Source organism: Sorangium sp. So ce385, assembly GCF_051474135.1.
Lineage (GTDB): Bacteria > Myxococcota_A > Polyangia > Polyangiales > Polyangiaceae > Sorangium > Sorangium cellulosum_D.
Map to the genome: position 1 here is coordinate 344,619 of NZ_CP150337.1, position 115,343 is coordinate 459,961.

The 115,343-nt window shown below is 71.0% G+C and carries 92 protein-coding genes (2 of these 92 cut by a window edge); 52 read left to right on the forward strand and 40 right to left on the reverse strand.

The window, feature by feature from the left end:
* The 3 genes from istA (WME83_RS01325) to WME83_RS01335 all read right to left on the reverse strand — a co-directional run.
* A protein-coding gene (gene istA, locus WME83_RS01325) for an IS21 family transposase (RefSeq protein ID WP_437313654.1) crosses the window boundary here: on the reverse strand, nt 1–527 show its 5' end (the start). The gene continues 961 nt to the left of window position 1, outside the view; 527 of the gene's 1,488 nt are visible here — the first part of the coding sequence; it begins with the start codon at nt 525–527; the stop codon falls past the left edge of the window.
* Nucleotides 528–1,631: 1,104 nt separating this feature from the next.
* A complete protein-coding gene (locus WME83_RS01330; protein ID WP_437317444.1) occupies nt 1,632–2,045 on the reverse strand; it encodes an LIC_13387 family protein in 414 nt (137 codons plus the stop codon).
* 85 nt (nt 2,046–2,130) lie between these two features.
* Nucleotides 2,131–2,397 (reverse strand): hypothetical protein, encoded by a 267-nt coding sequence (locus tag WME83_RS01335; protein ID WP_437317445.1) that lies wholly within the window; start codon nt 2,395–2,397, stop codon nt 2,131–2,133.
* Nucleotides 2,398–2,866: 469 nt separating this feature from the next.
* Here WME83_RS01335 and WME83_RS01340 point away from each other — a divergent pair, with 469 nt between their 5' ends.
* The 5 genes from WME83_RS01340 to WME83_RS01360 all read left to right on the forward strand — a co-directional run bounded on the left by WME83_RS01340 (nt 2,867) and on the right by WME83_RS01360 (nt 4,493).
* Entirely contained in the window at nt 2,867–3,118 is a 252-nt protein-coding gene (locus WME83_RS01340) for an addiction module protein (RefSeq protein ID WP_437317446.1), read from the forward strand.
* 100 nt (nt 3,119–3,218) lie between these two features.
* A complete protein-coding gene (locus WME83_RS01345) occupies nt 3,219–3,419 on the forward strand; it encodes a hypothetical protein (protein WP_437317447.1) in 201 nt (66 codons plus the stop codon).
* A 107-nt stretch (nt 3,420–3,526) separates the two neighbouring features.
* Nucleotides 3,527–3,769: a hypothetical protein gene (locus WME83_RS01350; RefSeq protein WP_437317448.1), complete on the forward strand. Its 243-nt coding sequence runs from the start codon at nt 3,527–3,529 to the stop codon at nt 3,767–3,769.
* 4 nt (nt 3,770–3,773) lie between these two features.
* The gene (locus WME83_RS01355) at nt 3,774–3,953 is read left to right on the forward strand and encodes a hypothetical protein (RefSeq protein WP_437317449.1); all 180 of its coding nucleotides are present in this window, start codon (nt 3,774–3,776) and stop codon (nt 3,951–3,953) included.
* A 120-nt stretch (nt 3,954–4,073) separates the two neighbouring features.
* Entirely contained in the window at nt 4,074–4,493 is a 420-nt protein-coding gene (locus WME83_RS01360; RefSeq protein ID WP_437317450.1) for a hypothetical protein, read from the forward strand.
* Here WME83_RS01360 and WME83_RS01365 read toward each other — a convergent pair.
* The 3 genes from WME83_RS01365 to WME83_RS01375 form a co-directional block, all read right to left on the reverse strand.
* Nucleotides 4,490–4,822, reverse strand: a complete 333-nt coding sequence (locus tag WME83_RS01365; protein ID WP_437317451.1) for a hypothetical protein — start codon at nt 4,820–4,822, stop codon at nt 4,490–4,492. The genes WME83_RS01360 and WME83_RS01365 overlap by 4 nt on opposite strands.
* 842 nt (nt 4,823–5,664) lie before the next feature.
* Nucleotides 5,665–5,970, reverse strand: a complete 306-nt coding sequence (locus WME83_RS01370; RefSeq protein ID WP_437317452.1) for a hypothetical protein — start codon at nt 5,968–5,970, stop codon at nt 5,665–5,667.
* A gap of 48 nt (nt 5,971–6,018) precedes the next feature.
* A complete protein-coding gene (locus WME83_RS01375) occupies nt 6,019–6,213 on the reverse strand; it encodes a hypothetical protein (RefSeq protein ID WP_437317453.1) in 195 nt (64 codons plus the stop codon).
* 88 nt (nt 6,214–6,301) lie between these two features.
* Between WME83_RS01375 and WME83_RS01380 the strand changes: the two genes are divergently transcribed.
* Nucleotides 6,302–6,541: a hypothetical protein gene (locus tag WME83_RS01380; RefSeq protein WP_436612543.1), complete on the forward strand. Its 240-nt coding sequence runs from the start codon at nt 6,302–6,304 to the stop codon at nt 6,539–6,541.
* A gap of 66 nt (nt 6,542–6,607) precedes the next feature.
* Nucleotides 6,608–6,829, forward strand: coding sequence for a hypothetical protein (locus WME83_RS01385; protein WP_437317454.1), 222 nt, complete (start codon nt 6,608–6,610; stop codon nt 6,827–6,829).
* Between the two features lie 263 nt (nt 6,830–7,092).
* On the opposite strand, the gene WME83_RS01390 is transcribed toward WME83_RS01385, so the two are convergent.
* Nucleotides 7,093–7,551: a hypothetical protein gene (locus tag WME83_RS01390; protein ID WP_437317455.1), complete on the reverse strand. Its 459-nt coding sequence runs from the start codon at nt 7,549–7,551 to the stop codon at nt 7,093–7,095.
* A gap of 80 nt (nt 7,552–7,631) precedes the next feature.
* Between WME83_RS01390 and WME83_RS01395 the strand changes: the two genes are divergently transcribed.
* Entirely contained in the window at nt 7,632–7,847 is a 216-nt protein-coding gene (locus WME83_RS01395) for a hypothetical protein (RefSeq protein WP_437317456.1), read from the forward strand.
* A gap of 133 nt (nt 7,848–7,980) precedes the next feature.
* Here the strand turns inward: WME83_RS01395 and WME83_RS01400 are convergent, their stop codons facing one another.
* Nucleotides 7,981–8,964, reverse strand: coding sequence for a LysR family transcriptional regulator (locus WME83_RS01400; protein WP_437317457.1), 984 nt, complete (start codon nt 8,962–8,964; stop codon nt 7,981–7,983).
* A 113-nt stretch (nt 8,965–9,077) separates the two neighbouring features.
* Between WME83_RS01400 and WME83_RS01405 the strand changes: the two genes are divergently transcribed.
* A complete protein-coding gene (locus tag WME83_RS01405) occupies nt 9,078–9,557 on the forward strand; it encodes a DUF4260 domain-containing protein (RefSeq protein ID WP_437317458.1) in 480 nt (159 codons plus the stop codon).
* Nucleotides 9,554–9,763 carry a hypothetical protein gene (locus WME83_RS01410; protein ID WP_437317459.1) on the forward strand — a complete coding sequence of 70 codons (210 nt, stop codon included), beginning with the start codon at nt 9,554–9,556 and terminating at the stop codon, nt 9,761–9,763. The genes WME83_RS01405 and WME83_RS01410 overlap by 4 nt, the downstream gene beginning before the upstream one ends.
* 38 nt (nt 9,764–9,801) lie before the next feature.
* On the opposite strand, the gene WME83_RS01415 is transcribed toward WME83_RS01410, so the two are convergent.
* Nucleotides 9,802–11,316 (reverse strand): PA4780 family RIO1-like protein kinase, encoded by a 1,515-nt coding sequence (locus tag WME83_RS01415; RefSeq protein WP_437317460.1) that lies wholly within the window; start codon nt 11,314–11,316, stop codon nt 9,802–9,804.
* 793 nt (nt 11,317–12,109) lie between these two features.
* On the opposite strand from WME83_RS01415, the gene istA (WME83_RS01420) reads away from it, so the two are divergent.
* The 3 genes from istA (WME83_RS01420) to WME83_RS01430 all read left to right on the forward strand — a co-directional run bounded on the left by istA (WME83_RS01420) (nt 12,110) and on the right by WME83_RS01430 (nt 15,280).
* On the forward strand, nt 12,110–13,717 hold the full coding sequence (gene istA / locus WME83_RS01420; RefSeq protein ID WP_437313105.1) for an IS21 family transposase: 1,608 nt from the start codon (nt 12,110–12,112) through the stop codon (nt 13,715–13,717).
* Nucleotides 13,704–14,480, forward strand: a complete 777-nt coding sequence (gene istB / locus WME83_RS01425; RefSeq protein WP_437313106.1) for an IS21-like element helper ATPase IstB — start codon at nt 13,704–13,706, stop codon at nt 14,478–14,480. Before istA (WME83_RS01420) ends, istB begins: the two co-directional genes overlap by 14 nt.
* Nucleotides 14,481–14,851: 371 nt before the next feature.
* Nucleotides 14,852–15,280 carry an HNH endonuclease gene (locus WME83_RS01430; protein WP_437317461.1) on the forward strand — a complete coding sequence of 143 codons (429 nt, stop codon included), beginning with the start codon at nt 14,852–14,854 and terminating at the stop codon, nt 15,278–15,280.
* Between the two features lie 135 nt (nt 15,281–15,415).
* Here WME83_RS01430 and WME83_RS01435 read toward each other — a convergent pair whose 3' ends face one another.
* The gene (locus tag WME83_RS01435) at nt 15,416–16,378 is read right to left on the reverse strand and encodes a LysR family transcriptional regulator (protein WP_437317462.1); all 963 of its coding nucleotides are present in this window, start codon (nt 16,376–16,378) and stop codon (nt 15,416–15,418) included.
* 60 nt (nt 16,379–16,438) lie between these two features.
* On the opposite strand from WME83_RS01435, the gene WME83_RS01440 reads away from it, so the two are divergent.
* Nucleotides 16,439–17,497 (forward strand): SDR family oxidoreductase, encoded by a 1,059-nt coding sequence (locus tag WME83_RS01440; protein ID WP_437317463.1) that lies wholly within the window; start codon nt 16,439–16,441, stop codon nt 17,495–17,497.
* 30 nt (nt 17,498–17,527) lie between these two features.
* Here WME83_RS01440 and WME83_RS01445 read toward each other — a convergent pair whose 3' ends face one another.
* Nucleotides 17,528–18,514 carry a LysR family transcriptional regulator gene (locus WME83_RS01445; protein WP_437317464.1) on the reverse strand — a complete coding sequence of 329 codons (987 nt, stop codon included), beginning with the start codon at nt 18,512–18,514 and terminating at the stop codon, nt 17,528–17,530.
* Nucleotides 18,515–18,627: 113 nt separating this feature from the next.
* Here WME83_RS01445 and WME83_RS01450 point away from each other — a divergent pair, with 113 nt between their 5' ends.
* The 3 genes from WME83_RS01450 (at nt 18,628) to WME83_RS01460 (ending at nt 23,369) form a co-directional block, all read left to right on the forward strand.
* Complete coding sequence (locus WME83_RS01450; RefSeq protein ID WP_437317465.1) at nt 18,628–19,095, forward strand: DUF4260 family protein; 468 nt, start codon at nt 18,628–18,630, stop codon at nt 19,093–19,095.
* 822 nt (nt 19,096–19,917) lie between these two features.
* Entirely contained in the window at nt 19,918–22,578 is a 2,661-nt protein-coding gene (locus WME83_RS01455; RefSeq protein WP_437317466.1) for a beta-L-arabinofuranosidase domain-containing protein, read from the forward strand.
* Nucleotides 22,579–22,829: 251 nt separating this feature from the next.
* On the forward strand, nt 22,830–23,369 hold the full coding sequence (locus WME83_RS01460; protein ID WP_437317467.1) for a hypothetical protein: 540 nt from the start codon (nt 22,830–22,832) through the stop codon (nt 23,367–23,369).
* A gap of 81 nt (nt 23,370–23,450) precedes the next feature.
* Here the strand turns inward: WME83_RS01460 and WME83_RS01465 are convergent, their stop codons facing one another.
* From WME83_RS01465 to WME83_RS01475, 3 genes are all read right to left on the reverse strand, one after another.
* Nucleotides 23,451–24,119, reverse strand: a complete 669-nt coding sequence (locus tag WME83_RS01465) for an NAD(P)-dependent oxidoreductase (RefSeq protein ID WP_437317468.1) — start codon at nt 24,117–24,119, stop codon at nt 23,451–23,453.
* Nucleotides 24,120–24,186: 67 nt separating this feature from the next.
* The gene (locus WME83_RS01470) at nt 24,187–24,660 is read right to left on the reverse strand and encodes an SRPBCC family protein (protein WP_437317469.1); all 474 of its coding nucleotides are present in this window, start codon (nt 24,658–24,660) and stop codon (nt 24,187–24,189) included.
* 41 nt (nt 24,661–24,701) lie between these two features.
* Complete coding sequence (locus WME83_RS01475; RefSeq protein WP_437317470.1) at nt 24,702–25,571, reverse strand: SDR family oxidoreductase; 870 nt, start codon at nt 25,569–25,571, stop codon at nt 24,702–24,704.
* A 103-nt stretch (nt 25,572–25,674) separates the two neighbouring features.
* Here WME83_RS01475 and WME83_RS01480 point away from each other — a divergent pair, with 103 nt between their 5' ends.
* From WME83_RS01480 to WME83_RS01495, 4 genes are all read left to right on the forward strand, one after another.
* Nucleotides 25,675–26,568 carry a LysR family transcriptional regulator gene (locus tag WME83_RS01480; protein WP_437322147.1) on the forward strand — a complete coding sequence of 298 codons (894 nt, stop codon included), beginning with the start codon at nt 25,675–25,677 and terminating at the stop codon, nt 26,566–26,568.
* A 62-nt stretch (nt 26,569–26,630) separates the two neighbouring features.
* Nucleotides 26,631–26,999 (forward strand): VOC family protein, encoded by a 369-nt coding sequence (locus tag WME83_RS01485; RefSeq protein ID WP_437317471.1) that lies wholly within the window; start codon nt 26,631–26,633, stop codon nt 26,997–26,999.
* A gap of 96 nt (nt 27,000–27,095) precedes the next feature.
* Nucleotides 27,096–27,491: a GFA family protein gene (locus WME83_RS01490; RefSeq protein ID WP_437317472.1), complete on the forward strand. Its 396-nt coding sequence runs from the start codon at nt 27,096–27,098 to the stop codon at nt 27,489–27,491.
* Between the two features lie 227 nt (nt 27,492–27,718).
* On the forward strand, nt 27,719–28,561 hold the full coding sequence (locus tag WME83_RS01495; RefSeq protein WP_437317473.1) for a hypothetical protein: 843 nt from the start codon (nt 27,719–27,721) through the stop codon (nt 28,559–28,561).
* Nucleotides 28,562–28,640: 79 nt separating this feature from the next.
* On the opposite strand, the gene WME83_RS01500 is transcribed toward WME83_RS01495, so the two are convergent.
* A complete protein-coding gene (locus tag WME83_RS01500; RefSeq protein ID WP_437317474.1) occupies nt 28,641–29,300 on the reverse strand; it encodes a glutathione S-transferase family protein in 660 nt (219 codons plus the stop codon).
* Nucleotides 29,301–29,851: 551 nt separating this feature from the next.
* On the opposite strand from WME83_RS01500, the gene xylA reads away from it, so the two are divergent.
* The 6 genes from xylA to WME83_RS01530 all read left to right on the forward strand — a co-directional run bounded on the left by xylA (nt 29,852) and on the right by WME83_RS01530 (nt 35,692).
* Nucleotides 29,852–31,183 (forward strand): xylose isomerase, encoded by a 1,332-nt coding sequence (gene xylA, locus WME83_RS01505; protein ID WP_437317475.1) that lies wholly within the window; start codon nt 29,852–29,854, stop codon nt 31,181–31,183.
* Nucleotides 31,184–31,388: 205 nt separating this feature from the next.
* Nucleotides 31,389–31,667 carry a hypothetical protein gene (locus WME83_RS01510; RefSeq protein ID WP_437317476.1) on the forward strand — a complete coding sequence of 93 codons (279 nt, stop codon included), beginning with the start codon at nt 31,389–31,391 and terminating at the stop codon, nt 31,665–31,667.
* A gap of 51 nt (nt 31,668–31,718) precedes the next feature.
* On the forward strand, nt 31,719–33,239 hold the full coding sequence (locus WME83_RS01515) for an L-fucose/L-arabinose isomerase family protein (RefSeq protein ID WP_437317477.1): 1,521 nt from the start codon (nt 31,719–31,721) through the stop codon (nt 33,237–33,239).
* A gap of 498 nt (nt 33,240–33,737) precedes the next feature.
* On the forward strand, nt 33,738–34,226 hold the full coding sequence (locus WME83_RS01520) for an Appr-1-p processing protein (protein WP_437317478.1): 489 nt from the start codon (nt 33,738–33,740) through the stop codon (nt 34,224–34,226).
* A 69-nt stretch (nt 34,227–34,295) separates the two neighbouring features.
* Nucleotides 34,296–34,904, forward strand: coding sequence for a GyrI-like domain-containing protein (locus WME83_RS01525; protein ID WP_437317479.1), 609 nt, complete (start codon nt 34,296–34,298; stop codon nt 34,902–34,904).
* 296 nt (nt 34,905–35,200) lie between these two features.
* A complete protein-coding gene (locus tag WME83_RS01530; RefSeq protein ID WP_437317480.1) occupies nt 35,201–35,692 on the forward strand; it encodes a hypothetical protein in 492 nt (163 codons plus the stop codon).
* A gap of 132 nt (nt 35,693–35,824) precedes the next feature.
* On the opposite strand, the gene pabB is transcribed toward WME83_RS01530, so the two are convergent.
* The 3 genes from pabB to WME83_RS01545 are packed head-to-tail and all read right to left on the reverse strand — an operon-like array spanning nt 35,825 to nt 42,895.
* A complete protein-coding gene (gene pabB / locus WME83_RS01535; RefSeq protein WP_437317481.1) occupies nt 35,825–38,083 on the reverse strand; it encodes an aminodeoxychorismate synthase component I in 2,259 nt (752 codons plus the stop codon).
* Complete coding sequence (locus WME83_RS01540) at nt 38,080–38,670, reverse strand: anthranilate synthase component II (RefSeq protein WP_437317482.1); 591 nt, start codon at nt 38,668–38,670, stop codon at nt 38,080–38,082. The genes pabB and WME83_RS01540 overlap by 4 nt, the downstream gene beginning before the upstream one ends.
* A gap of 58 nt (nt 38,671–38,728) precedes the next feature.
* On the reverse strand, nt 38,729–42,895 hold the full coding sequence (locus WME83_RS01545) for an amino acid adenylation domain-containing protein (RefSeq protein WP_437317483.1): 4,167 nt from the start codon (nt 42,893–42,895) through the stop codon (nt 38,729–38,731).
* Between the two features lie 944 nt (nt 42,896–43,839).
* On the opposite strand from WME83_RS01545, the gene tssI reads away from it, so the two are divergent.
* The 5 genes from tssI (at nt 43,840) to WME83_RS01570 (ending at nt 52,015) form a co-directional block, all read left to right on the forward strand.
* Nucleotides 43,840–46,485 carry a type VI secretion system tip protein TssI/VgrG gene (gene tssI / locus WME83_RS01550; protein ID WP_437317484.1) on the forward strand — a complete coding sequence of 882 codons (2,646 nt, stop codon included), beginning with the start codon at nt 43,840–43,842 and terminating at the stop codon, nt 46,483–46,485.
* A gap of 11 nt (nt 46,486–46,496) precedes the next feature.
* The gene (locus WME83_RS01555; protein ID WP_437317485.1) at nt 46,497–48,887 is read left to right on the forward strand and encodes a hypothetical protein; all 2,391 of its coding nucleotides are present in this window, start codon (nt 46,497–46,499) and stop codon (nt 48,885–48,887) included.
* Nucleotides 48,868–50,202, forward strand: coding sequence for a hypothetical protein (locus tag WME83_RS01560; protein WP_437317486.1), 1,335 nt, complete (start codon nt 48,868–48,870; stop codon nt 50,200–50,202). The genes WME83_RS01555 and WME83_RS01560 overlap by 20 nt, the downstream gene beginning before the upstream one ends.
* 39 nt (nt 50,203–50,241) lie before the next feature.
* The gene (locus WME83_RS01565; protein WP_437317487.1) at nt 50,242–50,967 is read left to right on the forward strand and encodes a hypothetical protein; all 726 of its coding nucleotides are present in this window, start codon (nt 50,242–50,244) and stop codon (nt 50,965–50,967) included.
* Between the two features lie 292 nt (nt 50,968–51,259).
* Nucleotides 51,260–52,015, forward strand: coding sequence for a class I SAM-dependent methyltransferase (locus WME83_RS01570; RefSeq protein WP_437317488.1), 756 nt, complete (start codon nt 51,260–51,262; stop codon nt 52,013–52,015).
* A gap of 44 nt (nt 52,016–52,059) precedes the next feature.
* On the opposite strand, the gene WME83_RS01575 is transcribed toward WME83_RS01570, so the two are convergent.
* From WME83_RS01575 to WME83_RS01595, 5 genes are all read right to left on the reverse strand, one after another.
* On the reverse strand, nt 52,060–53,109 hold the full coding sequence (locus WME83_RS01575; protein ID WP_437317489.1) for a hypothetical protein: 1,050 nt from the start codon (nt 53,107–53,109) through the stop codon (nt 52,060–52,062).
* A 396-nt stretch (nt 53,110–53,505) separates the two neighbouring features.
* Nucleotides 53,506–55,125 (reverse strand): IS66 family transposase, encoded by a 1,620-nt coding sequence (gene tnpC / locus WME83_RS01580; RefSeq protein WP_437313096.1) that lies wholly within the window; start codon nt 55,123–55,125, stop codon nt 53,506–53,508.
* Between the two features lie 118 nt (nt 55,126–55,243).
* Nucleotides 55,244–55,615: an IS66 family insertion sequence element accessory protein TnpB gene (tnpB, locus tag WME83_RS01585; RefSeq protein WP_437313095.1), complete on the reverse strand. Its 372-nt coding sequence runs from the start codon at nt 55,613–55,615 to the stop codon at nt 55,244–55,246.
* The gene (gene tnpA, locus WME83_RS01590; protein WP_437313094.1) at nt 55,612–55,953 is read right to left on the reverse strand and encodes an IS66 family insertion sequence element accessory protein TnpA; all 342 of its coding nucleotides are present in this window, start codon (nt 55,951–55,953) and stop codon (nt 55,612–55,614) included. The genes tnpB and tnpA overlap by 4 nt, the downstream gene beginning before the upstream one ends.
* 21 nt (nt 55,954–55,974) lie before the next feature.
* On the reverse strand, nt 55,975–58,392 hold the full coding sequence (locus WME83_RS01595) for a VIT domain-containing protein (RefSeq protein ID WP_437317490.1): 2,418 nt from the start codon (nt 58,390–58,392) through the stop codon (nt 55,975–55,977).
* Nucleotides 58,393–58,685: 293 nt separating this feature from the next.
* Between WME83_RS01595 and WME83_RS01600 the strand changes: the two genes are divergently transcribed.
* Together WME83_RS01600 and WME83_RS01605 are read left to right on the forward strand one after the other, a co-directional pair.
* Nucleotides 58,686–59,648, forward strand: coding sequence for an NAD(P)-dependent alcohol dehydrogenase (locus tag WME83_RS01600; protein WP_437317491.1), 963 nt, complete (start codon nt 58,686–58,688; stop codon nt 59,646–59,648).
* 15 nt (nt 59,649–59,663) lie between these two features.
* Complete coding sequence (locus WME83_RS01605) at nt 59,664–60,341, forward strand: hypothetical protein (protein WP_437317492.1); 678 nt, start codon at nt 59,664–59,666, stop codon at nt 60,339–60,341.
* Between the two features lie 76 nt (nt 60,342–60,417).
* Here WME83_RS01605 and WME83_RS01610 read toward each other — a convergent pair whose 3' ends face one another.
* Together WME83_RS01610 and WME83_RS01615 are read right to left on the reverse strand one after the other, a co-directional pair.
* Nucleotides 60,418–61,017 (reverse strand): hypothetical protein, encoded by a 600-nt coding sequence (locus tag WME83_RS01610; protein ID WP_437317493.1) that lies wholly within the window; start codon nt 61,015–61,017, stop codon nt 60,418–60,420.
* A 406-nt stretch (nt 61,018–61,423) separates the two neighbouring features.
* Nucleotides 61,424–62,044, reverse strand: a complete 621-nt coding sequence (locus WME83_RS01615; protein WP_437317494.1) for a hypothetical protein — start codon at nt 62,042–62,044, stop codon at nt 61,424–61,426.
* A gap of 408 nt (nt 62,045–62,452) precedes the next feature.
* Here WME83_RS01615 and WME83_RS01620 point away from each other — a divergent pair, with 408 nt between their 5' ends.
* Nucleotides 62,453–62,701, forward strand: coding sequence for a hypothetical protein (locus tag WME83_RS01620; RefSeq protein ID WP_437317495.1), 249 nt, complete (start codon nt 62,453–62,455; stop codon nt 62,699–62,701).
* Between the two features lie 171 nt (nt 62,702–62,872).
* Nucleotides 62,873–63,715 carry a dienelactone hydrolase family protein gene (locus tag WME83_RS01625; protein WP_437317496.1) on the forward strand — a complete coding sequence of 281 codons (843 nt, stop codon included), beginning with the start codon at nt 62,873–62,875 and terminating at the stop codon, nt 63,713–63,715.
* A 119-nt stretch (nt 63,716–63,834) separates the two neighbouring features.
* On the opposite strand, the gene WME83_RS01630 is transcribed toward WME83_RS01625, so the two are convergent.
* A complete protein-coding gene (locus tag WME83_RS01630; RefSeq protein WP_437317497.1) occupies nt 63,835–66,360 on the reverse strand; it encodes a penicillin acylase family protein in 2,526 nt (841 codons plus the stop codon).
* Between the two features lie 845 nt (nt 66,361–67,205).
* Between WME83_RS01630 and WME83_RS01635 the strand changes: the two genes are divergently transcribed.
* Nucleotides 67,206–67,733: a hypothetical protein gene (locus WME83_RS01635; protein ID WP_437317498.1), complete on the forward strand. Its 528-nt coding sequence runs from the start codon at nt 67,206–67,208 to the stop codon at nt 67,731–67,733.
* Nucleotides 67,734–67,814: 81 nt separating this feature from the next.
* Here the strand turns inward: WME83_RS01635 and WME83_RS01640 are convergent, their stop codons facing one another.
* The 3 genes from WME83_RS01640 to WME83_RS01650 form a co-directional block, all read right to left on the reverse strand.
* Nucleotides 67,815–69,029, reverse strand: coding sequence for a cytochrome P450 (locus tag WME83_RS01640; RefSeq protein ID WP_437317499.1), 1,215 nt, complete (start codon nt 69,027–69,029; stop codon nt 67,815–67,817).
* A 224-nt stretch (nt 69,030–69,253) separates the two neighbouring features.
* Nucleotides 69,254–69,637, reverse strand: coding sequence for a VOC family protein (locus WME83_RS01645; RefSeq protein ID WP_437317500.1), 384 nt, complete (start codon nt 69,635–69,637; stop codon nt 69,254–69,256).
* Nucleotides 69,638–69,783: 146 nt separating this feature from the next.
* On the reverse strand, nt 69,784–70,260 hold the full coding sequence (locus tag WME83_RS01650) for a hypothetical protein (protein ID WP_437317501.1): 477 nt from the start codon (nt 70,258–70,260) through the stop codon (nt 69,784–69,786).
* 384 nt (nt 70,261–70,644) lie between these two features.
* Between WME83_RS01650 and WME83_RS01655 the strand changes: the two genes are divergently transcribed.
* Nucleotides 70,645–71,709 carry an LLM class flavin-dependent oxidoreductase gene (locus WME83_RS01655; RefSeq protein ID WP_437317502.1) on the forward strand — a complete coding sequence of 355 codons (1,065 nt, stop codon included), beginning with the start codon at nt 70,645–70,647 and terminating at the stop codon, nt 71,707–71,709.
* Between the two features lie 45 nt (nt 71,710–71,754).
* Here WME83_RS01655 and WME83_RS01660 read toward each other — a convergent pair whose 3' ends face one another.
* Nucleotides 71,755–72,255 (reverse strand): SgcJ/EcaC family oxidoreductase, encoded by a 501-nt coding sequence (locus tag WME83_RS01660; protein ID WP_437317503.1) that lies wholly within the window; start codon nt 72,253–72,255, stop codon nt 71,755–71,757.
* A gap of 107 nt (nt 72,256–72,362) precedes the next feature.
* Between WME83_RS01660 and WME83_RS01665 the strand changes: the two genes are divergently transcribed.
* The gene (locus WME83_RS01665; RefSeq protein WP_437317504.1) at nt 72,363–72,962 is read left to right on the forward strand and encodes a MarR family winged helix-turn-helix transcriptional regulator; all 600 of its coding nucleotides are present in this window, start codon (nt 72,363–72,365) and stop codon (nt 72,960–72,962) included.
* A gap of 37 nt (nt 72,963–72,999) precedes the next feature.
* Here the strand turns inward: WME83_RS01665 and WME83_RS01670 are convergent, their stop codons facing one another.
* Nucleotides 73,000–73,770: an SDR family NAD(P)-dependent oxidoreductase gene (locus WME83_RS01670; RefSeq protein WP_437317505.1), complete on the reverse strand. Its 771-nt coding sequence runs from the start codon at nt 73,768–73,770 to the stop codon at nt 73,000–73,002.
* Between the two features lie 118 nt (nt 73,771–73,888).
* On the opposite strand from WME83_RS01670, the gene WME83_RS01675 reads away from it, so the two are divergent.
* Together WME83_RS01675 and WME83_RS01680 are read left to right on the forward strand one after the other, a co-directional pair.
* Entirely contained in the window at nt 73,889–74,803 is a 915-nt protein-coding gene (locus WME83_RS01675; protein WP_437317506.1) for a LysR family transcriptional regulator, read from the forward strand.
* Nucleotides 74,804–75,082: 279 nt separating this feature from the next.
* Nucleotides 75,083–76,135 carry a protein-glutamine glutaminase family protein gene (locus WME83_RS01680; RefSeq protein ID WP_437317507.1) on the forward strand — a complete coding sequence of 351 codons (1,053 nt, stop codon included), beginning with the start codon at nt 75,083–75,085 and terminating at the stop codon, nt 76,133–76,135.
* 128 nt (nt 76,136–76,263) lie between these two features.
* Here the strand turns inward: WME83_RS01680 and WME83_RS01685 are convergent, their stop codons facing one another.
* A complete protein-coding gene (locus WME83_RS01685; protein WP_437317508.1) occupies nt 76,264–77,103 on the reverse strand; it encodes a class I SAM-dependent methyltransferase in 840 nt (279 codons plus the stop codon).
* Between the two features lie 71 nt (nt 77,104–77,174).
* Here WME83_RS01685 and WME83_RS01690 point away from each other — a divergent pair, with 71 nt between their 5' ends.
* The 6 genes from WME83_RS01690 to WME83_RS01715 all read left to right on the forward strand — a co-directional run bounded on the left by WME83_RS01690 (nt 77,175) and on the right by WME83_RS01715 (nt 90,934).
* On the forward strand, nt 77,175–81,164 hold the full coding sequence (locus WME83_RS01690; RefSeq protein WP_437317509.1) for a serine/threonine-protein kinase: 3,990 nt from the start codon (nt 77,175–77,177) through the stop codon (nt 81,162–81,164).
* The gene (locus tag WME83_RS01695; protein ID WP_437317510.1) at nt 81,133–82,452 is read left to right on the forward strand and encodes a hypothetical protein; all 1,320 of its coding nucleotides are present in this window, start codon (nt 81,133–81,135) and stop codon (nt 82,450–82,452) included. The genes WME83_RS01690 and WME83_RS01695 overlap by 32 nt, the downstream gene beginning before the upstream one ends.
* Complete coding sequence (locus WME83_RS01700; RefSeq protein WP_437317511.1) at nt 82,452–85,304, forward strand: NAD(P)-binding protein; 2,853 nt, start codon at nt 82,452–82,454, stop codon at nt 85,302–85,304. The genes WME83_RS01695 and WME83_RS01700 overlap by 1 nt, the downstream gene beginning before the upstream one ends.
* Before the next feature lie 155 nt (nt 85,305–85,459).
* On the forward strand, nt 85,460–88,537 hold the full coding sequence (locus WME83_RS01705) for a hypothetical protein (protein WP_437317512.1): 3,078 nt from the start codon (nt 85,460–85,462) through the stop codon (nt 88,535–88,537).
* Nucleotides 88,537–89,178, forward strand: coding sequence for a peptidoglycan-binding protein (locus tag WME83_RS01710; protein WP_437317513.1), 642 nt, complete (start codon nt 88,537–88,539; stop codon nt 89,176–89,178). The genes WME83_RS01705 and WME83_RS01710 overlap by 1 nt, the downstream gene beginning before the upstream one ends.
* A gap of 274 nt (nt 89,179–89,452) precedes the next feature.
* The gene (locus WME83_RS01715) at nt 89,453–90,934 is read left to right on the forward strand and encodes a ferritin-like domain-containing protein (protein WP_437317514.1); all 1,482 of its coding nucleotides are present in this window, start codon (nt 89,453–89,455) and stop codon (nt 90,932–90,934) included.
* A 40-nt stretch (nt 90,935–90,974) separates the two neighbouring features.
* Here the strand turns inward: WME83_RS01715 and WME83_RS01720 are convergent, their stop codons facing one another.
* The 4 genes from WME83_RS01720 to WME83_RS01735 all read right to left on the reverse strand — a co-directional run bounded on the left by WME83_RS01720 (nt 90,975) and on the right by WME83_RS01735 (nt 94,474).
* Nucleotides 90,975–91,955 carry a 2-dehydropantoate 2-reductase gene (locus WME83_RS01720; RefSeq protein WP_437317515.1) on the reverse strand — a complete coding sequence of 327 codons (981 nt, stop codon included), beginning with the start codon at nt 91,953–91,955 and terminating at the stop codon, nt 90,975–90,977.
* Between the two features lie 220 nt (nt 91,956–92,175).
* A complete protein-coding gene (locus WME83_RS01725; protein WP_437317516.1) occupies nt 92,176–92,730 on the reverse strand; it encodes an RICIN domain-containing protein in 555 nt (184 codons plus the stop codon).
* Between the two features lie 527 nt (nt 92,731–93,257).
* On the reverse strand, nt 93,258–93,545 hold the full coding sequence (locus WME83_RS01730; protein WP_437317517.1) for a hypothetical protein: 288 nt from the start codon (nt 93,543–93,545) through the stop codon (nt 93,258–93,260).
* A 35-nt stretch (nt 93,546–93,580) separates the two neighbouring features.
* Nucleotides 93,581–94,474, reverse strand: a complete 894-nt coding sequence (locus tag WME83_RS01735; protein ID WP_437317518.1) for a hypothetical protein — start codon at nt 94,472–94,474, stop codon at nt 93,581–93,583.
* A gap of 472 nt (nt 94,475–94,946) precedes the next feature.
* Here WME83_RS01735 and WME83_RS01740 point away from each other — a divergent pair, with 472 nt between their 5' ends.
* Together WME83_RS01740 and WME83_RS01745 are read left to right on the forward strand one after the other, a co-directional pair.
* Nucleotides 94,947–100,436, forward strand: a complete 5,490-nt coding sequence (locus WME83_RS01740) for a DNRLRE domain-containing protein (protein WP_437317519.1) — start codon at nt 94,947–94,949, stop codon at nt 100,434–100,436.
* Nucleotides 100,437–100,629: 193 nt separating this feature from the next.
* Entirely contained in the window at nt 100,630–102,327 is a 1,698-nt protein-coding gene (locus WME83_RS01745) for a VWA domain-containing protein (RefSeq protein WP_437317520.1), read from the forward strand.
* 151 nt (nt 102,328–102,478) lie between these two features.
* Here WME83_RS01745 and WME83_RS01750 read toward each other — a convergent pair whose 3' ends face one another.
* Nucleotides 102,479–103,426 carry an AraC family transcriptional regulator ligand-binding domain-containing protein gene (locus WME83_RS01750; protein ID WP_437317521.1) on the reverse strand — a complete coding sequence of 316 codons (948 nt, stop codon included), beginning with the start codon at nt 103,424–103,426 and terminating at the stop codon, nt 102,479–102,481.
* Nucleotides 103,427–103,794: 368 nt separating this feature from the next.
* On the opposite strand from WME83_RS01750, the gene WME83_RS01755 reads away from it, so the two are divergent.
* The 3 genes from WME83_RS01755 to WME83_RS01765 all read left to right on the forward strand — a co-directional run bounded on the left by WME83_RS01755 (nt 103,795) and on the right by WME83_RS01765 (nt 110,025).
* Nucleotides 103,795–103,962 (forward strand): hypothetical protein, encoded by a 168-nt coding sequence (locus WME83_RS01755; RefSeq protein WP_437317522.1) that lies wholly within the window; start codon nt 103,795–103,797, stop codon nt 103,960–103,962.
* Nucleotides 103,963–104,262: 300 nt separating this feature from the next.
* Nucleotides 104,263–105,852 (forward strand): hypothetical protein, encoded by a 1,590-nt coding sequence (locus WME83_RS01760; RefSeq protein ID WP_437317523.1) that lies wholly within the window; start codon nt 104,263–104,265, stop codon nt 105,850–105,852.
* Between the two features lie 249 nt (nt 105,853–106,101).
* Nucleotides 106,102–110,025 (forward strand): protein kinase domain-containing protein, encoded by a 3,924-nt coding sequence (locus WME83_RS01765; protein WP_437317524.1) that lies wholly within the window; start codon nt 106,102–106,104, stop codon nt 110,023–110,025.
* 105 nt (nt 110,026–110,130) lie between these two features.
* Here the strand turns inward: WME83_RS01765 and WME83_RS01770 are convergent, their stop codons facing one another.
* The 3 genes from WME83_RS01770 to WME83_RS01780 form a co-directional block, all read right to left on the reverse strand.
* Complete coding sequence (locus WME83_RS01770; RefSeq protein WP_437317525.1) at nt 110,131–110,685, reverse strand: hypothetical protein; 555 nt, start codon at nt 110,683–110,685, stop codon at nt 110,131–110,133.
* Between the two features lie 233 nt (nt 110,686–110,918).
* Entirely contained in the window at nt 110,919–112,649 is a 1,731-nt protein-coding gene (locus WME83_RS01775) for a hypothetical protein (RefSeq protein ID WP_437317526.1), read from the reverse strand.
* A 4-nt stretch (nt 112,650–112,653) separates the two neighbouring features.
* A protein-coding gene (locus WME83_RS01780; RefSeq protein WP_437317527.1) for an nSTAND1 domain-containing NTPase crosses the window boundary here: on the reverse strand, nt 112,654–115,343 show its 3' portion. Its footprint extends 1,231 nt past the window's final position; the window shows 2,690 of its 3,921 coding nt (coding positions 1,232–3,921); its start codon lies off the right edge, out of view; the stop codon is at nt 112,654–112,656.

A 115,343-nucleotide genomic window follows, 5' to 3' on the forward strand; every position in this document is an offset into this window, starting at 1 on the left:
TCGGCAAACGCCTCGACGTGCCCGCGCACGAAGAAGGGCATGGCCGCGCCGGGGAAGAAGCGCAGGAAGATCCGCCGCGAGTAACTGAGCACCATGACGAAGGCCCAGAGCGGACGCAGTGCCCGGCCGACAGCCAGCTTGCCGAAGTGCGCCCAGTCGACCTGCGCTTGCTCGCCGGGGAGCGTGCGCAGCCGCTGGAAAGCTTCCGCCGGCTTCTTGGGGCGGAGACGGCCGATCACCCGGCGCAGATGATCGGGACCGCCCGGATAGCCGCGCTCCTTCAGCATGACGAAGAGGCGACTGGAGCGCAGCGAGGGATACTTGCCGAGCTGCTCGACGATGAAGGGCACGAAGGGGTCGACCATGGACGGGCGCGGCGCGACGGCCTTCGGGTCGACGCCCGCTTGTCCGAGCACGCGCTGCACGGTGGTGTGGTGCAACCCGAGCTGGCCGGCGATGGTGCCGATGGGCCACTTCTCGCCGTGGTAGAGGCGCAGGATCTCCGCCTCCTTCTCTTTGGTGATCACCGCCCCCTCCCGTCACGGCGCAGGCCCGCGTGGGACGCGGGGAGCGCGTCGATGAAGAGCTGGCCGCGCGCGTCGCTCACGCAGGGCCCAGGGCGAAAGCCGCGCTCCGCAGAGCGAGCAGCGGCTGACATCTCGGAACCGATCGTCATGGTCGTCCTTTCGGCCGGAGGAGAGCTCCGGCGCGACCTGGGACATCGACGCGGCCGCGGCTTGCGTCACCCCGTGATGCGTCACTTTCTGCGCGGAGAACTTGTCCCGCTGCCGGTCGCGGTAGCGGGCCTGACGAGCGGCCTGGAGGCGGCGAGCGCGAGGCCGGGCCCGGTAGGCGGCGCCGGCGCGACGGAGCGACTCACGGCGCCGGAGCGGGCGGCAGTCGAGGCAGAGGCGCTGGCCGCGGTCGCAGCGACGGCAGAGGCGAAGCTGGACGCGGCAGCCGGAGCAGAGGGCGAGGCGATAGACGGACGAAGGCAACAGGCTCCATGCCGCCGTTTTCTGGACCTGGAGCCCGGCTTGTGGTGAAGGTGGGGGACTCCGAAGGCGGAGCTCCAGAAGGCTCGAGGGTGGCAGCCCTCGGGCCTTCGACTTTTCGGCGGGCGCAACGTCTACGCCGCGGAGGCGAGCGCGGCCCAGATCGGCGCGGGGGCCGGCGGTGAACGGTGAACGCCAACGATCACGTCGCCGCGGTCTTCACCGATCGGACGCGGGACGCGAGGATCACCGACACCTCGCAGCTCTCGCCGCCGTCATCGACCGAGCCGCCGCGCTTCCTGCCGGTGCACGGGGTGGCTGACGTCTCGCCGGTCGCGGCGGAGAATGTTCATCGAGCACCGGATCGCGGATCGCAGGTAACCGCCCACCCATCGCCATGGTCGTCGACCGCGGCGAGAGCCGCATGTCGGGCCTGGGGCGCCTGGAGGGCGCGCAGCGGACGGGCAGCCGGAGGCGCCGCGCCGAAGGGACCGCGTTCACGCCCCAGCCTGCGGGCCGCCGCCTCGCGATGGCGGCGCGGGCCGCCGGAACCTGAACGAGCGATGCCGCAACGGTTCCTCCGACGGCCCGCTCCTGGCGACTGCGATGGGCTATGGGCTATCTCCGCCCGCACGCTCAGCCCACCACGAGCGCCGCGCCGAAGCACGCCGTCGCGACCAGCATGGTCACGATCGGCGGCGGCGGAAACGCGCGGACGGCGATGGCCAGCAGCGCCAGCGACACCGCCGCGTTCAGCGCCACGACAGCAGGGAGCGCGGCGAGGGCGGGCGCGGCGAGCACGCAGACGGCGCCGTGCAGCGCGAGCACCAGGCCCATGGCCACGCTGAACCCCAGGTGCAGGCCGAGCAGGTCGCGCGACAGCCCCATCATGGTCACCCGGTGCGCCCGCATCGCGCCGAGGACCGCGGTCTCCGCGGCGGGCGTCGCGGGGCGACCGAGCAGCAGCGCGGTGATCGCGAGGTGCCCGATCCCGGTGACGACCCACGCCCACGCGCCCACCTGAAACAGCACCTGTGCACGGCTACTCATGACAGCCCTCGTTTCTTTGCCGCCGGTCCCTGGCGGGTGCGCTCCATATGCTGCCGTTTGGACCTAGAGCACGGCCCTGGAGATTTCAATCCGGCACCGGAGGGTCTCCGGTGCGATCGTCGCCGTGACCGACAGCCCAGCCGAATCCTCCGCGGGCGTCGTCTGGCATCAGCTCGAACCGCGCGATCCGGACACCGCCGCCATGTACGATTCGGCCCTCGCCGACTGTTCTTTCACCGAGAACGTCGATCTGGGCCAGCTCCGCCACCACCACCGCTTCGCGTTCGGCGCCGGCGAATCGAGCAGCGGGCTGATCTCGGACGTCGAGGGGCGCCGCGGAGTCCATACCCATTGGCAGCCCACGTCGGCCACCTCCCGCTTCCTCGTAGTCCGTATTTGCTGGGGTTCGGCGTCGGGGTCGGCTCGCCGTCGCGCCCGTCCTCCGCGCCGCCGGGCAATCCGTCACCGCCCTTGCCGCCGACGCTCGGGAGCCCGCCCTCGCACGGGTTCACCACGGCAGCCCCGCCGGTCACGGTCTCCGCCGAGCACGCGTCGCCGCCAACCCTCCCATCGGCGCCGTCGGCTACGTCGCTCGGCCCGGGCAAATCCTTGCCGTCATGGCCCCCACCCGTAGGTGGGGCGAAACACCTGCCTCGGAGGATCTCGACCGGTGTTTGCGCGGCCCGGAGAAGCACCGGCATGCCGGTACCATCGCCTGTTCTGGTCCGCGAGCAGACCAGCCTGACGCCGGTGCGGCGGGCCATCGAGCTGGAGGCCGCATCGCCGTGCGTGGCGGACCCGAGCCATCCTACAGCTCCCCTATGTCCACCGAGGAACTTCTCGCGCAGGTGCTGCTGTTGCCCCGCCACGAGCGGGCCCGGCTGGCAGAAGAAGTGCTCTCCAGCCTTGAGGAGCCCGACGCCGAGGAGGTCGCTGCTGCGTGGACGGGTGAGCTGACGCGCCGGGCGCGCGAGGTCGCGGAGGGTAAGGTCCAGACGGTCGGCTGGGGCACGGCGCGAGCGGAGATCCTGAAGGAGCTCGAGGACCGGCGTGCGGGTCGAGCTTCATCCTGAAGCGCGCGCTGAGCTTCGTGCGGCGGCCAGCTGGTACGACGAGAGGCGCCCCGGGCTGGGCGACGAGTTCATCGCTGAGAACCAAGTGAGGTGACGCGTCATGTCGCTCGTGGAGGTGCTCCCGGATATCCAGTCTTTGCCGCGTGCTGACAAGCTCAAGCTGATCCAGTTCCTCGCACAGGAGCTGGCGGAGGCGGAGAAGCCGCCTGCGCTCCGGGCGGGCCAGTCCTACTCCGTGTGGTCGCCCGACCAAGCGTTTGAGGCGGCCGAGACGCTTCTCCAGACCTTGCGCACCGAATAGGAACCGCAACGTGTCCGTCACGGGTCGGCAGTTCCCCTTCCTGGCGCGCGCCTCTGAGCATGTCGCGGAAGCCTTGCGCCGATGCTCCCGCTGACGCTGGTGGGAGGGTGCAGCGTGCAAGCGTTGGTCTCGCCCGGCAGCTCCTTCGCGCCGCCGCCCTCCCGTCCAAGGCCGCCGGCGATGCAGTTCATATCGCGCTCTCCGCGGCGCACGGCATGCGCTACCTGCTCACCTGGAACTGCGCGCACATCTCCAACGCCACGATGCGCCCCAAGATCGAGGAGATCTGCCGAGCTGGTGGCTTCGAGCCTCCGGTTATCTGCACGCCTCTGGAGCTCGTGGAGGAGTAACATCATGCGCTATTCCGATTCCATCATCGACGAGGTCCGTGCTACCCGCGACGCCATCGCCAAGGAGCACGACGATGATATTGATAAGCTCGCCGAGGCGCTTAAGGCGCGTGAGGCCAATAGCGGGCGGAAGGTCGTACGGCTACCGCCGCGCGAGGCGACGCTCGTTCGCAAAGCCTCGTGACGAGGCGATGGGCGATAGCTCCGCCCAACAAGGGCCTGCTGACCGCCGTGTGGGCGCGCGCAGCGCACCCACACGCGGCAGAAGCCCAAGTCGATCGGCGAGCGAGGCGGTAGGGGCGCGATGCGATCGGTCGTCGTTTTCCTGCGGGACACGATGGAGTCTGCGGTCACGGCGTACCTCGACGCCGCCTACCCGGAGCAGCGGGCGCCGTGGGTCGTGTTCGTGGAGGGTGACCCCTGCCTGTACATCAACCTGTACCGGGACGGCCCTCGTGAGCACGAGCCGGAGGACTGGGCCGACATCGTCCATAGGTTCGGCGGTGAGCCGGCGGCCTGCGTGATCGCCGACGTGTCCGGGCGGCACCCCGGCGACGAGCAGGTGGCCGGGTTCGTGGCCGGGCTGCTGTCCCGGTTCAGCGGGGCGGCGATGGACGACTACACCGCGCACCTGTGGTCGCTGAACGAGCTACGGGGCGGGCACCGGGTTCGGGGGCACCCGTTCTTTGACTACAACGGCTGGTTCGCGGAGAAGAGCTGTTAGGGCCGAACCAGGCGCTGCACCTGGCCTGGCAGGCCTGTAGGCTTTCCCAGATTCGTGGCTCCCCCGCGCCCCCCGCCCGCCGGGCAGGTGAGCTTGTGCGGTTCGCTGGGCGAGCTCCACTCCAGCGATTCAGCAAACCGGCGCATCTCCAGGGCGACGCCATCCTCCCCCGTGATCGTCTCGCCCTGCTCGTCCCAGCGGATGCCGCCCTTGCCCGGCGGCCCCAGCGTGAAGGTGACGCCCAGGGCCGTGAGCCGGTCCTCGTCGAGGTAGGCGATGCCGATCGAATCGTCCCCGCGCCCCGGGCCGCCGTAGCCGCAGTGAAGCACTGTAAGGGGGCAGGAAGGTCGACCGTTCCCCCGGAATGCATACGAGCTTGGGTCGAGGAGCTGGTCGTCTCGTGATCGCGATCGCCGCGCTGCTGGCCGCTTGCGGCGGCACACACCCTCCGAGTGGGCCCCAGCAGGGCGCGGTGCAACGGCCCGCTGCCGCCGTGACGCCGACTGCGGCATCGACGGCGACCGTCGCCGACTGGCCGACGGGGTCGCCCCTGCCGCCCGGCCCGGCGACCTGCGCTGCCGCGTCGGACTGCGTGATTGTGTTCGCGGTCGACCGCTGCTGCGCTTGCGGCACGGTCACGTCGAGGGCGGTCGCGGCGAGTGCGTCCAACCTGATGGTCCACGACGGCAGCCAAGCCTTCTACCGTCAGCTCAACGCCCGTCTCCCCCCCGCGTGCCAGCACGTCCAGTGCCTCCCGTGCCTGCCACCGCCGCAGCAACTCGCGTGCGTGGCCGGCACGTGCCAGGCCGCGCCGCAGCCAGGCCCCTGATGGGAATAGGTAACCGGCGCCGCGCGGGCGGTCACGATGCGTTTGGCTCGGCGGTCACGCCTCGTCCGCCTCGCCGGGGCTCGCCACCGTCGCCGCCCGGGCCGCCGTCGGACGTCTCGATCTCGCTGTCGCGCCGGGTCGCCCTGGCGTGCAGCGCGACGAGGCCGACGCTCGGGGAGCCGTTCTCGCCCCCTTGCCGCCTCGGCCACCGCCGCCGCCGGCCCCGCCCGAGCCTCCCCCGCGTGGCGCCCGGCCGGGCCGGCGCGCTGGCGGGGGAGCCTCGACCCCTCGCGACGCGCCAGGCGCCCCCCTCCTTGACGCGCCCGCCGCGGCCTGGGGCGATCACCCCTCGTCTTCGCCCTCGCCCGGCGCGCCGTCTTCCGTTGCGTCCACCTCCGACGCGTCGCCTTCCGGCGCGCCGTCCTCCGCGGCGGCCTCGCCTTCCTCCTCTTCCTCTTCCTCTCCGGTGGACGCGGCGCCGCGGGAGACGGGGAAGGGCGCATAATCCTTCATCTTGTCGGTGCCGGCATACCAGTACTCCGCGGCGGCGCGCAGCCTCCGCTCGGCATGCACGACGAGCGTGTACGCGGCGTCGCGGAGCTTGCGCGCGCGCTGTGCCTCGGGAGAGAACGTCTTGTCGGCGAGCATGCGCGCGGGCTCGGGCGAGAGCGCGCGGAGGCGGGCCGCCGCGTCGGCCTAGCCGCGGGGCGCCTTTCGAAGCGCCTCCGCGTGCTCGGAGCAGAGCAAGAGCAGGTCGGAGACGTCCTGGACCAGATCCGCGTCGCCGCTGCCCGCGCGGATCGCCATGAGCCGCTTTTGCCCCTCCGGGCTCTTCTTGAAGCGGAGATCGAAGAAGCGGAGGAGCGTTTGCCGGTGCAGGGCCGCGCGCACCGGTCGGCCCGCCTCGGGCATCGCGCGTGACGCCGGGGAGCGCTGACGCTAGACTGAGATCGCCGGTAACGGAGTAGGAGGAAGCATCGTGCAAGCCGCCAAGATCCCCATCGTCATCCCCGCAGACCGTCGGGTAGAGCTGCAGGTGCCCGCAGACCTCCCAGAAGGTCCAGCGGAGGTGATCGTCCTCATCACCTCCCCGCAGAAGGCTGCGCCACGCGACAAGCGGGCAGCGCTTGGCATGGATCGGGGTACGGTCCAGATCGCCGATGACTTCGACGCGCCGCTGCCGGAGGACCTACAGCGAGCGTTCGACGGCGAGACATGAGGTTGCTGCTCGACACACTGCTGGCTCTGGCTCGTCGCCGACCCCGAGAGGACCAGGCGCGACGTCGTGGAGATGCTCCTCGCAGAAGGCACTGACGTCTACATCTCGGCTGCGACAGCATGGGAAATCGTCATCAAGCACGCGCTCGGAAAGCTCTCCCTCCCCATCCCGCCTGCCGAATACATTCCCTCTCGCATGGCCGCCCTCGGTCACCTCTCCCTGCCCATCGAGCAACGGCACACCCTCCAGGTCGCCGGACTTCCCCCCGCATCACAAGGATCCATTTGATCGGATCTTGGTCGCGCAGGCCCAGGTCGAGGACATCCAGCTCGTCACCGCCGATAGGCTCATGACGCCCTATGATGTCCGTGTGATCTGGGCAGATGCATGATCGTACTGGGATCAAAGCATGCGTCGATCGACATGTGGTGTCATTCTGTCGAGACTCCGCCCAGCAGGGGCACTGCGCCCGACTGCGTCCGGCCGCGTGTGAACGACAATGGTCAGCCCTCATGGACACAGTAGAGGAACACCCGCATTCATTCCCGGCCTCAGAGTGGCCATTCACGGAACCCACCAACAAGGTTGCGTTCACCACAACCCGCGTGCTGCGCGAGGGATATCCCGTTCTGCTGGTCAGCCACGACCATGACGGTGATTGGCAGATCCTTTGCGGCACCAGCAACGATAGCGCCCATGGCGCCATAGTCTGCCTCGGTTGTGCTTATCAACGGGACAAAAGTGTAGGAGAGCTGGCGGACCTTCCTATCGGCTGGCAGGCTTGGCGGGATTCTGTAGGCGCCCCCTGGGAGAGGCTTCCGCGGGAGCCAGATCCGGATGAGGGCTAACCATTCTTTCAAGCCGACGCCGCTTCGCGGCGCGATGACGATGCGGCCGGTCTGCTGGTCCGCAGGCATGCTGCCGCCGCCGACGTAGACGGGCGGCTCGACGGCGGCGAGGAATGCTCCCAGCTCGGTTACGACTGGGCCCGCCCAGCGGCTGGGCTGCACGGCCGCCGGTCCGTGGCGGACCTTGAACCGGCGGCAGACCGATGACATGCTGACGCGAGGCGTTGAAGACGGAGACACTCATGGAGAAGCGAACCATCGAGCAGCTCGAGGCGGCGCTCGACGCCGTCAGCAAGGACCTGGCGCCCCGCGTCGAGGAGCTCGCTCAGAAGAGCACAAGCGGCGTCCTCACGCCTGAAGAGCACAGAGAGTATGCCGAGGTCGTCCGCTTGAACGACATGCTCAGCCTCCTCAAGCTTCAAGCAGAGGAGGTATGGAGCATGCGCGCGGCCTCGTGAAGCTGCCGAGCGACACGCGGGAGCTGGTCCAGCGGCGCGCCCAGGGGGCATGCGAGTACTGCCGCCTTCCGCAGGACGCATCCATCTTGCCCCACCAGGTAGACCACATCATCGGAAGGCAACACCTCCGTCGTCATGAACGGGGCCTCGCCGCTCGGCCCGAGCTGCGCGTGCCCCGCGCGCCCGGCGGCCGGGCCTTCGCCGCTACCGGCCGTGTTTCGCGTGCCTGGGTCGCGTAGGCACCGAGCTGCGCGACGAGGTGCTCGAAGACGAGGCGGAAGCGGCGGACGGCGCGCAGATCCTCGTGCATGACGACCCAAACGGGCAGGTGGAAGGCGAGCTCGGGCAGCACGCGCACGAGCGGGACCGGCCGCCGGCTGAGCGGGAGCTGGCACACCCCGATGCCGAGGCCGGCGCGCACCGCGGCGAGCTTCGCGATGTCGCTGTCGCTGCGGAACGCATAATCGCGCGGCGTGGTGACGAGCCCGGCGGCGGCGAGCGCGTCGATGATGGCGCGGGAGCCATCGGCGCCGATGAGGGCGTGGTCCGGCACGAGCCCCGCGAGCGACGTCGGGGCAGCGTGCGCGGCGAGGTACGCCTTGGTGGCGAAGAGGCCGAGCTCGACGCGCCCGGCGCAGCGCCTCACCAGGCCGGCCTGCGTCGGCTCCGCCATGCGCACGGCGACATCGGCGTCGCGGCGCAGGAGATCCTCGGTGCGATTCGTGGCGACGAGCTCGATCTGGAGGCGCGGATGGGCGACGCGGAGCGCGGCGAGCATCGGGGGGAGCACCTCGGCGCCGACGACCTCGCTGCACGTGACGCGCACGGTGCCGCGGTCGGCGTCGGTGGGGCTCGACACGGCGCGCACGAGGGCGCGCGCGCTCGCGGCGATGGACTCGGCGTAGGGCAGCGTGGCAAGCGCGAGCTCGGTCGGCACCAGGCCGTTCGGCGCGCGGGTGAAGAGCACGACGCCGAGCTGCGCCTCGAGCTGCTCGATCTGGCGGCGCACGGTGGGCTGCGCGACGCCGAGGGCACGCGCGGCGGCGGAGAGGCTGCCGGTGCGCATGACGGCAAGGAAGGCGCCGTAGAGGTCCCACGAGGGCTCGGCTGGGCTCATCAAAAGATGATGAGCGGATGGACGCATTTGTACAATGTTCATGAGCACCCGCAGCGACCATGCTCTCCGCGTCGCCGGCACCCGCGCCGGTGCGCACGACGAGGAGAACGACCATGACCACCGCCACGACGCTCCCTGCGCTCGACCTTGCTTCCTCTACCCGCCGCCCCGCGCCGCAGCCCGCCTGCGCGGTCTCGGCGGGCGGGGCGAAGGGCATGCCGCGCGCGCTCCTGCGCCTCGAGGGCGCGCTCGTGCTCGGAGCAGCGCTGCTCGCGTACGCGCACCTGGGCGGGCGCTGGGGATGGTTCGCGGCGCTGTTCTTCCTGCCCGACCTGTCGATGCTCGGCTACCTCGCGGGCCCGCGGGTGGGCGCGGTCGCCTACAACGCGGGGCACAGCCATCTGGCGCCGGCGCTGCTCGCGGTCGCGTCGGTCGCGCTTGGCGCGCCGGCGCTGCTGCTCGGCGCGGCCATCTGGGTCGGGCACATCGGCTTCGATCGGATGCTGGGCTATGGGCTCAAGTACGGGACGGCGTTCGGCGACACGCACCTCGGCCGCGTGGGCTCGAAGCGCTCTTTGAGTCGAGCCACGTGAATGCCATCGGCGACGATCTCGGCGTGAGCGAGCGCCACCTCCGCCGCGTGTTCCGCGACGCGGTCGGGGTCGGCCCGAAAGCGTTCGCCAAGCTCGCAGGAGGGTCGACGGACTGCACAGCAGGGCCGGCGAGCTGCCGCTCCGCCTATCCCCAGCTCTGCGATCACCTCACCGCCGTGCGCGCCCAGCACGCTGAGACGCGGTGACGCGCGGACCCGCCGCGGGCGACCCCACGCGGGGCCTATCAGGGGTTCCGGCGCGTGCCCGAACGCCGATCGCTGGTGCTCACCGAGATGACGACACGGCGGCGTGGCCGCGACGCCGCCTGAGGCTCCCCTTGCTGCGGCGGCCCTTGCATCGCCTGGTGCTGTTGAGCCCTGTGCGGCGCCTCGTGCTGCTGCGGCCTGTGCGGCGCCTCGTGCTGCTGCGGCCTGTGCGGCGCCTCGTGCTGCTGCGGCCTGTGCGGCGCCTCGTGCTGCTGCGGCCTGTGCGGCGCCTCGTGCTGCTGCGGCCTGTGCGGCGCCTCGTGCTGCTGCGGCCTGTGCGGCGCCTCGTGCTGCGCGGGCCGTTGCGCCGTCGCATGCTGGGCCGGCCGATGGTCTGGCCGATGCCGCTGTGGTCGCTGCCTCGCCTCGTACTGCACCGGCGGTTGTCCTGATGGGTGCTGCGGTGGCCTTTGGGCAGGCGCGTTGCCCGCGTGCTGCGGCCTCTGGTCAGGCCCGGCGTTTTGCGGCCTTCGCCCTGGTCCGTGCTGCCGCGGCCTTGGCCCGCCCCCATTCCCGGCATGCGCAGCCGGCGTCTCCGCCCGCCGCGGTCGGTCCCGCGGATCGGTCGTTCGCCCCTCGGTCGTGGGCGCCTCGGGGGCGGGGGCGGGCGCGGGCGCGGGCGATGGGGCGGTCTTCGGCGCTCCCCGCATGCTGAGGCCCTGACGCTCGCGGCGCTTGCGCTCGTCGTAGTTCGCGTCGCCGATGAGGTCGAGCACGGCGCGGGTATCCACCCTTCGCTCGGAGACCCGATGGCGGCCGGTCAATCGGGTCTCAGGGGTAAGCGCGCTGCTGGCGTAGAGCTCCCACATCTCCTCACCATAGGCGGCTCGCCGTTGCTCGGGCACGAAGCGCGTGAGGAAGCGATGGAGGTTGTCGACGTCACGGAGCAGGAGCTGCTTGGCGTTCTGGTTCTTCGCGGCGTCCACCGACTGGGGGAAGTCGATGATCACTGGCCCGTCGGCGCTCATGAGCACGTTGAAGTCCGACAGATCGCCGTGCACGACGCCGGCGCACAACATCCGCATGACCTCGCCGATCAGGCGATGGTAGACCCACGTGGCCTGCTCTCGGTCGAGGCTCGTCTCGGCGAGGCGAGGCGCGGGGCTGCCGTCGGCGTCGGCGACCAACTCCATCACGAGCACGCCGTCGATCGCGTGGTACGGCGTCGGCACGCGGACGCCTGCGTCGCGCAGGCGGTAGATCATATCGACCTCGGTCGAGCGCCAGGCGGCTTCGTCCTGAGCCCGGCCGTGGCGCGACCGTTTGTCCATCGCGCGCTGGTCGCGGCTGTTGCGCACCTTGCGGCCCTCGGTGTACGCCGCGCGGTTCTTGAAGCTGCGGTTCTGCGCTTCTTTGTAGACCTTCGCGACGCGCAGCTCGCCGCCCGACCGGACGAGGAAGACCACCGCTTCCTTTCCGCTCATCAGCGGCCGCACAACCTCGTCGATGAGCCCTTCGTCGACCAGCGACGTGAGGTTGCTCGGAATTTGCATGTTCTCGTGTGTCTTCGTTTCTTGGGAGGAAAAATCTCCCGGCCTCCTCTTGCCGCAAAAAATGGTGCGCTGCAACCGTAGCCCACGCTTCGGCGGCTGCGCGTCGCCCGCCTGAAGGTCCCGGCGAAGGACACGCTGGAGCGCAATCTCGCCGCCCGTGGCACGCGCGAACGTCCCCCTGCCCGTCGTGCGCGAACGTCCCCCTGCCCGTCGTGACCGGCTTCTCGCCCCCCTTGCCGCCTCCGCCGCCGCGCTGGTCCGGCGTGCCCCAGCCGCCGTCGCCGACCCGGTCCGTTTCCCAGCCGGCTTCGCCGATGCGCCCGATAATCTGGCCGGGGGCGCCGACGGTGCCTCGCGCGCCGTAGCTCCCGTAGCTTCCTTCCGTGCAGCCTGTCAGGGACCGGCCTATTGGATCGCGACCGGGATGGCGAAACGGATCGGCCTCGGGCCGGCCAAGTGGATCGGTGTCGGGTCGGCCAAGCGGATCGCGATAGGTAGGCGCCTGACCGCAGGGAGGGCCCTCGGAGGGAGAGAAATTGGGTCGAGTTTCCGGAATGCGTCACACGCACTGTCGGAGACGGCGATCGTAGGAGCGGGATCGGCGAAGTGGATCGTAGCCGGGTCGGCCAAGCGGATCGCGACCGGGTCGGCCAAGCGGATCGCGACCGGGTCGGCCAAGTGGATCACGGCTGAGACGGCGGAAGTGCCGGTTCTCGGGCGTCAGACAGCGATGAGGCATGTACACCCGAGCCTGATAGGGCCGGGCATGGCTCCCGGCTTCGAGGAGGCCGGGATGAGCGCGAGGAGGACGGAGATGCACAGGCTGCAGGAGCTCGTGCGCCTGCACCGCAGGGGCGAGGACTGCCGGGAAGTAGCGCGGCTGCTGGGGATGGGGCCCAACACCGAGAGGCGGTATCGCACGGCGCTGTCGCAGGCTGGCCTGCTCGAAGGCAGCGCGGAGGAGATCCCCGCGCTCGAGGAGCTGAAGGAAGCGGTAAAGAAGCACGTGCCGCCGAAGGTGGCGCCGCAGCAGCAGTCGAGCGTGGAGCGGTGGCGAGCGTACATCGCGGCGCGCGTCGAGGAAGGGCTCAAGCCGGCAGCGATCTACGACCGGCTGCGGCTCGAAGAGCGCGACTTCAGCGGCAGCCGCTCCGCGGTCAAGCGCATGGTCGCGACGCTCCAGAGGGAGCAAGGGATCAGGCCCCAGGACATCGCCATCGTTGTGGAGACCGATCCCGGGCACGTCGCGCAGGTCGACTTCGGGTACGCGGGGCGGCTGTGGGACCCTGAGACCAAGAGCCTGCGCAGGGCGTGGGTGTTCGTGATGGTGCTCGGCTACAGCCGGCATCTGTTCGCGCAGATCGTGTTCGACCAGAAGACCGAGACATGGCTGCGGCTGCACGAGGAAGCGTTCCGCGCCTTCGGCGGGGTGCCGTCGACGATGGTACCGGATAACCTCAAGGCGGCGGTGGTGCGGGCCGCGTTCGGCGTGGACGAGGACTCGGGGTTGAGCCGCAGCTACCGCGAGCTCGCGAGGCACTACGGCTTCACCGTGGACCCGACGCCGCCGCGAGCGCCGCAGAAGAAGGGCAAGGTCGAGGCGAGTGTGAAGTACGTCAAGCGCAACGCCCTGGCGGGTCGCGAGGGGCAGGACGTGGGCGAGGTACGCGCGGCGCTCGGTCGATGGATCGTCGAGATCGCGGGCACACGGCAGCACGGCACCACGAAGCGAAGGCCGCTCGAGGTGTTCGAGGCCGAGGAGAAGAGCCGGCTTCAGCCGCTGCCGCTGCGCCCGTACGAGCTGGTGACCTGGAAGCGGGCGCGGGTGCATCGCGACTGCCACGTCGAGCTCGGAGGAAGGCTGTACTCGGTGCCCTGGCGGCTGGTGGAACGCGAGGTGTGGCTGCGCGCGACGCCGTCGAGCGTGGTGGTGTATGCCGACGACGAGGCCGTGGCACGGCACGATCGGCGCGGCGCCGGCCTGCGCAGCACGCTCGATCGGCACCTGCCCGAGGAGCGCGCGGCGCTGCGGCACCGGAGCCGCGCCTACTGGGAGCAGCGCGCCGACCAGATGGGCCAGGACGTGGGCAGGTTCGTCCGCGAGGTGTTCGACGCCGACGACGTGCTCTCGCAGCTGCGCAAGGTGCAGGCGATCGTCACGCACCTGGAGAAGTTCCCCAAGGAGCGCGCGCAGGCCGCGTGTCGCCGAGCGAGCCATTACGGCAACCTCAGCTACCAGGGTGTTCGCGACATCCTCCGGCGCGGTCTCGACTTCGAGCCGAGCCCGCAGAGCGCTGCGCCGGCGGCGTGGGCGGAGGCGCCTCCGCGGTTCGCGCGCGACCTCCGGCTGCTCGCGGCCTCGCGGCTGTCGTCGACAGGAGGGGACCATGGGCCTCACTGACGAGCTCGTGCCGGTGCTCAAGAAGCTGCGGCTGTCGGGCGTACTGCAGTCGCTGGAGGTACGCGTGCGGCAAGCCGTCGACGAGCAGCTCTCGCACGAGGAGTTCCTCGTGCGGCTGCTGTGCGACGAGGTCGATCGCCGTGACGGGCGGCAGTTCGATCAGCGCATCCGCCGAGCGGGCTTCGACAGCCTCAAGACGCTGGAGGACTTCGACTTCCAGTTCAATCCGAGGGTGCCGAAGGCGAAGGTGATCGACCTGGCGACCTGCTCCTTCGTCGAACGCCGGCAGAACGTGCTGCTGGTCGGCCAGGCGGGGGTCGGCAAGTCGCACATCGCTCAGGCGCTCGGTCACCGCGCCTGTCGCGCGGGCTACCAGGTGCTGTACGCGGGCGCCGGCGACATGCTCAAGCAGCTGCGCGCCGGCCGCGCCGACGGCAGCCACGACCGCCGGCTAGCGCGACTCGTGGGGGTCGACCTGCTCATCGTCGACGACCTCGGTCTCCGCTCGCTGACGGTCGAAGAGGCGGCCGATGTCTACGAGGTCATCCGGCTGCGTTACCAGCGCGGGGCGATGATCCTGACGTCCAATCGCGCCGTGGAGGAGTTCGGTGGACTGTTCGGCGACCCGCTGCTCGCCAGCGCTGCCATGGACCGGCTGCTCCACGACGCCCACGTCCTCGTCCTCGAGGGCGATTCGTACCGCAACCCTCCCCCGGGCCGGCGACGCCGGGCGGCGGAGGCATCGAAGGAGAGCAAGACATGAGCACGTCGAGCGGGTGGCAGGATCCGCTTGGCCGACCCCAAGCGTCGATCGCCCGGGTCCTGATCGCGGTGCTGGCGGCGCTCGCGATCACAGGATCCGCTTGGCCGACCCAGGCGCGATCCATGAGGCCGAGCTATGACAAGCCCACGTCGGCCACGTCCCCGCGTCCTCGCCGTCCGTAGTTGCTGGGGCCGACGTCGGGGTCGGCGCCTGTTCTGGCCCGCGAGCAGATCAGCCTGGCGCGGGTGCGGCGGGCCATCGAGCTGGAGGCCGCATCGCCGTGCGTGGCGGACCCGAGCCATGCTAGAGCATGCCGAGGTCGTCCGCTTGAACGACATGCTCAGCCTCCTCAAGCTTCAGGCAGAGGAGGTGTGGACCATGCGCGCGGCGTCGTGAAGCTGCCGAGCGACACGCGAGAGCTGGTCCAGCGGCGCGCCCAGGGGGCATGTGAGTACTGCCACATCCCGCAGGACGCATCCATCTTGCCCCACCTGGTAGACCACATCATCGGAAGGCAACATCGTGGTTCGGATGATGTCGACAGCCTGTGTCTATGCTGTATTCGCCCCAACTTGAAGAAGGGGCCGAATATCGCGTCGATCGACCCCGAGAGCAAGCTTGTCGTACAGCTCTGTCATCCCAGGCGGCACGCGTGGCGAGAGCACTTCGTCACGGAATCGAATGGAATCATCAACGGGCTTACAGCGGAGGGGCGCGCGACTGTCCAGCTCCTGGACATGAACGACTCGGATCGAGTTCGCCTGCGCGCGTTCCTGCTGCGCCGGGGCCGGCATCCGTGAGGTCACGGCCGTCCGTGCAGCCCACGTCGGCCCCGTCCCCGCGTCCTCGCCGTCCGTAGTTGCTGGGGTTCGGCGTCGGGGTGGGCTCGCCGTCGCGACCGTCCTCCGTGCCGCCGGGCAGGTAGCGCCCGGCCGTCAGCCGGACTCCCCCGCGCCCCGGCGGACCAGGGCCCGCAGGTGCGGCGAGAGGGCACGGCCCGAGAAGAAGAGGTCCCGGAACCAGCGCTGCGCCGGGTCGTCGTCGTGGCGCTGCGACCACAGGGCCACGACCTGCGCGGCGGGCAGCTCGAAGGGGGGCGCGAAGACCCGCAGCCCGAACAGCTCGCGGGCGCGCTGGGCGACGCTGCTCGCGATCGTGCAGATGAGGTCGGAGCTGCGGACGGCGAGGGGCGCGGCCATGAAGTGAGGCACGCGCAGGGCGACGCGCCTGCTCTTGCCGAGGCGGGCCAGGGCGCGGTCGACGGCGCCGTCGCGGCGGCCCTCGACGCTGACGAGGACATGGCCGAGGGAGACGTAGGTCTCGAGGTCGAGGCGGCGCGCGATCGCCGGGTGGCCTTTGCGGACCACGACGGCAAACGGCTCCTCGTAGAGCGGCGCGCGGCGGAGGCCAGCGGCGGGCACGGGCTGGGAGGCGCCGATCAGGGCCAGATCGACGTCGCCGACGACCAGCGCGGGGACAGTATCGGGGGAGAAGCGCTCGATCTCCAGGCGTACGAAGGGGGCGTGTTTGCCCAGGTGGTCGAGCACATCGGGGAGGGTCGTGAGCTCGAAGTGGTCGACGGTGGCGATACGGAAGGTGCGCGCCGAGGTGCGCGGCGCGAAGGGCTCGGGAGAAGCGAGGGCGCGGCGGAGATGCTCGAAGGCGGCGGGCAGGGCCGCGCGGAGCTGGAGGGCGCGCGGCGTGGGGGCGAGGCCGCGGCCGAGGGGGGTGAGCAGGGGATCGCCGAAGAGCTCGCGCAGGCGCGCCAGGGAGTGGCTCATCGCCGACTGGCTGACGTGGGCGCGGCGCGCCGCAGCGCTGACGCTGCCCTCGATGAGCAACGCCTCGAGGGCGGGGAGGAGGTTCAGGTTGATGCTGCGGACATCGATTTCGCTCATATCTGGTATGAGATACATCCAATTTTCATCATGGGTCCAGCGACGCATGCTGGGCGGCCTATGAACGTGAGCGACGTCGAGGTTCTGGTGACGGGGGGTACGGGGTTTATCGGGCGCTGGCTGCTGGCCGAGCTGACCCGGACGAAGGTCGTGGCGGCGCCGGTGCGCGGCGCGCGGCAGCGGGCCGCAGCGCTCTCCGCGTTCGTCGACGCGCACGGCGGCGATTCGCGGCGGCTCCTGGTGGTCGAGGGCGATGTGGAAGAGGCGTCGCTCGGCCTTTCGGACCGCTTCGAGCAGGTGCGCGATGTCTATCACCTGGCGGCGCGCTTCGCCTTCGGGCTCGGCGCGCAGGAGGCGCGGCGCTGCAATGTCGAGGGCTCGCTGCACGCGGCCGGGTGGGCGCTCTCGCGGCCCCGCCTGCGGCGCTTCGTCTATCTCGGCGGCTACCGCATGCTGCACGCGAGCACCCGGCCGGGCGCGGAGAGCGCGCTGACCGAGCGCGCGCGGGGCCGGCTCTACCGCCGGCTCGGCGCCTACGAGGCGTCGAAGCACGAGTCGTATCTCGCCGTGCGCCGCTTCGCGGCCGAGCGCGGGCTGCGCTGGACGGCCGTGCATCCGAGCAGCGTCATCGGCGACTCGCGCACCGGCGAGACAACGCAGCTCACCGGCCTCGGCGAGACGGTCGAGCGGCTCTGGCAGGGCCGCTTGCCGGCCCTGGTCGGCAGCGAGCGCACCTTCCTGCCGCTGGTGACCGTCGACTACCTGGCGCGCTTCCTCGCGAGCGTGCCCGAGCGCCCCGAGACGGCGGAACAGGACCTCTGCATCCTCGATCAGGCGACGCCGCGGCTGCCCGCGCTGGTCCGCGGCATCGCCGCCCACCTGAAGCGCCGCCCCCCGAGGTGGGTGCTGCCCGTCGGCCTGGTACGCCTGGTGCCGGAGGCGCTCACCGGAGTGCCGCGAGAGAGCCTGTCGTTCCTCGCCGAGGATGCCTATGACACCGGCGCGGCCGACGCCCACGCCCGCGCGATCGGGCTGGCGATGCCGCCGATCCGGACGAGCGTCGAGCGCTGGTGCGACTACCTCGCGGCGACGCGCTTCGGCGCCGAACCCGGGAGATAGCGTCGCGCAGCAACCGCAACACCTCGGTCGTCATGAACGGGTCCTCGCCGCTCGGCCCGCGCGGGGCCTCCCCCGCGCGCCCGCCGGCCCGGCCTTCGCCGCCACGGGTTGTGTCTCGCGTGCCTGGGTCGTCGCGTAGGCACCGAGTTGCGCGACGAGGTGCTCGAAGACGAGGCGGACGCGGCGCACGGCGCGCAGATCCTCGTGCATGACGACCCAAACGGGCAGGTGGAAGGCGAGCGCGGGCAGCACGCGCACGAGCGGCACCGGCCGCCGGCTGAGCGGGAGCTGGCACACCCCGATGCCGAGGCCGGCGCGCACCGCGGCGAGCTTCGCGATGTCGCTGTCGCTGCGGAACGCATAATCACGCGGCGTGGTGGCGAGCCCGGCGGCGGCGAGCGCGTCGATGATGGCGCGGGAGCCGTCGGCGCCGATGAGGGCGTGGTGCGGCACGAGCCCCGCGAGCGACGTCGGGGCAGCGTGCGCGGCGAGGTACGCCTTGGTGGCGAAGAGGCCGAGCTCGACGCGCCCGGCGCAGCGCCTCACCAGGCCGGCCTGCGTCGGCTCCGCCATGCGCACGGCGACGTCGGCGTCGCGGCGCAGGAGATCCTCGGTGCGATTCGTGGCGACGAGCTCGATCTGAAGGCGCGGATGCGCGACGCGGAGCGCGGCGAGCATCGGGGGGAGCACCTCGGCGCCGACGACCTCGCTGCACGTGACGCGCACGGTGCCGCGGTCGGCATCGGCGGGGCTCGACACGGCGCGCACGAGGGCGCGCGCGCTCGCGGCGATGGACTCGGCGTAGGGCAGCGTGGCGAGCGCGAGCTCGGTCGGCACCAGGCCGTTCGGCGCGCGGGTGAAGAGCACGACGCCGAGCTGCGCCTCGAGCTGCTCGATCTGGCGTCGCACGGTGGGCTGCGCGACGCCGAGGGCGCGCGCGGCGGCGGAGAGGCTGCCGGTGCGCATGACGGCAAGGAAGGCGCCGTAGAGGTCCCACGAGGGCTCGCCTGGGCTCATCAAAAGATGATGAGCGGATGGACGCATTTGTACAATGTTCATGAGCGCCCGCAGCGACCATGCTCTCCACGTCGCCGGCACCCGCGCCGGTGCGCACGACGAGGAGAACGACCATGACCACCGCCGCGACGCTCCCTGCGCTCGACCTTGCTCCCTCGACCCGCCGCCCCGTGCCGCAGCCCGCCTGCGAGGTCTCGGCCGGCGGGGCCAAGGGCATGCCGCGCGCGCTCCTGCGCCTCGAGGGCGCGCTCGTGCTCGGAGCAGCGCTGCTCGCCTACGCGCACCTGGGCGGGAGCTGGGGATGGTTCGCGGCGCTGTTCCTCCTGCCCGACCTGTCGCTGCTCGGCTACCTCGCGGGCCCGCGCGTGGGCGCGGTGGTCTACAACGCGGGGCACAGCCACGTGGCTCCGGCGCTGCTCGCGGCCGCGTCGGTCGCGCTCGGCGCGCCGGCGCTGCTGCTCGGCGCGGCGATCTGGGTCGGGCACATCGGCTTCGACCGGATGCTGGGCTATGGGCTCAAGTACGGGACGGCGTTCGGCGACACGCACCTCGGCCGCGTGGGCTCGAGGCGCGCGGCGTGAGAGCATCGACGCGCGCTCGAGGGAGCAGGAGCGCCGAAGCGGCCGCCAACGAGGGCGAGCTCAACCTGCCTCCGTAGGACGAGCCTGGTCCTGGGCAGCGCCGAAGCGTACCCAGAGCCGTAATGTTAACGTTAACATTACGGGTGTCAATTCGAAACGACCGCCGGCGACCGCCCTCGTGCCCCGATGGCAGACAGGTCTCCTCCCGGAGCGCCGCGGCGCGAGGGGCGGGCATCGGGCCGCGGTCACCAGGCGCCGGTGCGCCGCCGCCACCGGCGCGCGGCGGCGCGACCTCGAGCTGGCGATGCGGACGCCACGCGCCGCGTCCGCGCCGGCCGCCGATCGCTGATCGGCTTCGAGTTCGTCGATCAGGCCGCCGAGGATCGCGGTACGCCGCCCGCCCCTCGCGCCGCGGCGCTCCGGAGGAGCTCGCCTGCCTCGTGCTCCCTCGGGATCGAGATACTTACGGACCTGTCGATTGGGATTGACGGCGGCCATGTTAGCGTTAACATTGCCGCTCAGGGGTAGCCCTGTTGCTGCGCATTGCTCGGGTCGCCACGCGTACCTGGGCCTTCGTCGTCTGATCGATTTTTTTTTCACCAGATCTGTTGGCTCGGTCGTCGCGGAGGCGATCCCTGAACGATGGGATCGGCATCAGGCCGAGGGGGCTCCACCAGAGAACGCGGCATCCCGCGCTCGTTTGGCGGCGGTCGTGAAATCTCGAGCGCCGTTCGCCGGAGATGATTCCTTCGAAGAGCCGGCGGTGCTGGCGACGTGGCCGGAGCACAGCCGCCGGCGACGGCGTAATCCATGTTGAGGAGCATGAACCCTCGAAACCACGTGTCACGGGGGATGCCCCTGGCCCCCCTGGGCTCGGCATCCGTCGCCGCCGGTTGTTCCCGCGCGGCGTGGCTCGCAGAGCAGACGAACGCCGACGCGCGCCCCATCGCGCTCGTGGGCACGCCGGCGGCGGACGTGGCGGTGATGCGCAAGACCGGCTTCGCCGAGGCCATCGCGAAACGTCGGGACATGAAGATCATCGCGAGCCAGAGCGGTGACATCACGCGCGCCAAGAGACGAATTCGAGATCTGAAAGGAGCTTTCATGAGTAAGGGAATCCTGCAGTACCGCCGCTCGCTCTCGGGCGCCACCGCGCTGACCGCCTCGCTTCTGCTAGGAGCCCTCACTCCAGGGGTGGCGTCCGCCTCGGACCCCATCGAGAAGCTGCAGGAGTTCGAGCTGGACGAGGTGAGCGTTACCGACGCGTACTACCAGAACGTCTCTTCGAAAGAGATCGCGTACATCATGAGCCTCGACCCCAACCGACTCGTAGCGGGCTTCAAGGCGGTGTCGGAAGGAAAGGACCCTGGGAGCGCGCAGGGCATCAACCTCTACGGCGGGTGGGAGGGCGGCTGGAGCCTTCTGCGCGGGCACACGATAGGCCACTACCTGTCCGCCATGGCGCGAGCGTACAAACAGCTCAAGAACTCCGACGCGGAGCAAAGCGCCGCCATCGCGCAGAAGATCGACTACACGATCGGCCAATTGAAGTCATTCCAAGACGCGAGCCCCAAGGGATACCTGTTCGCGTCGCCGGAGACGCATTTCGACGTCATCGAGGGGAAGGCCAGCGGCTCCAGCTGGGCGCCATGGTACACGATGCACAAGATCATCGCAGGCCTCATCGACGTCTACGAGTTTGAAGGAAACGCGACGGCCCTCCAAATCGCGAGCAGGTTGGGGGACTGGACCTACAATCGCAGCTCGACCTGGAACGCGGACCTTCGAAGGAAGGTCCTGGGCGTCGAGTACGGCGGCATGAACGACTGCCTGTACGATCTGTACCGGCTGACGAACAACGCCAACCACCTGGCGGCAGCCCACGCCTTCGACGAGGACTCGCTCTTCACTCCGATCTCTCAAGGCAACAACGTCCTGCCGGGCAAGCATGCCAATACGCAAATCCCCAAGTTCATCGGCGCCCTGAACCGCTATCGGACGCTGGGCGAATCGGAGAACTTCTACTACACCGCGGCAGAAAAGTTCTGGACCATCGTGTTGAGGGATCACACCTATGTCACCGGTGGGAACAGCCAGCTCGAGCATTTCCACGAACCCGGGAAGCTGGACGCGCAGCGGGACAATGTGAACAACGAGACGTGCAACTCGTACAACATGTTGAAGCTCTCGAGAGGGCTCTTCAAAGCCACGGGGGACGTCAAGTACGCCGACTACTACGAGCAGACGCATATCAACGAAATCATGTCTGCCGTCAATCCGACGAATGGGATGACGACCTACTTCAAGCCGATGGGAACCGGGTACCACAAGGTGTTCGGCAAGCCGCATGACACGTTCTGGTGCTGCAACGGGACCGGTATGGAGAACTATACCAAGCTCAATGACAGCGTGTACTTCCACAGCGACACGGATCTGTACGTCAACATGTTCCTCAGCTCGACGTTGACGTGGACCGAGCGGGGTCTGTCGTTGAAACAGACCTCCAATATCCCTCTCTCCAACAAGTCCGTTTTCGAGATCACCGCTGCCCCGGACGATGCGGTCACGATCAAGTTCAGGAAGCCCTCCTGGGTTGCTCGGTGTCAGCCCGTGACCATCACGGTGAACGGTCGGGCGTGCGACGCGACGGAGGCGGACGGCTATCTCACGGTAGGTCGCACCTGGAAGCCCGGAGACAAGGTGGAGCTCACGCTGCCGATGGAGGTGAAGGTGTCGAGGCTCCCCGACAACCCCAACGCGGTGGCGTTCGTCTACGGACCGGTCGTCTTGAGCGCCGGCCTCGGGACGGAGAGGATGCTGTCGGAGCCCCAGTGGGCATCTGAGAAGGCTATCATTCCCCCCGGCGTCGTCATTAAAGACACCATCGGTATCAAGAGCGGTATCACGATTAACGAGTGGATCGCCGACATCGAGAACAACTTGGTTCAAACCCCAGGTACGGCGGAGTTCACGCTGCGGAACACGGACTCCGACAGCACGTTGACGTTCACTCCGCACTATCAGCGCTACGCAGATAGGTACGGCATCTACTTCCGTCTCACCGGGACGGCGGGTGAGACCATCCCGGACGACGGCGCGTGCTCGCCCCCTCCTGGAACTGGCACGCTGTGCGATAGCGTCTCGTCTTCGGAGAACGGCGGAGCGACCGGCAGCGGAGCGACCGGCACCGGAGCGACCGGCGGCGGAGCGACCGGCGGCGGGGCGGCTGGCGGCGGGGCGGCTGGCGGCGGAGCGGCTGGCGGCGGAGCGGCTGGCGGCGCGTCCGAGGGCGGCTCCGGTGGATCGGGGGACGCGGATGGGGGCACCACGGACCAGGGCAGTTCGGGTTGTTCCTGCAGTCTCCCTCGTGCTTCGTCGGAGCGCTGGCAATTCGCCGCGCTGGTCGGCCTTGGCCTGGTCGCGTGGCGCCGGGGGAGACGTCGTGAGGCGCCGCGGGCTTCGCGGATCTCCGGCGAGCGATAAGCCTCCACATCTCTCCTTCTCCGTCCCGTCCCTCGACGTCGCGGTCGACCGAGCGCGCAGGCACGGCGGGTCGTCATCGGGCCCGTCGAGCTTCCGAGCGGCGCGCGGGTCGCGGCATGTGACGAAGCGCAGGCCCCGGCCGCCTCGTCCGCCTCGCTGGAGCTCCGCAGCCCGGGTGGGCCTGGGGCGGTGCGCAAGAAGACTCACTCTGGCACAGGCACACCCTCATCACGCAGAAAACCTGGCGATTGATGCTGGCACGTCACGTGCTCCAGGGGCACGGCATGAAGACCTCGATTCGATGGCTCATCCCCGTTGCGCTGCTCCAGGTGCTCGCCTGCTCCGATCCCGTCGAGCAGCCCACTGGAACCGGCTCGGGGGGCGGCTCGTCCGGAGGAACCACGTCGTCGAGCGCGTCGACGGGCACCGGCGGCGCCCCCGAGACGTCGTCGAGCGCGTCGGGCGACACCGGCGGCGGCCCCGTGGAGTGCGACCATTTGGGAGGCGGCGCTCAGCCGGGAGCGGCCTGCGCGAAAGAAGACGAGATATGCGACAACGCGTGCTCGGGCTGTTGGAGCCGATGCATCGACGGCGTGTGGGTCGAGGAGTGCGATCCGTGCCCCGATGCGCTGCCCGAGAGCGGGACGAGCTGCGAGGGCTATGACGGCGTGGGACCGTGCAACTACGACAACGAATGCGGCACAGCGATCGCCGAATGCGACGGAGCGACCGGGTTGTGGGTCGTCGAGGGGGACGACTGCGGCGGGGAGGACTCGGGCGGCTGCGGCTGAGCGTGGGTCTCCTTCGAGGGCATGGAGCTGATTCCATGCATCATCACGGGCAACCACAGGTCTGATCGCGCTGAGCTGCTTTCACCAGGTGATCAACGGCGAACGATGCACCCAGGCGTCGTCGCGCACCTGGTCCAAGACAAAGCTCGCGACATCTCCTCGCGATATGGTTCCACCGTGGAAGCTGGAGAGATCCGTGAGCGCGCGGATCGTGTCGCGGCTTTGCTTGTCGTTGAGGACGGACGGGCGAACGAGGATCCAGTCGAGCCCGCTGTCCCTGACGATGGTCTCCTGCCGGTTCTTGTCGGCGTACACCTTGCGCAAGAGGAGCGGGAAAATCAGGTTGTCGAAGAGAAAGCCGCCGTGCCCAGCGCTGTCACCGGCGCCGATCCCCGTGATGCAGACCAGACGCGAAACTCGCTCGAGCTTCATGGCGCTCACGAGCGCGCGCGTCGCGGACGAGAGGAGGGTCACCTCGCGGAACGGGCTAGCGGGTGTGCCGAGCGCGCTGACCACGGCGTCCCGGCCTTTGAGCGCTTGGCGCAGGACCCCCTCGTCGCGGGCGTCTCCGACGACGAGCTTCGCCCCCTTGAGGTCACCCGCCTTCTCGGCAGAGCGCACGAGCACGGTGACGTCGTACCCTCGCGCCACCGCCTGGCTGACGATCAGGCGGCCGGTGGCGCCGGTCGCTCCAAGGACCAGTATCTTCGGTTGGGCAGTCCGGGTGTCGTCGGTCACGGAGTTTTGCATGGTCGCTACCTCGGAGAGCGGGACGCCTCCCGAGAGGCAGTCCCGTCGTTCATGTCGCTCGTGGTGATCAGAGCCGGCCCTCCGCGAGCAGCTCGCGGGTGCGCTTCAGCGTCGACAGCAAGGCGCCCTTGTAGCCCTTATCGCCGTTCATCCACTCCTGCTCGGCCTGCTCCTCGGGGCCGTTCGGCGCTTTGCCGCGCAGGCCGAGGTAGCAGTAGAAGCGGAGCTGGAGCGCGCCGTCGGCGTCCTCGAACAGCTCGTTGATGATCGCGCCCTCGCGGGGACCGGTGGCCTGGAAGAAGGTCACCTTGCTCTGCGGCTCGAACGTGATGATCTCGCGCACGTCGTCGCCTGCGATCGTGGCTTCACGCACGATATGAGAGCCGCTCTCCTCGACGACGTCGCAACGGGTGCAGAGGCCGGGCGGGAGGAACAGGCGGGCGTCCCGGGCCTTGAGGACCAGGCCCTCCCATACCTGCGCGCGGGTCAGCTCGGTCTCGCCTTCCGGGTTCACCGGGACGGTGGCGGTCGCATAGATCATGATGATGTTCCTTGTCGTTGGTGTTGAGGTACGCCCGGCCGTCAGGCCGAGGTCGCGATCTCCGCGGCGAAGTCGCGGTAGGAGCGCAGGGGGCGCCCCAGGAGCGTGGTGAGACGTGCCACGTCGCCGGCCTCGGGGAGCATGCCCTCGGAGAGGAACCGCTCGCTCATCAGGCGCATGTCGAAGGCCATCCAGCTCGGCATGAACTGCCGGAGGTTCCGCTCGAACCCGGCGACGTCATCGCCAGGATAGGCGATCGGGCGCCCCAGGACCTCCGTCCAGATGGCCGCGACATCCGCGCCGGTCAGCGTGTCGGGACCGACGAGGTTGATCCGGTCGAGGGGGAGCGGGGCGGCGGCCTGCTCGCGGCGGATCAGCTCGATGGCCGCGATCTCGCCGATGTCGCGCGCGTCGATCATGGCGAGCCCCTTGCCGCCGATCGGCATCGGGTAGACGCCGTATCCGGTCACCACGTCCTTGATCGTGAGATCGTTGTTGATGAAGTACGCGGGACGCAGGATGGTGGCGTTCAAGCCCATCTGCTCGATCATGCGCTCGACGGCGAACTTGCCCGCGAAGTGCGGCACGTTCACGTAGCGGTCGCTGTGGATCACCGACAGGTAGACGATCCGCTCGATGCCGGCCTCGCGGGCGAGGTTGAGCGCGATCAGGGCCTGGGTGAACTCGTCGGGCACCACGGCGTTGAGCAGGAAGAGCGTGGAGACGCCCGAGAGGGCGCTCCGCAGCGCGTCGACGTCGAGCAGGTCGCCCTGCGCGACGGCGACGCCCGCCGGGAAGTTGGCTTTGGCGGGATCGCGGACGAGGGCGCGCACGGCGGCGCCGCGCTTCGCGAGCTGTTCGACGACGTGGCGGCCGACTGTACCGGTTGCGCCGGTAACGAGGATGGTCATGGGGGTCGCTCCGGTGTGGGTCAAAGGACAGCCTGTAAATTAGTGATGTACATTCGTGCCGATAGCCGTTATCTTGGAACAGGCCGTCCCACTGGTGGAACGCATGGATCTGCCTGCTCTCGCCGACTTCATCCTCGTCGCCCGGCACGGAGGCTTCGGACGAGCCGCACGCGCCGCGGGGCGCCCGAAGGCGACCCTGTCCCGCCGGGTCGCGGAGCTGGAGGCCGCCCTAGACCTGCGTCTCGTCGAGCGCGGGGGGCGCACGCTGAAGCTCACCGAGGAAGGACGGGCGCTCTTCGAGCGAACGGGGGCATTGCTCACCGAGCTCGACGAGGCCGCGGCGGCGATCGCCTCGGGTGGGGGCCGGCCGCGAGGCAAGTTGCGGATCAGCGCGCCTCTGCTCTTCTCGCAGATCGCGATGGGCAAGATCGCGGCCGGGTTCGCGCTGAAATATCCGGAGGTCCGGCTCGAGGTCACGACGGAAGATCGGATCGTCGACATGGTCGAGGAAGGTTATGACCTGGTGATCCGGGTCAACCCGGCTCCGGATGAGAGCCTTGTCGGACGAGTCTTGCTGCGCGATCGGCTGGTCGTCGTGGCGAGCCCGGGGCTCGCTCGACCGGCGGACAATCTTGCTGTTCCGGCCGTGGTGCGGGGGGCAGGCGACCGGACCGCGGCCTGGGATGTCACGGCGACAGCTGGAAGATCACGCATCGTGGTCGAGCCAGTCCTGCGCCTGTCGTCGCTCGTCATGGTCCGCGATGCCGTGCGGGCGGGCGTCGGCGCCGGACGCCTCCCCATTTCACTTGTAAGTCACGATCTGGCCGCTGGAGCTCTGGTGCATTGGGGCGATGTGGACGGCCCAGACATCGTCCTGTGGACGCTCTATCCGTCCCGGCGGCTGCTGAGCGCTCGTGTCTCCGCCTTCCTCGACCATTTGAAGGAGTCCTTTCCCATGGGAACGCCGGACGAGCTGGCGGCCTTTGTCGGGGGATGAGGCGGCTAACCCCGCCGGCTGCCATCGCAAGGCGGGCGCAGGCCCACACTACAGGAGAGCTCATGTTTGACCACGTCGTATTCGGAGTCAGCGACTATGCAGCGAGCAAAGCGTTCTTCCTCAAGGCGCTCGAGCCGCTCGGCGTGGCCGTCGTCCTGGAGGGGCCGCTCGGCCTCGAGCTCAGCGCAGACGGTAAGTCGTCCCTGTGCATCTGCCAAACCGAGGAGAAGCCGGCGCGTCTCCACTTGGCGTTCACGGCCGCGAATCGCCGGCAAGTCGAAGCGTTCCATCGCGCAGCTCTGGAGGCGGGTGGCAAAGACAACGGCGCGCCTGGTCTGCGCCCGCAGTACCACGCCAACTACTATGCAGCGTTCGTCATCGGCCCGGACGGGCACAACATCGAAGTGGTCTGCCATGAGCCCGAGGCCTGACCCTTCCGTCGAAGGGACGTCCACGAGCGGGGTTCGCCCGCGCGCGGCGGCCCGTCCTGTCGAGCGCGATACGACGCCATCCACCCGAGCACCACGATGAGCAATCGCCTCGCGAGCTGCAGTTGCGGCGCGTTGTCGGCCGAGGTCGAAGGCGAGCCGATCCGCGTGTCCGTGTGTCACTGCCTGGCCTGCCAACGAAGAACCGGGAGCGTCTTCGGCGCTCAAGCCAGGTTCGGCCGCGAGAGCGTGAAGATCAACGGCCACGGGAAGGACTTCGTTCGAATCGGCGACGAAGGAACGAAGACCACCTTCACGTTCTGTCCCGAATGTGGCGCCACGGTCTATTACGCGATGGCCGGGCACGAGGACGTGATCGCCATACCGGTGGGAGCCTTCGCGGACCCGGCCTTCCCCGGTCCAACGTTCTCGGTCTACGAAGAGCGAATGCATGGCTGGGTGGTCATGCCGCAAGACATCGAGCACATGCGCTAGGCGCCGGTTTGAAGGCACAGGAGCTCAACGGCCGCCGCCGGTCCCGCCTCACCTCGAACGTAGCGCATCGGCCATGGACACCGCTGCAGCGCGCGGAGTTCGGCGCGCCGATCGCGACCTCGGGCAGCGGGCGCCGCGGCGGCCGGCGCCGCGGGCGACGATGTCCGAGACCGCATGGAAATCGTGCTCATCAACGCGCGCGCGCGGATCTCGGGTATACCTCCCCCATGAGCAACCTGTCCGCCATCGGCTTCGCTGTTTCCTCCGAGGACGACCTCCGGCGTACGGTCGGCGCCGCGCTCGAGCGTGCCGCTCCGCCGCCGGACCTCGGCGCGTCCGCGGCGCGCTACCTCTGGTTCCGCGACGCGAGCGGCGCCGCGCTCGCTGCCCGGCTCGACGCCCGACAGGGGATCGAATGCCTCACCCCCTTCTTCGCCGCGCCCGACGGCGGCACGCGCTGGCGCGTGCACACGAGCGCGCCGCACCTCGATCGCGAGTGCCTGCATTGCAGCGGCGCGGACTGCGACGTGCTCGACCCTTCGTCCGGCGAGATGTACACGCGGACCGCGCTGCAATTCCTGTTCTTCGAGCCTTATCAGGCCTGGCTCGCGGACGAGCGGACGTTCGAGGTCGTGATCGTCGGCTTCGCCTCGTCCCTCTCGCTCTGCTCCACGCCCGACGACTTCGAGCGCGCGCAGGCGGCGCTCTTCGGCGATGCCGAGCCCGGCGTCCCGCGCGCGCCCGGCAAGCCCATGCGCCTCGCGGCCCAGGCATTCATGCCGCACGGCATGTTCGGCGCCGAGGGCCAGCTCGGCGCGCGCGCCCGCGCCCTGCTCACGGGAAACGTCGAGTCGGTCACCCTCGCACGCAACGACATCGCTGGGGGCACGTTCGTACACACGCGCGTCCGTACCCTCGGCGGTCCCATCGACATCGTGGCGCCGGCGGACGCCGTGGAGATCCCGGAGCGCGCGACGCTTATGATCGCCGACTGCTGGCTGGTCGGGCGACCCGTCGAGGCGCCGCCCCGGAAGACCGGCTTCTTCCGACGCATCCTCGGCCGGGCCTGAGATCGGGGTGCTTTCGAAGCGCTGCGCCACGGTGCGCTCCTGCCTCTCGGCTTCGGCGCCGCGCCCCGGAGCTTATGCTCTAGCGGATGTCGTCGACGCTCACGCCGAGCCGCTCGGCGTAGAGGCCAAGGGTGCGCTGCCACGCCGGGCGGGCCTGACAGCGCTCGAAGTAGGCCTTGAGCCTCGGGAAGGGATCCATCAGGTCGGTCTTGCGGATGCTGCGCAGGACGCCGGCCATCATGATGTCGGCCGCCGTGAAATCGTCGCAGGCGATCCACGTGCGACCCTCTAGGCGGCGTTCGACGTGGCCGAGCCAGCGGCGGGCGAGGTTGGGCACCTCCGCGTGGAGCGTGGGCGCGGCCTTGCCGCTGTCGAAGATCCCGATCATGTCGAGGCACACCAGGGTCGGCTCGACGGTGCCGACCGCGGCGAAGCACCACTGGACGACACGGGTGCGGCCCTGGACATCGGACGGGATCAGCTTGCCGGCCTTCTCCGCCAGGTAGAGCACCACCGCGGCAGATTCGGCCACCACGAAGCCGTCGTCGTCGATGACCGGCGCCTGGCGGAAGGGGCTGATGCGGCCGTAGGCTTCGCTGTCGAGGTCGCCGGCGGTGTGGTCGAGCGCGTGGACTCGATACGGCAGCCCGGTCTCCTCGAGCGCCCACTGCGCCCGGAGATCTTTCGTCTCGCCGATCCCCTCGGGGAAGATTCTTCCGAAGCCATAGAGCGTGATCATTCCGTCCTCCGATCGGTGGCCGGGTCCACCGGCCGCGCCCGAGCGTGCCATGCCGCGGATGGCGGTGCGAGCTCCTGCGCCGGACCGCGCGCGAGAGCCGCCACCTTGGTCAAGCGGCTCCGAGCACCGCGGCGCCAGCGTCGCCGCTGGCGATCCTCTCGTCGCCCGAGGCGACGGCCCGCTTCATCGCGAGCCACGCCTGACGCGGGGGACCCCGGCGCTCCACCCCATCGCGGCGCACGCCGACGTACACCGGGGCCCGGTGGAGCGGCTCGGGCAGCGTCCGCGCAGCGCCGGAGCCCCCGGACATGGCAGCCGCGGGCGGGTCGAGGCGAGCGCAGGCGCGTCGACGCGGCGGCTTACGCGGCGCGCCACGAGGCGCCCGACGGTGCGCTGCTCAAAGGGGTGGACGGACTTAGTAAATAGTGCTAACTTACTTTCCGACCACGAGACGCGGGCCGGTGGAAGCCCGCTGTGATGAACCGTCCCCGTGGTGCGTCTGGTCAGGGCCTGACGAAGGCGCACGCTAGCCACGAGCAGGAGAGCCGTCCATGACCGTTGTGATCGGAAACAAAGAGTATTTCCCGGGCGTTGGCAAGATCCCCTACGAGGGGCCCGAGTCCGACAACCCCCTCGCCTTCAAGTGGTACGATGAAAGCCGCGTCGTCGCTGGCAAGCCCATGAAGGACCACTTCAAGTTCGCCGTGTGTTACTGGCACACGTTCTGTGGTCGTGGGCACGACCCGTTCGGTCCGGGGACGATCAACTTCCCCTGGGACGAGGGCAAGGACCCGCTGACCCGCGCTCGCATGAAGATGGACGCGAACTTCGAGTTCATCACCAAGCTGGGCGCGACGCACTACTGTTTTCACGACATCGACCTCGTGGAGGAGGGCGACAGCCGCGCCGAGACGTCGCGCCGCCTTCAGAGCGTCGTCGAGTACGCCAAGCAGAAGCAGGCGCAGTCGGGCGTCAAGCTGCTGTGGGGCACGGCGAACCTGTTCTCCAACCCGCGCTACATGAACGGCGCCTCCACGAACCCGGATTTCTCCGTGGTGGCCTACGCCGGCGCTCAGCTGAAGGACGCCCTCGACGCCACCATCGCGCTGAACGGTGAGAACTACGTGTTCTGGGGCGGCCGCGAAGGTTACATGAGCCTCCTGAACACGGACATGAAGCGCGAGAAGGAGCACTTCGCCCGCTTCTTGACCATGGCTCGCGACTACGCGCGCGCCCGGGGCTTCAAGGGGACCTTCTTCATCGAGCCCAAGCCCATGGAGCCGTCGAAGCACCAGTACGATTTCGACGCCGAGACCGTGATCGGCTTCCTGCGCCAGCACGGCCTGGACAAGGACTTCAAGCTCAACCTGGAGACGAACCACGCGACGCTCGCCGGCCACACCATGGAGCACGAGATGCAGGTGGCCGCGGACGCCGGCATGCTCGGCAGCATCGACGCCAACCGCGGCGACTATCAGAACGCGTGGGACACCGATCAGTTCCCCTACAACATCAACGAGACGGTGGAGATGATGCTCATCCTGCTCCGCAGCGGCGGGTTCCAGGGTGGCGGCGTCAACTTCGATGCGAAGCGTCGTCGCAACTCGACGGATCTGGTCGATACCTTCCACGGTCACATCGGCGGCATGGATGTGTTCGCCCGCGCGCTCATCATCGCCGATGACCTGATCCGCAAGTCGCCGCTCGAGTCGATGCGCAAGGCTCGTTACGCGTCGTTCGACGGCGGCAAGGGCGCGGAGTTCGAGCAGGGGAAGCTGACGCTGGAGCAGCTGGCCGAGATCGGCAACGCCGGTGGTGAGGTCAAGCTCACGAGCGGTCAGCAGGAGCTGTACGAAAACATCGTCAATCGGTGGATTCGGTAGGTCGATCGAGCGAGCGGACGGCATCCCCGGCGCGCTCCAGCTCGACGCCGCCATCGCCGCCGCGTTAGAGGACTGCGCCTCCTCGGGGCGTTCGCTCGCTTTCCCTCCAGCCCACGCGTGAGCGCGGGCGGGAGGATGCGCGGGGCGGGGACGGGCGGGCGGGCGCGCCGAGCGCCGCCCGAGGTGCCATAAGGCCCGAGGAGGCTTGACGTCGCAGGCGCGCCCCGTGCGGCGCGCACCGTCGCAGGCGCGCGTGGTGGGGCGCGCATCGTCGCAGGCGCGCGTGGTGGGGCGCGCATCGTCGCAGGCGCGCGTGGTGGGGCGCGCGCCGTCGCAGGCGCGCGTCGTTCGGCGCGCATCGTCGCAGGCGCGCGTCGTTCGGCGCGCGCCGTCGCAGGCGCGCGTGGTGGGGCGCGCATCGTCGCAGGCGCGCGTCGTTCGGCGCGCATCGTCGCAGGCGCGCGTCGTTCGGCGCGCACCGTGAGGTCTCAGTCAGCAAGGCCCGAAGGCAGACATGCCGGGCAAGAGGGTGGTGATGGAGACGCGCAAGCCAGTCATTCTGGGTTTCATGGGCAACCGGGGGTTCTTCCCCACGGAGTTCGCGGTGGAGGGCGCGCGGGCCACGGCCGCGGTCGTGGAGGCGCTGCTCGGAGAGCACGTCAAATATGTCGATCTAGGCAATGTCGAGTCCTACGCAGACGCCAAGCGCGCTGCGGGGGTGGCTCAGGAGTACCGGCAGGGAGTCGATGGCGCCGGCGCTATCGGCGTGATCTGCTCCATGTACAATTTCTCGGATGAGAACGGCATTCGAGACTTCCTACGCCTCGCGGATCTGAACATTCCGGTCCTGATCCACACGGAGCCGGACGTGCGTGGCCAGGGGAGGATGGGGGAGCGGGGCCGCCGTGACGGCGCCTGTGGCCGTTTTTCCGCGGCCAACGCCCTGCGCCACATCGGCTACCCCTACACCTTGACGACCAAGCACTGCGAGTCGGTGCGCTCTGCCCAGTTCGCGCGGGATCTGCACGCGTTCTATGCCACGTGTGTTCTGGCCTCCAAGTTTCGGCGTCGCGGCCGCGGCGTTCGCCTGGGGCTGGTAGGGTCGGGGCCGGACGCCTTCCAAACGGTCACCCACGTTTCCACGGAGCTCTTGGGGCACATGGGGTTGAGCACGGTGGGGCTGGAGCTGATCGCCCTGGATCGGCAGATGCGCCAGGTCGATGAGGCGCAGCTCTCCGACAAGCGCGACGAGATCCGCGCCCACTTTGGCGCGGTCGATGTCCCGCCGTCTTCGCTGGACGCTATCGCGCGCATGGGCGTGGTCTTCGACCGCTTCATCCGCGACAACGACCTCGACGGCATCGCCGTGCGGTGCTGGACGGAGATGCAGAAGTACCAGATCGGCGGGACGGTCGGGGTCATGCCGTGCACGTGCATGAGCATGCTCTCGGACAAGCTCTTGCCCGCCGCGTGTGAAACGGACATCGCGGGCTGGATGGGGATGTACATGCTGCAATGCGCGTCCGGCCTGGTTCCGGTCCTGGGGGACTGGAACAACATGTTCGACGACGACCGTGAAGAGGTCGACCTCTTTCATTGCGGCGTCTGGGCCAAGAGCGTCATGCACCCCGGGGCCAAGATCACGGAGCATCAGATCCTGGCCAAGGAGGTGGGCAAGGACAACAGCTGGGGCGCGGTCGACGGCGATCTCAAGCCCGGGACGTGCGCTTTCTTGCGTCCGTGCACCAACGCGCGGGAGGGCAACATCTTCATGTATGGTGGCGTGGGGCGCGTGACGGAGGACCGCATCAAGACCTTTGGCACGCGCGGTCGCGTCCACATCCCGCGTATCCAGAAGCTCTTCCGCTACGTCACGGACCCCCAGCGGGCGGTGGAGCACCACACGGCCCTCGTGGTGGGTGAGGGCCAGGCCATCGCCACCACCATGAAGGCGGTGCGAGACGCCCTGCCGTACATCAATGCCCAGGCAGGCCTGAGCCAGACGGGTCGCGCGTTGATCGAGTACTACGAGCACAGCACGGTGGAGGAGCTCTAGCGGCTCGAAGGCGGCGCGCGTCGCCCAGCCAGCGCGAGCGCCGGGCGAGCGATCGAAGGCTGAGCCCCTCGTGCCGACGGCAGGGCCCCCCTTGGGCGGGTACGGGTCGCCGCGGCGAGGATCGCTCCGCGCTCGGGTACGAGCGGCGCCCGGTCGGGAACGAGCCAGGCTCCGTTCCGCGTGACCTGCAGGCCGGGCGTCGCCGGGCCGCGGATCGAGGACCGGGGCCCGCCGCGAGCCACGGCCCCTCGCCCAGGACCCGCGCCGAGGCGGGCCCGGCTCGTGACCCGGCCGGACTTGCGGTAAGCTCCCCGCATCATGAGCGACGTCGAGCAGGTCCTGGCCGCAGCGCTGCGTCTGTCGGCGCAGGTCCGGGCGGCCGCGGCGGCGCAACGAGCCGATGGATCCGGCCGCGCCCGCGGCGCGCCGGCTCACCGGCACGCTGGGCCAAAAGCTCGCCATCTCCGGAGTCCAACCCCTTGGTGAAGCAGAGGACCGATGACAACGATCAACTACGTGGTTGGCGACGCTACCAGGCCGGTCGGCGAGGGCGCACGGATCATCGCCCACGTGTGCAATGACATCGGCGGCTGGGGCCGGGGCTTCGTGACCGCGCTGTCGGCGCGCTGGGCTGCGCCAGAGGCAGAGTACCGGCGCTGGCACCGAGGTGAGCTCGCTGGTCCGCCGTTCGGGCTGGGCCAGGCGCAGCTCGTGGAGGTCGAAGCCAGGCTGTGGGTCGCGAACATGATCGGCCAGCACGGCGTGCGGGCGCGCGACGGGGTCCCACCGGTGCGCTACGAGGCGATCGACGCCGCGCTCGCGGCGGTCGCCGCTTTCGCGCGCCAGCACGACGCATCCGTGCACATGCCTCGCATCGGGGCAGGCTTGGCCGGAGGCAGCTGGAGCGAGATCGAGCCCCTCATCGAGCGGAACCTGTGCTCGGCGGGGCTTCGCGTCAATGTCTATGATCTCCCGGAACAGCGGTGAGCTGCAGCCCCGCCCAGCCAGCCGATGGGCCGCCGAGCGGTTGACCATTTGCTATCATCAGGTGCATTCGTGTCGAAGGTTGATCTCAAGAGAGAGCTCAAACATCTCTACCAGGCGTCCGCGAAGGAGGTGGTCCAGGTCGACGTGCCAACATTCAAGTTCCTCATGATCGACGGCGCGGGCGACCCGAACACCTCAGAGGCGTATGCGAAGGCGGTGGAGGCGCTGTTCTCCGTCTCCTACACGGCGAAGTTCATGGTGAAGAAGGGGGCGCGAGGGATCGACTATGCGGTCATGCCCCTCGAAGGCCTTTGGTGGTCGGATGACATGTCCGTCTTCACCTCCAACGATAGATCGAGGTGGAAATGGACGATGATGATCATGCAGCCTCATTTCGTGGAGGAGGCCGTGATCCAGGCGGCCATGGCGGAGGTGCGGCGAAAGAAGGCGCTCCCCGCGGTGGACGCGCTCAGGCTGGAGAGCTTCACCGAAGGATCATGCGCGCAGATACTCCACGTCGGCCCATTCTCGGAGGAGGGGCCGACCATCCAGCGAGTGCATGACTTCATCGGCGCGCGCTCGGCGCTCGCAGGGAAGCACCACGAGGTGTATCTGAGCGACATACGTCGCGCCGATCCGGCGAAGTGGAAGACCATCATCCGCCAACCCATGGAGTGATGGCCGACGGAGCGGTCGCGCCGGCGTCGCGGCGCGGCGCGGCGCGGCGCGGCGCGGCTCGTGCGTCGATCCGCAGAAGGCACGCTCTCCCTCACCACCACGACCCGTCCTCGGAGGTCCTATGAAGCGAGTCACTGGCATCGGCGGGCTGCCGGCCAATGACGAGGGGGCACTTGGCCGGCACGAATCGGCGGCCTGAAATTTTCTTTTGTTAGATGGCTTACGCAGTCGCCGGTTACGATTGGACACGCGGGGGCCTTGCGGCGGCCACCCCGCGGGGATGACAATCGGGTGCGATGGGGACCTCCTCCTGGCCGGTGCTGGTCGATCTGCACGAGCGGACCGACGGATACGTGGTGGCGACCTGGCGGCGGCTCATGCTGCTCGTCTGGCGCGGGCAGGACAGCGTCGCCGGCATCGAGCGTTCCCGGGCGCTCTTCCGGGCCTGGGCGGAGCGCCAGCCGGGAGGGGCAGCGTTCCTGGTCGTGGTCCCCCGCGAGCGCACCGGGCCGCCCGACGAGGAGACCCGGGCGGCGATGCAGCGGGCGGCGAGCGCTCCCGGGGGGTACATGAAGGGCATTGCCACGCTCGTCGAGGCCGAGGGGTTCATCGCCGCCTCGGTCCGCGCCATCATGATGCAGCTGCAGCCGAGCGGGACGCAGGCGCCCCCGCCGAACATCTTTCGGACGCCGGCCGAGGTCGCGGCCTGGGCGGCGGCGGTGCTGCAGGACCGGGAGATCACGCCAGAGAAGCTGGCGGAGGCGATCCGGATGGCGCGCGAGGGCTGAGCGCGCGCCCGCCGCCGGATCGCCCTCGGGGCGGCCCGGTGTGCCCGGGCGGCCCCTTCGGTCCGCGGTTATGAACGGACTGTACGTTTCCGCCAACCTCCCGATGAGGCGGCCGCCCCGCGCCACCCGCCGTCAGGCTCTGTCGAACACGGCTCGGTTGATCTTGTCGCAGAGCGCCGCGTCGTGGCCGAGCTTCGCGTCGTGGAGGCTCACCGCGGGGACCGCGCCCATCAACGAGTTCGTCAAGAACACCTGATCCGCAGCCATCAGATCCTCCACCGTGAGGCGCCGGTCCTCGACGGCGAAGCCCCACTGCGGTAGGAGCCGCCGGACCTCGGCCGCCATGGTGCCCGGCAGCGCGTGCGCCGAAGCGGGGAAACACGCGGTGTCGCCGAACACGCAGCACACGCTCGCGGTGTTCGTCTCCGACACGGAGCGATCCGCGTTGAGGATCAACGCTTCGTCCCCCCCGTGGCGCTTGGCCCAATCCCCGGCCAGCTTGTAGTACATGTAATTGAGGGTCTTGTGGCCGGCGAGGTGCGTGTGCCGGCAGTGCGGGTACACCCGGAGGGACAGCCCTGGCCGCGAGCTCAGGGCGGGGCGCGGCGAATAGGGCTTGGCGCTCGCGAAGAGCACGGGCGACGGCCGCGCGCCGCTCGGCCTGCCCGCGGCCGCCAAGAGCTTCACCACGGCGACCGCGCTCGACAGGCCGTTCCTCTGGATGAGCTGCGCGATGACGTCGGCCCACGTGACGTCCGGCGGCGCGGACTGGAAGAACTCCCGCCAGGCGAGCTCGAAGCGTCGCAGATGGGCCTCGAGCAGGATCGGGCGGCCCGCTTGAACCCGCAAGGTCTCGAAGAAGCCGAAGCCGTACGTCAGTCCCTCGCAGTCGAGCGGCACCGAAGCGGCCGCGCTCGGTTTGAAGGCTCCGTCCTGCCAGACCGTGCTGGCGCCCTGCTCGTCGCCGCTCGTCGCATCCAGGGCGTTCGTCAGCGTGCGCCCCTTGTGGAGCGTCTCTTCGAACTCACTCGCTGGATCCGAGTCGAAGACGATGCCACCACCGACGGAGAACACGACCTTGCCGCCCGTGAACGTCGCGGTCCGGATCGCGATGGATAGATCCATCGCACCGTCGAACCCGACGTAGCCGATGCTGCCCGTGTAGATGTGCCTGCGGACCGGCTCGAGCTCGTCGATGATCTCCATCGCCCGGATCTTCGGGCAACCCGTGATCGAGCCGCCCGGGAAGGTCGCGCGGAGCAGATCGACGGCATCCATGCCGGGATCGAGCTCGCCCGTCACGATCGAGACGAGGTGATAGACGTTCTGATAGGCCTCGAGGCGCTTGTGCTCGAGCACGCGCACCGACCCCGGGCGGCAGACCTTGCCGATGTCGTTGCGGAGCAGGTCGACGATCATCGACAGCTCGGCGTCTTCCTTCGCGCTCTCCTGCAGCTCCGTCCGCAGGGCATCATCCTCGGCCGGCGTCTTCCCGCGAGGCCGTGTGCCTTTGATGGGCCGCGTCTCCACGCTGCCGTTCCTGAGCTGGATGAACCGCTCGGGAGAGGTCGAGACGATCTGGTGGTCTCCGGCGTTGATGTACGCGAAGAAGGGGGCCGGATTGTCTGCATACATCCTGGCGAAGCAGTCGAAGGGGTCCCCGGCGAACGGCGCCTGAAAGCGCTGGGACATGTTCACCTGGTAGACGTCGCCGTCGACGATGTACCTGCGGATCGCCTCGACCGCCGAGATGTACTCCTCTCGCGAAACGATCGAAGCGCATTTGCCGCTCGCTTGCGGCGCCCGCTCGCGGGGCGCCGCCGGCGCGCCGAGCGCCTCCTTGAAGCGCGCCACGTCTCGGTGAAACGCGGCGTCGTCCCCTTGCAAGCGGATCGCCAGGAGCGTCGTCGCCCCCGAGATTCGGTCGTGGATCACGAGGATGGCCGGCGCCACGAGGTGCATCAGCGGCAGCCCGAGATCGTCGATGCTCGTCCGCGGCAGCTGTTCCAGGCAGTCCTTCAGATCGTACGCGAAGTAGCCGAGGAGCCCGCTCGACAGCGGCAGCGGCGCTCCCAGCTCCGGCACGCTGCAGCGCTGCAGCAGGCGGCGCAGCGCGGTGAATGGGTCCTCGTCGAGCTCGACGCGATGCTCGCCGTCGGCGAGCGTGGTCCGCGTGCGGTGGCCGCTCAGCGAGAGCCAGGGATAGACGCCGAGGATGTGGTGACGGGCGGAGTCGAGCTCCCCGCCGCTCATCAGGGCCACGGTGCCGGGCAGATGTGCGAAGCGGCGCACCACTTCCACGAACGGCTCCTTCAGGTCGAGGGGCTCGGAATGCACCCCCGTCACTCTTCGGAGCCAGGGCAGGCTGACGTCGATCGCAGCTGCGTTCATGACAGCGTTCCTTTCAGCGGACCCGAGCGCAGAAAGTTCTCGACCAGCGTGAACCCGTGCTGGGTGAGGAAGCTCTCGGGGTGGAACTGGACGCCGAACAGCGGATGGCGAACATGCTGGATCGCCATCGGCACTCCGTCCGTGGACCGGGCGTTGACCCTCAGATCCTCGCTGACGCCGGTGATGGCGAGTGAATGATAGCGCGCTACCGTGAACGGTTGGGGGACGCCTTCGAAGAGACCCGTCCCGTCGTGATGGACGGCGCTCGTCTTGCCGTGCATCGGCACGGGCGCGTGCACCGTGCTGCCGCCGAACGCTTCGTTCATGCACTGCATGCCGAGGCACACGCCCAGAATGGGGAACTCGCCCTGGTAGTGGCGGATGAGCTCGGTCGAGATGCCGGCGGCGCTCGGGCTCTTGGGGCCAGGGCTCACGAGGACGTAGTCGGGCCGCTGGCGCGCGACGTCTTCCACCGAGAGCGCGTCGGCGCGGAACACCGAGATGTCCAGGTCGTAGCTGCGGAACATCTGCACGAGGTTGAAGGTGAAGGAGTCGTAGTTGTCGATGACGAGAAGCTTGGCAGGCATGCTCTAGCCTCGTGTTTTCGTTAGAGAGAGGGCGCCGCCTTCCCCCCCGGCGCGGCCGCTACAACATCGTGAGCCCACCATCGACAGGCAGGTACGAGCCGGTCATGAACCGCGACAGGTCGCTGGCCAAGAAGAGCACGGCGCCCGCCATGTCCTCCGGCAAGCCGTTGCGGCGCATCGGGGACTTGGAGGCGATCGCCTCCTTGACCGCGGGCGCCATCGGCATGGCCGCGTCCGTCAACGTGAGCCCGGGCGCGACCGTGTTGACGCGAACGCCATAAGGACCCAGCTCGGCGGCGATCGAGCGAACGAAGGCGTCGACCGCGGCCTTGGCCGTGCTTTGCGCGAGGAATCCCTCATTGCTGCGTTTGGAGAGGCTGCTCGACACCGCCACGATGCTGCCGCTCTTGCGCCGGAGCATCTCCGGAGCGACCGCCTGGCACGGGTAGAACACCGCCTTGAGCTCATCGCTGACCTTCCGCTCGAGATCGGTGAAGTCGTACTCGACGAAGGGGCGATGACGAAAGTTCATATGCGCGTTCGCCACCAGGACGTCGATGCGCTCGAAGCGCTGGTGGACCGCCTTCACGAGGTTGGCCACGTCGCCGGCGTGCGTCACGTCGGCCCCGAAGACCTCCGCGATCCCGCCCTCCGCCTCGATCTGCTCCTTGACGCGCCGGGCCTGCGCCTCGCTGTCCCGGTAGTTGATGGCCACCCTCGCGCCGTGCTCCGCGAGCAGCAGCGCGGTGGCGAGCCCGATACCGCGGCTGCCGCCGGTGACCAGCGCCACCTTGTCCTGGAGCAGCCCGGAGCCCGCCCGCGTCTTCGGCGCTCGTCGCGCCGTGGAGGAGGGCTGCGCCTTTCGCTCGCTGGGAGGCCGGCGCGCGACCTCGCGGTCGATCGCGGCGGCCATCGCGTCGAGCTTGGGCGAATCGAAGAGCTCCGACACGCCGAGCTCGACCCCGAATGCGTCCTTGATCCTCGCCAAGACGCGCATGGCAGAGAGCGAGTGCCCGCCGACGCCGAAGAAGTGCGTTCGGCGACCGATGCGCGCGGCGGGCACGTTCACGACGAGGGACCAGATGTCGGCGAGCGCGCGCTCGGTCGGGCTCGCCGGAGGCTCGTACGGGTCGCTTTGCTGCAGCTCGCCCTTCGCCTCGAGGAGCGCGCGGCGGTTCAGCTTGCCGTTCGGCAGCTGCGGCATCGCGTCGAGCAGGACGAACGCGTCCGGCACCATGTACGCCGGTAGCCTGTCTTGCAGGAACGCGCGCAGCTCGAGGATCTGCACGGCGCTGCCGGGCGCGCTCGTGTAGAACGCGACCAGCCGATCGCCGTTCCCCACGACCGCCCGGGCCCGGACGCCTTCGAAGTCGCCGAGCACCTTCTCCACCTGGCGCACGTCGACGCGGAAGCCCCGCACCTTGACCTGAAAGTCCCAGCGACCGATGTAGTCGAGCGTGCCGTCCGGCAGATGCCTGACGACGTCGCCCGTGTTGTAGAGGCGATCGCTCGGTGCAGCGCCGAACGGGTTGGCCACGAAGCGCTCGGCGGTCAGGGCATCGAGGCCGTGGTACCCCTCGGGCACGCTCACGGAGGCCACGTGCAGCTCCCCGGCGACGCCTTCGGGCACCAGCCTGCCCTGGCGATCGAGCACGTAGACCTTGGTGTTGGCGATCGGCGTGCCGATCGGGACGAAATCTCGCTGGCCGTCGAAGCTCGACGTATCGTAGTAGGTGATGTCGTTGAGCTCGGTGCAGCCATAGTTGTTGAGCAGGCGCGCGCTCGGGAACACCTCGCGGAAAGCGAGCACCAGGGCCTTCGGCAGCGGCTCGCCGGCGGTGATACATATCTTCAGCGCCGGCAAGCGCCGCCCGCTCGACTGAAGCTGCTCGATGACGCTCGCGAGGTGCGAGGGTCCGATGTTGAGGCGGCTGACGTGGTGCTCGGCCAGCGCGGCGACGAAGGCCGCCGCATCTCGAACGGTGTCGTTACCGATGAACACCTGCGGGCACCCGTTGAGCAGGCCCGCGAACAGCTCCTTGACCGCGACCGCAAAGACGAACGTCGTCTTCTGGGCGACGACCTCGCCTGCCTCGAACGGCAGCCTGGCTTCGAGGGCGCTCAGCCAGTTGTTGAGCTGGCGATGGGGCACCCGGACGCCCTTGGGCTTGCCGGTGGACCCCGACGTATACATGACATAGGCGAGCGCCTCGGGCTGCGCGCGCAGCTCCGGCGGCGTATCCGGGTACGCCGACGCGGCGTTCCAGACCTCCTCGAGCTTGAGGCACCGAGCGTCGTCGAGCTCGAGCAGATCCTTTTGCCGGGCGCCGCAGACGACGGCGCTCGGGCGCGCGTCATCGAGGATTTGCCGCACGTAGGACTTCGGGTATGCCGGGTCGAGCGGCACGTACGCCGCCCCCGCCTTCCAGATACCGAGCAGCGTCGCGAGCAGCTGGCCGCTGCGATCCAGACACACGGCGACCAGATCCCCTGGCGCGACGCCCCGCGCCGCGAGCGCGTGCGCCACCTGGTTCGCGTGCCGCGCGACCTCGAGGTAGCTCCAGGCGCCCCGCTCGTCCCAGCACGCCACCGCGCCCGGCGAGCGCTCGACCTGCGCGTCGAAGCGCTGGACGAAAGACCAGGCTGGAGCTGGGGTCACCGGCGCTCGGTTGTACTGCTCGAGCAGCTTCTGAACGTCGGAGGCGCGCAGCAGAGGCAGTTCGAGCACGCGCCGGCCCGCGTCGCTGAACATGCCTTCCAGCACCTGCTGATGGTGAGCGAGCAAGCGCTCGATGGCCTCGCGATCGTACAGATCGGAGGCGTACACGACCTCCACCGCGAGCTCGTCCGCCCCGCCCGAGTACGACAGCTCGATCTCGCATCGTGCGGGGACGTGCTCTCTCGCGAGCAGCCTCCGAACCGCGTCGTCGCCCTCGTCGGGATCGGGGTAAGCGTGGAACTTGACGTCACCCGGCAGCGGAGCGCCCAGCGAAGTCTCGGGGAAATTTTGGTGCCTCATGACGATGGGCACCAGCGGGTTCGCGCCGCCGCGACGCGCGACGTCGGTCGCCTGCAGGATCCGTTCGAAGGGCACGGCATGCTCGAACGCGGTCAGCACCTGGGCGCGCACCGCCTTGAGCAGCGCGCCGACGCTGCTCTGTTCGTCGATGTGCAGCCGGAGCGGCAAGATGTTGATGAAGAACCCGATCAAGGGCTCGAACTCGACGTCCGTTCGGTTGGACGTCGTGGTGCCGATGCAGAGGTCGTCCCTGTTCGTATACCGGCTGAGCGTGACGCCGAGCGCCGCGAGCAACGACATGAAGATCGTGCAGCCGTGCTGGCGAGACAACCGCTCGAGGTTTTGCGCAAACTCGCTCGAATAGCGATGCACGAAGCTCCCGCTCTTCGTGCCGGATTTCGCCCGCCGCGTATGCGTCGTGGGGAGCTCGAGGCTGTCCTCGTAGCCCTCGAGCGTTCGACGCCAATAGTCGAGGCGGGCGGACACGTCCGAGGCCCGCTGCAAGCGTGCATAATCTTTGTACTGTACGGTCAGCGGCGGCAAAGCTGGCCGCTCCGCGCGGCAGAACGCCGCGTAAGCGCTCTGAAGCTCCCCCAGGAAGATGGCTCTCAGCGACCAAGCATCCGCCGCGATGTGGTGCACGTTGAACAGGAGCAGGTGCCGGTCCCCCGACAAGCGCAGCAGGCTCACGATGAAGATCGGACCCCGGAGGAGGTCGAAGCGATGATCGAGGTGTCGCTCGAGGTGCTCCAGCATCCGAGCGCGGTCGACGGCGATCACCGGCAGGCGCACGTGCTCCGGCGGCGCGACGAACTGCACGGGCTCTCCCTCGTCCGTCTGCCCGTAGTAGGTGCGTAAGCTCTCGTGACGGGCGACGATCTCGCTCAAACTCTGCTCCAGCGCCGAGACATCGAGGTTGCCTCGGACGAGCAGCAGGAGGGGCAGATTGTAGCTCGTGTTCTCCGGGCTGCGCTGGTGGTGGATCCACAGCCGCTCTTGAAAGAGGGACAGCGGGCTGCCCTCGTCGCCCGGCGCCGTCTGCACCTGCAGTTCATCCGCCGTCGCCGCTGGGGACACTGCCATGGCCGAGGGTGACATCACGACGGGTTGCAAGCTCGCTGCCTCTTCGCGAACGATGCCACCCTCGTTGTGCACGAGCCCCGAACGGCTCGTGGCGTGAACATACGAACCCTCATCGACAGCCATACCTGTTCCTCCAGGGGATTGGAATGTTCAAATGCGCCCGCGATTCGCACACCCTTGGTGATAACTGGGCTACATTTGCACACAGCTAAACCCTAACTTAAGTTTTGTGTGATCTCCCATACCCCGGCGGTGCCCGATCGGGACCGCCTCTTCCAGCACGCGGGGCCGCCTCTTCAGCACGCGGTCGCTCAGAGGGGCACTCACGACTCGGCAGGCCGCCGAGGCCGGTCAATCGCCGCAGCTCCTTCTCAAGTACACCAAGGAACGGTCGATCATGCGCGTTCGGGCGTGCACCGCGTCGTTCAGTTCCCGCCAGTCGAGCACGCGGACCTTACCACGATCTGGCTTTGGTCGGAAGAGTTTGGTAGGTTCTCGCGCACAAGACCACGCTCATGGTGGTCGCGTGGACGTAGTGATGGCCGTGGAACGTGTCAACGGATTTGAAACGGCGGGGACGTGGATTCCAGGGGGAAGCAGCTTACCGTCTCGAGAAAATGGTGCGGCGCGCTGAGCTGAGAAAGGCATCGGCGCAGACGGTGGCTCCGGACTCGGAAGCGCTGTCGACATCCAAGTAAACGTGTTGTTTCGCGGAAGTTTCTGATCGAGATGGAAATGGCAATCTGATCCTAGTCACCCGGTCAGTAGAACAGGCCTCCGCCTCCCGCCGCCCTGGCCCGGCGTGTCCCACCCGCCGTCGCCCGCCCAGTCCGCTCCCCAGTGTGCCGCGGCATCGAGGGGAGCGGCGCGCCCGGCGCCGCGGGATCGCGGAGCTCCCGATGCCGAAGGCGGCGTTCGAGGCCGCGAAGGCCCAGGTCGCCCGCTGGCTCGCGGGGCTCTCCGATCCGAGCGTGACGTGGGTGCGCGGCTGACCTTTGGGGCCGACGCGTGGGAAAGATGCTGAAAGCAGGAGGGGGGCCGCCGCATCGTGATAGAAGGGCTGCTCCATGTCGACTGGGGCGCTTCATCCAACCACCTTCGGGCTTCGCGCTGGGGCTCTCGCCACGCAGGACCTCACCGTGCTCGCGTTTCGCGGTCGCGAGTCCATCTCGCGCGGCTATCGGGTCGACATCGACGTTGCGGTGCCGGTCGCCGACCCGGCAGCCTTCGAGTCGCAGATCCTCGTGAAGCCGATGCATCTCGCGCTCCAAGGCGAGGGAGCCCCTCACCGCGTCATCCATGGCGTCTGCACCCACGTGAGGTGGAGCGCCGCCCTCGACGACGGCCGCAGCGTCTACCGGCTCCGCCTCGCCTCGCGCCTCTCGCTGCTCGGCAGGCGCCGCACGAGCCGCATCTTCCAGGACAGGACCGTCGACGCCATCGTGGACCTCGTCCTCGGCGAGTGGCGTGTCCCCCGGCGGTTCGCGCTCGTCCGCGCCTCGTCGAAGCGCGCCTATTGCGTGCAGTACCGCGAGACCGACCGCGACTTCGTGACGCGCCTGCTCGCGGAGGAAGGGCTCTTCTACTACTTCGAGCACGACCCGGGTGCCGGCGCCGAAACGATGGTGATCGGCGACGACGCGAGCATCTATCCCCCGATCGCCGGCGCCCCGCGGCTCGTCCACAGGAGCGCGCCGGCGGGGCTCGGCGCCCTCTCGCCCGGCGAGGACCACGTCCAGCGGTTCTCCGCGGAGCGCTCCGTGCGGCCGACGGCGGCCGTCATCCGCGACTACGACTTCGAGCGCCCGCTGTTTCACCCATCCTCGTCGGCACGGACGGCGCAGCGAGAGGGCGGCGGCGCGGACGACGGCCGGTACGAGCACTACGAGCACCACGGCGACTACGAGGAGGCCGAGGTCGCGCGCGACGACGCGGCGATCCGGCTGGAGCAGCTGCGCCGGAAGGCCGTGGTCGCCCGCGGCGAGACCTCGTGCCGGAGGCTCGTGCCCGGCCATCGCTTCGCCCTGGAGGCGCACGACGTCGCGGCGTACGGTCGGGGCTGGGTGGTGACGCGCGTCGATCACGACGGCGAGGCGCCGCAAGTCGCGGGCGCGTCGCCCACCTACCGCGCCCGCTTCGCCTGCGCGCCGGACACGGTCTGCGTCCGCCCGCGCCCCGCGCCGCGGCGCATCCAGCAGGTCGTCGAGACCGCGACCGTGGTCGGTCCGCCGGGCGAGGAGGTGCACACGGACGCGTTCGGGCGCATCAAGGTCCAGTTCCACTGGGATCGCGAGGGCCAGGGCGACGACCGCAGCTCGTGCTGGATCCGCCACGCCGAGCTCTGGGCGGGGCGCGGCTTCGGCACCCAGTTCGTCCCGCGCGTCGGCATGGAGGTGGTCGTCACGTTTCTCGGCGGCGACGTCGACCGCCCGCTCGTGACCGGCTGCGTCGGCAATGCGGTGAACCGCACGCCGTTCCCGCTCCCCGAGGCCAAGACCCGGAGCGGCGTGAAGACGCGGAGCAGCCCGAGCGGCGGCGGCCACAACGAGCTCAGCTTCGAGGACCGCAAGGGCAGCGAGCTCATCCACCTCCGCGCCGAGCGCGAGCTCGACGTCCACGTCGGCACCCATCAGCGGGTCGGCGTCGGAAACGACCGCTCCGTCGTGGTGGCCGGGCGCGACGCGCTCGACACGGGCGACCGGCTCACGAACGTCCGCCGCGACGACGACCTCGAGGTCGAGGGCCGGCGGAGCGTCCGCGTGTACGGCGAGAGCGACGAGCACGTGATCGGCGACCGCGCGCTGCGCGTCGACGGGATCGACAAGACGAGCCTGCTCGGCGGCTCGGTGCTCACGGTCGAAGGGCCGTCCATCCTCCGCGTCACGGGCGAGTACAGCGTCGACGTCGGCGCAGGCGACGACGCGGGCGCAGCGCAGATCAACGTCTCCGGCGCGCTGGTGCTCGGCGGCTCGAAGTCGCTGCGCCTCGTCACACAGGGCAGCCTCACCCTCTCCGCGGGCGAGAGCTCCATCGAGATCGACCCGGAGGGGATCCGCATCACGGCCGGCAAGGTGGAGATCGCCGGCGCGCAGATGCTGTCGCTCTCGGGCAAGGGACCGACCGTGTCGCTCGGCGAGGAGGCGGAGATCGCCGCCAAGCAGGTCCGGATCCTCTCCACCGACGCGGCGCTCGAGCTCGGCGAGGACGCCTCGCTGTGGGGCCGTTTGGTGAAGCTGAACTGCTCGCGCGACGAGGCGCCGCCCGGCGGCGACGATGAGGAGCCGAAGACGAAGCCGTTCAAGGTGCAGCTCACGGACGAGGAGCTCGAGCCCTACGGCGGCAAGCGCTACCAGCTCGTCGCCGAGGGCCGGCGGTTCGAGGGCGAGACCGACGTGGACGGGGCGATCGCGGTGGAGATCGCGGAGACGGCGCAGCTCGTCGAGATCACGATGTGGCCGGGGAAATACCCGACGGGCCCGAAGAAGCAGTGGACCGTGCGTGTCGCCGCGCTGCCCGAGGCCACGACGGTGGAAGGGGCGCTGCGGCGGCTGAAGAACCTCGGTTACTATGAGGGGGCGATCAAGGAGAACCCTCCGGCGGACGAGGGGTTCCGGGCGGCGCTCGCGTGGTTCCAGAAGGACCATGAGCTCGGGGAGACGGGGGAGCTCGACGCGCAGACGGCGAGCGAGCTCGCGCGGGTACACGGCGGCTGAGGAGCATCGAGATGGCGGACGGGAACCAGGGCGGTGGTGGGCCGGCGCAGGCGCCGGCCGGCGATTTCCTGACGAAGCTCTCCGAGGCGTACCCCTACGGGGACGAGCCGCCGCGGCTGACGGTCGCGATCAACGACATGGCCGCGGGGGCGCCGGACGGCACCGAGTTCGGCGACGACGGGGTGCGCCCCAAGCGCCATCTGCTGCCGGACGACGCGATGAAGCGGCCGGAGACGATCGGCGATGTGCTCGCGTGGATCGACCAGCGGATCCGCGTTTTTCCGATGGATCAGGTGTGGCTCACGCAGGTCGGGCCGATGATGAGCTGGTGCGCGGACCCGAAGGAGGAGCAATGGGCCCAGGCGGTCACGGAGATCCTCTTCGGCGCCACCTACGGCGGTCCCGGCAGCAGCTACGCCATGGGGACGAAGAAGGGCGTGGCGCGGTCCCCCGCTTCGGAGAACTGGGAGACCTACATCTTCAGCCGGATCCAGCGGAGGTACCGGAGCACCCTCGCGCGGGAGTCGAAGAGATACAAGGTCACTTTCGGGCATTACAACATCGGATCCTGGCGGATACCAGAACCGATCGAGGACGACCTGGGGACGGCTCGGCCGACGGGAGGAGCATCGAGCTTTCCCGACGGCTCGGCGACCCCCGACGACGCGCTGCTGGTCGAAGACGAGGCGCCGGTCGTTGGCCCGATGAAGGACGACAGGCTGCTCGAAGACCCGATGGGGCCCCGCTGGAAAGAGCAAAAGAACGACGACCCGGCCGTGCCGATCGTCGTCGCCTGCCAGCACCTTGCGACCTACGGCGCGCTGACGCGAGGGTTCCGTATCGAGCACCTGGACAGCATCGGTTATGCGGCCCAGTTCGCGACCGGGAGCTTCGCCATCTTCTCGGCAAAGCCGGCGGCGCCGGGCAACGAGCCGCCGCCCCAGGGCGGGCGCTGGTATACCCTCCATTCGGCTGCTGCCGACAAGGCGAGCGCGGGGCCGGATGCAGGGGCATCGTCTCCGCCGGTGTCGTACGAGGACCTGCTCAAGATCGATCGCGCCAGGCAGCTCTCGCCGCCGCTCGCGCCAGGCACCATCTTCGTCTTCGATCCCGACGCCGGAGCTCAGAAGGTCACGCTCTACCTGAGCAGGTACGAGGACGAATGCCTGCGTGAAAAGATCCTCCTGAGACATTTCGCAGCGCGCAAGACGCCGGGTGCGCAGGAGGTCGAGAGCCCCTACTCGCAGAGAGACAGAGTCGCCCCTGATTACCAGCAAGACTTCGAGCTCGCGAAGCCGAAGGAAGACCCCCAGCTCCTCAAGGACCTCCGATATTTCGAGAAGAGAGGGGATGCGGCCAACGCGGACGTCACGCGCGCCAAGATCCAGGCGAAGCTCAAGGAGGATCTCGCGACCTGGGAGTCCCAGAAGGCGCTGGCGCTCGACACCCGGACGAGCGCCGTCGTCATCGACCTCAAGAAGCAGCTCGACGGCTCGCACATCCACTACGTCCTCCGCGTGCACAAGGACAAGCCGCTCGTGCAGCTCATGGACACCGGCAACGGGGCCAACTTCTGGGCGAAGATCAACAAGGAGAGCCCGGGGCGCGGAGCGCTCGTCGATTTCATGCAGGCCGGCATCGTGGACGGCAACGCGCAGGACAAGGTCGGCCCCGGGCAGATGCTCGGCTTCTGCGGCATGGGCGTCACGCCACCTCCTCCCGAGGACCTCGGCGAGATGGCTGACTTCATCAAGAAGGCACGTCCGATCGGCTTGTTTCGCCTCGTCTTGACGATGCGGCCCAGCAAGGCGGCGATGACGCCGAACGACGTGCTCTATGTGAGCCGGCTGGCCCGCATGTACGGCAGCTCCCCGGAGCAGAACTACACCGTCGCGCAGATGCTCTGGGGGATCCGGAACACTCCCGGCTTCACCGACCTGCAGCCGTGGGCGATTTTCTTCATCCCGCGCGGGGCCCTCGCCCGGTCGATGTGGGCACACGGTGGGCGCGAGATGACGCTGAGCATGTTCATGTCGGAAGTCGCCCCCAGATACAAGACCGAGTTCGGCGGCCCTGCGAGCCTGAAGCTGCACAAGAACTACTTGCCCGCCGTGGCGATCACGAACAGCGGGAGGCAGCTAGCGGACTACGCGGGCAAGGCGCAGTTCCAGTGCCGATGGAAGTACATGACGGGTGGCTCAGGGAAGGCAGAGCCTAGCGCCGCCTGGCCCATGGCGATCGAGAACAGGCTCAAGGAGACCGCCTGGAATGATATCTACTGGCATCCAAGCTTCGGCATAGGGGCAGAGGCCAAAGCGCGAATCGACGCGCTCACGCCCTCGATGTTCCTGGACGGCGCGACCTCGCTCATGGGAGACGGCGATGCTCAAGCTTCTGTCTGATGGCTCGGCCTTCGCCATGGTCGCCCTCTCGGCCCTGCTGACCGGATGCGGCGCGTCGAGCGCGCCGTCGAGGAGCGCCGGAGCGCGGGTCGTCGTGCTGCCGCCGCCGGCGCCGAGCGCTGCGCCGCCCGAGCCCGTGAAGGCCCCGGACGTCGTGCTCTTCTCCATGCCGGCTGCGGAGGACCCCTCGGCGGACCTCCTGCGCTGCGAGCGGGGCGACATGGAGGGTTGCCGCGCTGCGGGCTGGCTCTTCCTCCACGGCTTCGGCCTGGCGGAGGACGCGCCTCGCGCGGATGATCTGTATACGAAAGCGTGCAAAGGCAAGAACACCAGGGCGTGCATGGAGTTCGCCGTGGAGTATTACCACTGGCACGACTGGCCGATCAAGGCGACGGAAGAGCTGGTGGAGGCGGTTCAGCACAAGCTGGCGTGCGAGCACGGTGAGGAGCAGGGCTGCCTGGCGCTCGCCCTGGATTTTCTCCGCCACCCAGAGGAGCTGGAGGCATATTACAAGGACACGGTGGGCAAGACCGCGCAGAAGACCGCGGAGGACGCCTGTGCGGCGTCCCATGTCGCCGCATGCTCGACGCTGATGGACGTGGCCCAGCGGAGCGGAGACAAATCCCGCGCGGAGGCCCTGGCGACGAAGCTCCTGGCGATGTGCCGCGCGGGCGAGATGGGCGCGTGCGGGCGCGTGCTCCGCTACCCGTGGTCGGACAGGACACCGGCCGAGCGGAAGAGCCTCACAAAAGACCTCGGCCTCAAGCTGTGCAAATCCTCCCAGGCCGAGTGCCGCGCGGGCCGGGGAGCATGCTCGCTCGCGATCGGATGTGTCGGGGAGGACAGCTTCGATCCGCAAGGACCGGAAGCCGTGGCGGAGCTCACCTACCGCGCGTGCGTCGTCAGCCGCGACTTCAAGCGATGCGAGGAGCTCGCGGACATGTTCGAGCGCGGTAAAGGCGTGCCCAAGGACCTGGAGAAGGCGAGCTTCTTCGATATGGCCGCCTGCCAGCACGGACGTGACCTGGCGTGCTGGCGCACGGTCGGGCGTATCCGGAAGCAGGGGAGCGGGCCTGAGGTCGACAAGAAGATCTTCGAGGTCACGAAGATGGGTTGCCGCGTCGACAAGCGCGTCGTCGGCTGGCTGATGAGCTGCGAGCGGCTCGCGGAGATGTACGAGACCGGCCGCGGGACGCAGAAGAACGTCGAGAAGGCGGTGGAGATCTTCACGGCCGTATGCCCTCATCGAGAGGAGTCGTGCGACGAGCTCCGCCGCCTGAAGAGGCCCGTCCCGCCGGACGCGGACGGCCCGTGACGAGAGAGGTCAACCTGGAGCGGAGAGGGCGAGATCGTCATGCGTCTTGAGCGATATGCCGAGGTCCTGGCCCATGTGGTCTATTTCCGGGGCGAGGACCTCTACGAGGTCCTCGCGCGCCTCGGCGTCGCGCCGGCGGAATGGGAGCGGGCCGACGCCGAGCACACGGCGGAACTCGCGCTCTCGGCGAAGCGCAACCAGGGCATCCAGGCGCTGCGCTTCAGCTCGGTCTTCGCGAGGACCCGGCGCAGCCTCGAGGCGAAGCGTCCCTCGCTCGCGTCGCTCGGGCCGCCGCAGCGCCCGGCGGCCGAGAGCACCGCGTCGGCGCGTCCCCTGACGCCAGGGCCGCCGCCAGGACCGGCGTACGTCTCGCCGGGCTCGCCGCCGGACCGCGACGAGGTCTCCCCTTGGGCTGCGGGCGCGCGCGCCCGATCCGCCGGTGCGGGAGACTGGGCGCCGGCGCCGCCCCGCCTCGAGGCGGCACCGCCGGCGGCGAGCCCGCCGGCGCCACCTCGACCCGTGCAGACTGCGACCGTGGCGCCGAGCGCCGCCGCGCGCGTCAGTATCCTGCAAGGCACGGCCGACATCGCGGAGTTCGTCCCGCGGCCCGACCTGCCGTTCCAGGCCCGCCAGGCGCCGGCAGCAGGGCAGAGCGCGCCGGAGGGGAGGCGGCTCCAGCGGTTCGACCCACAGACGGGCAAGCCCCTCGATCCACCTGTCTGGGCCGACGCGCCGCCGGCGCCGGGCGACGAGGGAGACCGCTGAGACGGGCGGATGCCCGCGCGCTCGGCAGAGCTGCTCGGGTAAGCTGCGCACGCGCAGGCCGCCGTGACCGGAACGACCCACCAGGGCTCCACGGTGGCAGGGCTCGCTGTTCGTTTGCGTTCAGATCGCCGGGACGATCGCGGATCGCGCAAGTACCCTCTCTCCCCGAGGCCCGCGACCGCGGCGCGGCCTGCTGGGCGCGACGGCCCGCGTCGCCGAGGCGCTCTCGCTCACCTCACATCACGGCGCGCCCGAGACAGACCGAACCCCCCCTCGCCCAAGGAGATGCACCATGCAGATCACCCTGTCGCCCCAGGACTACGCCACCGCGTTCCGCCTCCTCTCCGCGACCTCCAGGCACCCGGAGAACATCGCGGAGGCCATCCGGCAGCGCATCGTCCCCGAGCTGCCCGAGCAGCCGTCCTTGCTCGACGTCGGCGCCGGTCCCGGCGCCGTCGCGGCGCGGCTCGCCCCCTGGTTCGGCGCCATGACCCTGATCGAGCCGAACGAGGCGCAGCTCGGCTCGTCCGCGCCGGCCGGCGCCGAGATCTTCCGCGACACCTTCGAACGGTTCGAGTCGCCGCGCCGCTACGATCTGGTCCTCTGCTCGCACGTGCTCTATCACGTGCCCCTGACGGACTGGGGCGGCTTCATCGACAGGCTGCTCTCGTTCGCGAAGCCGGCGGGGTACTGCGCCATCGTCCTCGGCGCCGATCGGGGGCAGAACTACGAGATGCACCGCGATTTCACGTCGACGGTCATCGACAGCTCCGTGCTCATCAAAACGCTGCGGGACAAACAGCTCGCGTTCGACGTGGTGGGGAGCCACAACGCCTACACGGCGGCCACGCTCGAGGAGATGGTCACGCTCTGTCGGTTCTTCGTGCTCGCGGACTGCATCTCCGCCGAGCAGCTCGCCGCGATGACGGAGACCGAGGCGCGTGAGCTCGACGAGAAGATCCGCGGGCACGCCGCGCGGTGTCGGACCGAGGACGGCGCATACCGGCTGAGCCAGGACGACGACATGGTCATCCTCCGCCGGTCGTGACCGTCCCGCCGCGCCTCGACGCGTCCTGGGCGCGTCAGCGCGCGTCAGCGCGCGACCGCGCCGAGATCCACGAACGCCTGGTCGGTCATGATCACGAAGGGCCGCTCCTCGAAGCTCAGGCCGCCCTTGCCGTCGTGATCGACGATCTGCAGCTTGCCCATGCCGTAGCCCATCGGGCCGCGCGCATAGTAATGCGCCTGCAGGGTGTACCGGCTGGCCCGCCGGTCCCGGGGCGCGCGGATCGTGAAGCACTCGGGCCCGTAACCGGTGGTGACGTCGGCGTAGAGGCGCCCGCCGCTCGGCAGCGCCGGGCTCGAGTAGTACGCGTGGCCGCCGCGGTCGTCCCGGATGTGGAAATCGACGTCGTTGGCGTCGGTCTCCCAGGTCAGCACGAAGCGGAGCGACGGCGCCCGATCGAGGGCGGCGCCCGCCTTGGCGAGCCGGGCCAGGATGGTCGGCCGGCGCGCCGGCTCCGCCTTGAGCCACGCGGCGGCGACGAGGCCGAGGTCCTCGCGCAGGATGCCCTCCACGCCGGCGAAGCGCCCCGACGGGTAGCGGCGCGCGAGGCCCGCCGCGAGCGCGTCGAAGGCGGCGGCGTGCTCGCCCCGCTTGAGGCGCGCGAACGCGAGCAGGCGGTGGCTGGAGGGGTGGTCGGGGCGCTGCTCGCGCGCCTTCTCGTAGGTGTCCACCGCCAGAGCGAGGCCCACGTCGGCCGGGAGGCGCTCGAGGCGCGCGCCGGCGAAGCGGCGGAGGTCCGCGCGCGCCGGGAACAGGTCGATGAGCGAGCCGTACGCGCGGGCGGCGCCCGGCGCGTCGCCCGCGGCCTCGAGCGCCTCGCCGAGCGCGACGAGCGCGAGCACGTCGCCGGGCGCGTCGGCGTGCCAGGCCGAGGCGTCGCGCGCCGCGGCCTGCGCGTCGCCGTGGGCGAGGAGGTCGTGGACCCGCGCGAAGCGGCCGGTGTACGGCTGGACCGGCGGCGCCGGCGGCTCCGGCGGCGGCGCGGCAATGCCGGGGGCGGCGTGCGGCGCGGCGGCGCCGGGGGCGGCGTGCGGCGCGGCCGCGGCGTCCGGAGGCGCCAGCTGGAGCGGGTACACCACATCGACGCTTCCGACCTCGGGCCGAGGGAAGGTCAGTCCGTAGGTATGCGTTCGGTAGAGCCCATCCTGACGCCGAGCAGACCGGGGACATAGGCTTGCCGTGCGATGCGAGAGCGACGGCAGGGCGGCGTGACCAGCGGCGAGACCAGACGGAAGGGACTCGAGGCGGAGGCCGAGGAGCGCGCGGCTGGCGACGTCGGCATGCGGAGGCGGCGCGCCGGCAGACCGAACGCCCCTGCTGCGGAGCCTGAGCAGCAAAAGGTCGGCTGCACGCCACGCACCGCGGCGGACGGCGGAGATGCCTCACCCCCGCGGCAACGCCGGCGAGCGCCGCCCACGGCCAGCGCGACGCCGCCGGAGGTCACCCGTAGCGCAGAGCAGGCGCCGCAGCGCTCACGCGGCCAGCGTGGCTGGCGCCCACGTCCACGGGCTGGCAGCGAGCCGCTGCCGAGCGTCGGTGTTCTCGAGGGTCTGCTTCCAGGACTTGGGAGCGAGCTCGATGACCCGATCGCGCGGCCAGCCCGGCAGCAGGATCAGCACGTCGCGCAGGTAGGCCCAGGGGTCGAGCTGGTGCAACGCGCAGGAGGCGATCAAGGACACGATGGTGGCGTTCCACTCCGCTCCGTCGTCACTGCCCACGAAAATCCAGTTCTTCCGACCGAGGGCCTCCCTGCGGAGCTCGAGCTCGCTGCGGTTGTTATCCAAGCGAAGCCGCCCGTCCTCGAGGAAACGGGTGAGCGCAGTCCACTGGTTGCGCGCATACCCGATGGCTCCGGCGATGGGGCTCCTGGGCAGCACGAGCAGCTCCTCCTTGTCGAGCCAGGCGCGGAAGGCATCGAGCACGGGCTGGGCGCTGCTGCGGCGCTGCTCGGTGCGGCGGCTGGGAGCCAGGTCCTTGGTGGCCTTGTCGATGGCGAAGAGCTGGTGAATGAAGCCGAGAGCCGCCATCGCGCGCTCCCGGTCCGACGACATCGCTTCAAAGAAGCGCCGCCGGCAATGCGCCCAGCAGCCCACCTCTGTGACCTGCTCGGTCCGAAACAGCTCCTCGTAGACGCTCGATGCGTCGGCCTGGACGTAACCCTTGTACCCGCGGAGAAACTCCTTGGGACCATCCTGGTTGTGACGCGGCGTGAAGCGAAACAGCACGTGGTCGCGGTCTGCGACGAGCACCCAGAAGTGACCGCGCCGGCACTTGTCCTTCGCCTGCACGAGCACCCCGGTGGCGTCGATGGCGATGCAATGCGCGGAGAGCGCGTCTTTCGCCATGGCGGCGACCAGATGGCCCAGCACCTCGGCGCACGAGCTGACCCAGCCGCAGAGCGTCGAGCGCGCCAGGTGCACCCCTTGGCGCTCGAAGATCTTCTCCTGCCGATGCAGCGGCAGGTGGTCGCCGTATTTGCTCACCAGCACGTGCGCGAGCAGCCCTGGTCCGGCGAGCGACCGGGGGACGGGACTGTCGGCCACCTCCGCGATGACCACGCCCGCTTCCGGCTCGCCCTGTTTGGCAAACTTGGGCCGCACGATCTGCAGCCGCACGAAGCTCGCGGGCCGCCACTCCAGCGTCTCGGACACCTCTTCGCCGATGCGGACCATCGCGGCGGCGCGCTCGTCGCGCATCTCGGGCGGGAGAAGCTCGATCCGCTCGATGGGCAGGTGCTCGGGCAGCTTCTGCCGTCCGTGCGGGGTAGTCCTGCGCCCCTTGCCGCCGCCACCGGATGCGCCTGCTGGCGCCGCACCGCCGCCTTCAGGCGAGCTTGGCGCGTCCGCGTCGGCTGGCGCCGCTGCGCCCGTCGGCGCCCCTGCGCCCGCGAGCATCTGCACGATGGCGTCGAAGGCCAGCTGCATCTGCCCGGGGTCGACGTGCTCGGCCTTCTGGCCGAAGATGTGCCGGCGAAGCCGCTCCAGCTCGATGCTGGCGAGCTCGTAGAGCTTGCGGTACTCGTCGCGCTCGTGCGCGGCGCGCGCCAGCCTGTCCTTCAGGTCATGAATCTGCTCTTCGAGCGACTTGCCCACGAGGCGCTAAGTACTCGTGACTTCTTGCTTTTTGAAGGGGGTTGTCGTAGGAAAAGAAGTGGCTCTCGCCGGAATGCAGCGCGTGCGCTGCCCGGCAGTGCGCGAAGCTCAGGTGAGCTCAGGGGGCTGGAGCCGGTGCAGCCTCGGCGAGGCGGACCTCGCGCCGCAGCTTCGTCGGCGCAAGCGCGATGCCCTCGAGGATCTTCCCGAGCTCGGCCGCGTCGATGACGACGCTCGTGGCTCCCGGCGTGACCGCACGCGGGGCTCGGAAGGTCCCGCGCTCTAGACGTTTGTAAAGCAGGCAGTACCCGCTGCGGTCCCACCACAGAGCCTTGCAACGGTCGGCTGCCCGGTTGAAGAACAGAAACAGCGCTCCGGAGAGCGGATCCTGTCGCAGCACCTCGCGCACGACGGCGGCGAGGCCATCAAACGACCGCCGTAGGTCCAGCGGCTCGGTGGCGACGTAGATCGAGACGCGGCCCGGGATCATCGCGAGCCCCCGAGCGCACGAACGACGCGCGCCAGCGTGTCCTCGTCGAACGTCGGCGGCACGCGCACGACCGCGCCGTCTGGCAGGACGATCTCCAGCGCCGCGCCCGGCGAGGGCGCCGTCGCGCCCGATGCGGCGACCACCACAGGGAGCAACGCAGGCAGCGTCGCCTTATCCGAGCGCTGCCGGTACTCGCTCCGCTTCATGCCCAGCCGGCGGCTCCAGGAGTACAGCGTGCCGGCGCTGACCCCCTCCTGCTCCGCGAACACGCGGGCGGAGTGCCCGCTCTTGTGCCAGCGCGCCACCCGGTCGCGCCAGATGCGTCTGCTCTCGTCCATCCACACCTCCGGCGCCGGTTTCTACGCAGCACCGAGGCTCCAAAACAGCATGTGGGTCACCGAACGCGTACGTCCGTAGAAAGCGCGGATCACGCAGGAGACCACGGCCCCGTCGGGCAGATCGGATCCGCCGTCGCGCGCGTTCACCACGGCGCCGCTCGGGTCGATGGTGAAGCGCACGGCGACGCGGCCCTGCAGGCGGGGGCTCCGCTCGAGCCCGCGCTCGTAGCAGAGGCGGAAGCGGCCGAAGCCCTGGCGGACGATGCGCTGGATCACCTCCGGCGGGAGGCGGCCGCTCACCTGGGTTGCGCCCATGCGGACCGAGGGCGCCGCGGCCCGGTGGTGGCCGCCGAGGCGGCCGTGCCCGCTGCCGAAGCCCTGGCCGGCGCCCGCGGACGGCGCGGGCGCGGCGGCGCCGTGGCCCAGGGTGCCGATCGCGCCGAGGCCGATGCCCTCGCCGCGGCCGCCGCCGCCCTCGCCGATGCCCGAGAGCCCGAGCCCGCCCGCGCCGAAGGGCTCCTCCCGCGCGCCGGGGGGAGGCGCCGGCGGCGCGGGGGGCGGGCGCAGGGCCGCGGCCTCGCCGGCGGCGCCGTCGTCGCGCGGGCCGGCGGGCGGCGCGGCTGCCTGCGGCTTCTCGGCCGGCGGCCACGAGCGCTTCTGCACGGCGATTCGGCCGCCCTCCACGGTCAGGATGTCGGCGAGGCCGCGCCGGGGGATGTCGAAGCGCTCGTAGTCGCCCTCGGTCTCCAGCACGAGCAGCGCGGTGTACGGGCTCAGCACCCGGTGCGCGATCGAGAGGTCGACGATCTGCTTGCGGAGGGCGCCCTGGCCGCCGGGCGCGGCGTCGCCGGCGAGGAGGCCGTCGATCTTCGCGCGGGCCCAGGCGCGCTCGAGCAGCGGGCGCTCCACGCCGCGGAGGTCGGGCGCGGAGGTGCGGCCGTCCACCGTGATCCGGACCGGCAGCTCGGCCGGCACCTCGGCGTAGACGAGCGCCTCGTCGCCGGGCTGCACGCCGTCCAGCGTGCGGGGCCAGACCCAGCGCGCGCCCTCGACGCTCACCGCGATCCCCGAGCGGGTGGCCGAGGAGAGGCGCCGCTCGAGCTCGGCGACGCCGCGGGTGCCGTCGATCACGGCGCCGTCGCGGGGCAGGCCCGCCGTGACGAGCTGCCGGAGGACGGCCTCGTCGCGGAGGCCGCCGAGCGCGACCGCGTCGAGCCGCTCGACGCCCGCGTCGCGCAGCGCCGCCGCGGCGCCGCGCAGGGCGCCCGGCGCGACCTCGCCCGCGGTGGCGACGCCGTCGGAGAGGAGCACCACGCGAAGCGGCCCGCGGGCGGCCGCGCGCTCGCCGGCCCAGCGGAGCGCACGGCCGAGATCCGAGGCGCCGAGCGCCCTCCGCTCGCGGATGCGCCGGAGCTCCGCCCCGCCGAACGCGGAGGCCGCGCCGTCGAAGACGGGGGCGACGGTCTGGTCGTAGCAGGCGACGGTGAGCGGCGCGTCCGGGCCGCCCGCGCGCGCGGCCGCCTGCGCGATGGCCGCGAGCAGGCCGAGCTGCTCCTCGAGATCGAGCGCCCGCGAGGCGCTGGTGTCGACGAGGACGACGGCGGAGGCGAGCGGATCGGGCCGCGGCTCCACGGCGGGGCGCACGCGGGCGAGCGCGAGCTCGCCGCTGCGCAGGCCGGCCCGCGCCTCCACCTCCGCGAGGCGCGCGGGCTCCACCACGAAGTCGGCGTCGGGCGCCGCGTCCGTGCGGCGGAGCGCGTGGATCGGCGCGGCGGCGCCCGCGACGGTGGCCTCGAGATCGAGGTAGCTCACGACGGGCAGGCCGCGTAGGGGGACGGTGAAGGGGGCGTCGGGGCGGAGCTCCTGGGAGTACGCGAGGACGATCTCCTTCACGCCGCGCGGCGGGATGGGGAAGACCCGCGCGGTCACCTCGTTGCCCGCCGCCTGCTCGAGCAGCGCCGGATCCTGCTTGCGGTGGAGGAAGTCCTCGTACGCCTCGCGCGCGCGCCGTCGCTCGACGACCTCGCCCTCTTGCCAGCGCTTGCCGAGCCGCATGGCGAGGCGGCCGAGGCTCGCGCCGGGCGGCAGGGTGACGCGGAAGGTGCCCTCGAGCGCGCGATCTTCGGGGTTCTCGAAGGTGAGGTGCAGCTCGGTGAATGCGAGCGGCGCCTCGATGACGGCGCGGCCGGTGAGGGCGACGAGGCGCAGCCCCGTGCCGTCGGCGGCGGTGAGCCGGATCGGCGCGGCCGCGGGCCCGCGCGCCGCGGCGGCGGGGGCCGGCTCCGCGGGCTGGGCGCGCGACGCGGCGGGGTCGGGCCCGCGCCGGTGCGCGCCCGGGGCGGCGGGCGGCGACGCGCTGTCGGCGCAGCTCGAGAGCGCGAGGACGAAAGCGGCGGTCGCGGCGCGCGCAGCGCGGCCGCGGGGGAGGGAGCTTCGCACGAGGGCCTCCGGTCGTGGCGCGGCGGGCCGCGCCTGAACGCGCAGGCCCGCCGGCGTGGGATGGGGCGATCGACAGCGGGGTGGGCCTGAGGTTCCCGGCTGCGTCGTTCGAGCCCGGGTCGCCGCCGGTGCCGGCCTGCCGCGCCGGGTGGCGGTCGCGACGAGGAGATGACTAGAATCATCGGCATGAACCATCCCACCACGCCGCTCTCACGATGCCCGCCGGCCGTCATCGAGGCTGGTTTGACGCCGCTGCGCGGAGGGGCGCGCCTCGCCGCGCCGGCCGGGGCGACATGAGGGCCATCGTCTACGACCGGTACGGCGCGCCCGACGTCCTGAGGCTCGCGGACATCGCCGTGCCGGAGATCGGGGACGACGAGGTGCTGGTGCGCGTTCGCGCGGCGTCCGTGAACTCCTGGGACTGGGATCTCGTGACCGGAACGCCGGTGTTCTTTCGCTTCTGGGGCCTGTTCAAGCCCAAGCACCGGGTCCCCGGCGCGGACATCGCGGGACAGGTCGAGGCGGTGGGCAAGAGCGTGACCCGGTTCCGCCCGGGCGACGAGGTGTTCGGAGATCTCTGCCAGTGTGGCTGGGGCGGCTTCGCGGAGTACGCGCGCGCCCGCGAGAGCGCGCTGGCGCTCAAGCCGGCGGGGATGACGTTCGAGCAGGCCGCGGCCATCCCCCAGGCGGGCGCCATGGCCCTGCAGGGGCTCCGCGATGAGGGCGCGATCCGGCCCGCGCAAACGATCTTGATCAACGGCGCGGGGGGAGGGGTCGGCACGTTCGCGATCCAGATCGCGAAGTCGTTCGGCGCCGAGGTCACCGGCGTGGACCGGGCGGAAAAGCTCGAGACGATGCGCTCGGTCGGCGCGGATCACGTCGTCGACTACGCGAGAGAGGACTTCGCGGAGAACGGGAGAACGTACGATCTGATCCTCGACGCCGCGGCGCATCGCTCGATGTTCGACTATTCGCGTGCGCTGAGCCCGGGGGGAACCTACGTGATGCTCGGGGGATCCGTCGGTCGCATCCTCGAGCTCTTGTTGCTCGGTCCCTGGATCTCCCGGAGCGAGCGAAAGAAGATGCGCATCCTGGCGGCGAAGGCGAACCATGACCTGGCCGTCCTGGCGGAGCTGTTTCGAGCTGGGAAGGTGAGGCCCGTCATCGATCGCTGTTACCCGCTCGCCGAGGTCGCCGACGCGTTTCGTTATTTCGGGGAGGGGAGGGCGTGTGGGAAGATCGTTATCACCCTGTGACCCCGAGGGAGAGGCATGCTCGCGTTCCTCCACACGGCCCGCGTCCACGTCGAGACCTTCGGCCGCCTCGTCCGGGCGGTGGACGACGCGATCCCGGTCCGGCATGAGGTTCACGAGAGCCTCCTCGCGGACGCGGTGGCGGCCGGCGGGATCACGGACGGCGTCAGGTCGGCCACAGCTGCGGTCATCGAGGCCCTCGCCGGCGACGGCGCGCGGGTGATCGTGTGCACCTGCTCGACCCTCGGCGGCGTCGCGGAGGCGGTGCCCGTCGCCGGCTGCGTCGTGATGCGGATCGACCGCCCGATGGCGGAGCAAGCCGTCGCGAGCGGCCGCCGGATCGTCGTCCTGGCCGCGCTCCAGAGCACGTTCCAGCCGACCGTGGCATTGCTTCACCAGATGGCATCGGACGCGAAGCGTTCGATCGACGTCGTAGAGACGCTGTGCGAGCGCGCATGGCGGCTCTTCGAGACGGGTGACCAGCCCGGCTATCACGGCGAGATCGCCAGGACCATCGAGACCACCGCGCTCCCGAGCGATCTCGTGCTGCTGGCGCAGGCGTCGATGGCTCCCGCCGCCGAGCTCGTTCGACATCTCGGGATCCCTGTCCTGAGCAGCCCGAGATCCGGCGTGGAGGCCGCCGTGTCGAGGTATCGCTCCACGCATGTCGGTGGAGGACCGCGCGAGAGAGGATAGGCGGGGAGCTCGGGGCCCCTGCAGCGGCCATCCCGGCCGCCACGACGGCCGGACGGTGCGCGAGCGCCCCTCGGCGTCACTGGATCGTGCTGTCAGCGTAGTATCCGGCGCTCCCGCTCGGGACCGTCACGGCGCCGGAGCCGGTCGTGAACGTCCCGCTCGGCGTGACGTTGGCCGGGTTCTGCCCCGTCGGGATCGTCTGGTACCAGCTCAGCCGGGTGATCTTGCCGTTGCCCGTGCCGATGCGCAGGTGCACGCTGCCGCTGTCGTAGCGGTATCCCCCGCTCACCGGGTCGGTCGAGAACGACGTCCAGGACGAGCCCAGGGGCATGTGGAACTGCTGCGAGCCGCTCTGCGACGGCGGCGTGCCGTAGCCATCCGTGTGGCTGAAGGTCACGTTGCTCTGACCGAGGTATTGCAGGTTCGCCGTGGTCACGGAGAAGTACTCGGTGTTCGCCTGGTAGTTGCCCACGCTGGTCCCGCCGATCGCGAGGACCTGAAACAGCGGCTGACCGTTCGAGAAGGTCGCCGTGTACAGCCGCCACGCCTTGTATCCAGTGTCGATCTGGGCTGCGCTCGCCGAGTCGAGCGCCTCGCTCTCGCCCTGCTCTGCGCCCTCGGCCATGATGCAGCCGGACGCCGCCAGAGAAAGCAAGGCCGCCGTCCCCAACTTCATGATCAGCCTGCGCATCTGCATAAGAGTCACACCTCTCTACGTCGTTGCGTTGATCCGTTCCGTTGCTCGGATGGCTCTCTGCACGTCCTATGCCGCCCAGCGGTCGCGAGGCACGGCGTCGATGCGGCCGGGCAGGGCGCCTGCATGTCACGCACCAGCCGCGACAGCCTCCGCGAGCTCCGCTCTGGAGACCGCCGAATCGGCACCCAGCGAGCCGCAATCGCATGGTAGCGTTGCCGTATGAGACGGCATGTTTTCGAGATCGCCTGTACGACGGCGCTGGGCCTGCGGCGAGATCGCCAGGACCACCGAGACCACCGCGCTCCCGGGGCGAGCTCGTGCTGCTGGCGCAGGCATCCATGGCCCCCGCTGCCGAGCTCGTTCGACACCTCGGAATTCCTCGGCGTCACTGGATCGTGCTGTCGGCGTGGTATCCGGCGCTCCCGCTCGGGACCGTGACGGCGCCGGAGCCGGTCGTGAACGTCCCGCTCGGCGTGATGTTGGCCGGGTTCTGACCCGTCGGGATCGTCTGGTACCAGGTCAGCCGGGTGATCTTGCCGTTGCCCGTGCCGATGCGCAGGTGCACGTTGCCGCTGTCGTAGCGGTATCCCCCGCTCACCGGGTCGGTCGAGAACGACGTCCAGGACGAGCCCAGGGGCATGTGGAACTGCTGCGAGCCGCTCTGCGACGGCGGCGTGCCGTTGCCATCCGTGTGGCTGAAGGTCACGTTGCTCTGACCGAGGTAGTGCAGGTTCGCCGTGGCCACGGAGAAATACTCGGTGTTCGCCTGGTAGTTGCCCACGCTGGTCCCGCCGATCGCGAGGACCTGAAACAGCGGCTGACCGTTCGAGAAGGTCGCCGTGTACAGCCGCCACGCCTTGTATCCGATGTCGATCTGGGCTGCGCTTGCCGAGTCGAGCGCCTCGCTCTCAGCCTGCTCTGCGCCCTCGGCCATGATGCAGCCGGACGCCGTCAGAGAAAGGAAGGCCGCCGCCCCCAACTGCATGATCAGGCTGTGCATCTGCATAGGACTCACACCTCTCTGCGTCATTGCGTTGATCCGCTCCGCTGCTCGGCCGCGCTCTGCACGTCCTATGCCATCCAGGGGCTGCTCTGCGCGGCGTCGATTGCGCCGCGCAGGGCGCCCGCATGTCACGCATCAGCCACGACATGTCACGTGACATGTCACGCTGCAGCCGTGACATGTCACGTGACATGTCGCGACAGCCCCCGCGATGTCCGCTGGAGACCGCTGAACCGGCACACAGCGAGCCGCAATCGCATGGTAGGATTGCCGTATGAGACGACATGTTTTCGCAATTGCTTGTACGATAGCGCAGGGCCCGCCTGGCGTATCGCGCGCCGCCGAAGAGTGCGGATCGGTGTTCTTTCCTGGGGAACGACGGATCTCGACGTCCCTCTCGGAACGCACAACGTGCGCTTCGCCGACATGGACGGAGACGGCGCGAGCGATTGGATCCTGACCCGCCTCGACAAGATCATCGTTCAGCTGCGCGATCGCGACGGCTCGCTGCGCGCCACCTCGACGTTCCCGGACGGACGTCGCCGCGCTGGAGAAGAGCTTTGCCCACGCGCACCCGATGGCCGCGCGGCGGCGGGCCGCGTCGCCCTCCTCGCGGAGAGCGGGGGAGAACGGCCAGGTCTTCCCCGGCGCGCCGCGTGATCCTGGAGCCCCGAAGCAGCGCGACACCCCATGGGCTCGCGCTCGCGGCCGTCGCCGCGCTCGCGGCTGTCGCGGCCCGGCGGAGGAGAGCTCGCCGCGCCTGACGCTGGGGAGAAGAAGCGAATCGATGATGGGCTTTACCGCGCTCGCGCGCCGTGATGCAGTGGCGCCGTGACCACACCGAGCAAACCCAAGGCGCCCGAGGGCGATCTCGCCACCTTCCAGCGCGAGCGCATCACGCACCACGGGGAGACGCGCGACGTCTATCGGAAAGGGAAGGGCCCCGCGGTCCTCGTGCTGACCGAGATGCCGGGCATCTCTCCCCAGGTGCTCGGGTTCGCCGACCGGGTCGTGGCGCTCGGCTGCACGGCCGTGCTGCCGAACCTCTTCGGGACCGCCGGCCGCGACCCCTTGCAGCCGTCCAGGCTGTCGGCCGCGCTCTACGCGCTCTCGACCATGGCCAAGGCCTGCGTCAGCAAGGAGTTCACCGTCTTCGCGACGGGGCGCTCCTCGCCGGTCGTCGACTGGCTCCGCGCCCTCGCCGCGTCGGAGCACGAGCGCTGCGGCGGGCCGGGCGTGGGCGTCGTGGGGATGTGCTTCACCGGCGGGTTCGCGCTCGCCATGGCGGCGGACGCCCGGGTGCTGGCGCCCGTCCTGTCGCAGCCGTCGCTCCCGTTCGGGCTCACCGAGAGCCGGCGGCGATCCATCGATTGCGATCCTGCGGCCCTCGACGCGGTGGCGCAGCGCTGCGACCGGGAGGGCCTCCGGGTGATCGCGCTCCGCTTCAAGGGCGATCCGCTGGTCCCCGAGGAGCGCTTCCAGTTCCTGCGCGAGCGCCTCGGGGACGGCTTCGTCGCCGTGGAGCTGGAGCAAGCCGACGGGCACCCCGAGGGGCCCCTCAAGAAGCATCACTCGGTGCTCACCGGCGCGTTGATCGACGCGCCGGGCGAGCCGACGCGCGCCGCGCTCGACCGCGTCCTGCAGCTCTTCCGCGACAAGCTGCTGGCCGCCTAGCGCGCCGTCCGGCTCGTCCGCGCGCCGCCCTCGCGGGCGGCGCCGCCGGCGTCTCGAGCGCCCCCTCCGCTCAGGCGCCCCGCGGACGCGTGGCGCGCTCGCCGGCGGCGCCCATCGATTCAGGGGATCGCCGCGGACGTGAACGGTATCGGAAAGATCTGGCCCGCCCTCCACGCCTCCGCGTGATCCGCGTAGCGGCACGTCCGCGGATCACCGCTCATCCCCGTGCTCATCACCCCGAGCGACCCGTCGACCGGCGCGAGGTTCCAGATGATCCGCGTCGCGCTCAGCGAATCCTGATCGAGCGCGGCCCGCACCCCGCCTGCCCCCTCGAATTCGCCAGGCGGGAGCGCCAGGATACCGACCTTCGCGAACCACCCGCCGATGTTCACCGTCTCCACGTCGCCGGTCGCGGGGAAGGTGCCGATGTCGAAGCGCGCGTCCGCGTCCGCGAGCGGGTGGTTGTAGGTCAGCTCGTGGATCCCGCCCCAGGTCCACGCGCTCACATCCGAGCCGAGGGCCTCGCGGAGCATCGCGTCCGCCTCGGCGAGGGCTGCGCGGACGGCCTGGTCCCGCGCGGCGCCCGGGTCGACGCCCGCGCTGATGCCGAAATAAGGCGCGCGCGGGCTCTCGAGCACGTCCATCAAGCCGCCGAGCTGGTTCGTGAGGAACACGCTCGGCGCGAAGAACGCGTACTCGTCGGGACCGATCACCTCCCTCACCGTGTTGCGCAGCAGGATCAGCGTGAGCATCTCGTAGACGGCTGCCCCCTGGCTGCTCGCCGCCGCGTTCCCGTCCCACTGCGCCAGCGCCGCCGCCGCCGCGGCCGCGCTCGGATCGTCCGCCGGCAGCCCGGCGCGCCCGAGCGCCGCCAGGTAGCTGTCGCGGAGGGGCAGCCCGATCGTGGTCTGCGTGTCGAGCTGGATCGAGGCCATGTCCTGCGGCGTGAGCGGCGCCGTCGCCGTGGTGAGGCGGGTGATGATCCGCTGCGCGCGCCACGGCATGTCCCAGTAGTTGGCCAGGTGGACCGGCCGGCCCTGCGGCGCGTAGCCGCGCGGAACGATCCGGTGGTTCGCCGTCACCAGGAGATGCGACGGCGGATCGTAGACCGAGGGCAGCTCGGCGTCGGTCGCGTATCCGGTCCACTCATGCCCTGCCGTCCCCGGCACCGGATAGAGCGCGTTCAGCGGGCTCTCGCGCTGCGGCGCGAGCCCCGAGAGCTGGTAGCCGATGTGGCCGTGGGTGCCCGCGTCATCCGCGAAGATGAAGTTCCACCCGATGCTCTGCTTCAGCGCCGCCGCCCGGAATTGCGCGAAGGTCTGCGCCGCCGGCATCTCGAAGTAGCCGTCGATCTTCCACTCCGGTTGACCCGCGGTCGACTTGAGCGCGAGGGTGCCGAACGCCTCCAGACCGTCCAGGCCATCGTTGAGGATCGGCCCGTGGGGCGTCGCGCGGAACGTCCGCCGCACTTCCGGCCGCCCCTTCACGCGGAGGACCTCCGTGCGTTTGGTGACGCGCCTCCACTGGCCGTCGACGAGCACCTCCTCGCCGCCGCCGCTCGCCGGCCGGAGCGTCTCCACGTACAGGTCGACGCTGTCGAAGAGCGCATAGGTCGGCACCCAGGCGATGCTCTCCGTATGGCCGCTGATGAACCCGGGGAACCCAGGCACCATCCAGCCTGCAACGTCGTATTGCCCGCTCACCTTGAGCCGAGCCACGTAGACGGCGGACGGGGTCGCGTGGGGGAAATGCGGGTCGGTCGCCAGGAGCGGCTTGCCGGTCGAGGTGAGGTGCCCGTCGACCGCCCAGGCGTTGCTCGCGCGCCCGCTCGCGGGCGTCATGTCCAGCGACCGCCCCGAGAGCCAGCGCGAGCCCGCGAGGCACGCCGGCGGGGGCGGATTGACGATGGTCGCGGCCGGCCCGCTCGGGCCGGGCGGCACGAGGAACTGCGAGATCGGGCTCAGGTTGCCCTGCGCGTCGAACATCGATACCTCGTCGCCGGCCTCCTTGATCAGCGTCGTCGCGACGTCCGTCCCGGCGATGAACGCCACCGCCGCGCGTTCGAGCTTGGTGAACCACGTCAGCGTGTCGAAGGTGACCCCCACGTAGATGTAGGCGAGGACGCTGTCCTCGGGCGTCCAAAGATCCGGCTGAACGCCGAGGACCTGGAACTCGAGCGGCAGGCCGCTCTTCGACGCTCTCGCATCGTTGATGTACTGGTTCACACCCGCCGCGCAGCCCTGCAGCGCGCGCTTCGTCCGCGGGGCCGCCGCCGCGTAGCGTGCCGCAGCGAGCGCCGAGAGGTTCTGCGCGCGGGCGAGGAGATCCTGACCGAGGATGCTGTCGCCGTCGCCGGGCCCGTAGATCTCCGCGAGGCGCCCCGCTGCGCTCCGGCGCAGCACGTCCATCTGGAAGAGCCGGTCGCGCGCCATCGCATAGCAAAGGCCGCCGTAACCCGTCACTTCGTCCTCAGCGGTGACGTGGGACATCCCCCGCTCATCCACGCGGATGGACGCGACCCCTCGCCCGCTGATCTCGACGGCGAGCTGCCCTTCCGCCGCTCGCTCCTCCAAACCCCCGCCATCCTGGACGACGCTGCACGCAGCAGCGGATAACAGGAACACCACGCCGGTCATTCGTCTCATCGTGCGCATCTCCCCCCCGGACCTCTCACGAAGGCCGCGCTCCACAAACGATGTGCGCCGCGCTCACCCAGCGCCACCAAGCCCCCTGAGCGCGCATGTGTGGAGAACGGTCGACATCGCAGCATGCCGTCTCCGAAGAACTGGACGGCTGCCAAAACCGGCAACCTAGCACTTCTATGGTGTAAGCGCCACGCGCGACACCCAGGACGAAGCGAGCTCTTCAGGACGCCGACCACGCCGCTCGCGGCTTCGTACAAGGCACGTCCGGTGCTCGGCGCGCGGCGCAAGCACGCCTCGCCGCAAGGTCGACGCCAAGGCGCCCCTCGGGTCGATGCAGCGTCATCGGCCCATGGGCGCACGCGCCGAGGGAGCTTTATCCACAACGACTTCCAGAGCGTTCCTGGCGCGATGCGCCTGCTGCACCAAGCGCATGAACGCTATGCATTGGAGGCAAGCTGTCCGCCGATCCAGCATGCTGAGGCCCTGAGCGCCCTGGCAGAGGGGCGCGCCGCTCATCATTTTGCGTCATCGGTGCGCGTCGGTTGGGGCTATGGAACGGAGCGTCAGATGAAGAAGACCACGAGCTTGGGCATGCTTATCGTCGGCCTGGCCATTCAGGGCTGCGCGCCGGCGGATCGTTCGAAGGACGCTGAAGCGCGCCGGACGTCACCAACCTGGGCACGTTCCTGGCGTCGGAAGCACAATCCGACTACTTCGCCACGAAGAGCTGTCTCTGGCGGGTATGGGCGGGCGACCCGGACAACCCGGCGTACCAAAACCTGGTCCCGGTCGAGGGCAAAGCGCGCTGCGACGCCGTGTGGGGAGACGATCAGGACAGACGCGACATGTGCTACCGTACCATCGTCGTCGCGCGCGAGTGGGGGCGCTGGAGGAACAACGCCGAGCCCTACAGCGTCGATATCAGGACTCCCGACCCGACGGTCGTCTCGACGACAACCTACGGTTATCCGGCCGATCAATGCCGCTTCGACACGATGGTCGCCGGCGCGCTGTGCGACCCCGAGCGCGACGATCCCACGCAGATCCCCGGGCTCTTGCCGTCGCCCATCACCGGCCTGTACGGGCATCACAGCGTCGCCTCGGAGGACGACAGCCGACCAGCCTCGTGTCACGAGGGCTTCGGCGCTCGATCGGCGTGCTGGTTCAAGCCGAACATGCCGGAGCACGACTGCGGCAACGGTGTCGGGTGGACGCGCTGCGAAGAGGAGGCCACCGTGCTCGTCACCTGCGCGCCCCCGGACGGCGAATCTCGCCGGCATTGCAGCATGGGCTGCGTGCGCTTCGAAGATCCGGAGATCGAGGACGAGATCTACGTGTGCGCGGAGGATTTCCCGCCCGACGATGCCGGTTGAGGCATCGGGGGTTGAGCGCCCCGGCCGGCGCTCGAGGTCAGACGGCGCTGACGGCGCCCGGGGCGAGGGCGCGCCGGGCCCTCACGAGAAGCGAACGCGGAGCGAGCTCGGCCCCCGGTCCTGCAAGTTGGAGCCCGCGTAGCTCAGGGCCTCCTCGGCGAGCTCCCAGCGAGGCAGCGTGAGCAGGGCGCGGAGCGCCTCCTCGACCTCCATGCGGATGAGCGGAGCCCCCGGGCAGTAGTGAATCCCGCTCCCGAAGGTCATGTGCCGGTTCTGCTGGCGGGTGATATCGAAGCGGCGCGGCTCGGAGAACAGCGCGGGATCGAGGTTCGCCGCGGCGGTCAGGGCGAACACGAACCCCCCCTTCGCCACCCTGACCCCGCGGATCTCCGTGTCCTCGGCGCACAGGCGGTGGAGGGAGAGGACCGCCGGCTCGAAGCGCAGGCTCTCCTCGATGGCGCCCCGGAGGAGCGCGGGGTGCTGCCGCAACCTGGCGAGCTCGCCCGGGTGCTTGAGCAGCGCGACCACCGTGTTCGCGATCTGGTTCATGGACGTGACGAACCCGGCCCCGACCATCTGAAAACACTGGATGGCCGCCTCGCCCTGGAGCTCGGGGCTCTCCGCCTCCTCCGCGATGAACCGGCTCGCGACGTCGTCGCGCGGCGCTCTACGGCGCTCCTCGACGAGGCGGCTCATGTAATCGACGAGCTCGCTCGTGCTCTGCTTCACGGTCCTCTTCAGGTCCTCGGACATGACGCCTCCATCCGAGGGTTTCACGACATCGGTCGTCCAGCGGATGAACTTCGGGCGATCGGCGTCGGGGATCGAGAACATCTCGGCGAGCGTGGTGATCGCGATGACCTCGGCGAGATCCGCGACGACGTCGATCTCGCCGTCGCCGCGCGCCTTGTCGACCGCGCGCCCGGCGATGCCGGCGATCCTCGGGCGCAACGACTCGATGGCCGACGGCGAGAACCCCTTCGAGATGAGCTGCCGGAGCCGCGTATGATGGGGAGGATCCTGCGAGAAGGTGATGCGCGACCACGCGTCGAGCATCTTCGTCGAGGCCTCGTCGTCGCCGAGCAGCCCGAGCCCGCCCAGGAGCTCTCTGGCCCGGCGCGCGGTGAAGCGCGGATCCTTCACGAGCGCCTCGATGTCGGCCTGGGCGCTGACGAGGACGCACTGCATCGGCTCGAAGAAGAAGACAGGCCTCTCGGTCCTGAGCCGATCGAGGGTCGGATGCGGGTCGACGAAGAAGCTCTCGCTCGTGAGATCGATGCCGGCGTGCACGGTCATGGGATCCTCCTGCGCGTGGCGCGCGCGCGAGTCTATCCTCCCTCCGGCGCGCCGCGCCTCGACGAGGAGCAAGAGCACGCAAGCGAGCTGCCGCGCTCGCTCGCGGCCGGGCGCGGCGCCCGGCGGCGGGAGCAGCGACGACGGCGAGCCGCCCGGAGGACGCCAGAGCGGCTCACGGGGCCCGTCAGCTCACCGCAAGGGGGCAGCGCGGGCGCCGGCAGGCGTCACCGCGTCAGCATCACCAGGTTGCCGTCGGGATCGGCGACGTAGGCGATGCGCTCGCCCCAGGGCTGATCGACCGGCTCGAGCACGACGGGCACGCCGGCCGCCCGCAGCCGCTCCACCGTCGCGTCGACGTCGTCGACATAGACGCAGAGCTCGATGCGGTGCCCCGAGGCCGGTCGCTGCGGCTGCCCGTGCAGGGCAGGGCCATCCCCGAGCGCGCCCAGGCCGATCTCGGATTCGCCGAGCCGCAGCGCGACGAACGCCGCGGGCCCTGCGTCGGGGAAGCGGTACGTCTCCACGCCGCCGAGGAGCGTGCCGTAAAATTTGATGGCCCGGTCCAGGCTCTCCGTCGAGAGCATGGGAAACAGCCGCTTCACGCTCATGATGGCCCGGCACTACCAACCTGCGGCCGCGCCTGCAAGCAGCCGCGTCGACGCCCTCGCCCGCAGGCGCTCGTCACGCCATCGACCCCGGCGGGCAGCCCCTTCCGCCGACCTCGCTCCCGCCGCGGCTATCCAGCGAGGAGGCGTCACCGGCACGCGTTCGGGGCGGCGGTGCAGTCGCCGAAGGCCCCGCACACATAGGAGCGCGCGCACGTCTCGGCGTCTGCGCGAGAGTACGCCGTGACGTGATGGGTCGACCTCCCGAACGTTCCGGTGACGCAGATCGCGTACGATCGCGCCGTCCCCGCCGCGGCGAGCCGAACGCCACGGCGAAGCGCGCTCGCGGCGGCGCAGCCCAGCGCCTCCACTTCCGAGTCCGCGAAAATCACGATGTCGGGGCCCGCGCAGCGCGTGTCCGCCAATGCGGTGCCGAACGTGTAGGCGATCGGCCCGCGGCAATCGGCGAGGCTCGGCCCGTCCCTCCGGGAAGCGTCGTCGCTCACCCCGATGGCGTCGCCGCGGCCGCGCTCGCCGGAACGGTCGTTGGCCGGCGGCGAACCGCTCGGGGGGGTGACGTTGAACAGCAAGGAAGCGATCTGTAACGCCGTTGCGAGCAGGCTCATGGCACCTCACTTATCAGGCGAGCAGGGAGAGCCGTAGACCACGCAGCGCCGCCCTCCTGTCGCATTCACGGGCTGGATGCCCGCGCCGCATCGAGCAATCTGCGGACCAGCCGGCGCTGCGGCGGAATCGGTTCGGCATGTCCACGGACGGCGGGGGGGCGGGCGGTCGCTGCGCGCTTGCGCGCTTGCGCGATCGCGCAAGCGCTGGATCTGCGAGAGCGCTGCTCGCCGGGCCGCGCCGCTCGCCCGTTCAGCCTGCGCGCTCCCGGTCGGAGGACAGGCGCCCCCTTTCCGTGCAGCGTGCACGCACCTACGCACGACGCGTCACGACGCCCGGGCTTCAGGAGGGCGAGCAGCGGCCCTGTCCTTGCACGAGGGCCGGGCATGAGGTTCGGCATCTATCAGCTGGTCTCCTGCGCCGAGGGCCAGGACGTGCACCAGCGCTATCGGGACACGTTCGCCTCGTCCCTGGCCGCGGACGAGCTGGGATACGAGTCGATCTGGCCGGTCGAGCACCACTTCGATCCGCGCGTGTCGGTGCTCTCGTGCCCGACGCTGTTTCTCGCGGCGGTCGCGTCGCGCACGAGCCGCCTGCGGCTCGGCACGGGCATCGTGCAGCTGCCGTTGACCCACCCGCTGCGCGCGGCCGAGGAGCTGGCGACGCTGGACGTGCTCAGCGAAGGGCGCGTGGAAGCGGGCGTGGGCCGCGGCGTGCACCCGGCGCACTTCGCGGGCTTCGGCGTGCCCATCGCCGAGAGCCGCGCGCGCTTCGAGGAGGGCGTGGCGCTGCTGCTGCGGGCCTTTCGCGAGGAGCGCGTCTCGTTCCGGGGGCGGCACTTCGACGTCGCCGGCGTGCAGATCGTGCCGCGCCCGGTGCAGGCGCGAGGCCCGACGGTGCGCGTGGCGGCCAACTCGATGGAGACCGCGGTGTTCGCCGGGAGGATGGGGCTGCCGGTCTTGACGGCCTCGCACGTGACGCCGTTCCCCAAGCTGGAGGGGCTCCTGGGTGCGTACCGCGAGGCGCGCCGCGAAGCGGGCCACGCGCCGCCGGCGCCGGACGACATCTCCGTGGTGATGCCGCTCTTCGTGGCCGAGGACCGCGCCGCGATCGAGCGCCAGCTCGCCCCGGGCGTCGCGAGCTACGTCGCGATGGTGTCGTCGGCGCTCGCGCCGCAGGTGGCGTCGGCCTCCGTGCCGGCGGAGCGCGAGCGCTTGCAGGCGCTCCTCGCCGGGATGCGCGCCACCACGCTCGCGAGCCTCGACGCGTCGATGGGCGTCTTCGACACGCCGGAGGGGTGCGTGGAGCGCCTGCGCGCGCTGGCCGCGCGCTTCGGCATGGGGCGTATCATCGCCTGGTTCAACTTCGGCGAGGTGCTGCCGCACGCCGAGGTCATGCGCGCGATGGCGCTGTTCGCGGCGCGGGTCATGCCGGCGTTGCAGGGCGCGTAGACGGCGCGCGTCATGCCGCGCGCGGTGGGGCGCTTCGCCGGGCGCTCAGGCCGCGAGGGCCTCGGGGTGGCGCCGTCGCCAAAGGGCGAGGCGCCAGCGCATCACGGCCGCGAAGAGGCGCATGGACAGGCTGTCGGACGGGGGCAGGGGCCGCACCCGGGTGTTCTGGAACGAGGACACCCGCCAGCGCCCGTCGTCGCCCCGCACCACCACCAGCGTCTGCCGCGACCGCCGGCTCGGGGGCGCCGCCTTCTGCCAGGGCCACAGCACCGCGCCGGTGCTGACGACCACGGCCGCATCCGGGCCGAGGAAGCGCACGCTCTCGATCTCGCCGACCAGGCGCGTGCCGGCGAGCACGCCGGCGAAGAGCTCCTCGTGCACCCGGCGGTTCGCCTCGCGGCCGCGCAGCCACGAGCCGTCGAACGTCACGTAGTCGGAGTCGGGGGTGTACAACGCGTCGACGGCGCTCGCGCCCTCGCGCGCCCACGCCTCGCACAGGGCCTCGAACAGACGCCGAATGGCCGCCTCGTCGGTCGAACGATCCATGGGAGCTCTCCTTGTCAAGTAACTCTCTTAGTAAGTAAGATAGTTAGCGTGGATTGTCAAGCCGGCGGCGGCTCGGGTAGAGTGCCGGCGGGACGAGGCGAGAGGCGATGGCCGCGAGACGGGCGAGCGCGAAGGAGGTGAGCGAGCTGATCGACAGCCTGGGCGACCGGCTGGGCCGCGAGCTGAGCACGCAGTCGGTGCTCCTTCACCAGGCGATCGCCGAGCGCCTCGGGCTGAAGGGCACGGACCACAAGTACCTCGACGTCCTCCGGCGGGCGGCGGAGGCGGGGCCGGTCACGCCGGGCGACCTGGTGCAGCTCACCGGGCTGACGTCGGGCGGGGTGACGGGGGTGCTCGATCGGCTGGAGGCGGCGGGGTTCGTGCGCCGCGTGAAGCACCCGAGCGACAGGCGGCAGCTGGTGGTCGAGCCGGTGGTCGAGCGTTACGCCGAGATCGGCGCGCTCTTCGCGCCGTTCCGCGAGCGCTGGGCGGTGCTCTGCTCGCGCTACTCGCTCGACGAGCTGCGGCTCATCTGCGACTTCTTCGAGCAGGCGACCTCGCTGATGGCCGAGGAGATCGCCCGCATGCAGCGCCCGGCCGCGCCCGAAGCCCCCCCGGCGAGCGCCGCGCCGTGCGCGGGCGCGCGCGCCGAGATGGGCGCGCGCGCCGAGAGGGGCGCGAAGGCGCGTCCGCGCCGGATTTCCTGAAGGGGCGGCGCCTCCCGCCGCCCCTCCAGGGCGCGCCTTAGAGCATCATGCCGCCGGACGCCTCGATGCGCTGGCCGGTGATCCAGTGGCTCTCGGGCGAGAGGAGCACGGCGACCACGCCGCCGATGTCGTCGGGGAGGCCGACCCGGCCGAGGGCGGTCTGGGCGGCGATCATCTTGTTCAGCTCGGCGTTGTCGCGCACGGCGCCGCCGCCGAAGTCGGTCTCGATCGCGCCCGGGGCGAGCACGTTGACCGAGATCTTCCGCGGCCCGAGCTCCTTCGCCAGGTAGCGGGTGAGCACCTCCACGCCGCCCTTCATCGCGGCGTAAGCGGCGTACCCGGGGAAGGTGAACCGCGCGAGCCCCGACGAGACGTTGAGGATCCGCCCCCCGTCCGCGATGAGCGGCAGGAGCTTCTGCGTGAGGAAGAACGTCCCCTTCAGGTGGACGCTCACGAGCGCGTCGAACTGCTCCTCCGTCGTCTCGGCGAAGCTCGCGTGGACGCCGATGCCGGCGTTGTTCACCAGGACATCGAGGCGATCGCGCCCGAAGCGGCCGGCGAGCTCCGCCTTCACCGCCTCGGCGAACGCGCCGAAGCCGCGCGTGTCGGCGACGTCGAGCGCGAGGGCCGCCGCCTTGCCCCCCTTGGCCTCGATCTGCTTCACCACGTCCGCCGCCTCGGCCGCGCCGCCGCGGTAGGTGACGATGACGCCCACGCCGCGATCGGCGAGGTGGAGCGCCATGCTCTTTCCCAGCCCGCGGCTCCCGCCAGTGACGAGGGCGACGGGGCTCTGCTTCGATGTGCTCATGGTCGGGTCCTTTCGGTGGAGACGCGGCCGCTCGCCGCTGTCTGCGGTAGTGAATAGCGACCCGATCCCGGTTGAGAAAGGCCCGGGGTTCCGACACACTGTTTCGCCAGCCGAAACAATGAGCGTCGACCTCGAATCGCTGAAGATCTTCGTGAAGGTGGCCGAGCTCGGGAGCTTCACGCGCGCGGGCGAGCACCTCGGCATGCCCAAGGCGCGCGTGTCGCTGCGGCTCTCGGCCCTCGAGGCCGAGCTCGGCACCCGGCTCCTCCAGCGCTCGACCCGCGTCGTGCGCCTCACGCCCGACGGCGAGGAGCTCCTCCCGCGGGCGCGGCGCCTCGCGCTCGAGGCCGACGAGGTCGGCGCGATGTTCCAGGCGGCGAGGGCCCTGCGCGGGCGCGTGCGGATCGATCTGCCGGTGCGCTTCGCGTGCGACGTCATCATCCCGCGCCTGCCCGAGCTGCTCGCGCGCCACCCGGGGCTCGAGGTGCTCCTCAGCACGACCGATCGGCGCGTCGAGCCGCTCCGCGAGGGCTTCGACTGCGTCCTGCGCATCGGCGCCCCGGGAGACCCGGGGCTCGTCGGCCGCAGGCTCGGCGCCCTGCGGATGGCGAACTGCGCGAGCCCGTCGTACTTGCGCGAGCACGGTACGCCTCGCCGGCTCGAGGATCTCGATCGGCACCTCGTCGTCCATTACGCGTCGACGCTCGGCGCCGACGCGCCGTCGTTCGAGTATCCTCACGAGGGCGGGTATCGCGAGCGGCCGATGCGCAGCGTGGTGACGGTCAACAGCGCCGACGCCTACCTCGCGGCGTGCGCGGCGGGGCTCGGCATCATCCAGGCGCCGCGGGCGGGGAGGATCGGAAGCAGCCTCGCCGCAGGCGCGCTCGTCGAGGTCCTGCCCGCCTTCACCTGCGCGCCCATGCCGGTCTCGCTCCTCCACACGCACGGCAGGAGCGTGCCGCGCCGCGTGCGCGCGGTGATGAGCTGGATCGCCGAGGTGCTCTCTCCGCACGTCGACGCGCTCGACCGCTGACCCGGGCAGCCGCGCTGGAGCGAGCTCGACCACGCGTGTTCGAGCGAGCTCGCCCGATCGGCGTCGATCGTCGCGGCCGAGGGGCGCGCGCAGCAGGAAAACGACGCGGTCGGGGCGATTCGCGCGAAGGACGACCGAGGTTGCCCGCATTCACCCGGATAACCGTCCTGTCCCCCAGGGGAGCCAGGCTCTCGTGGCGGTTCGTGTCGCGCATGCAGGGAGAATGAATCGATGAGACCGTCGTATCTTGCCTTGACGAAATTGTTCTGTGTCGCGGCAATGGCCCTCGCCCCCGTGGCCTGCGGCGGCGACGAAGGCGCCGATGCCGCGCCGGATCTCGACATCGAGCGATCCGACGGGACGGCGCCGCTCGAGGGAAGCGGGAGTTGCCCGCTGCTGGACGGTGCACACTCGTACAACGAGCTGAAGGGCCCGCTCGCGAACGTGCCGGTCGACTGCGTGCCCAGCTGGACCGAGGCGCAGCTGAGCGCCGGGTTCGCCCTGATCCGCGACACGCGGTTCGAGGAGCTCACCGTGCCGTCCCAGCCCGGCTTTCCGCGGCGGATCCCCTGGCTCGACCCCGAGAACGGTTGCGAGGAGCGGGCCCCGGCGGCGACCTACTTCCTCCACGAGGCGAATTACCCGACGCCCTGGTATGCCAGGGTGACCGGGAATCTGACCTTGCAGACCGAGAACGAGCCGGACGGAGAGGTGTCGTGGAGCCACCACGTCGCGCCCGTGGTCCGGGTCGGCGGACAGCTCATGATCCTCGACCCCGCCATCGAGCCGGCGGGGCCTCTCCCGATCGCGCAGTGGATCTCTCGCTTCGCCCCCGGCTCGTTCGCGACGGCGGTGTGCCGCGACCACGCCGAAGGGAACGGCTGCTTCGACGCGGTGCCCGCGGCGCCGTCGCTCCCCAGCATGGCGTCCGATTACGAAGGGATCCGCCTGCGGCTGGTCTCCGAATGGCGCGTTCAGGAGCTGCTCGGGCGCGATCCGTACCGCTCCCTCGGCGACTGCCCGCCGTGGGTCACCACCTGCCCCCCCGAGCCCGCGCCCAACCCGAACCTGCCGCCGAGCATCCTGCGGTTCGCGTCGGACCGGACCGACATGCCCGTCTGGTATCCCATCTACGTCATCGGCGACAACTTCGTCCCGGGCTTGACGACCGTGCGCATCACCGGGAACGGCATCGACGTGCTGGCCCCCATCTCCCAGATCAACAAGCGCAGGATCCTGATCGAGGAGGAGTATCCGTTCGGCGTCTATCAGGTGACGGCGTCGAACGGCGCGCACACCAGCCAGCCCGCGTCCCTGACGATCGCGTGGTGATCCGGAGGACCAGGCACGCGCGCCGGCGCCCGGCGCGCGTGCCGCCGTCCGAGCGCGACGCCCGGCCGGGCGCAGGCGCGGCGGCGGCGCGCTGACGCGGGCCTTCCGAGGCGAGGCGCTCGCCGCGGCTACGCGGACGCGATGGTGACGCCGATCCCCGGCAGCGCCTCGATCCAGAAGACCGACGAGAAGCCCGCCTCGAGGAAGAGGCGCTGGAACTCCTCGCCCGTCCGGTGCCGGACGAAGCCGGGATCGGCGAGCATCGAGATCGGGCGCGCCAGCTCGACGAACCACGCCGGGCCGGCGTCGGCGACGAACGCCTTCCCGCCGGGCGCGAGCGCGCCGCGGAACGCCCGGGCGGCGGCCGCGCCGTCCGGATAGTGGTGGAACGACAGGCAGCAGACGATCGCGTCGAAGTACCCCGCGAACGCCGCCGGCGGCCGCGCCACGTCGGCCTGGAAGAACGCCATGTTGCCGCAGCCCGCGCGCCGCGCGCCCTCGTGGGCCTGCTCGAGCATCCCCCGCGACAGATCGGCCGCGACGACCTCCCCCTCCGGCACGAGCCGCGACAGCCGGATCGCCGCCTGCCCCGTCCCGGCGGACGGATCGAGGATCCGGGCGCTCGGCGCGAGGTAGGGCCGCATCAGCGCCACCGTCTCGTCCACGATGGGATCCGAGAACGGCCGCACCACGGCCTCGTACAGGTGGGCCACGTCGTCGAACGCCCGCACGCTCTCGTAGCCCTCCGGCTCGCCGGGCAGCAGCACCGGCTGCGCGTGACGCAGCGAGAGCTCCGGCCCGCCGCCCCGCGGCGCGCCGGCCTCCGGCCGCTCGCCGAGCGTCGCCGGCCGGTAGAGGCCCAGCCGGCGGAGCGCCAGCGCCGGCTGGAACACGTGCAGGTTCCACGAGAGGAGCGCCATCGCCAGGCTGTGGTTCAAGAGGTGCCGCTCTAGGCTCGGCGCGACCATCGATTTTCCTGCCACCCTGCCCGCGCGACTGCGTGGACGTCCGCTTCTCCTCTATACTCTCCGACCCGCGGATGACGAGCAAGAGCGCCTCGTTCCTGGGCACCGGGCGTTTCGAGCTCCGAGCCCACCTCGGCCACGGCGGGATGGGGACCGTCTACCGCGTCCACGACCGCGAGCTCGGCCAGGACGTGGCGCTCAAGATGATGCACCAGCCGGGGCCGGAGCAGGTGCTCCGCCTGAAGAGCGAGTTCCGCGCGCTCGCCGGCGTGACGCACCCGAACCTCCTCCAGCTGCACGAGCTCTTCGTCGACGACGAGCGCTGCTTCTTCACGATGGAGCTCGTCGAGGGGAAGGACCTGCTCCGCTGGATCCGCGACGATCTCGGCATCCCCGGGGCCGCCGTCCAGGCGCCGACCGCCGAGCGCGCGACGGCCACCATGACCCTGACCCCGGCCACCCCCGCGCCCGGCGGCGAGACGACCGCCAGCGCGGCGGGGAAGACGCCGCCGCTCGCGCCGCGCCCTTCGTCGAGCGCGGCGGGCGCGCCGCCGGCGCCCGGCGCGCTGGACGACGCGCGCGGCGCGCCGTTCGCGGGGCCCGTCCCCGAGCACGCCTGGGCGCGCCTGCGCGAAGGGCTCGCCGGGCTCGTCCGGGGGCTGCACGCCCTGCACGCGTCCGGCCGCGTCCACCGCGACGTCAAGCCCGCGAACGTCCTCGTCTCCGCGGGCGATCGGATCACGCTCCTCGACTTCGGGCTGGTCACGGCGTTCCGCGGCGCGAGCGAGCGTCCGCCGGGCGAGATCGCCGGCACCCCGGCGTACATGGCGCCCGAGCAGGTCCTCCGCGGCTCGATCACGCGGGCGGCGGACCTCTACGCGGTCGGGGTCATCCTCTACGAGGCGCTCACCGGCGTGCTCCCGTTCCGCGGGGCGGTGGACATGATCCTCTACCAGAAGGTCCACTACGCGCCGAAGCCCGCGCTCGCCCTCGCCCCCGACGCGCCCGAGGACCTCCTCGAGCTCGCGATGGCCCTCCTCGCCGCGGATCCCGAGCGGCGCCCGGGCGCGGAGGCGTGCCTCGCCGTGCTCGCGCGAGAGCAGGGCGGCGCCGCGGCCGCCCGCGCCGCGGAGGCCGCGCCGGGGCCGCCGTTCGTCGGGCGGGCCGCCGAGATGGCGGCGATCGCGCGGGCGCTCGACGAGGTCGCCGGAGCGCGGCGGCAGATCACGGTGCACGTCCACGGCCCCTCGGGGATCGGCAAATCGGCGATGGTGCGCGAGCTCCTCGAGGTCCAGCGGCGCGCGGGCGACCTCCTCGTGCTGCAGGGGCGCTGCCACCCGGCGGAGAGCCTGCCCTACAAGGCGCTCGACGCGGCGATCGACGGCCTCGCCGCCCACCTCGAGACGCTCTCCGCCGAGGCGCTCTCGGCCCTCGTGCCCGCCGGGGCCCGCGCGCTGACCCAGCTCTTCCCCGTGCTCGCGCAGTTCCCCGCGTTCCTCGCCGGCCCCGAGCCCGCCGCCCAGCCCGACCCGATCGCCCTCCAGCAGCAGGGCGCCGCGGCCCTGCGCGACCTCCTGGACCGCCTCGCGGCGACGCGCCTCCTCGTGCTGTGGCTCGACGACGTGCAGTGGGGCGACGTCGACTCGGCGCCGCTGCTCGACCAGCTCACCCGCGCGCCGGCGCCGCCGCTCCTGCTCCTGCTCACGTACCGCAGCGACGAGCGGCAGCGGAGCCCGCTCCTGCGGCACCTGCTCGAGGGCGCCGAGGGCGGCGGCGGGGCGACGCGAACGATCGAGCTCGGCGCGCTCGCCGTGGACGACGTCGCGGCGCTCGCGCGGGCGATCCTCGGCGCGGACGGCGCCCGGCGCGCGGGGCAGATCGACGCCGTCGTCGCGCAGGCCGAGGGCAACCCGTTCATCGCGGCCGAGCTGGCGCGCTACCTCGGCGCGCGCGCCGCCGAGGGCGGCGCCGGGGACGAGCGCGCGCCCCTCGACGTGGCGGCGCTCGTGATGGCGCGCGTCCGCGCGCTCGACCCCGGGTCGCAGCGCCTCCTCGAGATCGCCGCCGTCGCGGGCAAGCCGCTCGAGCGCGGCGTCGCGCTCGCGGCCGCGGGGCTCGACGAGCGGCAGCGGCCCCTCGTCGCCCGGCTCCGCGACGCGAACCTCCTGCGCGAGATCGCGGGCGACGGCGCGAGCGGCGTGGCGATCTACCACGACCGGATCCGCGAGGCGCTCCTCGCGGCCCTGCCGGCCGAGCCGCGCGCCGGCAGGCACCGCGCCATCGCGGAGGCGCTCGAGGCGCAGGGGGCGCGCGACCCCGAGGCGCTCGCGTACCACTGGGAGGGCGCGGGCGAGCCGCGGAGGGCAGGGGAGCACGCGCTCCGCGCCGCCGACCGCGCGGCGGCCGCGCTCGCCTTCGAGCACGCCGCCGTCCTCTACGAGAAGGGGCTCGCGCTCTCGGGCGACGCGGCCGGGCGCGCGGACATCCTCGAGAAGCTCGGCGACGCGCTCGTGAACCTGGGCCGCGCGCCCGAGGCGGCGGAGCGTTACCTCGAGGCCGCCGCGCACGTCGGCGGCCCGCCCGCGGCGGAGCGGGTGCTGGCGCTGCGGCGGCGCGCGGCCGAGCAGCACCTCAAGGCGGGGTTCATCGACGCGGGGTGGCGCGGGATGCGGAGCACGCTGGAGGCGCTCCGCGTGCCGATCCCGGGCTCGTTCGCCGGCGCGCTCGCCGCCGCGTCGTGGCGGCGCCTCGCCTTCCTGCTCGGGCGCTTCGACGCGCGGCGGCGGGCCTTCCCCGCGGCGCTGCCGGCCGCGGAGCGCCCGCGGCTCGACGCGCTGTGGACCGCCTCGACGAGCATGTCGATGCTGAGCCCCCACCTCGCCGACGCCTTCCGGATGCAGCACCTCCGGCGGGTGCTGAAGGTCGGCGACGCCTCCACCGTCTGCCGCGCGCTCGCGTACGAGGCCTCGATGGAGTCGCACCTCGGCGGCGCCCTGCTCGACCGCAGCGTCGAGGCGCTGCTCGAGCAGGTGAGCGCGCTCGTGGCCCGCACGCGGGATCCCTACGACCAGGCGTGGCGCGAGCTGACCCTCGCCAACGTGGCGTTCACCCGCGGGGAGTGGCGGAGGACGGCGGAGGCGTGCCGGCGCGCGGACACGCTCTTCCGCGAGCGCTGCCCCGGCACGGCGTGGGAGCGCGTCACCGTGGCGATCTTCCACCACTTCGCCCTGGCCTGGCTCGGCGAGCTGCGCGAGCTGCTCCCGCGCCTGTCGGAGCTCGCGGGCGACGCGCGCCGCCGCGGCGACATGCACGCGCTCTGCGAGGCGCACGTGGGCGAGCCGATGCTCGCGTGGCTCGCCGCCGATCGCGGCGACGAGGCGCAGGCCAGCGCGGCGGCGGCGCTCGGCCGCCAGGCGTCGCGGTCGCGCCGCTGGCCCGAGCACGGCTACCGGCGCCAGGAGTACGCCGCCATGATCGCGTCGGGCTACGCGGCGCTCTACCGGGGCGACCCGTGGGCGGCGTGGGCGGCGGTGCTCGATCACTGGCCGCGCCTCGAAGCGTCGTTCCTGCTGCCGCTGCGCGGGACGGGCCTCGAGCTGCGCTGGACGCGGGCGCGCGCCGCGCTCGCGGCGGCGGCCACGCGCTCGCGCCCGGCCGGCGCCCTCGCGGGGTGGACCGAGCGGGCGCTGCTCGACGACGCGCGCGCGCAGATCCGCCGCATCGAGCGGGATCCGCTCGCGGCCGGCGCGCCGATCGGGCAGCTGCTCCGCGCCGGGATCGCGCGCGTAGAGGGGCGCGCCGGCAAGGCGGCGCGCGCGCTCGAGGCCGCGATCGCGGAGTTCGATCGGCTGGAGATGGCGCTGCACCGCGAGGCGGCGCGGCTCGCGCTGGGGCAGCTCGCGGGGGGCAGCGCCGGGGCCGCGCAGGTCCGGCGCGCCGAGGCGTGGATGGCGGGGCAGGGGGTGGTGCGGCCGCGGGCGCTCGCGGCGGCCGTGGCGCCGGGGCTCGATCTCTCACCGGAAGGAAGGACCCATGCAGCAGCGACACACCGATCCGCGCCGTAGGCCCGTGCCGGCGCCCGTGCACCTCTTCGACGGCGGCGAGGGGCGCGCGCCGGAGGCCGCGCCCGCGCCGCGCCCGGGGGCGCCCGCTCCTCCCGCGCTGGAGCGGGCGCTCGGCGCCTTCCGGAGCGACGGCGTGAAGGCGCGGGCGGCCAGCTTCGCGGCCGACCTCGAGCCGCCCAGGCTCCGCCGCGCGTTCAACGATCCGGACCTCTTCCCGGACGAGGGCGGCGCGCCGGACGACCCCCAGGCGATCGCCGGCCTCCTCCTCGACCGGGCGCGGGACGGCGGCCGCCTCGCCCGCGCCTTCGAGCACGGCGCCTACCGCCGCTTCGACGCGTCCGCGGGCGAGGCGTGGGCGCGCGCCGTCGCCGAGCACCTGACGGGCGTCCCGATCGCGGACCCTGCCCGCGTCTACGCCGAGGGGCGGCCGGCGATCGCCCGGGCGCTGTTCATCGAGGGCCGGGTGCCGCTCGCGGCGCTGTCCGAGGACGCGGTGACGGCGGCCCTGTGCGTGGGCGGCTGGGACGGCGGCAGGCACGGCGACATCGGGCGCGGCCTCGTGGGCCTCGAGCGCTGCCGGGAGCTCGGCGAGGCCATCGCGCCGGCCGACGCGCCGGAGCTGCTCCTCCCCTTCCGGGAGTGGGGCGGCGCCCTCTGGGATCGCGTCGCGCCGGGCGCCTGCCTCTTCTGGGCGGGCTCGGCGGCCGGCGCGGGGCGCGTCGCGCTGGTCCTCCGCAAGCACGACGACGGCGAGCAGCGCGCGCTGCAGCTCTGGGGCACCCCCGGCCTGGACGAGGTGCGGCAGGACGATCCCGCCGAGCCCGAGGCGCTCGTCGAGGGGGCGCTGTGGACGCGCTTCCCCGACCCGCTCGAGACCGAGACCGAGTCGCTCCGCTTCTGCGGCGTCGGGCTCCTGCCCGATCTCGGCGCCGTGCGCTCCGACCTTCGCCCGCGCGGGCGCGCTCGGCTGATCCTCCGGCGCAGGTCGGACGGGGAGCTCCTCTACCGCTCGGCGTGGCTCTCGATGGAGGCCGAGGGGCTCTCGATCGCCCGGCTCCTCGGCTCGCTGCGCGGCGGCCCGGCCGCGGCCGAGATCGAGGCCGTCTGGCGCGTCCACTCCCTGTGCCTGACGCCCACGCCCGACGTCCCCGACAGCCAGTTCCTGCTCGAGTGCGCGTCCACCAAGCGGGGCCGCGTCGAGCTCCGCGTGGGGCCGGGACGCGGCGCCGGCGCGCTCGCGGACGAGCCCGGCGCGTACCTCCACGGCGGCGGAAAGGCGGCGTTCTGATGAGCGGCGGGAGCGATGCGGGCCGGCGGCCCACCGTGAACGTCTTCGGCGCCGGGATCGCCGGGCTGACGGTCGCGCACGAGCTCGCGGAGCGAGGCTTCGTGGTGCGCGTCATCGAGCAGGACACCTGCCTCGACCGGCACGGCCGTCGCCGGATCGCCATGGGCGGCGTGGCGCGGACGCAGTACGCGATCGGCCGGCAGGCGCGGCCGGTCGGGGCCGAGGGGCCCTGGTCGGCGCGGTTCTGCCGCAGCGACGTCGACGGGATGAGCGCCGTCGCCGAGGCGCGCGACCTGCGCCTCGTCCCCATCCACGTCCCGTTCGCGCGCGGGCGCCACGACGCGCCCGGCGGCGAGACGCGCGCCGACGTCGAGGCGCGCGTGCGCGCCCTGCTCGCCTACCTCCGCGGCAAGGACGTCGACTTCCGGCTGGAGATCACCGGCTACGCCGACGCCCACGACGACGCGCCGCCGCCCGGCCCCGGCTCGCGGCCGCTGACCAACCCCGAGGAGCACCGCGAGCTCTGCGTCGAGCGGGCCGAGGCGGCGCGCGCGCTGATCGCCGCCGCCGCGGGCGGCGCCGCGTGCACGATCGCGGCCAGCAGGCAGGGCGAGCGGGCGCCGCGGCGCTCGGACGGCGCGGCGCCGGACCACAACCGCTGGGCCGTCGTCGAGGTCTGCTTCACGGTGCTCCCGGGCGAGCACGGCTTTCGCTTCTTCCCCTCGTATTACAACCACGTCTTCGACACGATGCGCCGGATCCCGCTCCTCGACGAGGACGGGAACGAGAGCGGCAGGACCGTTTACGACAACGTGGTGCCCACCCCGAACCAGGGCATCGTCAGCGGCGGGCTCAGCCCGCTCATCATGCCGCGCTCGCCGCCCGGCTCGGATCACGAGCGCGCCGAGCGCCTCGCGGCGCTCCGCACCATGGGCTACACGGCGGCGGATCTCACGCAGCTCATGCTGCGCGTCCTGCGGTACATGTGCACCTCCGCCGGGCGGCGGGCGCTGGAGATGGAGCGCATCTCGTGGTGGGAGTACCTCGAGGGGTACGATCCCGCGACCGGCGCCCGGCTCTACCATTACAGCGAGCGCTTCGAGCGGGACGCCAAGACGCAATCGCGCGTCCTCGCCTCGTTCGACGCGGTGTGGGGCGACGCGCGGACGTGCGGGAACACGTACGTGCAGCTCTTTTACAACTGGGTCCGCACGCTGCCCAAGGTCGACGGCACGCTGAGCGGCCCGACGAGCGAGGCGTGGCTCGATCCCTGGAGGGCCTACCTGGAGCGCCGCCTCGGGGTGCAGTTCATCCTCGGCGGGCTGGAGCGCCTCGAGCTCGAGGGCGGCGAGATCGTGCCCCACGGCTTCCTGATCCGCCTCGCCACCGGGGAGCGGGCCGAGGGGGACGACCTCACGCCGCGCGAGCGGGAGCTCGCCGAGGCCCTCCGGGGCGCCGATTACCACGTGGTCGCCACCGACGCGTGCTCGGCGGAGGCGGTCACCGAGCCGCTGCGCCGGGCCGGGGTCGCCGCGGGCGTCCCGAGGGATCTCGGCGGCTTCACCACGAAGGTCCGGCCGGCGCCGCCCGAGGAGGGCGAGGGGTCGCCGCGGCCGGCGGCCGGCGCGGGGCACGCGTTCGGGGTGACGGCCTGGGATCGCTTCCAGACGATGTCGGGTCTCCAGTTCTTCTTTACCCAGGAGCTGAAGATCAACAATGGATATGTCTATTACAGCCAGGCGCCCTGGGGATTGACCTCGATCAACAGCGCGCAGTTCTGGCGGCGCCGCCCCACGCTCGAGCGCGACGGGTTCGTCTCGCTGCTCAGCATCGATCTCTGCGACTGGAACACCCGGGCGCGGGAGGGCGCGGCGGCCGGGAGGAGCGCGGCCGAGTGCGGCCCGGTGGAGATCGCCGAGCAGGTCTTCGCGCAGATCGTGGCCGAGATGCGCCCGGCGGGCGCGACGGCCGAGGCGCCGATCTACGATCCTCCGGCGCCGACCTGGTTTTACCTCGACGAGTACCTCGAGTTCGACGATCGCGGCGTGTTCACGCGCGCGCGGGTCCCGTACCTCGTGCCGATCAAGGCCGATTTCCAGCGCCGCCCCGGCCCGCCGCCGTGGGATCCGACCCCGCGGGTGGTGAGCCCGCCGCCGGCGAAGGCGCCGGACGCGGCGCTGTGGCAGGCGCCCCACGGCGGCTATCTCGTGCACTGGGGCAAGCTGGTCTTCGCCGGTGTGTACCTGAAGACCTTCACCCGCATGTCGACCATGGAGGCGGCGAACGAGTCCGGGCGCCACGCCGTCAACGCGATCCTCGACCACCTGCGGCTCGTGAAGGCGCCCGCGACGGGGGCCGCGGCGGGGGCGCCGGCCACGCCAGGCGCGCCTGCCGGGGCGCCGGCGACGTCGGGCGTCCCCGCGGGCGGGCCGGCGCCGGCGCCGGGCGGGGGCTACGCCGGCGCCGCGTCCCAGGCGGCGCGCCACATGCGATCGGAGGTCTTCTACCGCTCCACCCCGGCCGGCGATTACTGCGCGATCTGGGACATGGAGCACTGGGAGCTGCCCGAGTTCGCGCTGGCCAAGCAGTACGACGCGTGGTGCCTGGAGCGCGGCCTCCCGCACCCGTGGGATCTCCTCGGCATCGAGCGGATCCCGTCGCTCGTCTCCAAGCTCGCCCATTCGGCCGGGGCGCAGGCGGGCGCCGGACCGGCCGGGGCCGGCGGCGCGTCGCTCGACGCGCTGCTCGAGGGGACGCTGCGGATGGCATACCCGTGGGGCGGGGCGGACGCCGTGCTGGAGATGCTGCGGGGGATCCGAAAGGCGGTGGAGGAGGGGAGCAAGCAGGCCTGAGCGCGCCAGCAGCGAGCAACGTCCAAAACGCCAGTATCTGTCAGGAGGATTCGCGACGTCGAGCCTCGGTCGAGAGAAGCGCGGTCCTGCGATCGCGTCAGCGTTCTGTGATCCCGTGAACCCATCGTGAGCAACATCGGAGCGATAGGATTGCCATGAACGTCATCGACGAGCCGCTGTGCCCCAAGTGCGAGACGCTCACCGCGTTCTACGGCTGCTTCTCTTGCCAGGGGCGGACCCAATGCCGTCGCTGCTTCGCCTGCACCAACCCGGGCTGCGCGCGGAACGCGCACGAGCGTCACATGCACGAGAGTGAACGCCTCGTCGGGTTCGACTTCGGCTCTTCGTGGCTGTACCCGCAGGTGCCGAACGTGCAGGAGCAATGGCTCGATTGGAGCTCCTGGTCGATCAAGTTCGATTCGACGAGCACGGAGACCCCGACCAAGGAGGACCCGCCCTCCAGCAAGAGCAAGAGGCCGCGCGCCAAGGAGGGGGCGACCTTCGATCCGAACAAGAGATTCAAGCCGGATCCCAAGCTGCTCAAGGTCGCCAAGGCGGGCAGAGGGCACCCGAAGAAGCTGTCCGACAACACGCGAAAGCTCGCTCCCCTCAGCCTCGGCGTGGCGACGTGGAACCTCAACCACATCAACCAGGCGGAGGAGAAGACCAGCACCATCGCCTGGATCTTCATGCGCCACCTCTGGATCGACGTCCTGGCCCTCCAGGAGGTGAACCTCGCCGGGAGAGACGTGCTCGAGAAAGACGCGTTCGTGGCCACGCTGGAGGAGAGGGGCCTCGAGTGCCGCTTCGGCCCGCTCATGCGATCGTTCTCCGCGGTCGGCCCCGAGATCGAGGTCGACGACGAGGAGGACGACGAGGGGAGCACGAAGGGCGAGGACGACGAGACGGACAACGAGGGCGAAGACGACGACGGCTCCCCCGAAGAGGACGCCCCCGAGTCCTACGATCGCGGCGCCGTGAGAGAGGAGACATGGTCCATCTGGGGGAAGGACCTCAAGGTCCGCGTGACCGGCGAGGGCGAGGGCGTGAAGCTCCGCGAGGTGGAAGTGGACATGGGGTGGTTCAAGACCTGGAAGAGCGTGCGGCTCGGCCAGCCGGAGTACTACCCCGTCGTCGTGCGATCCCGCATGTTCAGGAAGGCTCGCGAAGACGACGCCTGGGCGTCCTACGACGGCGAGCGCCTGGCGCCCAAGGTCCATTACTGGGCAAAGAAACCCTGCGCCCTCAAGCTGTGCGAGATCCCAGCCGAAGAGTCCCTGCCCGTCGTGGAGAGGCTCCCTCAGAAGAAACCATCGAAGGACGGCTCCGTCCACCTGCCCGTGGCGCTGCTGAAGGAGCTGAACCTGCAGCTCAACAGGAACGGAGGGGCGCCCGTGCGGACCAACGCCGGCACCTACGTCCGCTCGATCAAGAGCACCGCTCGCTCCAGAGGCGCGCCCTGGGTCCGCAAATGGGTCTTCACGCTCGACCAGCACCCCGAGGTCCAGCTGTTGCTCGTGCAGATGAAGCCCGCGGACGCCTTGAAGAAGGTGATCGCCGATTACAAGAAGACGAACAAAACGGCCAAGCCGGACAAGAAGCTCGTTCGCCAGTTCAAGAACTACGAGAAGGCGTGCCGGCAGCTCGACGCCCAGCCCGAAGGGCAGCTCGTCGCCTACCTGCAAACGCGCTTCTGGCCAGCCTACTGCCGGCCCGTCGTCGTACACGACCTGGAGCTCCTCGAGCCGAAGGGCGAGAAGGTCTCCGTCGGCGTCGTCCACACGACACCCGCTGGACACGGGCTCAAGCGGCAGGGAGAGTACGAGCAGCTCGAAGGGATGTTCGCCTATGTCGGCAAGGCGGGCGGGCACTGGGTGCTCGCCGGCGACTACTACCTCGATCCCGAATCGACGGTGGTCAAGTCGACCAAGCTGAACCATTGCAAGAGCCAGCTCTTCGAGTCCCATCTGGCCAAGGCGAACCTCGACCTCGCGATCTCGGTCTCGGCGACGAACCAGACCCGTTTGAAGGGGAACGCCCAGAACATCCAGGACCGCACGACCCGGATGATCGTCGCGAAGCAGGAGGACGGGAAGTCGGGGGAGCGGAGGGTCGTCGTCCTCAACAAGCGCGCGGACTTCTTCGCGCACTCGAGGACGTTCGCCTTCCGGCAGGCGGGGATCGTCGCCCCGGGCGGCGGCCTCCTGCCGCTCGACTTCGACCATCGCGCGTTGAACTGGTGGTCGGACATCAGCGATCATTGCCCGGTGGGCGCCCTCCTCTGCACCGGGGACCGCCCCCAATCCTGGCGCCGGTTCGAGGTCCAAAAATTACCGAAGAACTTCAGGTCGAAGATCGAGGAAGCCTGCGAGAAGGTGGCGTGCATGCGGAGGGACGCGGTTCGAGGGATCAGCCAGTCGCTGGCCGACCTCTGCGCGCTCGCGAAGCAGCGCAAAGGGAAGAGCGACGACTGGACCGTATGCCTCAAGAGCTTCTGTGTCCTCCTCTCGTGCGTGCTCAAGGATCCCGATCTGTCGGATCTCGCGCCCAAGGTGCCGGAAGCGGACTATGAAGCGTTCGCCAGGGAGTCCAAGGGGCTGACCGGCGAGTCCCTGCTGCTGTGGCTCTCGTACTGCCACGACGTCCGACGTCCGACCGACGAGCGGCTCAAGAACTTCATGATCGCTCGATTGAAGGCCGATCCCATCGACGCGGGGCTGAGGGCCGTGCTCGAGCTCGGCCCCGCCCCCGTGAAGGCGGAGAAGAAGAACAAGAAGGCGAAGAACGTCGGCCCGACGAGCATGGAGCTCGATGAAAAGGAGCCGTCGGACGAAGATCTCCGCCAGGTGGGCCTCGGGTGGATCGACAGGGGTCCGGAGTCCGAAGCTCCGTGGGATCGACGAGCCCGGGGGTATCTCCTCGATTGCTGGGTGGCGGGGAAGCCCGAAGGCTTCGAGAAGCTCGTCGGCGAGGACATGGAGCTTTGCAACCGCGTCCACAAGGCCAACCGCTACCTGCACCTCCTCAATTACGTCCTCGGCGATCTCGATCTGGAGGACGAGGACGAGACGTACGGCTCGATCAAGCCGAGGGACGAGGAGAGCCGCTTCGAGCCGATTCCATACGTCGAGGTCGGCGAGTTCCAGGCGCGGCTCCTCCGATCGAACGACAATTCGAAGGTGGTCTCGAGAGGCGAGGGGGAGACGGGCTCGAAGGACAAGGAGAATTCGTGATGGGCTTCAAGCACGTCGTGAGGCCAGGCGAGTGTCTGTCGAGCATCGCTTTTCGTTATGGGTTCTACCCCGATACGCTCTGGAACCTGCCCGAGAACGCGGCCCTCCGCGAGAAGCGGTCGAACCCCAGCGCCCTCTCGCCGACCGAAGACGTCGTCTTCATCCCCGACAAGCGCTTGAAGCTCGAAGCGCGGCCCACGGGCGCTCGTCACACGTTCCGGCGCCGCGGCGTGCCCGAAGAGCTGCGGCTCCGGTTCCTGGACGCGAAGTCCGAGCCGCGCGCCGGCGTCCCCTACGTGCTCGAGATCGACGGCGCCACGTTCGAGGGCGAGACGGACGGCGACGGCTTCATCGTCGTGCCCATCTCACCCGCCGCGGCGAGGGGACGGCTCCTCCTGGGCACCGGCGAGGACCAGGAAGAGATGGCGCTCTCGCTCGGCCATCTTCCGCCCCTCGATACGGCGGAAGGGCCGCTGGTGCGGCTCGTGAGCCTCGGTTATCTGGAGACCGAAGAGCAGGGCCGGGAGGAGGGCCTCCTCCGGATCGCGCTGGAAGACTTCCAGAGCGACCACGGCCTGCCGGTGACGGGAGAGGCCGACGGAGCGACGCTCGCAAAGCTCGCCTCCGCGCACGGCTCGTAGCCGGGCGATCCCGAAAGCGCATCGCCGCGCAGGACGGCGGCGGCGCGACGAGCAGCTCTTCGATGGGCTGGTCGTCGAGGAGCCGATGCGCGCGGACGGGCACGACGCGGCTGTTCAGGTGCTCACGGAGCGGCGTCATCCTTGGTGGCATCCGGCGTGCATCGACGCGGTGTGGGGGGCCATGGGTCGAGCCAGGGTCGGGCACCGGCAAACCGCGACCGCCCGGCGCTCACGGCCCTCACGCTCACGGCGAACCCGCACAAGAAGGTCATTCATGCTTAAGCCAAGCTCGATTCATCGTGGTTTTCTCGTCGCCGCGTTCGCGCCGTTGCGCGCCTCGATCTGGGCCGCCCTGGGCCTCACGGCGTCCGCGTGCGGCGGCCACGTCACGGTGGACCCCGCGAGCGGCGGCGGCGAAGGCGGCGGCGCGACCAGCTCGACCGGCACGGCGGACCCCTCGGTCCCGTGCGACGGCGCGGTGCCGCTGCCCCAGCCGAACGGGGCGTACAGCGGCTATGCCAGGTGCCCTGATGGCACGATTCACCGCGTCGAGGCCGTCGCCTGCGAGAGCTCGTTGCCGGCGTGCCAGGGCGTCGAGGACGAGATCTCGTGCAAGACCGACGCTGACTGCGCGCAGAAGCCCGGGGGGAAATGCGGATCGTATCGTGTCGACAACTTCGACGGCCCGGTGTGGCACTGCGGCTGCGTGTATCCCTGCGCCACGGACCAGGACTGCGACCCCGGCGAGGCCTGCGTGTGCCCCGGCGTCTTGCCGAGCGGTGCTCTGTTTCCGACGTGCGTGTCCGCGAGCTGCCGCACCAACGGCGATTGCGCGAGCGGCGAGTGCGGCGTCTCCTTGTACGACGACGGGTGCGGATACGAGCTGGATCTCGCCTGCCGCGCCCCCGGCGACGCCTGCCGCACCGCGGCCGACTGCAGGGCCGGAGACGAGCAGTGCGTTGCGCCTGACGGCGAGGGCGCGTGGGCGTGCGAGCCGCCGAGCTGCGCCATCGGCCGGCCGCTGGCCGTCGAGGGCCGAGCGCGCACCGCCGGCGGCGCGGCGCGCTCCGACTGGACCTCTGCCTCGCTCACCCCCGAGACCGCGGGGCTCCGCGGCGACGTGCGCGCCGCGCTCGCCGCGCACTGGCGCGACGTCGCCGCGCTCGAGCACGCGTCGATCGCGAGCTTCGCGCGGTTCTCGCTGGAGCTGCTCGCGCTCGGCGCGCCGCCGGCCCTGCTCGCCGGCGCGCAGCAGGCGGCGATGGACGAGGTCGCCCACGCGCGCGCCGCGTACACGCTCGCGAGCGCGTACGCCGGCGCCGCGCTCGGCCCGGGGCCGCTCGACGTGACCGGCGTCGCCCCGGCCACCTCGGCCGCGGCGATCGTGGCGGCGCTGGTCGAGGAGGCGTGCGTCGGCGAGACGGTCGGCGCCGCCGAGGCGCGCGCGCTCGCCGGGCTCGTGCGCGATCCGGCGCTCGCCGGGACGTACGCGCGCATCGCGGAGGACGAGGGGCGGCACGCGGAGCTGGGGTGGCGCGCGCTCGCCTGGCTGCTGCGCGGCGCCGGCGACGAGCTGCGGGCGGTGGCGGCGAGCGCCTTCGAGCGCGCCGTCGCGCGGATGAGCGCCGATCCGGACGTCGCGCCGGGCGCCGTCGCCCCCGAGCACGGCCTGCTGTCGCGCGAGATGATGGGCGCGCTGCGGCGGCAGGCGCTCGCCGAGGTGGTCGAGCCGTGCCGCCGCGCGCTGCTCGGGTAGCGCGGCGGCGCGCCGGGAACGAGCGGGCTTCGCTCAAGGATTATTCGGCGACGAGGCCGCGCGTGCGGCCGCACAGGCGCACCAGCCCGAGCAAGCCGTCGATGGTCGGCGTGGGCACGCCGGTCAGCTTGCCGATCTCATGCACCACGGTCACCAGCGCGTCGATCTCCAGCGGCTTGCCGGCCTCCGCGTCCTGCAGCATCGATGTCTTGAACGCGCCGAGCTTGCGCGTGACCTCCATCCGGTCTTCTCCGCTCTGCGCGATGGGGCAACCGATCCTCGCGCCGATCGCCGCCGCTTCCTCCATCGCCTTGAGACAGAAGCCGCGCACCAGCGGATCATCGAGGATGCGGTCGCACGTCGCGCCGGTGAGCACCGACACCGGGTTCATCGTCATGTTGCCCCACAGCTTGTACCAGATGTCCGTCCGGATATCGGCGCTCGCCTCGGCGTCGAAGCCGGCGCGCTGCAGCAGCGTGACCAGCGCGGCGACGCGGTCCGAGCGTCCGCCGGCCGGCTCGCCGAGGAGCAGGCGATTGCCGAGGCCGACGCGCACGAGCCCAGGCTCCGGGCTGGAGCCCGACAGATGCACGACGCAGCCGATCACCTGGCGGAGCGGGATGGCGCGCGGCAGGACGCCGCCCGGGTCGAGCGACCGGAGCCGGGCGCCGGCATAGGGCACGTTCTCGGGCGCGAAGAACCACCACGGCACGCCGTTCATCGCGGGGACGACGATCGTGTCCGGGCGGAGCAGCGGCGCGATCCGCGCAGCGACGTCGGTCAGCGCGGTGGCCTTGACCGCGATGATCACGACGTCCTGCGCGCCGAGCGCGGCCGGATCCGGCGCAGCGCGGATCGGCACGCGGGTGGTCTCTCCCTGGGTTTGCAGCAACAACCCGCGTCGCTGCACGGCGGCGAGGTTCTCTCCGCGCGCGACGGCGCTGACGTCGCAGCCGACCGCGGCCAGCCGGGCGCCGAGCAGCCCGCCGATGGCTCCGAGACCGTAAACGGCGATCTTCATGATGTCCCGGCATCATACCCCTCGCTCGGCCCTTCGTTCCGAGCTCCGGGAGGACGGCGGTGATCCTCGCGCCGCCGGGCCGCTGAGCTCGCTCGCCATCGGTCTTTTTCCGCGGCAGCCGGAAGCGACCGGCAGAGAGAGCCGCGAGCGCGCCGCGCCCGCCGCGGGATGCTGCCGCTCGCGGGGCGCGGCGCGCCGGCTCGTCAAGCGGCCGCCGACGTCACTGCGGGACCTTGAAATACTGGGCTGCGCTGACGTTGCCGCACGCTTGCAGCTCGGCCTCCACCCCCGCGGTGGTGGCGCCGCCCGGGATGGTCATGCACATGCCGGGGAAGGGGTCGCGCGCGTGCATGGGCGCCAGCCTGTAGTTGCCGCCGCCTCGGTTCTGCGTGTGGAACCTCTGGCTGTCGAAGAAGCCGCCGTCGAGCCGGCAATCCTCCTGAACCAGCGGCGTGCCAGAGGCCACGCCCGAATCCAGGGCGTCGATGCACTTGTGGGTCACGGCGTTCTCGATGATGACGGCGGCCCCGTCCCGGTGGAAGATCCAGTCGGGCGCGGACGTCGCGCTGGGGGTGCAGCTGACGACCTTGACGGCCCCGCTCGAGTCCGTCGGATCGACGCCGAGGCAGGCCCCGGCAGCGGACTTCAGCTGACCTGCCGTATCGATGAGCGCGGCCTGGTCGCTGTCGGTCTCCTGAACATCGGCGTCGGTCGCGTCACCGAGACAGCCGGCAAGAACGGAGCACGCGGCAAGCATGATGATGGAAATTTTCATGGTATTCACCTTGTCGGGTTTGGTGGGCGTTTATCGATTCTATGGGACAATCCTTGTCCTTCTCTCCTGCGTTGTGTCGATGCGCATGGGCTCTCGCGGCGCTTCTGCAGCGGAGCTGTCGGTGTCGAGCTCCGGATGGCTATAAGCCCTCGTCGCTGCCGCAGACGGCGGAGACACGGACCATTGCCGCGACACAGGACAGCTTCGCCAGGGCCCGATACCACTGTCTCACGGAGTCATTCCCCCTGCGTGCGAGGCACGGAGCGCCTCGACAGGAACGGCCGCAGGCGGACTCGACCCCCGAGGTCCGGCTTTGTCCTGCGTCGCTGCTCGGTTGCCCTGGTGAATGCCGGCACCCTCGGTCGTCCTTCGCGCAAACCGTGCGGGACGGCGTCTTTTTTCTGCGGCGTCGACCGGCGATCGAGCCAAGCAGCGAGCGCGTAGAACTCCGCCGTTAGCGGCCCCGCTGCTTCGCCTCGAGCAATGACTCCAGAGTCTCTTGGTCAGGCCATGAAGGATCGCCGGCCCTACAGGGCGACGCGCTCGGGCCGGCGCGCGGCGGACGACACCTGCGCGAGCGCGTCGGCGAGCGCGCCGCGCGGATCCGCCGGCAGGTCGATCGAGCGCCACGCCACGTGGCCGTCCGGGCGCACCAGCGACGCGCCCCCGGCCCCGAGGCCGAACGCCTTCCGGAGCGCTCTCTCCTCGACCGGGCGCACCTCCGCGCCGATCCGAACGCATTCGAGCGCGACGCCCAGCCGCTCGACGGCATGCGCCGCGGCGAGGCCCCACCGCGCGTCCTCGGCGAGCAGCACCCAGGTTCGCTGGAACAGATCGAGCGTGGTTGCGCTCAGCTCCCCTTGCAGACGTCGGCGCAGGTGCCCGTCGCATCGGCGCACGCGAAGGACGCGCAGTCCGAATCGGCGGAGCAGGGCGCGCCGGCGGCGCCGAGCGGCGCGCACGTGGCGCCATCGCACGCCGTGCCGGCCGCGCAGTCACCGTCCGACGCGCATGGACCGCCCGCCTGCTGCCGCGCCTGGCACGTGCCGTCTTCGCAGTGAAGCTCCTCCTGGCAGTCGAGGCTCCCCTCGCACGACCCGCCCACGGCGAGCCGTGGCGCGCACGTCCCCTCGTCGGGCGGCGAGGGCTGGTCGCACCGGAGCGCCTCGTCGCAGTCGAACGTCGACGAGCATGGCTCTCCGGCCGCCGCCTTCGCCTTGCACGCCGACGTCCTCTGCCCGCTCGCGTCGCCGGTGTACAGGCAGCGGTCCCGGGCGCAATCCCAGTCGGTCGCGCACGTCCCGCCCTCGGGCACGGAGCCGTCCCACGCAGCGAGGCAGGACGGCGTGAACCCGTCGTTCACCCCCAACAGCACGCCCAGAATCTGAAGCTCGGCACAGGGGGCCGCGTCCACCTCGGCGAGGCACGCCTCCGCCTTCTCCGGGACGAAGGTGCCGTTCACCTCGCCTCCGGTGACGGCAACGAGGATCGCTTCGAGATCCGAGGCGCACGCGTCGGCAGAGCTCGCGTCCAGGTCATGCGCGGCCCGGGTCGCCGCGTCGCAGCACGCGAAGGTGCGGTCGCAGAGGGCCTTCGCGTACCTCGAGAAGAAATCGCCGGCTGTCGGCCCCGGCCCTCCGCTGCTCGCCCGCGTCTCGTCATCCCCGCATCCGGGCACGGCGGACATCGCGACAGCCACGGCCGAGAGCAGCGTCGCGAGCAAGACAGGTCGATGCGTGCGCATGAAGAACCTCCTCGGTCCGATCTTAGATGGATCCGCCGGAGCTGAGCCAGCGTGAGCTTCATGACGAGCCCCGGATCCTGCTCGCCGAAGCGGGGGAGGACCAGAGGTCGAGAGGATGCGCCAAAGCCTCAGAGCGGCGGAGATCGTGGGAGGTTGTGCCGACCGCCCCTGGCCTGGCGCGATTTGTCGCCTTGTGGCGCGATTTGTCGCTGGTGGCGCGGCTTGTCGCCGCGTGGCGCGATTTGTCGCCGCGTGGCGCGATTTGTCGCCTTCGCGCTCGGTTTACAGCCGAGTACACAAGCGGTCGCAATGGGAGAGCGCCCGTTGCCGCGCGAGCGGCCCGGGCGAGAGCGGATTCGCCTCGTCTCCTCCCATCAACAAGGGCGTCGAGGGCTTATTCATGACGAGTCTACGATCCATACTGCTACGTCAGGTCGCTCAATCACGCGCGGCCCCATGGCGCGCGGGGCGCTTGCCGCTCCTCGCGTGCCTGGGCGCGCTCACGACCGCCTGCACGGCCGGCGCCGACGATCCGGTCGAGCTGGACGAGCCCGTCGGTCAGGCGGAACAGGCGCTCTGCGCGCCGGACGACGTGGCCTGCAACGACACGACCATCCACGACTGGCCGACGTGGTCCCAGCAGCCCGACCGGCCGGACGCCGTCATCGAAGGAGAGGCCCCGGACGCCGGCACAGGCACGTTCCAGGTGCAGGCGTGCGATCCGAGCCAGCTCGGCAAGCTGCCGGAGAACCCGAACCCCAAGGGCGCGGATCTCCAGAACATCACTACGAACTTCCACGTCCTCCAGTCGATCCAGCTCCTCGCGTCGATCGTCAACAAGACGGCCGAGGCGATCAACGGCCTCAAGACGGCGCCGGCCGCGGACGCGGACAAGGGCACGTGCGTCTGCAGCCAGCAGGTGTCCACCCAGTGCCTGGACGTCATCCAGCAGGACAAGACGACGTACGAGGAGTGCCTCGACTTCTGCGACCCGAGCTCGCCCTCGGCGAACCCGTGCAGCACCGGCGTCCTCGTGTGGCTCTCCAACGACATCCAGCAGACCCAGGCCGGCAAGGCCAAGTGGGCGCTCAGCACGGTGAAGTGGCTCGACAAGATCGCCGACGAGATCGGCGGCGGCCAGTTCGCCAACTTCCTGAGCCAGTTCGGCGGCGAGCTCGACAACATCAGCGAGGTGATGTCGAAGATCCAGTGCTACGTGGACCAGTACACCGAGGGGTACCACCTCGGCAGCTACTCGGACCAGCGGCCCGACCTGCACATGTGCATCCCGTGGGCCGGACACGGCGCGTACGCCAACCTGTCGGACAGCGACCGGTGGGGCATCGGCGGCCGCTACACGTCGCACACGCTGAGCAAGGAGCGCCGCGCCCAGATGCGCACCGGCGGCTTCGCCGTGACCGCGTTCGGCGAGACGCTGAGCATCCTGCCAGGGATGGAGTTCAACATGCAGCTTGACGGTTACAAGTGGTTCAACCGTGAAGCTCCCCTCGGCATCGAGGAGCTCGGCCACCTCGCCGGCGGCGGGGTCAGCCTCGACGCCGCGAAGAAGCTCGGTGTCTTCTACCTCGCGGACGAGGATCAGATGACGTCGCTCGACTCCGACGGCGACGGCCGCGTCTCCCCGCAGGAGTTCCTGATCGGCACGTACATGCCGTTCAACTACACGCCGACCGACGGCGTCCCCGCCCAGCTCACCTGGCCCCGCGAGGGCGCGGAGGCGCTCGAGGACTGGGAGGGGAAGTCGGCCGCGCTCCTCGCCGCGGCGCTCAACCTCGACCTGAAGCTGAAGCCGATCGAGAAGGAGCTGACGCCGATCCCCCTCCCGCCGGTCCCCGGCGCGTACCTCATCCCGTACTTCAAGCTCGGCGCAGGGGTGAAGTGGTACGACGAGGCGTATTTCATGCGCAAGCGCCTGCAGGAGGCGCTCAACAAGAACACGTCGCACAAGATCTCCGATCTCGACTTCAACCGCGACATGCATGGCTTCCAGGCGCCGGACGTGACCGCGGAGGCCGGGACGCAGGTGTCGGTGAGGCCGGAGGTGGGCGCGAAGCTCTTCCTCGGCGTGCCCATCGGCAAGCTCCTGAAGGTGGGCGTGGAGGCCAGCATCGGCTTCTCGGTCGATCTCAAGCCGAAGGGCTCCGGCGGCGTGGTCGACCTCAACGCCTCGCTCGAGCAGGCGCTCGTGAACAGCAACCCGAACGAGGACCTCGAGTGCAAGCCCGTCTTTTCCTACAAGGATGAGGCGTCCTGCTCGAACAAGTACATCCCCGAGTCGTCGCTGGATCTCGCCTGCTCCCCGCTCGACACGAAGAACTCCTGCTGCATCACCTTCATCAACGGCAGCCGCGCCTGCCTCGACGACTGGACGGGGATCACGCAGGATCTGTGCAGCCCGTCGAAGCTCTCGTACGCGCTGTTCTCGACCTTCCTGAAGGAGAAGGACGCGAAGACGTACAAGAGCATCTTCCAGCAGGGCTTCACGACCCAGTGGAGCGCGAACAAGTCGTGCGAGGAGTGCGCGAACGACGGCACCTGCCCGAACAGCCTGCGCGCCCCCGCGCTGCCCGAGATCTCGGCGTGCGCCAAGCACGGCGTGTGCTGCCTGCCCGCGGTCTCTTCGCCCTACGGTCTGGCCTACTCGCTGTCGATCACGGACGGCACGTTCGGCGGCTCCCGCTTCCTCCAGCCCGCCGACCTCGCCTACGATCGCGGCGGTAACCGCCTCTTCGTCGCGGATCGGACCGCCATCCGCCGCATCAACCTGCAGACCGGCCAGGTGACGACGATCGCCGGCTCGGCCGCGGCGGGCAACGTCGACGGGGTCGGGACCGCCGCGCGGTTCAACACGATCTCGGGGATCACGTACGACGCGGGCTCGCTCTACATCGCCGATCGCGGCGCTCGCTCGGTCCGCAAGCTCAACCTGAGCACGAACCAGGTGACCACGATCGCGGATCGGACGGTGTTCCTGACGCCGCGGGACGTCGCCGTGCACGACGGCGCCCTCTACGCCACCGACAGCGGCGCCCGCACGCTGATCCGCATCCCGCTCCCGTCGGGCGCGGCCACCACCGTGGCCGGCACGTCGGGCCAGACCGGGGGCACCGACGGCATCGGCTCGGCGGCCCGGTTCTCGGAGCCGACCAACCTCGTCGCCGACGGGCGCGGCAGGCTGTACATCAGCGACACGATCAACAACACGCTGCGGCGGTTCGACGTCGCTTCGGCGGCGGTCACCACCGTTGCCGGGACCAGCGGCTCGGCGGGCTCGGCGGACGGCATCGGCTCGGCCGCGCGGTTCACCGCGCCGAAGGGGCTCACCGTCGACAGCGCGGGTCACGTGCTCGTCGTCGACGGCAACAAGCCCGGTCGCGTGCGGCGCTTCGACCCGGAGACCTCCGCCGTGACGACCGTCTCCGGTGCTCCCGGCACCGTGGCGACGGACGGCCTGGCCGACGACGCGATCTTCGAGCTGCCCGCGGGCGTGGCCGTGCTCCCGACCGGCGACATCTACGTGAGCGACACGACCCCTGCGACGGTCCGCAAGATCAGCGGCGACTGCGACTCGGGCATCCCCGGCGCCGTCGTGTTCGACGTCACCGAGGCCGAGTGCCCCGGCAACTTCGACGCGTACAGCTGCCTGTCGGAGACCAAGGCCGACGCCACGGAGTGGCAGGGGCCCGGGTGCCACCCGCTCCAGACGGGCTTCCCGTCGGCGTGCGGCTGCACCTCGAACGCCGATTGCGCGAGCGGCGAGACGTGCGATGTCCAGGCGAAGGTGTGCACCGTCGGCGGGACGCCCGTCGATTGCGTCTGCACCGCGCAGAGCACCTGCCCGAACCAGCCCGGTCGCGCCTGCGTGAACGGGGCGTGCGCCCGGCACTGCACCTACAGCCCCTCGACGGCGAGCACGGCCTGCGGCCAGAACGAGGTCTGCACGCCCGGCGGCACGTGCGAGCCGAAGGCGGGCCCGAACGTGCCTTATGCCGAGGAGGTGATCTGGGGCATGAAGAACGGGGATGACCCGACCCACGCGATCGCGACGTACGGCCTGACCGAGATCGAGCTCATCGCCGCGCTCAACGCGGGCATCCACGTGGGCCTCGAGGCGAAGCTGTTCAAGAAGTGGAAGAAGTTCACGCTGTGGAAGTGGCGCCGGACCTTCGATATCGGCTCGGTCTCGAAGTACAAGTTCCAGCCCGGGCTCGAGGCCACCTACCAGTGGGACACCTCGCCGCTCGGCGACATCACCAACTACCAGCCCGGCGAGGTCACGCGGTACGCCCAGGTGAACGCGTCGACGGCCGACTTCCTCGCGTGGTGCAAGGACGAGATGCCGCTGCACGCGGCGGACCCGCTGCCCCCCACCACCGATGACGTGGTCGGCGGCGTGGAGGACGTCGTGGACTTCGGCTTCGACCTGGGCGAGACGGTCTCGTCGGCCGAGAACCTCTGCATCAACGGCCAGCCGATGACGGACTGGCTGCAGGACCAGGACGCGCTCACCCAGACGTTCGTGACCGGGACCTGCTCGTACGTCGGTCCGCAGACCGGCTCGCGCGGGAGCCTCAGCTTCCCGTGCCAGGAGGCGCATCGTCACCTGCTCAAGCACTGGGGGTGCCTGGACACGCAGCGCACGGCCACGTCCTTCCAGCTGGCCATCGGCGACTTCAGCGGCGCGGTGGTCAACCCGGGGACGCCCCACTTCGACCTGACCAAGGTCCTCGTCGACCCGGACGCCGGCCTCGAGCCCGAGAACCTGGCGAAGCGGACCGCCATGTCCGAGGCGTGGCTCGCCGAGGTGGAGACCTGCTTCGACGACCACTACGAGGACACGATCCCCTGCGCGTGCCAGACGGACGCGGACTGCACCACCGGCCCCGGGCTGACCTGCGTGAGCGGGACGTGCCAGACGCCGGAGAACACGGTCGCCGAGTGCTCCGTCGTGGAGAACGCGGGCGTCACCGTCGAGCGGTGCTGCGGCGACGGCGTGCAGCAGGCCGCGGAGCAGTGCGACGACGGCAACACGGTGAGCGGCGACGGCTGCTCGGCGCTCTGCAAGCCGGAGTCGAAGGGCGCGTGCTGCCGGTCGGGCGGCTGCACCGACCTCGGCCAGGGCGGGATCAGCTCCGGGCAGAGCTGCGCGAGCGCCGGCGGCTACTTCGTCAGCGGCTACAGCTGCGCCGAGGTCGACGCGTGCGGCAGCGAGCCTGTCGGCGCCTGCCACGAGGCCGACGGGACCTGCCACGACCCGACGACCCAGTCGCAGTGCGCGGCGGTGCCGGGGGCGGTGTTCACCGTCAACGGGGCCTGCGAGAACCCGGTCCAGACGCTGGAGCTGCAGCCCGGAAGCGAAGGCGTCGACGCGATGATCAGGGGCCTCAGCTCGAACGTGAACACGAATTACGGCAACGCCGTGAACCTCACGGCCGGCTCCTGGACTAGCCCCTTCATTCCGCACCCCTGGTTCCGGAACCGGAGCCTGATCCGCTTCGATTTCTCGCAGCTCCCGGCGGGGGCCACGGTCGAGCAGGCCCGTCTGAGCCTCTATGCGGACCCGGACGCCACCCTGTACTACCAGGGGATCACCAACACCGAGCCCCCGGGGCACTCGACGGTCGGCGGCTCCAACGCCTTCCTGCTCCAGCGCGTCACCGCGGCCTGGCAGGAGAACACCGTGACGTGGAACAACCAGCCGGCCTCGACGACCGCGAACGAGGTGCTGCTGCCGCAGAGCACGTCCACGAGCCAGGATTACGAGAACATCGATGTGACCGCGCTCGTGAGAGACATGCTCACCGGGACCGGGAACAACCATGGATTCATGATCCGGCTCCAGAGCGAAGCGGATAGCTACCGGGAGGTCTCGTTCACGTCGAGCGACTACGCGACCGCCCACAGGCGCCCGAAGCTCGTGATCAAGTACCGCACTCCGTGAGGGCCGGCGTCACCGGTCCGGCCAGGTAGGTAGGCAGGGTGGCGGGCCGTCGTCCGCGCGACGACGCCCGCCATCCCGCCGCGCCTCACCGTCCCTGAGCGTCAGGGTGAGCCCCCGGTGACGCGGCTCCTGTTCGACTTCAGTTTCGGTTTTTCTTTTAGCCCTGTCCAAGAACGAAGAGGAAATAGAGACAATGAGAAGCGTAGTCCGTAGTTTCGCAGGCATCCCCTTTGGCGTCCTCGCGAGCGTGGTGGGGCTGTCCACGGCGCTGGCTCAGGTCACGCCGCTCGACACGAACCACGTGGTCATCATCGACCGCTCCGGCAGCATGTACGGGATCAACCTCGCCCTCGCGCAGCAGGCGGCGAAGATCTACAAGAACACGCTCGCCTCGAGCAACGTGCCCGCCTCGCAGTCGTTCACCGAGCAGATCGGCCTGGCGAGCTACTCGGACACGGCCTCGGAGTCTTTCCCGATCACGCCGCTCCCGGCGTCCGGCTACGACGCGGCCGTGGACGCGCTCGTCGCCGACGGGTCGACCTCGATCGGGGCGGGCCTCGAGCAGGCGCTCGACATGCTCACCGCGGAGAACCCGACCAAGGGGCCGCGCGAGTGCGTCGTCCTCCTGTCCGACGGGCAGCACAACACGCCGCCGGCGCCGAGCGACTTCTTCACGGATTACTTCACCCGCGTGGACGAGGTCCACTCGATCGCGCTCGGGGCGGGGGCGGACGAGCCGCTGATGGCCGACATCGCGACGAACTACGGAACCTCGCCCGGGCTCTTCATGCGCGCCGACGTCAGCTCCGACATCGACCAGCTCGAGCTGCTCGGCGCGTTCAACCGCATGGCGAACGACTGCCGCGAGGGCGGCATGATCGATCAGGGGCTGAACCGGCTCGCGCCGGGGACCTCGCCGCAGGATGCGTCGTGCGCTGAGGTGTACGTCTCGGCCGCTCAGATCGTGGATTTCACGATGATCTTCCAGGGCAGCGCCGCCCCCGACGTGTACCTGATTCCGCCGTCGCAGCACCCGGAGCACCATATCGGCATCACCGAGGCGAGCTACGGGTCGTCGAGCTCCGACCTGACCTTCTTCTCGGCCGACAACTTCAAGCGCTTTTCGCTGAACCTCACGCAGTCGTACGAGGAGGGCTTCTGGAATGTCTGCGCCGTCAACAACACGCCGTCGGACATCTATATCTATTCCGCCGTGTCGACGCTGATCGACGATATCCAGCTCCAGGTCACCACGAACGGCCTGAACGTCGGGTCGCAGCCGCTGGTCGTCGAGGCCGCGGTGACCCACCTGGGCGCCCCCGTGACGGGCGCCGCGGTCATCGCCGAGATGGAGGCGCCGAGCGGCGCGGGCACGTCGCTCACGTTCTATGATGACGGGCTCGCCGCGCACGGCGACACCACGGCCAACGATGGCGTCTACTCGACGAAGTTCAGCCAGTTCGCCGAGGGGGGGAGCCACCAGATCACGGTCTTCGCGGACCACGCCGGCAACTCCACCGTCCCGATGTTCACGCGCCAGTACAAGTTCGGGGTTTACAAGGATCCCACGACGGTCGTGACCTGCCAGAGCCTCGGCCAGGCGGGCCCGGCGACCACGGCGACGGTGAACGGCACGGCGTGCTTCCAGATCGACCCAGCGAACTACCCGACGGGGTGGACGCCGGCGAACCTGTGGCTGCAGGTGACCGCGATGGACGGCCTGCCGCTGAACGGCGTCAGCGTGTCCGTCAACGGCGGGGCGGCCCAGAGCCCCGCGGCGAACAGCTGGGGGATGCAGCTCTCGACGCCGTTCCCGGGCGCGGCGAGCCCCGTCGTCTACCAGGTGAGCACGACGTCGAGCCGGCAGCTCCAGCTGGCGTGGCATCCGTGATCGCCGCCGCGCCCCCGGCGCGGGCCTGCCCCGGCGCCAGCGCGGGCGGTCGCGGGTGACCACGCGGCCGCAGCGCCGGTGGGCCTTGGCTTTCCGGCGCCGCGGCGGGCCTTGCCGGCCCCGCGGCGGGTCTACCGGCGCCGCGGCGGGTCTACCGGCGCCGCAGCGCGCGGGACGCGGAGCGGGCGCTCGCGTAACCGAGCTCGGCGGCGAGCGCGTGCCGCGAGGGGGTAGCGATGGCCAGGTACCGATCCACGAGCGCGGCGCGCGTCTCCGCGAGGAGCGCGCGGTGCGACGTGCCCTGCTCGCGCAGCTGCCGCTGGAGCGTGCGCGGGCTCACGCCCATGCGCTCGGCCACCTGGTCGATGTTCGGGTTGCCCTGGGCGATGCACTCGCGGAGCGCGTGGCGGACCTCGTCGATGAAGCCGGACGGCGCGACGGGCGGCGGCGCGTCGACCCGGCGTTGCTGGTGGAGCCGCAGCTCCGCGAGCTCCTCGAGGATCTCGCACAGCCGGAGGTCGGGGGAGCGGAACGGCATCTCCAGGTGCTCCCGCCGGAAGACCAGCTCGTCGCAGGGGGCGCCGAACTCGACCGGCGCGTCGAAGATCTGTTCGTAGGCGCGCGCGCTGCCTCGGCGGTGGTGCCGGAAGCGCACGGCCAGCGGGCGGACGTGCTCGCCGGAGAACGTGCGCGCCCGGAGCACGGTCATGCCGGCGAGGAGCTCCGACACGGGGGGGAGGCCGTTGGGCGCGACGTGGCGGAAGCGCGCGCGGCCGCCGTCCGCGCTCAAGCTCAGCTCGCCGGAGTCGGCGAGCAGCGGGGCGAAGCGGATGAAGCGGGAGAGCGCCGCGCCGAAGCTTTCGCTGTTCCGCGACAGGTAGTCGAGGATGTCGAGCGTGCCGACGTCGAGCGTCTCGGCGATGCGGAGCCCGAGCAAGGGGTCGCCGCTCACCCGTTCGGCGGACGACCAGACGTAGCGCGCCGCGCTCAAGGGGATCGGCACGCCGCGCTGGCTGAGGGCCCCCGGCGGAAGCGCCGCGCCCCGCAGGACCGCCTCCAGCGGCAGGCCGAGCTTCGGTGCGGCGGAGATGAGGAGCAAGATGAAGTCGGAAAATGCAGGCGGAGCCGGCTCTTGGCGCACATTTCCTCACAAATCTAAGGACCTAGAAGATTAGAGGGATGTGGGCCGCCTTGCAACCCGGGCGGGCGTCGGGAGCGTGCGTTCCCGTGGATGGCACGCCCTCGCCATGAGGGCGCCACGCCCGCTCGTCGTCGAGGCGCCGTGGTCACCTGATCGCCGGCCTGCGGCGTGGCCGCGAGCGCGGGGGAGCCCGCGTGCTCACGCTCGTCGGGGCGGCGGCCGCGGTCGCCGGCGCTCCCGGCTCGGGCGGCGACAGCCTCGACCTCGACGACCTCCGATCCTTCAGGGCGGGGAGCCGTAGGGGGTGTTGCAAGGTGGGTCAGTCCGTGGACGTGGAAGACGGCAGCGCTGACCCGACCACCGGCAACAGCGAGGCCATTCGCGGGCCGGGCGACACGGAGCTCGGCATCGCGCGCCGTCCGCCGGCGCTCGACGACGGCACATCGCCCGGTCCGGGCGTGTCAGCTCGCGGCGACTTTGTAAAGAATGTTTAAAAACAAAGCCGCGACCGCGCTGGACATTGAACGTCGGGTGTAATCCGCTACATCATCGCTCGCCTGAGGTCGCTCCGAGCCATGCTTGGTCGCCCCCTGGGCGCGGCGTCGCGCGCTGGGCGGCGAAGGCTGTCTCCCCGGCGGTTTCCTGCGGGGGAGTGGGGCACGAGGCCCGGGCTGCGCCGCTGGGCGGCACGGGCCGTCCGGCGACCCTGCTGAAGGATGGATGGAACGCGCCGCTCGACTGCTCGCAACCCTTCGCGGCGGTCGGGCGCTGCGCTTGTAACGGAGAATACCTGGATGGGAAGCTCGAAGATGGGGCTGCTGTGGGCGTGCGGGGTCGGAGCGGCCTTGTTCGCCGGGGGGTGCTCGGATGCCGAGGAGGAGATCCCGGAGCGCGTCGACGAAGTTTCGCGATCGCTCACCTTGGCGGATCGGCTCGATCAATGCGCGCAGGATCCGCGTGTGGTCGCCGGGCTCGTCTCGCAGGACATCTGCGCGGGCGCGGGGGTGTTCTTCCACGAGACGTTCGAGGGCAACGGCCGCACCTGCGGTACGTGCCACCCCGTGGCCAACAACACGACGCTCGACGTGCAGTTCATCACGGCCCTGGACCAGACCAACCCCGATGACCCGCTCTTCGTCTTCAGGGAGGTGCCGGAGCTCGCCGAGCTCGAGACCTCGGACCTCCTGGAGGACGCGGCCATCCTCGAGAACGTGGACGGCTTCATCGATCCGACGCACCGGTTCGTGTCGCGCGGGGTGAACCACGTCCTGTCGCTGAGCACCAGCATTCGGGCGGATTCGGGGGACGGCACCACAAATCCGCCCGCGGAGCGGACGGGGTGGGGCGGGGACGGCTCGAGCGACGGCACGCTGCGCGGCTTCCTCAAGGACGCGGTCACCCAGCATTTCCCGAAGCGCCTCGCGCGCGAGCCGGGCGTCGATTTCCGCTTGCCGACGCCGGAAGAAGAGGACGTGACGCTGGCCTTCCAGCTCAGCCTGGGCCGGCTGAACGAGCTGGATCTGGCGAGCGTTCGCATGTTCGATGTGGAGGCGGAGGACGGCCGGCAAGCGTTCATGGACCCGGAGCGCGGCCGCTGCAATGTGTGCCACCACAACGCTGGCGCGAACTTCCAGGACACCGGCAACAACCGCAACTTCGACACCGGGACAAGCAGAAGGGGGTCGTCGCTCAACGGGGGCAGCTTCGGGGGCGAGTTCCTCGCGGACGGCGGCTTCGGGGGGCGAGACCTGCCAGCGCCCAATTTCGATGGCACGGGTATCGGTTTCCCCAATTCGTTCGGCAACGGCACCTTCAACCCGCCGCCCCTGATCGAGGCCGCGGACACGCCGCCCTTCTTCCACAACAACCTGCAGATCAACGACAGGGCGGATCCGGGCATCAACGATGCCGTCACGTTCTACGCCTCGACGCCCTTCAACTTGTCGCCTGCCGCCCAGGAGCTCGAGCAGCGCTTCGGGACCCCGCTCAACCTGGCGCCGCTCGACTCGAACGCCATCGCTCGCTTCTTGCGCGCGCTGAACGCCGCCTTCAACGTCGACATCGCGAAGCAACGGCTGGACGCCGCGCGGGTGCTCGTCGACAGCTTCGCGAACACGCGCGCCGACGTGCAGCAGAGGCTGCTGGAGCTCGCCCGCGTCGAGATCGACGACGCCATCGAGGTGATGGCGCCGATGTCGCTGTATCCCGCTGCGTCGCAGCAGCTCGACCTCGCGCGCACCGAGATCGCCCAGGGCGTCGCGGCCAGCTCGGCGGTCGAGCGCCGCAACCGCATCGTGAACGCCGTCGCGCGCGTGACGACCGCGCGGGCCCAGTTCGGGCAGAACATCACGTTCGTGCTCGGTCAGGGCAACCTGATGTACTGAGCGCGGCGGGGCTCGCCGGGCGCCGCGCGAACGGTGTTCGGCCGAGCGGCGCCGGGGGCGGTCGCTCGCACGACGCTGTTGCGCGATCCCCTCGTGGCGCGCCTCGAACAGGCAATCTCGATTCTACTCCTGCGACCACCCGAGGGCCGTCTCGGCGACTGGGCTCGATGGGCCCGACGGCGCGCCCGCGCCGGGGAGGTCCTCCTTGCTGCCGCTTGCAGCCTTGGATAGTGTGGGCTGCATAACATCATGCGCCCGGACACGTTGATCGCCGATCGCTTCGTCCTGGAGCGCCCCGTCGGCGCCGGCGGCATGGGCACCGTCTACCGCGCCGTCGATCGCCTGAGCGGCGCTCCTGTCGCGCTCAAGCTCGCTCCGCTCGACGACGCGCAGCTCCGCGCCCGCGCGATCGCCGAGGCCGACGCCCTCGCCACGCTCGACCACGCCGCCATCGTCCGCTTCGTCGCCCACGGGCTCACGCCCGACGGCCGCCCGTTCCTGGCGATGGAATGGCTCGACGGCGAGGATCTCGCCCAGCGCCTCGAGCGCGACCCGCTGACGGCGCCCGAGGTCGCGCTGCTCGGCGAGCGCGTGGCCGGCGCCCTGAGCTTCCTGCACGCGCGCGGCGTCGTGCACCGCGACCTCAAGCCGAGCAACCTCTTCCTGCCGGGCGGCGAGGTGGCGCAGGTCAAGCTCGTGGACTTCGGCATCGTCCGCGTGCCGCGCGTGGCGCCGCGCCTGACCGCGACCGGCGCGCTCGTCGGCACGCCCGCCTACATGGCGCCGGAACAGGCGTGCGGTGAGCGCGAGATCGCTCCCGCCGCGGATCTGTTCGCGCTGGGCGCCGTGCTGTTCGAGTGCCTGGCCGGCCGCCCTGCGTTCACCGGGGCGAGCCTCATGACCGTGCTCGCCCGGGTGCTGCTCGAGGAGCCGCCCGGCCTGGACGCGGTGCGGACCGATCTGCCGCCCGCGCTCGTCGACCTGGTGGCGCGCCTGCTCTCGAAGCAGCCCGACGAGCGGCCCGACGCCCCCACGGTCGCCGCCGCGCTGTCCGCGCTGCTCCCCGCGCTCGAGGGCAGCGTGGCCAGAGGGGGGACCCTGGCCGCGCCGGCCATCACCGGCGACGAGCAGCGCCTCGCCTGCGTGCTGCTGATCCGCCCCGCTCCCGAGCAGGCCTCGGACGCGGGGGCGCCCCCGACCGGCGACGCCCGCGCGGGCGCCACGCTGCCGGCCGAGCGTCCGTTCGCGATCCCGCCCGAGCGCGACGCTCTCGAGCGGCTGCTCGCCCTCGTGCGCCCGCGCGGCGGCCGCGCGGATCGCCTGGCCGACGGCGGCCTGGTGGCGAGCTGGAAGGACCCCGGCGTGCCGCGCGATCAGGCGATGCGCGCCGCGCGGGCCGCCCTGCTGGCCAGGAAGCGCCTGCCCGGCGCCGCCATGGCGCTCGCGTGCGGCATGGCCGAGCTGCACCGCGCGCTGCCCCTCGGCCCGGCGCTCGAGCGCGCCGCCGCGCTGCTCGACGCGGACGAGGCGCTGGACGATGCCGTCCCGATCGACGACATCACGGCCCGCCTGGTCGAGGCGCGCTTCGAGATCGCGCCCGCGGCGCTCGGCCACCGGCTCATCGCGGAGCGCGCCGTCGACGAGGAGGAGCGCCGCCTCCTGCTTGGCCGGGCGGCGCCCTGCGTGGGTCGGGATCGCGAGCTGCGCGTGCTCATGGACCTGCTCGACGAGTGCATCGCAGAGCCCGTGGCGCGCGCGGTGCTCGTCACCGCCCCGGCCGGCACCGGCAAGTCCCGCCTGCGGCAGGAGCTGCTGCGCTTCGTGCGCCAGCGCGGCGACGTCGAGGTCTGGGCGGCGAGCGCCGACGAGCTCGCCGCCGGCTCGCCGTTCGTCCTGCTCGGGGATCTGCTGCAGCGCGCCGCCGGCGCCGGCGCCGGCGACCTGATCGAGCACCGGCAGCGGCGGCTTCGAGAGCTCGTCGCCCGCCATGTCCCCGAGGCGGATCGCGCCCGCGTCGCCGCGTTCCTCGGCGAGATCGCCGCGGCGCCGTTCTCCGCCGCGGCCTACCCGGCGCTCGCCGCCGCCCGCCGCGAGCCGGCCATCATGGCCGAGCAGGTCCGCCGCGCGTTCCTCGATCTGATCGCCGCCGAGACCACCGCGCGCCCGGTCCTGCTCGTGTTCGAGGATCTGCACTGGGGCGACGGGCCCAGCCTCCAGCTCGTCGACGCTGCGATCGCGCGCCTCTCGGATCGTCCCTTCATGGTGATGGCCCTCGCCCGTCCCGAGCTTCACAAGCGCTTCCCCGATCTCTGGGCCGGCCACGGCGCCCAGGAGATGCGCCTGTTCCCCCTGACCCGCCGCGCAGCCGCGCAGCTCGTCCGCCACGCCCTGCCGGACGCGGGCGACGCCCTCGTGCAGCGCCTCGTCGATCGCGCCGATGGCCACCCCTTCTCCCTGGAGGAGCTGATCCGCGCCGCGGCCAGGGGACACGGCGACGCGCTGCCCGAGACGGTCGCTGCGATGGTCCAGGCCCGGCTCGCGGAGCTCTCCTCCGACGAGCGCCGGCTGCTGCGCGCGGCGAGCGCCTTCGGCGAGGTCTTCTGGAAGGGCGGCGTGATGGCCCTGCTCGGCGGCGAGGGCGCGACCTCCGTCGCCGAGCGCCTCGACGCGCTGGTGGCGCGCGAGATCCTCGTCCGCCGCAAGGACAGCCGCTTCCCGGGGGAGGAAGAGCTCGCCTTCCGCCACGCGCTCCTGCGCGACGGCGCCTACGCGGCGCTCACCGACGCGAACCGCGCCCTCGCCCACCGCCTGGCCGCCGGCTGGCTCGAGCAGGCCGGCGAGGCCGATCCGCTGATCCTCGCGACCCACTACGAGCGCGGCGAGCAGCCTGGCCGCGCCGCCGAGTGGTATTGCCGCACCGTGGAGCGGGCGCTCGCGGGGAACGATCCCCACGGCGGCATCGCGCACGCCGAGCGGGCCCTCGCGCTCAGCCCCGACGAGGCGGTCCGCCTGCAGGCGCGCTACGCCATCGCGCGCGCGACCTGGTTTGCTGGCCGCCTCGCCGAGGCCGAGCGCTGGATCGATCAGGTCCTCGAGGCCACGCCGCGCGGCTGCGGCGTGTGGTGCGCCGCCGGGCACATCAAGATCATCCTCCTCGTCCAGCGGAGCGCGGCGGACCTCATCCCGTTCGGGATCTCCATGGTCGAAGGGGTGGCCGCCACACCCGAGAACGCAGGCCCGCTCCTCACGCTCCTGGGCTCGCTCTGGATGACCCTCGGTTTGATCGGTCAAGCGCAGCAGGCGCAGCCTTATTACGCGCGCGCAGAGGCCATCGTCGAGACGCTCGGAGAGAGCGTCGATCCGAGCTCGCTCGGCCACTTCTTCTTCTATCGCGCGACGATCCGGCAGACCGTCGTGCTCTCTCTGGAGCAGGCGCTGCGCGACGCGGAGCACGCTGTCCACCTGTTTCAGATGGCTGGCGATCGCCTGCAAGCCGGGATGGCCCATGCAAGCCTGGGCTTTGCGCTGTGGAACCTCGGAGCCTTCGAGCAGTCCGAGGCGGAGTTCCGCCGCGAAGTGGAGGAGGCCGCGCCCGGGGTGCAGAGCGGGATCCTCTCGCGGACGTGGTTGGCGATGCTGCTCGCGCACCGCGGTGCGCTGGACGAGGGGCTGCGCGAGGCCACCCGGGCCCTGACCGAAGCCCACGCAGCGAGCGATCACGTGACCGAGATCCTCGCGCGGTACGGGCGGGCGTATGTGCTGAAGCGGCGAGGGGCGTACGCCGCAGCCGAGCAGGAGCTCCGCGGCATCATCTCGCTGGCGAGACAGACGATGACGCTGCGTGAAATCTACGCGGCGCTGGCCGCAGTGCGGCTCGCCCAGGGCGACACGGCCGACGCGCTGACGATCGCGCGGGGGGTGAGCGACCCCGACGCCAGGAGCTCTGCGACTGCACGGCTTCAGGCGCGCGCGGTCGAGGCCGAGGCGCTGCTCGCCACGGGCGACCGCGCGGCGGCCCGGGCGCTGCTCGCCGAGACCCGCGCCGAGATCCTGGCGATCGCGGCCGACATCCAGGACGAGGGGCTGCGCGCGTCATTCCTGACGCGCGGGCCCTTGAGCGCGCCGCTGCTTCAGCTCGCCGAAGCGGAGGGCGTGGGGCCGGTCATGGCGTGAGCTCCACACGGGGTGCCGGCGCCGCCTCTCATCCTCGGCGTACGGAACACAGCGGCGGCCGGGGGCGCCATCGTGCGCTGGATCCTCGCCGACGCCGGCGGGCCGTCAGAGGCAATCGACGAGGCCGTCGTAAATCGACCTGTCCGTCCCGGGGAGCGCGGCGTCGATCGCCCGAGCTCCCGGCGCCGAGAGCGCCGCCACGAGGTCGACAACGGCGGTCTCCGGGGCGACGGGCACCTCGCAGAGGAAGATCCTGGCATCCACCTCCACATCGCCCGTGGAAGGCAGGACCTCCTCGTTGCTCGCCGCGAGGACCCACACGCAGCGGCCTATCGTCCCGGCGTGCTCCTCGACGGAGCAGCGGAATCGAAGCGACCTGTAATTGCTGTAGTCGCCTTCGCAGAAGGTGTCGCCGCACACGGCGTCGAAATCGTCGTCCAGACCGCGGCGCAGCGCGTACCATGCGTCGATCTCGGCCGAGCTCGCGAAGTACGACTCCGCGTCGATGAAGCTCTGCGCGCCGGTCGAGCCGGCCGGAGCCCCGGCGCCGCCTGGCTGCGGAGCGGTGTCCTCCGGTTGCTGCGGGACGGCGCCGTGCGCGGCAGAACAGGCGAGCGCGAGGACCGGGAGAAGCGTGGACAGGGAGTGACGAACCAACATGCGTGCCTCCATCGAGCGCGACGCGCGGCGCCGGCTCGAGCTATCGCCGCTTCCGGGCCTCCGCGCTGCCCCGCGACGGCGAGGCCAGCGCGAGGTCGGACCTCGCGGCGCTTCGGGAGGCGCTCTTTGCGAGCGGCGTGCCTGGGCTTTTTGCCGCATTTCGAGGCCCGCTCCGCGCTCCGGGGCCTGGCGGCCGCCAGGCGTACCGCCAGATCCGCCACCTCGGCGCGATGCTACCCGCGCGTCGCGAGCCCCCGCCGCCCCCATTCCCGGTACGTCTCCACCCACCCCAAGAGCTCCTCGCGCGACGCGCCGTGCTGCGCGGCGACCGGCTCGGCCTCGCCGCTGCCCAGGTAAGCGAGCACCGCAGCCTCCATCTCCCGCGGATCCCGCGGCGCCCGCGCCGCCGCGCCTCCGGCGGCCGCGCTCCCCTCCGGCGCGGCCCCGCGGACGGCGACGGCGACCCCCGGCGGGACGCGCGCGACGGGCAGCCGCGCCGCCGGATCGCCGAGCAGCACGTACGCCGACAGATCCTGCCGCTGCATCCACAGATCCGCCCGCCTGGCCCTCCGCGCGCCGTCGTCGGCGCCGCCGGGCGAGGCCGCGTCCTTCTCGTACATCGCCGTGAGGTTCCGGTCGATCTCGCCGAAGAAGCTCGCGATCTCGTGGTGCACCACCCCGAAGCGGTGGCCGTTCACCGCCGACCGCAGCGCCTCCTGGAAGCGCTCGTGCCGGGGCCGCGGGGCCCCGCCGCCGGCCGTCGCGATGCCGTCCTGGAAGCTCCACGTCCAGCTCAGGTCGACGTGGCCGATCACCCCGAGCGGCCCGTCGGGGTTGGCGAGCGCCTGCTGGGGCAGCGCCGCCACGAACGGCCGTTCCCCCTCCCGGGGCAGCGCCGAGAGCACGCTCCGCGCGTGGTCGTCGTGGAGCCCCAGGGCCGCGAGCTGCTCCAGCCACGGAAGGTAGGCGCTCCGCGCGGGCGTGCCTCCGCCGAAGCACGCGAAGAACAGCCACAGGCCGCCGGGCAGGAACTTCCGGCCCCGGAGATCCTTCGCCGCGATCCGATCGTTGCTCCGGCTGATCTTCATCGCCCCCTGCAGCCGGCGCTGCTCCTCGGGCGAGGCCCAGCGCCCGCTCGCGGGCAGGCCCAGGCCGTGGCTCATCGAGAACAGCAGCCCGGCCTCGGCGCGCTCGGCCCGCGCCAGCAGGTCGTGCGCGTGATCCAGGAGATCGTCGTCCGAGAAGCGGCCCTCGCCGCCGCCGATCTCGACGAGGTCCGCGGCCGGGAACCTGCCCTTTCGCCGGAGCGCTTCTGCGGCCGAGCGGAGCGGCTTCATCAGGTGCTCGTGCCCCTCGGCGATCGCGCCCGTGCCGTCCCGCGCCGTGTAGAGAATCGCGGGCGCGCCCCGGGCGAGCTCCTCCTCGCGCTGCCGCTCCCAGCGGAGCAGCTTGGCCACGTACGCCTCGTAGGCGTGCTCGTCGACATCGCCCCGCTCGTCGGTGAACGCGAGCCGGCCGACGAACGCCTCGCCTCCGAGCATCTGCTGGAGCTCCCACGAGACCAGGTCCGGGCCGCCGAGGATCAGGAGATAGCGGGGCAGGTCGGCGAGCTGTCGGCCGACTTCATCCCGGTAGTCCTGGCCGATCCAGCGGTTCGCCGCCTCGGCATCCATGCCGGGCTCGACCTCGTAGATCTTCACCTGGGCCTGCTGATCCTCGCGCCGCTTGTCCAGGAGCGGGGCGATCCGGTCGACGAGACGCCTGCCGGCGTCGCCGCGGGGGACGACCAGGCCCCAGCGCTGGGCGGGCAGCGCGTCGGGCAGGCCGCTGCGCTCGGCCAGGTGGGTGGGCCTGCGCGACCGCGCCGCCGGCCTCGGCGGCGCATCGACGGCGTCCTGCGGGAGACCGCCGGAGAGCACAGGCTCCTGGGTGTCGGCGTGAGCGAGGAAGAGGTGGAGGGGCATGGGGTCAGGGTCGCGCGGCGGCGGGCGCTCCGGGGGTACGGCCGTGGGACCGCTCGCAGGCCTCGTGCTGCGCGCGGGCCTCGGCCTCGCTCTCTCCGGCGTAGAGCGCGCGCATCTCGGCCGGCAAGCAGGAAGAGGTCGCCTCCTGGAGCCGCCGCCGCAGGCCGCGGAGGGTGACGGGCCACAGCCGCGCGCTGCCGTCCTCGGAGACCGTGACCACGCGCTCGCCGTCCACGCTGAACCTCGCGCCGCGGACGGGCGCCGCATGCCCCCGGAGCTCGAGGACCTCGCCCGGGCGCTCGAGCTCCCAGACCAGCGCCCGCGCGTCGCTCGAGGCGGTGACGAGGCGCCCGCCATCCGGGCTGAACGCCGCGGAGGTGACCGCGCCCGTGTGCCGCTTGAGCTCGAGGACCTCGCCCGCGCCGTCGAGCGTCCAGACCCTCACGGTCGGCTCGGACGCCACGGTGACGACGCGCTTCCCATCCGGGCTGAACGCCGCTTCGTAGACCGGGGCGGTGTGCCCCCTGAGCTCGCGGGGCCTCGCCGGGTCGTCGAGCTCCCAGACCCGCGCCGTGCGATCCTCGGACGTGGTGACGAGGCGCTCGCCATCCGGGCTGAACGCCGCGGAGGTGACCGTGCCCGCGTGCCCCTTGAGCTCGCGAGATCGGCCCGAGCCGTCGAGCTCCCAGACCCGCGCGGTCCCGTCGCGCGACGTGGTGACGAGGCGCTTGCCGTCGGGGCTGAACGCCGCGGAGGAGATGCTGCCCGTGTGCCCCTCGAGGTCGATGAATTTCCCCGAGCCGTCGAGCTCCCATATCCGCGCGATCCTCCCCGTGGGTTGGAAGTCGGTGGCGAGGCGCCTGCCATCCGGGCTGAACGCCGCGACGCGCGGGGGCCCCGCGAGCTGCAGCGCCGCGCCCGCGCCGTCGAGCTCCAGCACGTGCACGGCGTCCAGCCCGATCGACAGCGCGACGCGCCGGCGATCCGGGCTGAACGTCGCGAGGCGGGCCATCACGGGGAACGCCTTGGTCGCGAGGATCTTGCCCGCGCCGCCGAGCTCCCGGACCTGCACCTCGTTGTCGTGCCGGCCCGTGACGACAAGGCACGCGCCGTCCGCGCGGAACGCCGCGGCGTGGATCACGAGCCCCGGCGGCGTCCTCCAGGGCGCCGTGGCCGCGAGCGCGTCGAGCGCGAGCTGGGCGAAGCCGCGCGCCCGCTCCGGCGCCGCGACCTCGAGCAGCAGCTCGCCCACCCGCGCCTGCTGATCGCGCGAGGCGAGTTCCCGCACCCCGGCCATCAGCGCCGCGTCCCGCGCCTCGATCGTCCTTTGCCTGGCCTCCTCCGCCGCGCGCTCGGCCGCCATCGCGGCCTCGGTCGCCGCCGTGCTCTTCGACCACGCCACGAACGCCAGCACACCCATCACCACCGCGAGGACGCCGGCCGCGATCCCCGCCGCCCGCGCCCGCCACCGCCGCCGCGCCTCGGCGTCCTTGCTCCGCGCGATGAGCGACAGCGCGCCGGGCTCGATCTCGTGCTCGTGGCGGCTCAGGAGCTCCTGCGCGGCGGCGAGCCGCTTGCCCTCGAGCAGGTGATCGTACGCGCTCGCCTCGGCCGTCCACGCCGCGAGCAGCTCGAGGTCCGCGGTCATCTTCCGGTCCTCGCTCACCCAGCCGCGCAGCCGGCCCCAGCTCCGGATGAGCTGCTCGTGGGCGATCTCGGCGCTCCGCTCCTCGTCGCCGCCGACGACCACGAGCCGCTCGGCCGCGAGCAGGGCGAGCACCTCGTCGAACACCGCGGCCTCGGCGTCGGGCCCGCGGCGCAGCTCCTCCAGCCGGCGCCGCCGCCGGGTGTTCAGGGCGGCGTCGTCGCGCGCGTCGACCAGCTGGACCAGGAGGCGGCGCGCGGCGCGCCGGCGGACCTCGTCGAGCCCGTCGAGGATCGCGTCGGCCCTCCGGGCGAGCGCGCCCGTGACGCCGCCGAGCCGCTCGTACGCCTCGCGGGCGAGCCGCCGGCCCCTCCTTCGCTTCCACAGCTCGTCGAGCGTGTACTCGAGCAGCGGCAGCGCGCCCGGCTCGTCCCCCGCGTCGTCGACCAGCTCGGCCGCGAGCCCCTCGTCGAGGGCGAGGCCCACCTGCGCCGCGGGCCGCTCGATGATCCCCGCGAGGTCGTCCCGCCGCATCCGCCGCACGAAGATCCGGTGCGCCTCATCGTAGGCCACCTGCTCCAGGTCGGGCTCGCCGTCGCCGAGCCGGAGCTCGCCGCAGCGGCCGAGGAAGTCGACGCGCAGCGTGGCGATCACGCTGACGCCGGAGGCGGCGTCCCCCGCGAGCCGCCAGAGCTCGCGGAGGAAGCCCTCGCGCGTGGCCTTGTCTGGCAAGACGGTAAAAATCTCCTCGAACTGATCGACGGCGAGCAGGAGCGGCGCCGCCGGATCCTGTCGCGCGGCGAGGGCTTGCGCGAGGCGCTCGCGGAAGTCGGGGGTCGGCCGCAGGGCTGGCGGCGCGACCCACCGCGGGTCGCGCGCCTTGAGCGCCGGGACGACGCCGGCCAGCACCAGCGAGGATTTGCCGGTGCCCGAGGCGCCGGTGACGATCAGGAAGCGCCGCGGCGCGCGGTCCGTCGCCTCGACGAGCCGCATCAGGTCGGAGACCGCCTCCTCGATCTCCGCCTGCCGGCCGTGGAAGTAGCGCGCGT

Bases quoted from the DNA above. Each gene is read 5' to 3' on its own strand.
- WME83_RS01330 (WP_437317444.1), bottom strand. From the start codon at position 2,045: ATGAGTAGCCGTGCACAGGTGCTGTTTCAGGTGGGCGCGTGGGCGTGG.
- WME83_RS01335 (WP_437317445.1), bottom strand. From the start codon at position 2,397: ATGGGTATGGACTCCGCGGCGCCCCTCGACGTCCGAGATCAGCCCGCT.
- WME83_RS01340 (WP_437317446.1), top strand. From the start codon at position 2,867: ATGTCCACCGAGGAACTTCTCGCGCAGGTGCTGCTGTTGCCCCGCCAC.
- WME83_RS01345 (WP_437317447.1), top strand. From the start codon at position 3,219: ATGTCGCTCGTGGAGGTGCTCCCGGATATCCAGTCTTTGCCGCGTGCT.
- WME83_RS01355 (WP_437317449.1), top strand. From the start codon at position 3,774: ATGCGCTATTCCGATTCCATCATCGACGAGGTCCGTGCTACCCGCGAC.
- WME83_RS01360 (WP_437317450.1), top strand. From the start codon at position 4,074: ATGCGATCGGTCGTCGTTTTCCTGCGGGACACGATGGAGTCTGCGGTC.
- WME83_RS01370 (WP_437317452.1), bottom strand. From the start codon at position 5,970: ATGCTCGCCGACAAGACGTTCTCTCCCGAGGCACAGCGCGCGCGCAAG.
- WME83_RS01395 (WP_437317456.1), top strand. From the start codon at position 7,632: ATGGAGAAGCGAACCATCGAGCAGCTCGAGGCGGCGCTCGACGCCGTC.
- WME83_RS01400 (WP_437317457.1), bottom strand. From the start codon at position 8,964: ATGAGCCCAGCCGAGCCCTCGTGGGACCTCTACGGCGCCTTCCTTGCC.
- WME83_RS01405 (WP_437317458.1), top strand. From the start codon at position 9,078: ATGACCACCGCCACGACGCTCCCTGCGCTCGACCTTGCTTCCTCTACC.
- WME83_RS01415 (WP_437317460.1), bottom strand. From the start codon at position 11,316: ATGCAAATTCCGAGCAACCTCACGTCGCTGGTCGACGAAGGGCTCATC.
- istA (WP_437313105.1), top strand. From the start codon at position 12,110: ATGAGCGCGAGGAGGACGGAGATGCACAGGCTGCAGGAGCTCGTGCGC.
- istB (WP_437313106.1), top strand. From the start codon at position 13,704: ATGGGCCTCACTGACGAGCTCGTGCCGGTGCTCAAGAAGCTGCGGCTG.
- WME83_RS01435 (WP_437317462.1), bottom strand. From the start codon at position 16,378: ATGAGCGAAATCGATGTCCGCAGCATCAACCTGAACCTCCTCCCCGCC.
- WME83_RS01440 (WP_437317463.1), top strand. From the start codon at position 16,439: ATGAACGTGAGCGACGTCGAGGTTCTGGTGACGGGGGGTACGGGGTTT.
- WME83_RS01445 (WP_437317464.1), bottom strand. From the start codon at position 18,514: ATGAGCCCAGGCGAGCCCTCGTGGGACCTCTACGGCGCCTTCCTTGCC.
- WME83_RS01450 (WP_437317465.1), top strand. From the start codon at position 18,628: ATGACCACCGCCGCGACGCTCCCTGCGCTCGACCTTGCTCCCTCGACC.
- WME83_RS01455 (WP_437317466.1), top strand. From the start codon at position 19,918: ATGAACCCTCGAAACCACGTGTCACGGGGGATGCCCCTGGCCCCCCTG.
- WME83_RS01460 (WP_437317467.1), top strand. From the start codon at position 22,830: ATGCTGGCACGTCACGTGCTCCAGGGGCACGGCATGAAGACCTCGATT.
- WME83_RS01465 (WP_437317468.1), bottom strand. From the start codon at position 24,119: ATGCAAAACTCCGTGACCGACGACACCCGGACTGCCCAACCGAAGATA.
- WME83_RS01470 (WP_437317469.1), bottom strand. From the start codon at position 24,660: ATGATCTATGCGACCGCCACCGTCCCGGTGAACCCGGAAGGCGAGACC.
- WME83_RS01475 (WP_437317470.1), bottom strand. From the start codon at position 25,571: ATGACCATCCTCGTTACCGGCGCAACCGGTACAGTCGGCCGCCACGTC.
- WME83_RS01480 (WP_437322147.1), top strand. From the start codon at position 25,675: ATGGATCTGCCTGCTCTCGCCGACTTCATCCTCGTCGCCCGGCACGGA.
- WME83_RS01485 (WP_437317471.1), top strand. From the start codon at position 26,631: ATGTTTGACCACGTCGTATTCGGAGTCAGCGACTATGCAGCGAGCAAA.
- WME83_RS01490 (WP_437317472.1), top strand. From the start codon at position 27,096: ATGAGCAATCGCCTCGCGAGCTGCAGTTGCGGCGCGTTGTCGGCCGAG.
- WME83_RS01495 (WP_437317473.1), top strand. From the start codon at position 27,719: ATGAGCAACCTGTCCGCCATCGGCTTCGCTGTTTCCTCCGAGGACGAC.
- WME83_RS01500 (WP_437317474.1), bottom strand. From the start codon at position 29,300: ATGATCACGCTCTATGGCTTCGGAAGAATCTTCCCCGAGGGGATCGGC.
- xylA (WP_437317475.1), top strand. From the start codon at position 29,852: ATGACCGTTGTGATCGGAAACAAAGAGTATTTCCCGGGCGTTGGCAAG.
- WME83_RS01515 (WP_437317477.1), top strand. From the start codon at position 31,719: ATGGAGACGCGCAAGCCAGTCATTCTGGGTTTCATGGGCAACCGGGGG.
- WME83_RS01520 (WP_437317478.1), top strand. From the start codon at position 33,738: ATGACAACGATCAACTACGTGGTTGGCGACGCTACCAGGCCGGTCGGC.
- WME83_RS01530 (WP_437317480.1), top strand. From the start codon at position 35,201: ATGGGGACCTCCTCCTGGCCGGTGCTGGTCGATCTGCACGAGCGGACC.
- pabB (WP_437317481.1), bottom strand. From the start codon at position 38,083: ATGAACGCAGCTGCGATCGACGTCAGCCTGCCCTGGCTCCGAAGAGTG.
- WME83_RS01540 (WP_437317482.1), bottom strand. From the start codon at position 38,670: ATGCCTGCCAAGCTTCTCGTCATCGACAACTACGACTCCTTCACCTTC.
- WME83_RS01545 (WP_437317483.1), bottom strand. From the start codon at position 42,895: ATGGCTGTCGATGAGGGTTCGTATGTTCACGCCACGAGCCGTTCGGGG.
- tssI (WP_437317484.1), top strand. From the start codon at position 43,840: ATGTCGACTGGGGCGCTTCATCCAACCACCTTCGGGCTTCGCGCTGGG.
- WME83_RS01555 (WP_437317485.1), top strand. From the start codon at position 46,497: ATGGCGGACGGGAACCAGGGCGGTGGTGGGCCGGCGCAGGCGCCGGCC.
- WME83_RS01560 (WP_437317486.1), top strand. From the start codon at position 48,868: ATGCTCAAGCTTCTGTCTGATGGCTCGGCCTTCGCCATGGTCGCCCTC.
- WME83_RS01565 (WP_437317487.1), top strand. From the start codon at position 50,242: ATGCGTCTTGAGCGATATGCCGAGGTCCTGGCCCATGTGGTCTATTTC.
- WME83_RS01570 (WP_437317488.1), top strand. From the start codon at position 51,260: ATGCAGATCACCCTGTCGCCCCAGGACTACGCCACCGCGTTCCGCCTC.
- tnpB (WP_437313095.1), bottom strand. From the start codon at position 55,615: ATGATCCCGGGCCGCGTCTCGATCTACGTCGCCACCGAGCCGCTGGAC.
- tnpA (WP_437313094.1), bottom strand. From the start codon at position 55,953: ATGGACGAGAGCAGACGCATCTGGCGCGACCGGGTGGCGCGCTGGCAC.
- WME83_RS01600 (WP_437317491.1), top strand. From the start codon at position 58,686: ATGAGGGCCATCGTCTACGACCGGTACGGCGCGCCCGACGTCCTGAGG.
- WME83_RS01605 (WP_437317492.1), top strand. From the start codon at position 59,664: ATGCTCGCGTTCCTCCACACGGCCCGCGTCCACGTCGAGACCTTCGGC.
- WME83_RS01610 (WP_437317493.1), bottom strand. From the start codon at position 61,017: ATGAAGTTGGGGACGGCGGCCTTGCTTTCTCTGGCGGCGTCCGGCTGC.
- WME83_RS01615 (WP_437317494.1), bottom strand. From the start codon at position 62,044: ATGCAGATGCACAGCCTGATCATGCAGTTGGGGGCGGCGGCCTTCCTT.
- WME83_RS01630 (WP_437317497.1), bottom strand. From the start codon at position 66,360: ATGAGACGAATGACCGGCGTGGTGTTCCTGTTATCCGCTGCTGCGTGC.
- WME83_RS01635 (WP_437317498.1), top strand. From the start codon at position 67,206: ATGTGCTACCGTACCATCGTCGTCGCGCGCGAGTGGGGGCGCTGGAGG.
- WME83_RS01640 (WP_437317499.1), bottom strand. From the start codon at position 69,029: ATGACCGTGCACGCCGGCATCGATCTCACGAGCGAGAGCTTCTTCGTC.
- WME83_RS01645 (WP_437317500.1), bottom strand. From the start codon at position 69,637: ATGAGCGTGAAGCGGCTGTTTCCCATGCTCTCGACGGAGAGCCTGGAC.
- WME83_RS01650 (WP_437317501.1), bottom strand. From the start codon at position 70,260: ATGAGCCTGCTCGCAACGGCGTTACAGATCGCTTCCTTGCTGTTCAAC.
- WME83_RS01655 (WP_437317502.1), top strand. From the start codon at position 70,645: ATGAGGTTCGGCATCTATCAGCTGGTCTCCTGCGCCGAGGGCCAGGAC.
- WME83_RS01660 (WP_437317503.1), bottom strand. From the start codon at position 72,255: ATGGATCGTTCGACCGACGAGGCGGCCATTCGGCGTCTGTTCGAGGCC.
- WME83_RS01665 (WP_437317504.1), top strand. From the start codon at position 72,363: ATGGCCGCGAGACGGGCGAGCGCGAAGGAGGTGAGCGAGCTGATCGAC.
- WME83_RS01670 (WP_437317505.1), bottom strand. From the start codon at position 73,770: ATGAGCACATCGAAGCAGAGCCCCGTCGCCCTCGTCACTGGCGGGAGC.
- WME83_RS01675 (WP_437317506.1), top strand. From the start codon at position 73,889: ATGAGCGTCGACCTCGAATCGCTGAAGATCTTCGTGAAGGTGGCCGAG.
- WME83_RS01680 (WP_437317507.1), top strand. From the start codon at position 75,083: ATGGCCCTCGCCCCCGTGGCCTGCGGCGGCGACGAAGGCGCCGATGCC.
- WME83_RS01685 (WP_437317508.1), bottom strand. From the start codon at position 77,103: ATGGTCGCGCCGAGCCTAGAGCGGCACCTCTTGAACCACAGCCTGGCG.
- WME83_RS01690 (WP_437317509.1), top strand. From the start codon at position 77,175: ATGACGAGCAAGAGCGCCTCGTTCCTGGGCACCGGGCGTTTCGAGCTC.
- WME83_RS01695 (WP_437317510.1), top strand. From the start codon at position 81,133: ATGCAGCAGCGACACACCGATCCGCGCCGTAGGCCCGTGCCGGCGCCC.
- WME83_RS01700 (WP_437317511.1), top strand. From the start codon at position 82,452: ATGAGCGGCGGGAGCGATGCGGGCCGGCGGCCCACCGTGAACGTCTTC.
- WME83_RS01705 (WP_437317512.1), top strand. From the start codon at position 85,460: ATGAACGTCATCGACGAGCCGCTGTGCCCCAAGTGCGAGACGCTCACC.
- WME83_RS01710 (WP_437317513.1), top strand. From the start codon at position 88,537: ATGGGCTTCAAGCACGTCGTGAGGCCAGGCGAGTGTCTGTCGAGCATC.
- WME83_RS01715 (WP_437317514.1), top strand. From the start codon at position 89,453: ATGCTTAAGCCAAGCTCGATTCATCGTGGTTTTCTCGTCGCCGCGTTC.
- WME83_RS01720 (WP_437317515.1), bottom strand. From the start codon at position 91,955: ATGAAGATCGCCGTTTACGGTCTCGGAGCCATCGGCGGGCTGCTCGGC.
- WME83_RS01725 (WP_437317516.1), bottom strand. From the start codon at position 92,730: ATGAAAATTTCCATCATCATGCTTGCCGCGTGCTCCGTTCTTGCCGGC.
- WME83_RS01735 (WP_437317518.1), bottom strand. From the start codon at position 94,474: ATGCGCACGCATCGACCTGTCTTGCTCGCGACGCTGCTCTCGGCCGTG.
- WME83_RS01745 (WP_437317520.1), top strand. From the start codon at position 100,630: ATGAGAAGCGTAGTCCGTAGTTTCGCAGGCATCCCCTTTGGCGTCCTC.
- WME83_RS01760 (WP_437317523.1), top strand. From the start codon at position 104,263: ATGGGAAGCTCGAAGATGGGGCTGCTGTGGGCGTGCGGGGTCGGAGCG.
- WME83_RS01765 (WP_437317524.1), top strand. From the start codon at position 106,102: ATGCGCCCGGACACGTTGATCGCCGATCGCTTCGTCCTGGAGCGCCCC.
- WME83_RS01770 (WP_437317525.1), bottom strand. From the start codon at position 110,685: ATGTTGGTTCGTCACTCCCTGTCCACGCTTCTCCCGGTCCTCGCGCTC.
- WME83_RS01775 (WP_437317526.1), bottom strand. From the start codon at position 112,649: ATGCCCCTCCACCTCTTCCTCGCTCACGCCGACACCCAGGAGCCTGTG.